107 protein-coding genes, 8 tRNA genes and 3 pseudogenes (2 of these 118 only partly in view) are annotated in these 115343 nt (G+C 44.8%); 66 read left to right on the top strand and 52 right to left on the bottom strand.

What is annotated here, in order from left to right:
- Nucleotides 1–124: the 5' end (the start) of a tRNA 5-methoxyuridine(34)/uridine 5-oxyacetic acid(34) synthase CmoB gene (cmoB, locus tag A6E01_RS05355; RefSeq protein WP_017030313.1), read on the bottom strand. The gene continues 851 nt to the left of window position 1, outside the view; 124 of the gene's 975 nt are visible here — the first part of the coding sequence; the start codon lies at nucleotides 122–124; its stop codon lies off the left edge, out of view.
- Between the two features lie 337 nt (nucleotides 125–461).
- On the opposite strand from cmoB, the gene A6E01_RS05360 reads away from it, so the two are divergent.
- A complete protein-coding gene (locus A6E01_RS05360; RefSeq protein WP_017030312.1) occupies nucleotides 462–1367 on the top strand; it encodes a manganese-dependent inorganic pyrophosphatase in 906 nt (301 codons plus the stop codon).
- Between the two features lie 86 nt (nucleotides 1368–1453).
- Here A6E01_RS05360 and A6E01_RS05365 read toward each other — a convergent pair whose 3' ends face one another.
- The 6 genes from A6E01_RS05365 to pspF form a co-directional block, all read right to left on the bottom strand.
- The gene (locus A6E01_RS05365) at nucleotides 1454–2242 is read right to left on the bottom strand and encodes a peptide ABC transporter ATP-binding protein (protein WP_017030311.1); all 789 of its coding nucleotides are present in this window, start codon (nucleotides 2240–2242) and stop codon (nucleotides 1454–1456) included.
- Nucleotides 2239–3240 carry a peptide ABC transporter ATP-binding protein gene (locus tag A6E01_RS05370; RefSeq protein WP_017030310.1) on the bottom strand — a complete coding sequence of 334 codons (1002 nt, stop codon included), beginning with the start codon at nucleotides 3238–3240 and terminating at the stop codon, nucleotides 2239–2241. The genes A6E01_RS05365 and A6E01_RS05370 overlap by 4 nt, the downstream gene beginning before the upstream one ends.
- On the bottom strand, nucleotides 3240–4127 hold the full coding sequence (locus A6E01_RS05375) for an ABC transporter permease subunit (RefSeq protein ID WP_017030309.1): 888 nt from the start codon (nucleotides 4125–4127) through the stop codon (nucleotides 3240–3242). The genes A6E01_RS05370 and A6E01_RS05375 overlap by 1 nt, the downstream gene beginning before the upstream one ends.
- Complete coding sequence (locus A6E01_RS05380) at nucleotides 4114–5076, bottom strand: ABC transporter permease (RefSeq protein ID WP_017030308.1); 963 nt, start codon at nucleotides 5074–5076, stop codon at nucleotides 4114–4116. The genes A6E01_RS05375 and A6E01_RS05380 overlap by 14 nt, the downstream gene beginning before the upstream one ends.
- Nucleotides 5076–6707 (bottom strand): ABC transporter substrate-binding protein, encoded by a 1632-nt coding sequence (locus A6E01_RS05385; RefSeq protein WP_065209744.1) that lies wholly within the window; start codon nucleotides 6705–6707, stop codon nucleotides 5076–5078. Before A6E01_RS05385 ends, A6E01_RS05380 begins: the two co-directional genes overlap by 1 nt.
- A gap of 89 nt (nucleotides 6708–6796) precedes the next feature.
- A complete protein-coding gene (gene pspF, locus A6E01_RS05390; protein ID WP_065209745.1) occupies nucleotides 6797–7786 on the bottom strand; it encodes a phage shock protein operon transcriptional activator in 990 nt (329 codons plus the stop codon).
- 276 nt (nucleotides 7787–8062) lie between these two features.
- Here pspF and pspA point away from each other — a divergent pair, with 276 nt between their 5' ends.
- The 3 genes from pspA to pspC are packed head-to-tail and all read left to right on the top strand — an operon-like array spanning nucleotide 8063 to nucleotide 9348.
- Nucleotides 8063–8728: a phage shock protein PspA gene (pspA, locus tag A6E01_RS05395; RefSeq protein WP_017030305.1), complete on the top strand. Its 666-nt coding sequence runs from the start codon at nucleotides 8063–8065 to the stop codon at nucleotides 8726–8728.
- A gap of 9 nt (nucleotides 8729–8737) precedes the next feature.
- Nucleotides 8738–8968, top strand: coding sequence for an envelope stress response membrane protein PspB (pspB, locus tag A6E01_RS05400; RefSeq protein ID WP_017030826.1), 231 nt, complete (start codon nucleotides 8738–8740; stop codon nucleotides 8966–8968).
- The gene (pspC, locus tag A6E01_RS05405; protein WP_017030303.1) at nucleotides 8965–9348 is read left to right on the top strand and encodes an envelope stress response membrane protein PspC; all 384 of its coding nucleotides are present in this window, start codon (nucleotides 8965–8967) and stop codon (nucleotides 9346–9348) included. The genes pspB and pspC overlap by 4 nt, the downstream gene beginning before the upstream one ends.
- A gap of 66 nt (nucleotides 9349–9414) precedes the next feature.
- Here pspC and A6E01_RS05410 read toward each other — a convergent pair whose 3' ends face one another.
- On the bottom strand, nucleotides 9415–10089 hold the full coding sequence (locus tag A6E01_RS05410) for a hypothetical protein (protein ID WP_017030824.1): 675 nt from the start codon (nucleotides 10087–10089) through the stop codon (nucleotides 9415–9417).
- A gap of 410 nt (nucleotides 10090–10499) precedes the next feature.
- Here A6E01_RS05410 and A6E01_RS05415 point away from each other — a divergent pair, with 410 nt between their 5' ends.
- The 6 genes from A6E01_RS05415 (at nucleotide 10500) to A6E01_RS05440 (ending at nucleotide 19671) form a co-directional block, all read left to right on the top strand.
- Complete coding sequence (locus A6E01_RS05415; protein ID WP_065209746.1) at nucleotides 10500–11993, top strand: peptide MFS transporter; 1494 nt, start codon at nucleotides 10500–10502, stop codon at nucleotides 11991–11993.
- A gap of 184 nt (nucleotides 11994–12177) precedes the next feature.
- Nucleotides 12178–12876 carry a VC0807 family protein gene (locus tag A6E01_RS05420; protein WP_017030817.1) on the top strand — a complete coding sequence of 233 codons (699 nt, stop codon included), beginning with the start codon at nucleotides 12178–12180 and terminating at the stop codon, nucleotides 12874–12876.
- A gap of 394 nt (nucleotides 12877–13270) precedes the next feature.
- Nucleotides 13271–14305 (top strand): efflux RND transporter periplasmic adaptor subunit, encoded by a 1035-nt coding sequence (locus A6E01_RS05425; protein WP_065209747.1) that lies wholly within the window; start codon nucleotides 13271–13273, stop codon nucleotides 14303–14305.
- Nucleotides 14302–15396, top strand: a complete 1095-nt coding sequence (locus A6E01_RS05430; protein ID WP_017030298.1) for an efflux RND transporter periplasmic adaptor subunit — start codon at nucleotides 14302–14304, stop codon at nucleotides 15394–15396. Before A6E01_RS05425 ends, A6E01_RS05430 begins: the two co-directional genes overlap by 4 nt.
- Nucleotides 15393–18497, top strand: coding sequence for an efflux RND transporter permease subunit (locus A6E01_RS05435; protein WP_017030297.1), 3105 nt, complete (start codon nucleotides 15393–15395; stop codon nucleotides 18495–18497). The genes A6E01_RS05430 and A6E01_RS05435 overlap by 4 nt, the downstream gene beginning before the upstream one ends.
- Nucleotides 18498–18750: 253 nt before the next feature.
- Entirely contained in the window at nucleotides 18751–19671 is a 921-nt protein-coding gene (locus A6E01_RS05440) for a hypothetical protein (RefSeq protein WP_065209748.1), read from the top strand.
- Nucleotides 19672–19690: 19 nt separating this feature from the next.
- Here the strand turns inward: A6E01_RS05440 and A6E01_RS05445 are convergent.
- Nucleotides 19691–20868 (bottom strand): IS3 family transposase gene (locus A6E01_RS05445; protein ID WP_156744613.1). Its coding sequence is split into 2 segments (ribosomal slippage): nucleotides 19691–20601 and nucleotides 20601–20868, totalling 1179 coding nucleotides; the frame shifts between segments, so codons are not numbered across the junction.
- Between the two features lie 186 nt (nucleotides 20869–21054).
- Between A6E01_RS05445 and traF the strand changes: the two genes are divergently transcribed.
- Nucleotides 21055–22209: a conjugal transfer protein TraF gene (gene traF, locus A6E01_RS05455; protein ID WP_017030296.1), complete on the top strand. Its 1155-nt coding sequence runs from the start codon at nucleotides 21055–21057 to the stop codon at nucleotides 22207–22209.
- 111 nt (nucleotides 22210–22320) lie between these two features.
- Entirely contained in the window at nucleotides 22321–22887 is a 567-nt protein-coding gene (locus A6E01_RS05460; RefSeq protein ID WP_065209751.1) for a DNA-3-methyladenine glycosylase I, read from the top strand.
- A 57-nt stretch (nucleotides 22888–22944) separates the two neighbouring features.
- Here the strand turns inward: A6E01_RS05460 and A6E01_RS05465 are convergent, their stop codons facing one another.
- A complete protein-coding gene (locus tag A6E01_RS05465) occupies nucleotides 22945–23163 on the bottom strand; it encodes a hypothetical protein (protein WP_065209752.1) in 219 nt (72 codons plus the stop codon).
- Between the two features lie 256 nt (nucleotides 23164–23419).
- Here A6E01_RS05465 and A6E01_RS05470 point away from each other — a divergent pair, with 256 nt between their 5' ends.
- Nucleotides 23420–24829 (top strand): anaerobic C4-dicarboxylate transporter, encoded by a 1410-nt coding sequence (locus A6E01_RS05470; RefSeq protein ID WP_065209753.1) that lies wholly within the window; start codon nucleotides 23420–23422, stop codon nucleotides 24827–24829.
- A 203-nt stretch (nucleotides 24830–25032) separates the two neighbouring features.
- Here the strand turns inward: A6E01_RS05470 and norR are convergent, their stop codons facing one another.
- Nucleotides 25033–26583 carry a nitric oxide reductase transcriptional regulator NorR gene (gene norR, locus A6E01_RS05475; protein ID WP_065209754.1) on the bottom strand — a complete coding sequence of 517 codons (1551 nt, stop codon included), beginning with the start codon at nucleotides 26581–26583 and terminating at the stop codon, nucleotides 25033–25035.
- Nucleotides 26584–26787: 204 nt separating this feature from the next.
- Between norR and A6E01_RS05480 the strand changes: the two genes are divergently transcribed.
- Together A6E01_RS05480 and A6E01_RS05485 are read left to right on the top strand one after the other, a co-directional pair.
- Entirely contained in the window at nucleotides 26788–27558 is a 771-nt protein-coding gene (locus tag A6E01_RS05480; protein WP_065209755.1) for a ferredoxin--NADP reductase, read from the top strand.
- Nucleotides 27559–27653: 95 nt separating this feature from the next.
- The gene (locus A6E01_RS05485; RefSeq protein WP_257744180.1) at nucleotides 27654–28292 is read left to right on the top strand and encodes an FAD-dependent oxidoreductase; all 639 of its coding nucleotides are present in this window, start codon (nucleotides 27654–27656) and stop codon (nucleotides 28290–28292) included.
- Nucleotides 28293–28603: 311 nt separating this feature from the next.
- Here A6E01_RS05485 and A6E01_RS05495 read toward each other — a convergent pair whose 3' ends face one another.
- Together A6E01_RS05495 and A6E01_RS05500 are read right to left on the bottom strand one after the other, a co-directional pair.
- A complete protein-coding gene (locus A6E01_RS05495; RefSeq protein WP_017030290.1) occupies nucleotides 28604–28843 on the bottom strand; it encodes an RNA recognition motif domain-containing protein in 240 nt (79 codons plus the stop codon).
- Between the two features lie 62 nt (nucleotides 28844–28905).
- A complete protein-coding gene (locus A6E01_RS05500; RefSeq protein ID WP_017030289.1) occupies nucleotides 28906–29403 on the bottom strand; it encodes a hypothetical protein in 498 nt (165 codons plus the stop codon).
- Nucleotides 29404–29552: 149 nt separating this feature from the next.
- Here A6E01_RS05500 and A6E01_RS05505 point away from each other — a divergent pair, with 149 nt between their 5' ends.
- The 3 genes from A6E01_RS05505 to A6E01_RS05515 all read left to right on the top strand — a co-directional run bounded on the left by A6E01_RS05505 (nucleotide 29553) and on the right by A6E01_RS05515 (nucleotide 30507).
- Nucleotides 29553–29771 carry a VF530 family protein gene (locus tag A6E01_RS05505; RefSeq protein ID WP_017030288.1) on the top strand — a complete coding sequence of 73 codons (219 nt, stop codon included), beginning with the start codon at nucleotides 29553–29555 and terminating at the stop codon, nucleotides 29769–29771.
- A 69-nt stretch (nucleotides 29772–29840) separates the two neighbouring features.
- Nucleotides 29841–30056 carry a TIGR02450 family Trp-rich protein gene (locus A6E01_RS05510; RefSeq protein WP_017030287.1) on the top strand — a complete coding sequence of 72 codons (216 nt, stop codon included), beginning with the start codon at nucleotides 29841–29843 and terminating at the stop codon, nucleotides 30054–30056.
- Between the two features lie 46 nt (nucleotides 30057–30102).
- Nucleotides 30103–30507 (top strand): ribosome recycling factor family protein, encoded by a 405-nt coding sequence (locus tag A6E01_RS05515; RefSeq protein ID WP_017030286.1) that lies wholly within the window; start codon nucleotides 30103–30105, stop codon nucleotides 30505–30507.
- Here A6E01_RS05515 and A6E01_RS05520 read toward each other — a convergent pair.
- From A6E01_RS05520 to cls, 6 genes are all read right to left on the bottom strand, one after another.
- A complete protein-coding gene (locus A6E01_RS05520; RefSeq protein ID WP_017030285.1) occupies nucleotides 30504–30914 on the bottom strand; it encodes a GNAT family N-acetyltransferase in 411 nt (136 codons plus the stop codon). The genes A6E01_RS05515 and A6E01_RS05520 overlap by 4 nt on opposite strands.
- A gap of 134 nt (nucleotides 30915–31048) precedes the next feature.
- Nucleotides 31049–31339 carry a putative quinol monooxygenase gene (locus tag A6E01_RS05525; RefSeq protein WP_017030284.1) on the bottom strand — a complete coding sequence of 97 codons (291 nt, stop codon included), beginning with the start codon at nucleotides 31337–31339 and terminating at the stop codon, nucleotides 31049–31051.
- Between the two features lie 207 nt (nucleotides 31340–31546).
- Nucleotides 31547–32692, bottom strand: a complete 1146-nt coding sequence (locus tag A6E01_RS05530) for a ribosomal protein uL16 3-hydroxylase (protein WP_017030283.1) — start codon at nucleotides 32690–32692, stop codon at nucleotides 31547–31549.
- A 116-nt stretch (nucleotides 32693–32808) separates the two neighbouring features.
- Nucleotides 32809–33315 carry an RNA methyltransferase gene (locus A6E01_RS05535; RefSeq protein ID WP_017030282.1) on the bottom strand — a complete coding sequence of 169 codons (507 nt, stop codon included), beginning with the start codon at nucleotides 33313–33315 and terminating at the stop codon, nucleotides 32809–32811.
- Nucleotides 33316–33452: 137 nt separating this feature from the next.
- Complete coding sequence (locus tag A6E01_RS05540; RefSeq protein WP_065209757.1) at nucleotides 33453–34676, bottom strand: cystathionine beta-lyase; 1224 nt, start codon at nucleotides 34674–34676, stop codon at nucleotides 33453–33455.
- Between the two features lie 95 nt (nucleotides 34677–34771).
- Nucleotides 34772–36226, bottom strand: coding sequence for a cardiolipin synthase (gene cls, locus A6E01_RS05545; protein WP_065209758.1), 1455 nt, complete (start codon nucleotides 36224–36226; stop codon nucleotides 34772–34774).
- A gap of 265 nt (nucleotides 36227–36491) precedes the next feature.
- Here cls and A6E01_RS05550 point away from each other — a divergent pair, with 265 nt between their 5' ends.
- Nucleotides 36492–37181 carry a TIGR01621 family pseudouridine synthase gene (locus tag A6E01_RS05550; RefSeq protein ID WP_017030279.1) on the top strand — a complete coding sequence of 230 codons (690 nt, stop codon included), beginning with the start codon at nucleotides 36492–36494 and terminating at the stop codon, nucleotides 37179–37181.
- A gap of 17 nt (nucleotides 37182–37198) precedes the next feature.
- Nucleotides 37199–38128, top strand: coding sequence for a class I SAM-dependent methyltransferase (locus A6E01_RS05555; RefSeq protein ID WP_017030278.1), 930 nt, complete (start codon nucleotides 37199–37201; stop codon nucleotides 38126–38128).
- A gap of 70 nt (nucleotides 38129–38198) precedes the next feature.
- On the opposite strand, the gene A6E01_RS05560 is transcribed toward A6E01_RS05555, so the two are convergent.
- Genes A6E01_RS05560 through A6E01_RS05575 form a run of 4 tightly spaced genes read right to left on the bottom strand, consistent with a single transcriptional unit; the run spans nucleotide 38199 to nucleotide 39871 of the window.
- Nucleotides 38199–38612 (bottom strand): GspS/AspS pilotin family protein, encoded by a 414-nt coding sequence (locus A6E01_RS05560; protein ID WP_017030277.1) that lies wholly within the window; start codon nucleotides 38610–38612, stop codon nucleotides 38199–38201.
- A gap of 2 nt (nucleotides 38613–38614) precedes the next feature.
- Nucleotides 38615–38911: a YciI family protein gene (locus A6E01_RS05565; RefSeq protein WP_017030276.1), complete on the bottom strand. Its 297-nt coding sequence runs from the start codon at nucleotides 38909–38911 to the stop codon at nucleotides 38615–38617.
- An 11-nt stretch (nucleotides 38912–38922) separates the two neighbouring features.
- Nucleotides 38923–39333: an acyl-CoA thioester hydrolase YciA gene (gene yciA / locus A6E01_RS05570; protein ID WP_050990580.1), complete on the bottom strand. Its 411-nt coding sequence runs from the start codon at nucleotides 39331–39333 to the stop codon at nucleotides 38923–38925.
- Between the two features lie 4 nt (nucleotides 39334–39337).
- Nucleotides 39338–39871, bottom strand: a complete 534-nt coding sequence (locus tag A6E01_RS05575; RefSeq protein ID WP_017030274.1) for a septation protein A — start codon at nucleotides 39869–39871, stop codon at nucleotides 39338–39340.
- Nucleotides 39872–40085: 214 nt separating this feature from the next.
- On the opposite strand from A6E01_RS05575, the gene A6E01_RS05580 reads away from it, so the two are divergent.
- From A6E01_RS05580 to A6E01_RS05595, 4 genes and pseudogenes are all read left to right on the top strand, one after another.
- Nucleotides 40086–40595, top strand: coding sequence for a TetR/AcrR family transcriptional regulator (locus A6E01_RS05580; protein ID WP_017030273.1), 510 nt, complete (start codon nucleotides 40086–40088; stop codon nucleotides 40593–40595).
- Nucleotides 40592–41631 (top strand): annotated as a pseudogene (locus A6E01_RS05585) (alcohol dehydrogenase family protein). The gene A6E01_RS05580 and the pseudogene A6E01_RS05585 overlap by 4 nt, the downstream one beginning before the upstream one ends.
- A gap of 64 nt (nucleotides 41632–41695) precedes the next feature.
- Complete coding sequence (locus A6E01_RS05590; protein WP_017030271.1) at nucleotides 41696–42322, top strand: DsbA family protein; 627 nt, start codon at nucleotides 41696–41698, stop codon at nucleotides 42320–42322.
- A 99-nt stretch (nucleotides 42323–42421) separates the two neighbouring features.
- Nucleotides 42422–42667, top strand: coding sequence for a YdcH family protein (locus tag A6E01_RS05595; protein WP_065209759.1), 246 nt, complete (start codon nucleotides 42422–42424; stop codon nucleotides 42665–42667).
- A 52-nt stretch (nucleotides 42668–42719) separates the two neighbouring features.
- Here the strand turns inward: A6E01_RS05595 and A6E01_RS05600 are convergent, their stop codons facing one another.
- The 10 genes from A6E01_RS05600 to A6E01_RS05645 form a co-directional block, all read right to left on the bottom strand.
- Nucleotides 42720–43526, bottom strand: a complete 807-nt coding sequence (locus tag A6E01_RS05600; protein WP_065209760.1) for an SDR family NAD(P)-dependent oxidoreductase — start codon at nucleotides 43524–43526, stop codon at nucleotides 42720–42722.
- Between the two features lie 148 nt (nucleotides 43527–43674).
- Nucleotides 43675–44700, bottom strand: coding sequence for an ABC transporter substrate-binding protein (locus A6E01_RS05605; protein ID WP_065209761.1), 1026 nt, complete (start codon nucleotides 44698–44700; stop codon nucleotides 43675–43677).
- Complete coding sequence (locus A6E01_RS05610; protein ID WP_156744614.1) at nucleotides 44697–47348, bottom strand: MFS transporter; 2652 nt, start codon at nucleotides 47346–47348, stop codon at nucleotides 44697–44699. The genes A6E01_RS05605 and A6E01_RS05610 overlap by 4 nt, the downstream gene beginning before the upstream one ends.
- A 253-nt stretch (nucleotides 47349–47601) precedes the next feature.
- Nucleotides 47602–48876, bottom strand: coding sequence for a dicarboxylate/amino acid:cation symporter (locus A6E01_RS05615; protein WP_257744183.1), 1275 nt, complete (start codon nucleotides 48874–48876; stop codon nucleotides 47602–47604).
- 356 nt (nucleotides 48877–49232) lie between these two features.
- Nucleotides 49233–50039 carry a tryptophan synthase subunit alpha gene (trpA, locus tag A6E01_RS05620; RefSeq protein WP_065209763.1) on the bottom strand — a complete coding sequence of 269 codons (807 nt, stop codon included), beginning with the start codon at nucleotides 50037–50039 and terminating at the stop codon, nucleotides 49233–49235.
- The gene (trpB, locus tag A6E01_RS05625) at nucleotides 50039–51229 is read right to left on the bottom strand and encodes a tryptophan synthase subunit beta (protein WP_065209764.1); all 1191 of its coding nucleotides are present in this window, start codon (nucleotides 51227–51229) and stop codon (nucleotides 50039–50041) included. The genes trpA and trpB overlap by 1 nt, the downstream gene beginning before the upstream one ends.
- Nucleotides 51230–51289: 60 nt before the next feature.
- Nucleotides 51290–52681, bottom strand: coding sequence for a bifunctional indole-3-glycerol-phosphate synthase TrpC/phosphoribosylanthranilate isomerase TrpF (gene trpCF / locus A6E01_RS05630; RefSeq protein WP_065209765.1), 1392 nt, complete (start codon nucleotides 52679–52681; stop codon nucleotides 51290–51292).
- A gap of 2 nt (nucleotides 52682–52683) precedes the next feature.
- Complete coding sequence (trpD, locus tag A6E01_RS05635) at nucleotides 52684–53682, bottom strand: anthranilate phosphoribosyltransferase (protein WP_017030781.1); 999 nt, start codon at nucleotides 53680–53682, stop codon at nucleotides 52684–52686.
- A 12-nt stretch (nucleotides 53683–53694) separates the two neighbouring features.
- Nucleotides 53695–54297, bottom strand: a complete 603-nt coding sequence (locus A6E01_RS05640; RefSeq protein ID WP_065209766.1) for an aminodeoxychorismate/anthranilate synthase component II — start codon at nucleotides 54295–54297, stop codon at nucleotides 53695–53697.
- Nucleotides 54290–55900: an anthranilate synthase component 1 gene (locus A6E01_RS05645; protein WP_017030779.1), complete on the bottom strand. Its 1611-nt coding sequence runs from the start codon at nucleotides 55898–55900 to the stop codon at nucleotides 54290–54292. The genes A6E01_RS05640 and A6E01_RS05645 overlap by 8 nt, the downstream gene beginning before the upstream one ends.
- Before the next feature lie 381 nt (nucleotides 55901–56281).
- Between A6E01_RS05645 and rnm the strand changes: the two genes are divergently transcribed.
- The 4 genes from rnm to A6E01_RS05665 all read left to right on the top strand — a co-directional run bounded on the left by rnm (nucleotide 56282) and on the right by A6E01_RS05665 (nucleotide 59294).
- Nucleotides 56282–57142 (top strand): RNase RNM, encoded by an 861-nt coding sequence (gene rnm / locus A6E01_RS05650; protein WP_065209768.1) that lies wholly within the window; start codon nucleotides 56282–56284, stop codon nucleotides 57140–57142.
- Between the two features lie 23 nt (nucleotides 57143–57165).
- Nucleotides 57166–57786, top strand: coding sequence for an L-threonylcarbamoyladenylate synthase (locus A6E01_RS05655; RefSeq protein ID WP_065209769.1), 621 nt, complete (start codon nucleotides 57166–57168; stop codon nucleotides 57784–57786).
- Nucleotides 57787–57942: 156 nt separating this feature from the next.
- Nucleotides 57943–58833 carry a 23S rRNA pseudouridine(2605) synthase RluB gene (gene rluB / locus A6E01_RS05660; RefSeq protein WP_065209770.1) on the top strand — a complete coding sequence of 297 codons (891 nt, stop codon included), beginning with the start codon at nucleotides 57943–57945 and terminating at the stop codon, nucleotides 58831–58833.
- A 119-nt stretch (nucleotides 58834–58952) separates the two neighbouring features.
- Nucleotides 58953–59294, top strand: coding sequence for a thioredoxin family protein (locus tag A6E01_RS05665; RefSeq protein WP_017030776.1), 342 nt, complete (start codon nucleotides 58953–58955; stop codon nucleotides 59292–59294).
- A 29-nt stretch (nucleotides 59295–59323) separates the two neighbouring features.
- On the opposite strand, the gene A6E01_RS05670 is transcribed toward A6E01_RS05665, so the two are convergent.
- Nucleotides 59324–61258: a hypothetical protein gene (locus A6E01_RS05670; protein WP_065209771.1), complete on the bottom strand. Its 1935-nt coding sequence runs from the start codon at nucleotides 61256–61258 to the stop codon at nucleotides 59324–59326.
- A gap of 285 nt (nucleotides 61259–61543) precedes the next feature.
- Between A6E01_RS05670 and A6E01_RS05675 the strand changes: the two genes are divergently transcribed.
- On the top strand, nucleotides 61544–61981 hold the full coding sequence (locus A6E01_RS05675; protein WP_065209772.1) for a GNAT family N-acetyltransferase: 438 nt from the start codon (nucleotides 61544–61546) through the stop codon (nucleotides 61979–61981).
- 93 nt (nucleotides 61982–62074) lie between these two features.
- On the opposite strand, the gene A6E01_RS05680 is transcribed toward A6E01_RS05675, so the two are convergent.
- Complete coding sequence (locus A6E01_RS05680) at nucleotides 62075–62743, bottom strand: NADPH-dependent FMN reductase (RefSeq protein WP_065209773.1); 669 nt, start codon at nucleotides 62741–62743, stop codon at nucleotides 62075–62077.
- Nucleotides 62744–62914: 171 nt separating this feature from the next.
- Here A6E01_RS05680 and A6E01_RS05685 point away from each other — a divergent pair, with 171 nt between their 5' ends.
- Nucleotides 62915–63172, top strand: a complete 258-nt coding sequence (locus tag A6E01_RS05685) for a YdcH family protein (protein ID WP_017030253.1) — start codon at nucleotides 62915–62917, stop codon at nucleotides 63170–63172.
- A 72-nt stretch (nucleotides 63173–63244) separates the two neighbouring features.
- Here the strand turns inward: A6E01_RS05685 and A6E01_RS05690 are convergent, their stop codons facing one another.
- Nucleotides 63245–63451, bottom strand: coding sequence for a hypothetical protein (locus A6E01_RS05690; RefSeq protein ID WP_065209774.1), 207 nt, complete (start codon nucleotides 63449–63451; stop codon nucleotides 63245–63247).
- Between the two features lie 87 nt (nucleotides 63452–63538).
- Nucleotides 63539–64141, bottom strand: a complete 603-nt coding sequence (locus tag A6E01_RS05695) for a GTP-binding protein (protein WP_065209775.1) — start codon at nucleotides 64139–64141, stop codon at nucleotides 63539–63541.
- 242 nt (nucleotides 64142–64383) lie between these two features.
- Between A6E01_RS05695 and A6E01_RS05700 the strand changes: the two genes are divergently transcribed.
- Nucleotides 64384–65184: a PhzF family phenazine biosynthesis protein gene (locus tag A6E01_RS05700; protein ID WP_065209776.1), complete on the top strand. Its 801-nt coding sequence runs from the start codon at nucleotides 64384–64386 to the stop codon at nucleotides 65182–65184.
- A 134-nt stretch (nucleotides 65185–65318) separates the two neighbouring features.
- Nucleotides 65319–66308 (top strand): 2-hydroxyacid dehydrogenase, encoded by a 990-nt coding sequence (locus A6E01_RS05705; RefSeq protein WP_017030768.1) that lies wholly within the window; start codon nucleotides 65319–65321, stop codon nucleotides 66306–66308.
- Nucleotides 66309–66367: 59 nt separating this feature from the next.
- Here the strand turns inward: A6E01_RS05705 and A6E01_RS05710 are convergent, their stop codons facing one another.
- Complete coding sequence (locus A6E01_RS05710; RefSeq protein WP_065209777.1) at nucleotides 66368–67492, bottom strand: acyl-CoA desaturase; 1125 nt, start codon at nucleotides 67490–67492, stop codon at nucleotides 66368–66370.
- Between the two features lie 322 nt (nucleotides 67493–67814).
- Between A6E01_RS05710 and A6E01_RS05715 the strand changes: the two genes are divergently transcribed.
- Nucleotides 67815–68528 (top strand): YrhK family protein, encoded by a 714-nt coding sequence (locus A6E01_RS05715; protein WP_065209778.1) that lies wholly within the window; start codon nucleotides 67815–67817, stop codon nucleotides 68526–68528.
- A gap of 60 nt (nucleotides 68529–68588) precedes the next feature.
- Here the strand turns inward: A6E01_RS05715 and A6E01_RS05720 are convergent, their stop codons facing one another.
- Nucleotides 68589–68909 (bottom strand): YqfO family protein, encoded by a 321-nt coding sequence (locus A6E01_RS05720; protein ID WP_017030245.1) that lies wholly within the window; start codon nucleotides 68907–68909, stop codon nucleotides 68589–68591.
- 282 nt (nucleotides 68910–69191) lie between these two features.
- Here A6E01_RS05720 and A6E01_RS05725 point away from each other — a divergent pair, with 282 nt between their 5' ends.
- A complete protein-coding gene (locus tag A6E01_RS05725) occupies nucleotides 69192–69548 on the top strand; it encodes a MaoP family protein (protein ID WP_017030244.1) in 357 nt (118 codons plus the stop codon).
- Between the two features lie 65 nt (nucleotides 69549–69613).
- Here the strand turns inward: A6E01_RS05725 and A6E01_RS05730 are convergent, their stop codons facing one another.
- On the bottom strand, nucleotides 69614–70153 hold the full coding sequence (locus tag A6E01_RS05730; protein WP_065209779.1) for a cytochrome b: 540 nt from the start codon (nucleotides 70151–70153) through the stop codon (nucleotides 69614–69616).
- 114 nt (nucleotides 70154–70267) lie between these two features.
- On the opposite strand from A6E01_RS05730, the gene A6E01_RS05735 reads away from it, so the two are divergent.
- From A6E01_RS05735 to A6E01_RS05750, 4 genes are all read left to right on the top strand, one after another.
- A complete protein-coding gene (locus A6E01_RS05735; protein ID WP_065209780.1) occupies nucleotides 70268–72091 on the top strand; it encodes an ABC transporter ATP-binding protein/permease in 1824 nt (607 codons plus the stop codon).
- A 759-nt stretch (nucleotides 72092–72850) separates the two neighbouring features.
- Nucleotides 72851–74299 carry a YiiX/YebB-like N1pC/P60 family cysteine hydrolase gene (locus A6E01_RS05740; protein ID WP_237334501.1) on the top strand — a complete coding sequence of 483 codons (1449 nt, stop codon included), beginning with the start codon at nucleotides 72851–72853 and terminating at the stop codon, nucleotides 74297–74299.
- A gap of 29 nt (nucleotides 74300–74328) precedes the next feature.
- Nucleotides 74329–75315 (top strand): hypothetical protein, encoded by a 987-nt coding sequence (locus A6E01_RS05745; RefSeq protein WP_237334502.1) that lies wholly within the window; start codon nucleotides 74329–74331, stop codon nucleotides 75313–75315.
- Between the two features lie 339 nt (nucleotides 75316–75654).
- The gene (locus A6E01_RS05750; protein ID WP_065209781.1) at nucleotides 75655–76353 is read left to right on the top strand and encodes a DUF2202 domain-containing protein; all 699 of its coding nucleotides are present in this window, start codon (nucleotides 75655–75657) and stop codon (nucleotides 76351–76353) included.
- Between the two features lie 213 nt (nucleotides 76354–76566).
- Here A6E01_RS05750 and A6E01_RS05755 read toward each other — a convergent pair whose 3' ends face one another.
- The gene (locus tag A6E01_RS05755) at nucleotides 76567–77742 is read right to left on the bottom strand and encodes a MerR family transcriptional regulator (RefSeq protein ID WP_065209782.1); all 1176 of its coding nucleotides are present in this window, start codon (nucleotides 77740–77742) and stop codon (nucleotides 76567–76569) included.
- A gap of 733 nt (nucleotides 77743–78475) precedes the next feature.
- On the opposite strand from A6E01_RS05755, the gene A6E01_RS05760 reads away from it, so the two are divergent.
- From A6E01_RS05760 to A6E01_RS05770, 3 genes are read left to right on the top strand one after another with little or no spacing between them, the layout of a single operon-like run.
- On the top strand, nucleotides 78476–79531 hold the full coding sequence (locus A6E01_RS05760) for an efflux RND transporter periplasmic adaptor subunit (RefSeq protein WP_371969742.1): 1056 nt from the start codon (nucleotides 78476–78478) through the stop codon (nucleotides 79529–79531).
- Entirely contained in the window at nucleotides 79528–80622 is a 1095-nt protein-coding gene (locus A6E01_RS05765; protein ID WP_065209783.1) for an efflux RND transporter periplasmic adaptor subunit, read from the top strand. Before A6E01_RS05760 ends, A6E01_RS05765 begins: the two co-directional genes overlap by 4 nt.
- On the top strand, nucleotides 80619–83762 hold the full coding sequence (locus A6E01_RS05770; protein WP_065209784.1) for an efflux RND transporter permease subunit: 3144 nt from the start codon (nucleotides 80619–80621) through the stop codon (nucleotides 83760–83762). The genes A6E01_RS05765 and A6E01_RS05770 overlap by 4 nt, the downstream gene beginning before the upstream one ends.
- 61 nt (nucleotides 83763–83823) lie before the next feature.
- Here the strand turns inward: A6E01_RS05770 and A6E01_RS05775 are convergent, their stop codons facing one another.
- A complete protein-coding gene (locus tag A6E01_RS05775; protein WP_017030232.1) occupies nucleotides 83824–84144 on the bottom strand; it encodes an HI1450 family dsDNA-mimic protein in 321 nt (106 codons plus the stop codon).
- Between the two features lie 59 nt (nucleotides 84145–84203).
- Complete coding sequence (locus A6E01_RS05780; RefSeq protein WP_065209785.1) at nucleotides 84204–86567, bottom strand: DNA polymerase II; 2364 nt, start codon at nucleotides 86565–86567, stop codon at nucleotides 84204–84206.
- A 374-nt stretch (nucleotides 86568–86941) separates the two neighbouring features.
- On the opposite strand from A6E01_RS05780, the gene uvrY reads away from it, so the two are divergent.
- The 19 genes from uvrY to A6E01_RS05875 all read left to right on the top strand — a co-directional run bounded on the left by uvrY (nucleotide 86942) and on the right by A6E01_RS05875 (nucleotide 101838).
- The gene (gene uvrY / locus A6E01_RS05785; protein ID WP_017030756.1) at nucleotides 86942–87586 is read left to right on the top strand and encodes a UvrY/SirA/GacA family response regulator transcription factor; all 645 of its coding nucleotides are present in this window, start codon (nucleotides 86942–86944) and stop codon (nucleotides 87584–87586) included.
- Nucleotides 87586–89418: an excinuclease ABC subunit UvrC gene (gene uvrC, locus A6E01_RS05790; protein ID WP_065209786.1), complete on the top strand. Its 1833-nt coding sequence runs from the start codon at nucleotides 87586–87588 to the stop codon at nucleotides 89416–89418. Before uvrY ends, uvrC begins: the two co-directional genes overlap by 1 nt.
- A gap of 77 nt (nucleotides 89419–89495) precedes the next feature.
- On the top strand, nucleotides 89496–90050 hold the full coding sequence (gene pgsA, locus A6E01_RS05795; protein WP_017030228.1) for a CDP-diacylglycerol--glycerol-3-phosphate 3-phosphatidyltransferase: 555 nt from the start codon (nucleotides 89496–89498) through the stop codon (nucleotides 90048–90050).
- 303 nt (nucleotides 90051–90353) lie between these two features.
- Nucleotides 90354–90427, top strand: a tRNA-Cys gene (locus A6E01_RS05800).
- A gap of 32 nt (nucleotides 90428–90459) precedes the next feature.
- Nucleotides 90460–90535: transfer RNA gene (locus A6E01_RS05805), tRNA-Gly, on the top strand.
- A 78-nt stretch (nucleotides 90536–90613) separates the two neighbouring features.
- Nucleotides 90614–90700: transfer RNA gene (locus A6E01_RS05810), tRNA-Leu, on the top strand.
- A gap of 8 nt (nucleotides 90701–90708) precedes the next feature.
- Nucleotides 90709–90784 (top strand) — tRNA-Gly (locus A6E01_RS05815).
- A gap of 54 nt (nucleotides 90785–90838) precedes the next feature.
- Nucleotides 90839–90912 (top strand) — tRNA-Cys (locus tag A6E01_RS05820).
- A gap of 42 nt (nucleotides 90913–90954) precedes the next feature.
- Nucleotides 90955–91030 (top strand) — tRNA-Gly (locus tag A6E01_RS05825).
- A gap of 77 nt (nucleotides 91031–91107) precedes the next feature.
- Nucleotides 91108–91194 (top strand) — tRNA-Leu (locus tag A6E01_RS05830).
- 40 nt (nucleotides 91195–91234) lie between these two features.
- Nucleotides 91235–91324, top strand: a tRNA-Gly gene (locus A6E01_RS05835).
- Nucleotides 91325–91596: 272 nt separating this feature from the next.
- Nucleotides 91597–92442, top strand: coding sequence for a mechanosensitive ion channel family protein (locus A6E01_RS05840; RefSeq protein WP_017030753.1), 846 nt, complete (start codon nucleotides 91597–91599; stop codon nucleotides 92440–92442).
- Nucleotides 92443–92956: 514 nt separating this feature from the next.
- On the top strand, nucleotides 92957–95848 hold the full coding sequence (locus tag A6E01_RS05845) for a pyridoxal phosphate-dependent class III aminotransferase (protein WP_065209787.1): 2892 nt from the start codon (nucleotides 92957–92959) through the stop codon (nucleotides 95846–95848).
- Nucleotides 95849–95861: 13 nt separating this feature from the next.
- On the top strand, nucleotides 95862–97109 hold the full coding sequence (locus A6E01_RS05850) for a carboxynorspermidine synthase (RefSeq protein ID WP_065209788.1): 1248 nt from the start codon (nucleotides 95862–95864) through the stop codon (nucleotides 97107–97109).
- Nucleotides 97110–97181: 72 nt separating this feature from the next.
- Nucleotides 97182–98312, top strand: a complete 1131-nt coding sequence (nspC, locus tag A6E01_RS05855; protein ID WP_065209789.1) for a carboxynorspermidine decarboxylase — start codon at nucleotides 97182–97184, stop codon at nucleotides 98310–98312.
- 108 nt (nucleotides 98313–98420) lie between these two features.
- The gene (locus A6E01_RS05860; RefSeq protein ID WP_065209790.1) at nucleotides 98421–99218 is read left to right on the top strand and encodes a Cof-type HAD-IIB family hydrolase; all 798 of its coding nucleotides are present in this window, start codon (nucleotides 98421–98423) and stop codon (nucleotides 99216–99218) included.
- A 219-nt stretch (nucleotides 99219–99437) separates the two neighbouring features.
- On the top strand, nucleotides 99438–99836 hold the full coding sequence (locus tag A6E01_RS05865; protein ID WP_065209791.1) for a helix-turn-helix domain-containing protein: 399 nt from the start codon (nucleotides 99438–99440) through the stop codon (nucleotides 99834–99836).
- A 103-nt stretch (nucleotides 99837–99939) separates the two neighbouring features.
- Nucleotides 99940–100326, top strand: coding sequence for a DUF4345 domain-containing protein (locus tag A6E01_RS05870; RefSeq protein ID WP_017027554.1), 387 nt, complete (start codon nucleotides 99940–99942; stop codon nucleotides 100324–100326).
- Nucleotides 100327–100335: 9 nt separating this feature from the next.
- Nucleotides 100336–101838: an arylsulfatase gene (locus A6E01_RS05875; protein WP_017030747.1), complete on the top strand. Its 1503-nt coding sequence runs from the start codon at nucleotides 100336–100338 to the stop codon at nucleotides 101836–101838.
- A 90-nt stretch (nucleotides 101839–101928) separates the two neighbouring features.
- Here A6E01_RS05875 and A6E01_RS05880 read toward each other — a convergent pair whose 3' ends face one another.
- A complete protein-coding gene (locus tag A6E01_RS05880) occupies nucleotides 101929–102441 on the bottom strand; it encodes a glycine cleavage system transcriptional repressor (RefSeq protein WP_017030746.1) in 513 nt (170 codons plus the stop codon).
- Nucleotides 102442–102711: 270 nt separating this feature from the next.
- On the opposite strand from A6E01_RS05880, the gene fabV reads away from it, so the two are divergent.
- The 3 genes from fabV (at nucleotide 102712) to A6E01_RS05895 (ending at nucleotide 105390) form a co-directional block, all read left to right on the top strand.
- Complete coding sequence (gene fabV, locus A6E01_RS05885; protein WP_065209792.1) at nucleotides 102712–103914, top strand: enoyl-ACP reductase FabV; 1203 nt, start codon at nucleotides 102712–102714, stop codon at nucleotides 103912–103914.
- A gap of 159 nt (nucleotides 103915–104073) precedes the next feature.
- Entirely contained in the window at nucleotides 104074–105027 is a 954-nt protein-coding gene (locus A6E01_RS05890) for a carbon-nitrogen hydrolase family protein (protein WP_065209793.1), read from the top strand.
- A gap of 168 nt (nucleotides 105028–105195) precedes the next feature.
- On the top strand, nucleotides 105196–105390 hold the full coding sequence (locus A6E01_RS05895) for a DUF1059 domain-containing protein (RefSeq protein WP_017027558.1): 195 nt from the start codon (nucleotides 105196–105198) through the stop codon (nucleotides 105388–105390).
- 115 nt (nucleotides 105391–105505) lie between these two features.
- Here A6E01_RS05895 and A6E01_RS05900 read toward each other — a convergent pair whose 3' ends face one another.
- Together A6E01_RS05900 and A6E01_RS21225 are read right to left on the bottom strand one after the other, a co-directional pair.
- Nucleotides 105506–106033, bottom strand: coding sequence for an aspartate-alanine antiporter-like transporter (locus A6E01_RS05900; RefSeq protein WP_038132791.1), 528 nt, complete (start codon nucleotides 106031–106033; stop codon nucleotides 105506–105508).
- Between the two features lie 19 nt (nucleotides 106034–106052).
- A pseudogene (locus A6E01_RS21225) lies at nucleotides 106053–106250 on the bottom strand (IS3 family transposase); the annotation flags it as partial.
- 80 nt (nucleotides 106251–106330) lie between these two features.
- Between A6E01_RS21225 and A6E01_RS05910 the strand changes: the two are divergent.
- Nucleotides 106331–107454, top strand: a protein-coding gene (locus A6E01_RS05910) for an IS3 family transposase (RefSeq protein ID WP_102477418.1) whose coding sequence is annotated in 2 segments (ribosomal slippage) — nucleotides 106331–106583 and nucleotides 106583–107454 — 1125 coding nt in all. Because the reading frame shifts where the segments join, the coding sequence is not laid out codon by codon here.
- Between the two features lie 59 nt (nucleotides 107455–107513).
- Here the strand turns inward: A6E01_RS05910 and A6E01_RS05915 are convergent.
- Nucleotides 107514–108493, bottom strand: a pseudogene (locus A6E01_RS05915) (IS3 family transposase); the annotation flags it as partial.
- Between the two features lie 140 nt (nucleotides 108494–108633).
- On the opposite strand from A6E01_RS05915, the gene A6E01_RS05925 reads away from it, so the two are divergent.
- On the top strand, nucleotides 108634–108993 hold the full coding sequence (locus tag A6E01_RS05925) for an HPF/RaiA family ribosome-associated protein (RefSeq protein ID WP_065209795.1): 360 nt from the start codon (nucleotides 108634–108636) through the stop codon (nucleotides 108991–108993).
- Nucleotides 108994–109091: 98 nt separating this feature from the next.
- Here the strand turns inward: A6E01_RS05925 and A6E01_RS05930 are convergent, their stop codons facing one another.
- From A6E01_RS05930 to A6E01_RS05950, 5 genes are all read right to left on the bottom strand, one after another.
- A complete protein-coding gene (locus A6E01_RS05930; RefSeq protein WP_026026088.1) occupies nucleotides 109092–110465 on the bottom strand; it encodes a YjiH family protein in 1374 nt (457 codons plus the stop codon).
- A gap of 307 nt (nucleotides 110466–110772) precedes the next feature.
- Entirely contained in the window at nucleotides 110773–111876 is a 1104-nt protein-coding gene (locus A6E01_RS05935) for a phosphoribosylaminoimidazolesuccinocarboxamide synthase (RefSeq protein WP_017030741.1), read from the bottom strand.
- 139 nt (nucleotides 111877–112015) lie between these two features.
- Nucleotides 112016–112390: a hypothetical protein gene (locus A6E01_RS05940; protein ID WP_065209796.1), complete on the bottom strand. Its 375-nt coding sequence runs from the start codon at nucleotides 112388–112390 to the stop codon at nucleotides 112016–112018.
- Between the two features lie 131 nt (nucleotides 112391–112521).
- Nucleotides 112522–112713 (bottom strand): hypothetical protein, encoded by a 192-nt coding sequence (locus tag A6E01_RS05945; protein ID WP_017027543.1) that lies wholly within the window; start codon nucleotides 112711–112713, stop codon nucleotides 112522–112524.
- A 173-nt stretch (nucleotides 112714–112886) separates the two neighbouring features.
- Nucleotides 112887–113570 (bottom strand): DUF2786 domain-containing protein, encoded by a 684-nt coding sequence (locus tag A6E01_RS05950; protein ID WP_017030739.1) that lies wholly within the window; start codon nucleotides 113568–113570, stop codon nucleotides 112887–112889.
- Between the two features lie 192 nt (nucleotides 113571–113762).
- On the opposite strand from A6E01_RS05950, the gene ydiJ reads away from it, so the two are divergent.
- Nucleotides 113763–115343: the 5' portion of a D-2-hydroxyglutarate dehydrogenase YdiJ gene (ydiJ, locus tag A6E01_RS05955; RefSeq protein ID WP_026026087.1), read on the top strand. 1449 nt of this gene lie beyond the right edge of the window; only the first 1581 of its 3030 coding nucleotides appear in the window; the start codon lies at nucleotides 113763–113765; the stop codon falls past the right edge of the window.

Here is a 115343-nt window from a genome sequence, read left to right on the forward strand (position 1 = left end):
AGCGGTCAAAATCACCGTGCTCGGCGCTTTGCCAGTCAGCAAGCTGTTTAGGTAGGGTCTCTAGCCACGGCTGCAGGCGCGTGTCTTGAGCGATTAATTGATAAAAATTGGCAAAATTAAACATGCAATTCAACTTGTTACTGAACATTGATTTGAGCGTGCGAAACGATACACTGCATCAATTGAAATTGATAGTTTTTATCCGGCATTCGTGTCAAATCTAGGTTAAATGACGGTTGTTTGTGCCCTTGTTAACAGCCATTGAAAATTGCTTAGAGCGGATGTTGAGTAAAGCCCTTAAAACGCGCAAGGTTTTCACATAGCACTAACGCACTCTCAAGCTAGGCAGATAACGGTTTAACCCAAGTAGATAACTAGAAACTTGAAACTGATTGGGTATAATGTTCGCACTATAACGTCTAATAGTAGACGTAACATTGGATAACATTATAGGAACAGTGATGATTTTAGTTGTTGGTCATAAAAACCCAGATAGCGATAGTATTTGTTCAGCTTTAGCTGCTACTGAACTTCTTAAGGCTCGTGGCCTAGACGCTAAGCCAATTCGTCAAGGAGAGATTAACCGCGAGACTCAGCACATTCTTAATGTAGCGGGTCTAGAGCAACCAGAATTTCGCGATTCAGTTGCGGGTGAAAAAGTTTGGCTAGTTGACTACAGTGACCTAGCTCAAGCACCTGATGACGTGAACGAAGCAGAAATCGTAGGTATCGTTGATCACCACCGTTTGGGTGATGTGATGACAATCAACCCACTTGAAGCGTGGATCTGGCCTGTAGGCTGTTCTTGTACAGTTCTTTTCAACATGTTCAAGATTGAGGGTGCAGAGATTGCTCCAGCAATCGCTAAGCTAATGATGTCAGCTATCCTATCTGACACAGTAGGTTTCGCTTCTCCAACATGTACTCAAAAAGATAAAGATGCAGTACAAGAGCTAGCTCAAATTGCGGGTGTTGACGACATTGATGCATTCATTAAAGCACTTCTGATTGCTAAGACAGACATCGAAGGCCTATCGCCAGCACAACTGGTAGAAAAAGACCTTAAAGCATACCCATTCAATGGTCGTGATGTTGTTGTGGGTCAGATTGAGCTTGCAACCCTTGAGCAAGTTGATGGTCAAATCGAAGCGCTTGAGCAAGACCTTGTGCGTCGCTGTGACGAACAAGGCCTAGCGTTTGCAGCTGTTATGCTAACAGACATCACTTCAGCAACCACTCGTCTTCTTTACAAAGGTGAGTGGGCTGAGAAGCTAGACAAGCACGCGGATAATGGCGTTCTTATGATGGAAAATACGCTAAGCCGTAAGAAACAAGGCTGGCCTTGGCTACAAGCTGAGCTAGTATAAGCTACGCGTTATAGCAAAATAGTAAGGGCAGGGTGAGTGATCATCCTGCCCTTTTTTTATTGTGGGTTCTAAGTCAACGCTCAATGTTACTTAGAGTAATTTGGCGCCTTATAAAAGTGGTTATCAACTAGCTTCTGGGTAATGGCGTGTTGGGGATCAGATAATACCTTTTGCGTATCACCCGCTTCCACCACTTCACCGTGAGACATCACCATTACTTTATCTGAGATGTGCTTAACGATACCAATTTGCTGAGATACATAGATAAACGACAAGCCCATTTCATCTTGCAGTTCTAGCAAGAGGTTAATGATCTGCGATCTCATTGCCATATCTAGACCATTTAGCGCTTCATCAGCAATGATGATCGAAGGCTGAAGTATTAGAGCCCTTGCAATACAGACCCTCTGTTTTTGTCCAGCAGCCAACATTTGCGGGTAGAAATACGCATGCTCAGGCAGCAAACCCACACGTCTTAGCGTTTCAATTACGCGTCGCTTGCGTGCCTCTGGTGGCATGGCGGTGTTTCTTTTTAGCGGACCTTCTAGGATTCGACCAATCTGAATGCGTGGATTCAAGGAGGAGTTGGGGTCTTGGAAGATCACGCGTATTAATTTACAACGAGTTGCATAGTCTTTGTGTTCTAGCTTTTCGCCGTTAACAAAGATCTCTCCTGAACTTGGCTCTATTACTCCCGCTAGCATCTTAGCTAACGTAGACTTGCCAGAAGAGTTTTGTCCTATTAATGCCAATGTCTGACCGGGTTCTAGAGTAAAACTGACTGGCTTTACCGCATCAAAGTACTGCTTTCTAAATAGCCCATAGCGGTTGACGAAGGTTTTACTTAGGTCCTTAACCTCTAGTAACGAGCTCATTCACTCACCTTAGCTTTGGTGTTGAGAGGGAAATGACAATTGTACTTATGGCCTTTTTCTTTTTTAGAGTAGGGCGCCTTTACGCATTTGTGTTGTGCATAGGGACAACGCGGCCCTAATCGACAACCGATCGGCAAGTGCTGAAGCGGCGGGATGCTTCCCGGCAGAGATTGCAATTTCTGTTTATGCGGAAGCCAACCACTAAAGTCAGGCAGGGCTTCAAGAAGTGCTTGAGTGTAGGGGTGTTTTGGCGCCGCCATCAACTTATCTGTTGGCGCAGACTCAACACTTTGCCCGCAATACATTACGGTGATCTTCTTAGCCCATTGAGTAATGGCTGCAAGGTCGTGTCCGATAAGCAAAATTGTGGTGTTGTTTACCTGATTCATTCTACTCAGTAGTCGCAAAATTTGCGTCTGCGTTATGGGGTCAAGGTCGTTGGTAGGCTCATCAGCAATCAAGATCTTTGGCTTGGCGGCAATCGCCATCGCAATCATTACCTTCTGGCACTCACCGTCAGTGAGTTCATAGGGATAGCTGCGCATAATGCGGGTGTGCTCTTTAATACCCACTTTATGCAGCAGTGCAATGGAGGTTTTCTTACGCCAGCCCCAACGTTGCCACCATTTGCCTTCAAAAGTTCTAGAGGGGATAGACTCGGCAAGTTGGCGACCTACGCGCTCACTGGGATCCAAGCAGGTGGAGGGCTCTTGGAAAATCATCGCAATCTCTCGCGCGATAACCTTTCGTCGCTCTTTTGGCTTGAGCGCCAAAAGGTCAACGTCACCGAGGCGCATTCGGTCTGCGGTGATCTTCCAGTTTTCTTTTTCCAGCCCAACAATGGCCTTTGCAAGCAGGCTCTTACCTGAGCCCGATTCGCCTACTAACCCTCGGATTTCGCCTTCATTGATGGTTAAGCTCATGCGGTCAACTGCTTTAACCATTCCCTGAGGGGTATCAATCTCTATAGTGACGTGTCTAAAATCCAATACAGGCATTACTCAACTCCTGCATTAAGGGCGTCACGAACCCCTTCACCAACGAGGTTAATGGTGATTACGCTATACATGATGGCAAGTCCCGGAAGGACCACTGTCCACGGAGCCAGATAGATAAGTTCAACGGAATCTCCCAAGATAGCTCCCCATTCTGGACTTGGTGCTTGAGCGCCAAGGCCAAGAAAACCGAGAGCGGTAATGTCGAGTAGCGCGATGGTTAAAGCAAAGGTAAATTCTGCCGCAATAGGCGCTAGTACGTTCGGTAATATGGAGACAGTGAGTAGGTACCACTTGTCAGCGCCATCAAGTTTGGCTGACATGATGTAGTCTTTCTCAACCTCCGCATGAATGGTTTGGTAGACACTGCGAATAAATCGAGGGATCAAGGCAAGGCAAATGGCCATCATTATCGATGTCATACCCGTGCCTAGAAACGCCACAAAGATAAGCGCAAGTAGCAACGAAGGAATCGACATTACCGTATCGAGCAGGTGATTCAGAATACTCGATAGTAAGCCCTTAGTCATACCCGCTAGCGCGCCAATAATACAACCAATAAACGCGGCAATTAAGGTAATGAAAATGGCTGAACCAATGGTGATCTGCGAGCCACTTAGCAGGCGCGACAGTATGTCACGGCCTAAGTCGTCTGTTCCCAAGAAATAATCGATACTGCCTTCTTTAGCCCACGAGGGTGGCTGCAGCAGTACTGAAGATTGTGCAAGGGGATCATGCGGTGCAATCAACTGAGAAATCAGGGTGATAAATAGAATCACACCGAGATTCCATAGCCCAAACATCGCTAGGTTGTTGCTACGAAAATGGCGCCAAAAGCGTTCGCGTTGAGTGGGTATACTCTCTTCGAGGTAGACACTAGTATTTAGCATACCATTCCTTCCTTGCTAATGGATTAATCAGCGTACCGACCAACTCTGACAGGATCTGCGTTGCCAATACAAAAGTAGCCACCACCATGACTCCTGCTTGAATAGAAACGTAATCACGGTTGCTCACTGCATCAAGCAGCCAACGCCCAATTCCCGGCCAGTTAAAGATAGACTCGGTAATGATGGCGAATGTAAGCATACTCGAGAGTTGTACGCCGATAAGTGGGATGATTGGCGGAATAGCGTTACGTAACACGTGCTCAAAAATGATCTCAACCTTTGAAAGGCCTTTAATTTTGGCTACGCGAATGTAGTTTTTACCCATCACATCCGCCACGGAAGCGCGCATCAGTCTTATGAAGTGTGTGGTAGGCGCGAGTGCCAATACTAAAGCTGGCAAGATCAGGTGCATCACAACACTAGTAAAGGCTTCTTCTCGGTTAGGGCTATCACTGAGCCATGCGTCTATCATCGCAAAGCCTGTGATATGTGGGATATCGTACAGCAGGTTGTAGCGACCTGAGATAGGCAACCACTCCAGACGCAGAGAGAATAGCATCACCAATAACAAGGCAACCCAAAACAACGGGGCAGAGTATCCCGCCATAGAAAAGAACGAGATTAATCGATCTGCCCATTTATTCTGGCGCATTCCTGCAAGCGTGCCTAAGGGAAGGCCGATGCACAGCGCGAGAATAAAGGCAAAGAAACACAGCTCAAGCGTTGCGGTAAATACCACCTTAACTTCGTCAAAAACGGGTGTACCTTGAGCGGTTGAGCCAAAGTCTAGCTGGCTGATTTCATGAAGGTACAGTGTCCATCCCTGCCAAAAGTCAGAAATAGCCCAAGGTGAAGTTGGGTCTAAACGAAGGATGCTGTAACCCACTAGGGTTAAGATCATCAGGGTAATGACGAATAGATTGAAACGTCGAATGGCATATATAAACACTACTTGCTCCTCTCAACGTTTTCAAAGCTTAGGGTATTAAATGGGCTCGCATCAAATCCTTTTAGAGACTTATGCTTAGCCTGAAATTGCATGCCATGAGCGATAGGGATAATAGGCACTTCTTCGTTGAGCAAATTTTGTGCTTGGCGATATAAGTTAAAGCGATGACGCTTTTGCGTGGTTTCTTTAGCGATATCAATCAAGGCATCAAAGTCTGGATTACACCAAGAAGCAATGTTCAGGCCCGCTCTGTCTGCGCCGCAAGAGAGCAATGGACGAAAGAAGTTATCTGGATCACTGGTATCGGCATTCCAGCCCGTTAAGATCATGTCGGCTTCTGCGACACTTTGGAAGGTTGAGCGTGATAAACGTTCATCAAGAAAGATGTTGAGCTTTACCCCAATATCGGCAAAGTTTGACTGCAGAAGTTCTGCGACTTTTCTCGGGCTTGGGTTATAGGCTGTGGGCTCTAGCGCGACCCACAAAGACAGCTCCAGTCCCGTGCCATAACCCGCTTCACGAATCAGCGCCCTCGCATAATTGCGGTCGTAGCGTACCTGGCTAGAGTCTTTTTGATAAGCCCACGATTCGGGCGGCAATATCGAATAAGCCGATGTGCCATATCCGTAGTAGACCGAGTCGATAATCGCGTCACGGTTAATGGCTAGGTTTAGCGCCTTTCGCACTCGGGCATCGTTAAGGGCAGGGTTTAGCGTGCGAAGCGCTATAAAGGCGACATTCATGCTTGGGTATGCCTGCAACACCAAATCAGGATGTGCTTGAATGGTTGGGATCTGGCTGGAACGAGGCGAGAATAAAACGTCACACTCACTGCGTAAAAGCTTTGCTAAGGTGCCTGTACCACGGGAGGTGATATCGAGTACAACTTGCTCCATTTTAGCTGGAGTTCCCCAAAAGTCGGGGTTACGACGCAGACGTATGTAATCATTAACGCTAAATTGGTCTAGATAAAACGGCCCTGTGCCTACAGGAAGCTGATCAAGGTTTTGCTTCTGATCCTTTGCCAGTAACTGATTGGCATATTCAGATGAATGTATGCTCGAGTAAGTCGTGGAAAGGTTGGTTAAGAACGTATTGTCTGGCTTGAAAAGCTCAAACTGAACCGTATGCTCATCAACAGCCTTAACCTCTTTTAAGATGCGCTTGAAGCCAATAGCCTCAAACCAAGGGTAAGTACCACCACTGACATAGTGGAACGGATGGCTGCTATCGATAATTCGCTCAAAGGTAAATACCACGTCTTGTGCGCTGAGCTTACGGGTTGGAGTAAACCAGTCAGTGGTTTGAAAAGAGACGTCAGGGCGCAGTTTAAACTGATAAACAGTGCCTGATTCATCCACAGTCCAACTGGAGGCTAGCATAGGCTCTAGCTCCAAGTCTTTATTGGATAAATGCACTAAGGTATTAAAGATCTGCGGACCTAAGGCTTCTGCAGCAATGTCGTTGTCGACTAATTGAGGGTTAAAAGAACTGGGTGTTCCTTGACCACAAAATATGAATCCATCTTGTTTGATCTGATCGGAGACTTCGATATCACCACAACCGGATACAATGAGGGTGCACATACCCACGAATCCGAGTTGAAGCGTTCTCCAGATATTCGCCTTCATAGACTAAGGCACCACTAATTGTTTCTTTAGAATGATCTGCATAATCTAACACTTATTGCCTTTAAGCTCCATTGGGTTAATCATTGATCCTAAACCATTTTATACTTTCTAAGCATTCCTCTAAATTGGTGATAACTCAATCCTAGCAGACCTGCGGCTTTCTTCTGATTATGTTGTGCTTCTTGTAAGGCCTTATTGAGCAATTCAATATCCTGATCATGCTGCCACTTTTTATAATCAAGGGGTAAAGAGGCGATGGTCACTTCAGCTTTCTGTTCTACGGATACTTTGCCGGTCGGTTCAGTGGTGACATTAGGTTTAGCAAAGGGGTCAAATACCAGTTCTTGGATAGGTGTGTCCGGCTCGGGGTTAAGATAGATGGCTCGTTCGACGACGTTCTTGAGTTCCCTGATATTACCAGGCCAAGTATAGTCCAATAACTGTTGCTGACATTGAGCGCTAAAGCCATTGAATAGCGGCAGTCCCAGTTCTTGGCACATGCGCAAAGCAAAGTGCTCGGCCAGAAGTGGAATATCTTCCAGTCGCTCTTTCAAGCTGGGTAGTAACACCACATCGAAGGCCAGCCTGTCTAATAGATCTGCGCGGAATTTTTGTTGCTCCGCAAGCTCGGGAAGGTCAGCATTGGTGGCACAAATGAGCCTGACATCGGATTGCAGGATGCGACTGCCCCCAACTCGTTCATACTCCCCGTATTCGATAACCCTCAATAACTTCTCTTGCACTGAGAGTGGCGTTGTCGCTAATTCGTCCAAAAATAAACTGCCACTCTCGGCACGCTCAAAGCGGCCTTGGTGTTTGCCTGTTGCCCCAGAAAATGACCCTGCTTCATGACCAAACAGCTCTGAATCAACCACACCTTCACTGAGCGCGGCACAATTTAGACTGATTAGTGGCTTGTCCCACCGCCTAGATAGGTAATGCAGTCGCTGAGCAATTAACTCCTTACCTGTTCCACGGTCGCCAATAATCAATACAGGGCGCTCAATAGGTGCAAGCCTAGAGACTTTATCTAATACAGCAAGAAATGGGCTAGATTGACCGATCAGTGTCTGTTGCATGATATCCCTGTTGGTATTTTTAACCGATTAGTGGTTAATAATTTACTATTCACAGTTAAAGTCAAACGTTTTGCATGTTAGAGATCAAGTGCATATCGCTTACCTTTAATTAAAAGAACAGCGAAGTTCTTCATAACCTATTGTTTATCATAGTTATTGTAACTATCAATTATCAGCGTGAAGCTAACTGTTCAAGTTTGGCATGCAATTTGGATAGTAGCAGGTAGTAGGCGCGAAACACGTCGCCACAAACAATACCGATAAAGGAGAGATAAGATGGGTATTTTTTCTCGTTTTGCTGACATAGTGAACTCAAACATTAACTCGTTGTTGGATAAGGCAGAAGATCCAGAAAAAATGATCCGCCTTATTATCCAAGAAATGGAAGATACCTTAGTGGAGGTGCGCACAAGCTCAGCCAAAGCACTAGCAGAGCGAAAAGAGCTTCAGCGTAGAGTGGCTCAGGTGGAAGAGCAGGTTGAAGACTGGCAACAAAAAGCCTCATTGGCACTAAGCCGTGGCAGAGAAGAGCTCGCTCGTGCAGCGCTAATAGAAAAACAGCGCATCACTAAAGTGATGAAATCTTTGCACACTGAGCAGACCTTGGTTGAAGAAACCATCACTAAGTTGAGTGATGAGGTGGGCAAACTTGAGACCAAGATTAATGAAACTCGAGCTCGCCAATCTGCTCTAGCAATGCGCCAAAATGCCGCCAAAAGTCGCAAGGATGTTCAGCAACATCTGCACAACAGCCGCACCAAAGATACACTGGCTAAGTTTGAGCAATACGAACAAAAGATAGATCGATTGGAAGCCGATGCAGACAGCTATCAAGTCGGTAAAGAGCCGAGTCTTGATGATCAGTTTGCCGAGTTGCAGGCCGATGATGAAATAGAGCAAGAGCTGCAAAAAATGAAGAATTCGATTAATAAAGACCAATAAGGGGGCGAAATGTCTACAGCATTGATCACGGTACCATTGAGTGTTTTCTTAATCTTTGTTGCCCCGTTATGGTTGATTCTGCACTACAGAAGTAAGCGTAAACTAGGGCAGGGTTTGTCTGGCGATGAAAGGGAGCAACTTCAGCAACTGTCATCGAAAGCGGTGCAGATGAAGCAACGCATCGAAACCCTAGAGAAGATCTTGGATGCGGAGTCACCGAGTTGGAGGTCGAATCAATGAGAGGATTATATCGAGACACCCACAATGGGAAGCTGACGGGTGTGTGTGCAGGTATTGCCGCGCGCTTCGGTATTGAAGTCTGGGTAGTACGAATCTTGTTTGTATCGGCAGCTCTACTTGGCGGCGGCTTTGTTATGGTATTAGCGTATTTCGCCGCAAGCTTAATGCTTGAGAAGCAATCACCGCAAATCTTTCAAACTAGGCAGCAGCAATTTGACCATCAAATGAAGCAAAAGCCGTGGCAGTCAGGTAAGGCGCCCAAAGAGCTACTTACTGTGATGGAACAAGATTTCGAAGAAATGGAAACAAGTCTTAGAAAGATGGAGGCGTATGTGACCTCAGATACCAGAAAGACCAATGCCGCTTTTAGAAATTTGTAGTCTTTTTTGAATCAAAAATAAAAACGCCAATCATATGATTGGCGTTTTTATTGAGGCTTAAAGTGATTACTTTTTAGCTAGAGAGAATGCGTCAACGCGGATCTCTGAGGCTTTGCCAATATCGCCAGTGATTGCAGAAGCGTCATCGACTTTTAGTTTTGCAAAGATCGTTGCAGACGTGTTGCCACCCGAGTTAAATTCAACCGCAACTTGACGGAAAGACTTTCTGTCTGCGTGAGGAGCGTTGTTCATACTCGCTACGTGGAATTCTTGTTCTGCTAGTTCTTGACCTGCAGCATCGGTAGCGCCAACAACAACAGACGTTGGTGATGCTCCACCTTTTTTGTCTTCAACGTAAAGAGATAGCACGTAATCTGTGTTTGGTGCCAAGCCATTTACTTGTTGGCTTAGACCTGGCATTGCAGAAAAGTCATCAGATGCACTGATAAAGCGAATACGCACAGAGCCTTCATCTTCAAACGCTGATACCTTCGAGCTACCTACGTCGCCAAGGCCATTGTTTTTGTCTGCGTGTTTCTTCCAAACATCACTTTTACCGCTGTTAGCACGAAACTCTACGATATGTGGATCGGCTACTAGGTTGTCACCTGTACCTGCCGCAACAACCATGCTTGCTTCGTTTGCAGCTGGTGCCGCCATTTCAGTTTTTGCACTATCGCTTGGAGCAGCACAACCTGCCAGTAAACCTGCAATAGCTAGACCTAGATACACTTTTTTCATAATCTTTTTCCCACGTTTTATTGGTGCATTCCTTTATTAGAATGACAAAAGGATACAATAGTATTGTATGACTTAACGTGATTGATTAGACAGTTTTGTAATTCTAGGTTAACGCAATGTTGATCGATAACTCATTTTCAAATTGCTCTTTTCTCCCAGCAGCAGATTGAGCAGATGAAAGGCTAATTTCACGCCAAAAAATCCATTCCACTCGTTTCATATTGTTGATGGACGCTGTCCTCTAATCGCGAGTATTTATTACCAAGCTCCGCCCTTACAATGCGTTCTTTCCTTAATATGCATGGGGTTGTATGGCCTATGGAACCCACGATGCTCATCAAATTCGTTGAGCCCTCAAGCATTTCTACCCTCAATTTAGAACTAAAATCCTCAACCATGAGAAACCGATCATGTGGAATAAATTAAACAAATCGATGATGCTTTGTCAGATGCTCTTCGGGCTCTCTTTTTATGGCGTGCTTGTCAGTCTGACTCGATTCTTTCTTGAAGACCTTAATTACAGTGAAGCCGATACCATGATGGTCGTTGGCGCATTCGCAGCGATAGGCCCTTTGTTTGCCATTGCTGGTGGCTTTATTGCTGACAAACTACTTGGAGCTTATCGCTCTCTAACCATTAGTTATCTGGCATTCGTCGCTGGCTACTTTCTGTTAGTTGTTGGCGCGACCAGCCTGCATGTGCCAACGGCTATGGCGGGTATTGCGCTTGCAAGTTATGGGCGAGGCTTGATGTCTCCGTCCTATCCTAGTCTTTATAAGCGAACCTTTTCTTCGCACCAAGATTTCGAGAAAGGCTTTCCCATTAACTACTCGGTAAATAATATTGGCGCATTCTTAGGTCAGTACCTATTCCCTATGTTGGTGCTCTACATTGGGTTTAGTGGTGGTTTTTCCGTATCCGCTATCATGGCAGCGGTTGCCCTATTTGTATTATTAGTGCTCCACAAAAGCTTTAAGCCAATGGGTAAACCCATCGACCAAGCAGCAGTGTCTCTCACTAATTGGCTGATCTTTGCGGTTGCTTCAGTCGCTATGATTGCCTTGGTGTTTTTCATGTTTTCGAACATGGATGTGGGACAAAACATCGTCTACGCCATTGGTGTGTTAGCGATTGTGTACTTTATCTTCTTGATGTTTAAAGTCGAGCGCTCAGAAAGCTTGAAAATGGGCACCATCTTGATTGTGACCTTTCTGACAACCTGTTTCTTTGTTTACTACGGTCAGATGATGACCTCAATGAACATCGTTGCGATGAATACCCTAAAGGGCAACTTGTTCGGTTTCATTCCTCTAGAGCCAGAAGCCGCAATGGCAATGAACCCTCTATGGTGCATGGTGGGCGGACCGATTGTGGCCTTCGCTTTTCATTCATTAGAGAAGAGAGGAATCAACCTCTCTACCTCCACAAAGATTGCAATAGCCTTTGTTCTCACGACTATCGCGTTTGGTATTTTGACCTACTTCATCTCTACAGTAGGGCCAGATGTCGCTATTCGACCTGAAGTCTTCTTGGCAGTGCATTTCTTCCAAGCGATTGCAGAGGTGGTTGTAGGGTCAATGGTAGTGGCATTCATCTTATCTGTTGCGCCTCATCATATTGAGAACTTCTCAGTGAGCCTGTTTTCGGTTGCTATCGCGTTGAGCGGAATTGTCGGCGCAGCCTTATCGACCAATATCGCATTGGAAAAGGGCCAAGTGCTGACCCAAGATATCGCACACAACGTCTACGGTGAATACTTCCAACTGCTCACCATTATGGCGGTGGTGATGATTGGTGTTGCCTTACTCTGTTCAAAGCTGATTCAGATATTACTGACTAAGGCTGAGCAGTGTGAGCAAGATGCGAGTAGTGATACTAAGCCTGAAGCCGTGCATTCGGTGTAAAGCGTCACAGTAAACACGCTAACTTGGGAATATTTTTCTAGTTAGCGTGTTTCAAACAACTTGATGGCAGTGTCTTTGATCACTCTAGTCATGATTGCTAAACTTTAAGGGCTTTACATTTGGAGCTACGCAAGGAACAATCCCCTCCAATAAAGAGAACTATAGCGCGTAACACTGGAAGACTATGAGTAGTACCAATACCAAAAAATCTAACCCTCTATTCGAGATACTGTTTAACGTATTTATCCCGTCGTTCATCTTAATGAAGTTTAGTGGGGACGAGCATCTAGGCACTGTGCTGTCGCTTGTTGTGGCTTTGTCGTTCCCGGTGGCTTACGGTGGTCTAGAACTTATCCGCAATAAGAAGTTTAACTTCATTGCAGCACTTGGCTTTGTGAGTGTGCTTTTAACTGGCGGTATTGGCTTACTTGAGTTAGACACTCGCTGGTTAGCAATGAAAGAGGCGCTAATTCCTGGCCTTATTGGTATCGCGGTATTGGTTTCGACCTTCACCCGTCATCCATTGATGCAAAAGCTGATATTCAATAAAACCGTGTTGAATTTGTCTCTGATTGAAGAGCGCTTAAAAGAGAGTGGCAATGAAAAGGCGTTTGATCGCTGCTTGATGAACTCTAACTACTTGTTTGCAAGTACCTTCGCGTTCTCATCGGTGATGAATTATGCGCTGGCGACTTACATTGTTACTAGCCCTGCAGGAACAGCAGCGTTTAATGAAGAGCTTGGCAAAATGACCTTGTATAGCTACCCAGTGATTGCCATCCCTAGCATGTTGATGATGCTGGGTATCTTCTACTATGTTTGGCGTCAAATCCGTAGCATGACATCGCTAGAGACAGAGCAGATTTTTCATCAAGCCAAGTAAACTAGCCTCAAGTCATTCATGATATTAAACGCACTGCAGATCCTGTGGTGCGTTTTTTGTTTTCGCGTGTATCAAATATCTCTTCATATCAACATCTCTACAACACCCTTCTTTTAGCTCTCTTTGAGAGCACTCTTTCCTTGCTGTCTCCTTATTCGTCACTTCTCAACTATCTTATTGATAATAAACCAGTCACATTGATAAAGAGCGGACCCAAAGTCTTTGTCTATCATCATTAATGCATTGTGAATTCGTAATGTTTATTAACATCTGAACGCTTTATAAACACATTGTGATTTAATTAGGAAAAAGCTTTAAAAACAGGTTTTTAAAGTAGATTTAACATCTTGAAACATCTATCTTTAAAGGTATTGACGCTCAATAAGGAAATACTATGCGTATCAATTGGTTTTTGATGTTTTGTGCATCTCTCATCTTGGTGGGGTGTGGAGAAAAGCAAAATGCCGTTTCAGAGCCTGAATCTCGCCCAGCGAAACTTCTCACTGTGTCTGTTGGAGACAAAAGTTTTGAACGTGTGTTCCCTGCATCTTCTGCAGCAGGCGACCGTGCAGTACTTGCTTTCAGAGTTCCTGGAGAACTCATCGAATTGCCTGCTACGGCTGGATTGCCCGTTAAAAAGGGCGATGTATTAGCTGTACTGGATGACAAAGAGTACAAATTGCTGCGCTCCAAAGCGAAGGCGAACTTTAACTTGGCTCAAGTGCAATTTGACCGAATGAAGAAACTGATTAAGGACAAGGTTGTTTCAGAGCAAGAATATGATCAGGCGAGGGCACTTCATAAGTCAGCCAGAGCAGATTACGATCAAGCGCTAGCCAATTACAGTTATACCAAACTTACCGCTCCGTTCGATGGCACTGTCTCACTTATTAACTTAGATAATTTTGAGTATGTAGCCGCCAAACAGGGTGTCATGAACATCCAGTCTAATGATTTGCTCAAGGTTATTTTTCCACTACCGGATTCTATGCTCAATCGTTTTCGAGGATACGACGTCATAGAATCCTTCATGGTGTTTGATTCCTTTCCTGAACAACAATTTCCTTTAACCTTTCAAGAGATAGATACGGAATCGGACAACTCCACGGGCAGTTACAAGGTCACAATGATCATGGAGCGTCCTAGCGACCTTGGCATACTACCGGGTATGTCCGGGAATATTCGCGTTATGTTACCGCGTCAAAAACCGACAAAGCTTCCGGAAACTTCATTGTTTCCTTGTGGCAGCGACCAATGTGTATGGAAAGTCACAGAAGACTTTATGGTTGAACAAGTGGCTATCTCTCTTAGTAGCGAAGGGGAAGTTGTTTCAGGCTTGGTTGACGGCGATCAAATCGTTATTTCTGGAGTAAGAGAGCTTGAATCAGGGATGAAGATCAGAGAGTGGATTAAGGAGCGAGGCTTATGAGTTTAGCAATGAAGTGGCTCTCGAAAGGCTCACTAGTATTGGGATTATCTGTGGCATTGGCAGGTTGTGAAAGGCCCGTCGTAGAGCCAACAACCCATATTTCAAAAGTGGAAATTCTTCAGTTAGGTGAACCGGAAGTGACGGATCGCATTTATTTCCCCGCAGTAGCACAAGCGGCACTACGCTCTCATCTAAGTTTTAGAGTGCAGGGAGAAATCACACAACTGCCAGTTAAAGAGGGTGATAGGGTCAAGAAAGGTGATGTCATTGCCCAACTAGACACACGAGACTTTCAAATTGCAGTGGACAACACAAGGGCAAGCTATGCCGCTATAAACAGCCAGTATAAACGTTCTGGTCCTTTGGTTAAAAAAGGGTTATTAGCACAGTCACAATATGATGAACTAGCAGCGCAGCGCAATATTGCCCTGGTTGATTTGCAGTTGGCGAAATTATATTTGGAATTTACGACCCTTAAAGCACCGGCCGATGGCATTATTTCTCGTGTCAATGTTGACCGTTTTGAAAATATTCAAGTAGGTCAACAGATAGTCAATATTCACAGTACGGATGCGGTTGAAGTCTTGATTCAGATACCGGATCGTTTGTTTGTCCATCAGCCTACACAGAGAGATTTACGTAAGGTTACTGCCAAGGTAAAGGTTGAAAGTGGCAATATCTACGAAGCGACCATTAAAGAATTTACCACCGAACCGGATCCTACAACCGGCACTTACAACGTGACATTAACTATGCCAATGCCTGAGAAAGAAATTATTCTCGATGGTATGGCACTAGAAGTCACAGCAAGAAGCAGTGAGGCTGGATTGAACGTTAGCGTGGGTTCTTATGTGCCATTCAAGGCAGTGGTCAATATGGACGGAGACCTTCTGGACCGGACAGAAACCTATATTTGGGTTCTAGAAGGGAACAAAGTGCGCAAGCAGTTGGTGGAACTCGGAAAGCTTCAAAACAGAACCGTGCAAATTGTTAGTGGCTTGCAAGGGGCGGAAAAGATCGTAGTGAAAGGAATGTCTCAACTGCGTGATGGAGCGGAAGTGGAAGTAATTAAGAAGGAGGCTGTTCAATGAGCCAGGATAATCTCGAGCAGCAAGACGATGAGAGCACCAAAGGAATCGCAGCCTATTTCATAAAGAACAAAGTGATCAGTTGGATGATCTCTTTAATCTTTTTTATTGGCGGCGCTGCGTCATTTTTTGAGTTAGGACGACTTGAAGACCCCGCTTTCACCATCAAAGACGCCATGGTCGTCACTAGCTACCCTGGGGCAACTCCTCAAGAGGTTGAAGAGGAGGTGACTTACCCGATAGAGAAAGCCATTCAACAGCTAAGTTATGTGGATGAGGTTAATTCAATTTCAAGCCGAGGTTTATCTCAGATCACTGTGACCATGAAAAATAGCTATGGCCCTGATGATCTTCCTCAAATCTGGGATGAGTTACGTCGTAAGGTGACCGACTTAGATGGCACTTTGCCTCCCGGAGTCAATACTCCAGCGGTTATAGACGACTTTGGCGATGTGTTTGGGGTGTTGCTCGCTGTTACAGGCGAAGGCTACTCATATAAAGAACTTCTTGATTACGTCGATTACTTGCGCCGTGAGCTTGAATTGGTTGAAGGCATAAGTAAAGTTGCTGTGTCGGGCGATCAACAAGAGCAAGTGTTCATCGAGATGTCGATGAAACGACTTAACACCTTAGGTATCGCTCCCAATGCTGTGGCAAATCTCCTCAATACTCAAAACATAGTGACTCCTGCAGGTGCAGTACGAATGGGTGATGAGTACGTCCGAATACACCCAACCGGTGAATTTCAGGATGTAGATCAACTTGGCGACCTTATCATTACCGATGTTGCTCAAGGTAGCTCTAGCCAGATCTATTTGCGTGATGTCGCGGAGATCAAGCGTGGTTATATTGATGTCCCGAGTAACTTAATCAATTTTAATGGTAATTTTGCCCTAAACATGGGTATTTCTTTCAATGCGGGTGTAAACGTAGTGAAAGTCGGAGCACTGCTCGATAGACGTTTAGCGGAGCTAAAATACCAACAGCCTGTTGGCATCAATATTTCTGAAATCTACAGCCAACCTAAGGAAGTGGATAAATCGGTCAGCGGCTTCGTGGTCAGTCTTGGTCAAGCGGTCGGCATCGTTATCGTGGTACTACTCTTCTTTATGGGGCTACGTTCAGGTTTATTGATTGGACTGATTTTGTTGGTCACCGTATTAGGCACTTTCGTGTTTATGAAATACTTTGCCATCGACCTGCAGCGTATATCTCTGGGGGCTCTGGTTATTGCACTGGGGATGCTGGTGGATAATGCCATTGTGGTGGTTGAAGGTATATTGGTGGGGACGCAGCGGGGTCGGACTCGCTTGCAAGCCGCAACCGACATAGTGACACAAACTAAATGGCCATTGCTGGGTGCAACCGTGATTGCGGTAACCGCATTTGCTCCAATAGGTTTGTCAGAAGACTCCACGGGTGAATATTGTCGTACTCTGTTTTCGGTATTGCTTATCTCGCTAATGCTGTCTTGGTTCACTGCAATATCGTTAACTCCTTTCTTTGCTGAGCTTTTCTTTAAAGGACAGAAGTTTAATCAAGATGCAGGCGATGATCCGTACAACGGAATTGTTTTTGTCATGTACAAGAAATTCCTCGAGTTTTGTATGCGTAACGCATGGATAACGGTCGCAACATTAGTGGTCGCGCTAGGCGTGAGCATCTATGGGTTTACCTTCATTAAGCAAGCCTTCTTCCCATCCTCTACCACACCTATGTTTTTGTCGGATATCTGGCTACCAGAAGGCACGGATATACGTGTGACCAACACCAAGATGAAAGCCATCGAAAACTGGTTGGTCGAGCAAGAAGGTGTTGAAAGTGTAACGACTACGGCGGGTAAAGGGTTGGAACGCTTTATGCTGACCTACACGCCAGAGAAAAGTTATGCTGCCTATGGCGAGATAGTGACACGTGTAGAAAGCTACGAAGTATTGCATGATGTGATGAAAAAATACCGGGAACATGTCGCCAGCACCTACCCTGAAATAGACTACAAGTTGAAGCAAATAGAGTTAGGTCCAGGTGGCGGTGCCAAGATTGAAGCGCGAATCATAGGTTCGGATCCAACAATATTGCGAACGGTTGCGGGGCAAGTGGTGGATATTCTCAATGCCGATCCTGGTGCAACAGCTGTTCGTCATGACTGGCGAGAGCGCACCAAAGTGATTGAGCCTCAGTTTAATGAAAGTCAGGCTCGTCGTTACGGGATCAGTAAAAACGATATGGACCAATTTCTGCAAATGTCGTTCTCTGGTTTGACGGTAGGGGTATATCGAGATGGCACTACATTAATGCCTATAGTGACCCGTTTGACTGAAGCAGAGCGAGTCGATTTTAGAAACATTGAGGGGATGAAAATTTGGAGCCCAGTGCTCAGTGATTACATTCCTTTGCAGCAGATCACTTTAGGGAATGAAGTGCGTTGGGAAGACCCGTTGATTGTTCGTAAGAACAGAAAACGTATGCTAACCGTGTTTGCTGACCCCGATATATTGGGTGAAGAAACAGCGGCGACTTTGCAGGCGCGTATTCAATCCAAGGTTGAAGCTATTGAACTTCCACCAGGCTACAGCTTGGAGTGGGGGGGCGAATATGAGTCTTCAAATGACGCAAAAGGGTCGTTGTTCTCAAGCATGCCAATGGGCTACCTGTTCATGTTCTTGATCACTGTGTTCTTGTTTAACTCAGTGAAAGAGCCGTTGATTGTCTGGCTGACAGTACCTTTGGCCTTGATTGGTGTAACGACCGGATTGTTGTTGTTGAATACGCCATTTGGCTTTATGGCGCTGTTAGGCTTCTTGAGCTTGTCAGGGATGCTATTGAAAAACGGTATCGTACTGATTGATCAGATTGAACTTGAGATTCGATCAGGCAAAGAAGCCTATGCCGCGGTAGTTGAGGCGGCACTGAGCCGTGTTAGACCTGTATGTATGGCAGCAATCACGACCATTTTAGGTATGATTCCGCTACTACCAGATATCTTCTTTAAACCAATGGCAGTAACTATCATGTTCGGTTTGGGCTTTGCGACAGTACTCACCCTAATCGTGGTGCCCGTGTTGTATAAAATGTTCCATAGAATAGAGATAAAACAGGCATAGACTAAGCGCTAATATGTGGCTTTGACATTGCCAAACCCATTAAAGACTACACATTTGTGTAGTCTTTTTTTTATGCCCAGAGCATGGGAAAAGTGAGTCGTTCTATAGGCTTCATTGGTCATCTATGGATGAAAAAGGTGAACCAGGCTCAACTAAGTGGTCATGTTTTAAAAACGGGTAAAGCCTATCCTTGATTGAAAGATGAGACGCAATGCATATGTGTTTTCGGGTCTGATAGATTGAGGTGGATAGAATGAAGAAATTGGCAGCAGTACTTGTTATCGCGTCAGTAATATTGACAGGGTGCCAAGGTGGGTCAGATAGTCATGAAGTACAAGAATCAATACAAACCGGTGAGAAAGCGAAGGTGTCTCTACCCTCAGTTAACGAGCTTAGCGTTCAAAGTACCAATGAGAACAAACAAAAATCACCTCCATTACCCCCAACTTCTAGTCATGTTTTTATCACACATATTTCTCCGGAGAGTAAAAAGTCATCTGATACAGTGGCCCATGCACATAGCCCAAAAGAATCAAAGCAACCGACGAGTGATGAAACAACATGGTTAGATAAACCTGAAAATCAAAAGACTATAGAGGTTTTTCAAGATGCGGGTTTTACGGAAGAGCAGGTGTATGACTTATGTAAAACATACCTAACTTCTGATGCCACATTTACTTGTACATCTAGTGTAGATAAGAACGGTAATGATTCGGCTAATTTCGAGTTCTACTATCGAACTCCATATAAAGTAAATGCAGGAAACTTTGATGGTCGTACGGAATTCACATACACGCCCACTGAACAAAAGTTAGTTATTTTAAAGGCTCGTCAATTTGATAGTGCGCAAGATTCAGCAAATGATCAGTTGAATAACATCAATAAGCTAGTATTTAAACATGTTGAAACTCCTAAGGTAGAAGTTGTGCGTGACGTGGATAACGCTACCATCACCGCTCAAGCCACGCTTTATATGGACGATGAAATCACTAAGTCATTGAGAGATGATTACATAAATTCTCAGGAGGACTCCAACCTATTGAGCAAGCTCAGTTTCTATAAGAAAAGTAAGCCTGTTATGGCGTTAACTGAAAATATGGACAAGGGTAGTGCAGACGATGTTCCTGTGATGAACTCTTGTTTACATAAAATCCTTGAAGTAGTAGGAGGATAGTAGTGTTTAACTGTAGTGGTCAACTAAAATTGGCCACGTCTTTATAAGTTTCCCAGTACTGCCTCTCCGATTCATTCGGTGTTAGACCACCATTGTACTGGTGCGGTCTGATTTGGCTGTAGTATCTAATGATGTAGCCAACAATGCTCTTCCAAGCTTCAGATAAACTACTGTAGCCACTGGCTGGCACCCACTCAGTTTTTAGGCTTCTAAAGAAGCGTTCCATTGGACTGTTATCCCAGCAATTTCCTCGTCGAGATAGACTCTGTTTTATCTGATATCGCCAAAGCACTTGGCGGTACTTACGACTCGTATAATGACTCCCTTGATCACTGTGGAATAACACATTAGAGGGCTTACCGCGTGACTCATAGGCCATCTTAAGCGCCTTACCTGTCAGTTGGCTATCGGGCGAAAATGACATCGCCCAACCGATCGGTTTACGTGCAAAGAGGTCGATTACAATGGCAAGATAACTCCAACGATTTCCGGCCCACACATACGTCACGTCGCCGACCCAGACCTGATTAGGAGCAGTCACAGCGAACTGCCTATCTAAATGATTTGGGATTTCAATGTGTTCCTGAGCTACTTTACTGTAGCGGTGTTTAGGAAGTTGCCGGCTAACTAGCCCAAGTTTTTTCATCAGCTTAGTCGCTCTGTAGCGAGAGAACTTGATGCCCGAGTTCGTTATGATACTGGCAATGGTTCTCGCACCGGCTGAGCCGTTACTAACACTGTGAGCTTCTTGAACTAGGGCTCGTAGACGGACATCTTCTTCAGATTGAGTCTTGGGCTTCTTACACCAATACTTAAAACTGCTTCGATGGATACCGAACACTTTACACAGCTTGGCAACGCTGTAGCTCTGTTTGAGTTTCTCGATTATCGAGAATTGTTCAGTGAGTCCGACATCAACAGAGCAGTAGCCTTTTTTATGATTTCATTGTGCTCTTCCAGTTCAGCAATCCGCTTTTTAAGCTCACGGATTTCAATCTGTTCAGGAGTGAGCGGTGAAGCTTTTGGCGTAACACCTTGCCTCTCTTGCTTGAGCTGTCTAACCCACTTATCCATTGCTGACTTGCTAACGTTCATCGCCTTCGCCGCTTCAACAACGGTATAGCCTTGGTCAGTGACTAGCTGAGCGGCTTCTAGCTTAAATTCGGGGCTGAAAGTTCTTCTTGTACGTTTTGTCATAGTTTCACCTGTTGTGTACGAGGTGCATTCTAGCACCTCTAATCAGGTGGCCAAATTAACTATGCCACTACAAACTGACTTATGTAATCAAATGTTAGTTTTTAAGTCATTGAGTTAATTATACTTTCAATGAAATAATGCATATTTAGAATGGCATATCGTTAAGTGTTATCACAAGGATATGTCATGCATTCGTTCAAAAAGGCTGTTGTTCTATTCAGCCTTCCTTTCTCTTTAGCTTCTTTTCATTCATACGCTCATAGTGATGCTCGCGGTATTGCTATGGCGGGTACAGGCGTTGCTGCCGCTAATTTTGTCAGTGCGAGTTTTTACAATCCAGCGTTAGCTGCATCGGGCGAGTCTAAGCATAGCTTTGGTATGATTTTGCCCGCGGTGACGGCAGGTGTTCATGATGGACAAGGTATGCTCGATAAACTTGATGTCTACTTTGATGCAGAAGATGACTGGGTTGATAATCCAACCAGCAGTGAAGCACAGGAAGCGTGGAAAGCGGCACTGAGAGATCTCTCTAATGGTGATGTAACGGCGAACGCTTCAGCGGGTATGGTATTTGCGGTTCCAAACAGCTTCATCAACACCAATTTCTTTGTGGCTACCCACGCAACGGCATTGGCAACAATGGATATTGATGACAACGATTTTGATAATATCAGCCCTGATGATGAGGTGCGATCGACAGTTACTGGTTTAATTGGTGGTACGCTAGATATAGGCTTCACGTTTGCTCAAAACTATGAAGTGTACGATAGAAACTTGAGCGTTGGCTTTTCTCCTAAAGTCCAACAAATCTATACCACCTATTTCCAAGAAAGACTTAACGAAGATGAGTTAGATGATGCTGACTTCTTTGATGATCTTGAAGAGAAAACAACCTTTAACCTAGATATTGGCGCAAGTTATGAGGTCATTGATCACCTCAACGTGGCGTTTGTCGCTAAAAACATCCTTTCACACAGTTTAGAAACTAACGTGCAGATGGGACAAACAGCCACCTACGTGGTTGAACCGGAATACAAGCTGGGTAGTGCATACTCTAAAGATTGGTATACATTAACAGCCGATATTGATTTGAACTCGACTCGTTATTTCGAGGAGCAAAGCTATAAAACGCAGTTTACTCGAGTTGGTGGTGAGGTCGATCTTTGGAAGTGGGCTCAGTTTAGAGCGGGTTATATGCATAGCATGACCGATTACGCTGAAAATATGGTTACGGCAGGTTTCGGGTTTAGACCCTACGGTGTGTTTGGCTTTGATCTCGCCGCTCAATATGGTGATGATGACAACTATGTGGTTTCGGCTCAACTAACCATGATCATCTAGCGTTTACTTCACTTTAACACCGTACTTTTCTATCAATTGATGATGGGTTTGCTATTCTGACTATCACGTTGTAAAGATAGAAGGGTGCGGTGTGCACCGAAAGGGATAATGATGAAGCGATGCAACTGGCTTGATGTTAGCAAACCAGATTATGTGGAATATCATGACAAAGAGTGGGGTGTACCGGTTCATGATGACAAGGTGTTTTTTGAGTTCTTAATCCTGGAATCAGCTCAAGCCGGTCTGAGTTGGTACACCATTCTAAAGCGCCGAGAAGGCTATCGTAATGCCTTTGCGAACTTTGATCCTGTTGTCGTCTCTAAGTTCGATGCGGATAAGATAGAGGCGTTGATGCAAGATGCGTCAATTATCCGCAATCGAGCCAAGATTGAAGCGGCAATTAATAATGCTCAACTGTTTTTACAGATCCAATCTGAGTACGGCAGCTTTGACTCATTCATCTGGTCCTATGTTGATAATAAGCCGGTAGATAACAGAGCTAAAGGCGACTTTCCTGTGGCAACCACTGAGTTCTCTGATCGTCTTGCCAAAGATCTTAAAAAACTTGGCTTTAAATTCCTAGGCAGCACAACCCTGTATGCATTTCTGCAAGCGACAGGGTTAGTAAACGATCACGACCTAGATTGTGTTTGTAGGGAGAATAAAGCCTCACTGTGAGTGCTCGGCATTTTTTATTGTCTTGAGTCAGTGGTCACCAGGGTAGAAAAGGTATGCTTATTTCAGTGCCGCCAAGATAACCTCAGCCTTACTTACCTCAAAGCTCTTTGGTGGCTCATCATTAATAAGGCCCACCAAGAAGCCTTCGGGGTCAGCCGTGTAGTAGTTTTCAGCATCATGTAGCCCCGGGTTCCAGCCTTCTAGCATCGCCCATTCAACCGCTGTATCAATCTCATCTCGGCTCATTGTTCGGATCTGAAAATCGTTATTGCTCATCCCTCTCTCCATGAATCACTTTGTACTCCCTCATTTACCCAGAAAGACAGAAGTTATGAGTATAGATGCGAGATTACAAAGGTGGATCCAGAATTAAAAGCAACAGACCCTAGATGGTTAGTTGGTAATTTTAGTTGAAGTATCTCAAAAAATTGAAAAGCTGTTGAGGTGTTTGATTACTTTATTGTTGAGGATCAATTCACGCTAATTATATGTTTTTAATATGAAAACAAATAATTAATATAGGAAACTGTATATGTTCTATGTCCATATGTTGCTCTTACTCAGCATAATATTTGTAGGTATTCGGTTTGGTGGTATTGCGTTTGGCTTATTAGGCGGGCTAGGGGTATCGATACTAGCGTTTGTGTTCGGCATAGCTCCGGGCAACCCTCCCATTAGTGTCATGCTGATAATATTAGCTGTGGTTGCGGCGTCGGCAACACTAGAAGCCACTGGAGGGCTGAATCTCCTTGTTAATTATGCAGAAAGATTGCTAAGGAAACATCCATCTAAGATTGTATTCCTTGGCCCTTTATGCACCTATACATTGACCGTTCTGGTAGGTACGGGGCACTCTGTTTATCCGCTATTACCCGTTATTTATGACGTAAGTATTAAGAAAAATATTCGACCAGAGCGACCAATGGCGATGGCAACGGTTGCTTCGCAGATGGGTATTACGGCTTCGCCTATTGCCGCTGCTGCCGCTGTGATTATGGCTACAGCAGCAACAAATAACCTAGATATCTCTTTATCTAGCGTTTTGATGGTAACCATTCCGGCTACGTTTACAGGGGTTATCATTGGGTGTCTATGGTCATTGCGTCGCGGTAAAGAACTCGCCGTTGATCCAGAATTCCAAGAGCAGATGAAGAATGAGGATTTCAAAGCGCAGCTGATCAATGAAGAAATGGCAACGGCGGATAATCAGAAATTTTCCAAGCAGAGTAAAATCGGGCTTTCTATCTTCTTGGGCGGTATAGCGACTGTAGTCTTCATTGCTATGTTTGGTAAGGATATTGGTTTACTGCCGGAAGGGGTGAAAACCTCAGTGGCATTGCAGTTCTTGATGCTAAGCGTAGGTGCACTTATCCTGCTTGCAACTAAGGTTGATCCAAAGAAAGTTGTGAAAACCAACGTATTCACCGCGGGTATGAGCGCCATCATTATCATCTTTGGTATCGCTTGGATGAGTGACACCATCATAGCCGCCAACAAGCCTTATATTATTAGCTTGGTAGAGGATGTCGTAAGAGCGCAGCCTTGGACATTCGCGATTGCTATGTTTGCTTCTTCAATCTTCTTGAAGTCTCAAGCCGCTGTACTGACCATAATGCTACCGCTTGGTTTTATGCTAGGCATTCCTGCTGAGGTCTTGATCGGTACGCTACCTGCTTGTTACGCCTATTTCTTCTTCCCATTCTATCCATCTGATTTGGCTGCGATTCAGTTTGATAGGGCCGGAACTACCAAGATCGGAAAGTATGTGCTCAACCACTCCTTTATGATCCCAGGCTTTATTGGTGTAGTGTCAGCAACCTTGATCGGTTATTCAATCTCTACAGGTATCTTGCCCATTTGGGGCTGGGCCATTGCGATCGTCGCTATAATCACTACCATTAATCTACATATGAATAGGCAACCAGAAGTGGCTTCAATATAATTTTTGTTATTAAAAACTTGGTTGTCGGCGAGAGCGCTTAGCTCTGTGTCAGTAAAAAAGAAAGCCACTGCTGAAGCAGTGGCTTCTGAGTCTATTTCCTTAGCTGTTCATACCACAACAATCATTCCTGCAAGCGACAGGACTAGTAAACGATCATGACCTAGATTGTGTTTGTAGAAGCCAACAAGGTTAATAGAAGCGCATTATTTCAGCCCCAAGCGCTTCATCAAGCGGTGTAAATTACCAGGGTTAAGTCCCAACTGTTTTGCTGTGGCGCTGAGTTTTTTGTCATTGTTTAAGAAAGCCGATTGTATAAGCTGCATTTGAAACTGCTCCGTCGCCTCTTTTAAGTCCAAGTCTTGCCACTGTTCGATAGATTGCTGCGTGCTGGGTGATTCTAGAGAAGGGGCTTTGTTCGTATTTGGCATATCGCTATGCGCAAACTGAAAATGGCTTGGTTTTAATACAAGGTGCGGGGCGTTGCTTTGTGCTTTGGCAATAACACTTGCTCGATTTATGGCATGCTCAAGCTCACGTACATTGCCTTCCCATGGGTTGTTTTGCAGTAAGGTGAGCACTTCTGCATCCAGTGTGATGCTAGATACATTTAGCTTATGCTGGCACTGCTGGGCAAAAAATCCTGCTAATAAAATGACGTCTTTATCTCGTTCTCGAAGTGGTGGAACAAATAAAGGAAATACGCTTAGCCTATGGTAGAGATCGGAACGAAAATGCCCCTTTTTAACCTCTTCGTGCATCACTCTGTTTGTGGCAGCAATAATGCGAACATCCACCTTGATGTTACTGTCATCGCCCACTCGCTGTATGTCGCCATATTGCAGCGCCCGCAACAGCTTTGCCTGTAGGGCCAGTGAAAGTTCGCCCACCTCATCAAGAAACAGTGTGCCGTGGTTGGCCAATTCAAACTTACCTTTACGGTCGCTAATAGCGCCGGTGAAAGCGCCCTTGATATGCCCAAAAAGCTCACTCTCTGCGACTGACTCGGGCAGGGCAGCGCAGTTAAGGTACACAAAGGCTTTATCTTTTCGGTCAGACTGAGAGTAGATTGCGTGTGCGACGAGCTCTTTACCCACTCCGGTCTCCCCCATGATCAATACGGATAGCTCGGTATGGGCGACAGCTGAAATATGAGACTTAAGCTCTGTGATACCTTGAGATTGGCCGATAAAATCCAATTGATTGTAATTAGTGCGCTTATTGTTTGAAGTGCTGGATACGCCAACATTCTTCTCAAGCTTTGCCACCAACAAGGCAGTATGCAAGCTATTGGCCGCTAGGGCACTGATCAGCCGAAAATCGTCATCGGCAAAACCATCAAATAGAGTTGGATCAAAGGCATCAATAGTCACGGCACCAATGAGGCGATCTTCTTGAAATAAAGGAAGGCCAATGCAAGAGTGAACCTCTAGTTTTTGTTCATGGTTGGGGATGAGCGCATCATAGGGGTCGGGCAGATCGCTGTCAGAAGGAAAACGCACAATATCTCCCGCTCTGGCGATGGCCTCAAGACGAGGGTGTTGTTCTATGTTAAAGCGTCGTCCTAGCACATCTTCACTAAGGCCATTGATGGCAAGAGGAATGAAGTTTTGATGCTGAAATAGCAGGAGTGCCGCCGCGTCGCAGTGAAGCATGTTTCGAATAGTGGTCAGCAGCCGTTGAAAGCGGTCTTGCTCGGATATCCCAGAGGTAATGTCCCGAGCTACCTGTATCCACTCGCCCTTATACTTCTTCATAAACTACTCACAATCCAATCATACTTTTGTCAGTGTAACAAAGCTTTGTCATAAAGACATGAAATATGACATTGTCGTAATGATAATATTAAGGGGTTACTCTGCTATAACGAACTGAATTATAATAAAATACTGCTATTGGCATACCCATTGCATTTAATTGAACTAGATTAAATGTAATGGAAAATAAAGAGGTTGAGCGATATGACTCCACACGTTGGGTTTGTTTGTGGTTTGGTGAGTTCTAGGGTTGATTGGACAGACATTTTATTCTCTATAAGAGTAAAGGTGTCGGGTATTTCGTTTATCGCAGGTCAGTTTACTAAGTTGGGTTTGTACAACTCTGAGGGTAACTTTCTGCGCAAGGCCTATTCAATAGTGAACTCCCCAGAGGATTACAACGCAACGGGTGAGTTGGAGTTTTTGATCATTTCCGATCCAGATGGCGCTTTGTCTCCCAACTTACATACCTTGCATCCAAAAGACGAAGTTATGGTGGGCGAGCAGTGCGCTGGATTTATGACCTTAGATGAAATCCCAGACCACGCAACCGAACTGTGGATGATGGGAACGGGAACCGGTATCGGCCCTTACCTATCCATTCTGCAATCAGAGGCCTTCCCTGAGCACTATACCGATATTATTTTGGTGCATGCGGTGCGCTTTAAACAAGATCTCGTGTATAGCGATTTGATTCAGGCGTTTCAGGAAAAGTTTGGTAACAGGTTTCAATATGTTCCTATTGTGTCTAGAGAAGAGGTGCCGGGGAGTCTCTCTGGCCGAGTGCCGAAACTGATAGAAAAAAGGGTGCTCGAGTCTCACACTGGTGTGCGTCTAGATATGGAAAAAACATTTGTTTATCTATGTGGCAATCCAGCCATGGTGCGCGAAAGCGGGCTGACTTTGACGCAAAGGGGCTATCATAAGCACCTAAGACGAAAGCCCGGGCATTATAGCTCGGAGAACTACTGGTAAGAGTTATTACCTAAACATCTTTTGCCATGAACGCAGTATTCTGAGATGACTCAGCGTGCTGCTTTTTTTCATGGCGTCCATTAGCCAACAAGCAAGTGACACTTGTTGAGGCCGGAGAGCGCCTTATGGCAAATCAGTTGCCTGAGTTAGTCGCACTGAAACTAGAGCAATCGATGCGAAAGCTGGACATTGATGCCCGTTGTGGTGAAACGGTAACAAAGGTCAGTCAATCTACAAACGGTTATCATGCGGTGCTTGGCAATGGTGAGCAATTGAGTGTGGATGAGGTGTTGGTTTGCGCGGGGCTAGCACCTAACATTGCCTTAGCAAAGCAGACTGGCCTTGCTACCAATCGCGGCATATGTGTTGATGAATTGATGCAGACGTCAGAGAAAAACATCTATGCCTTAGGTGATTGTGCCGAGTTTGGTGGCCAAGTGAGAGCTTATCTTCAACCCGCTGTCGTGAGCGCTTCGGCCTTGGCTAAGACCTTATTGGGGGAGCCTACATCTGTTGTGCTACCCAACATGATGATAAAGGTCAAAACACCCAAGTATCCAATTCAGATCGCAGGCATTAGTTCAGATAATCACGTTAGCCGTTGGAATCTAGACATTCAAGCCGATGGTATAGTCGCTAAGGCCTACAACGATCAAGAGGCGATGATTGGTTTCGTTGCAACACAGGATAAAACTAAACAAGCCTTTCCTCTACTAAGGGAGTTGTCCGCCTAAGGTTTAGGAAGTCAAAGCGCCTGCATGTAGGCGTTTTTGTTACTAGTAATCGCGTAAAGCGACTGCCTTGTATTAATACCCAACAAATTGCTACAAAAATAACCTCAAAAGATCAACAGACCCTAGTAATGGGTGTTTGTCGTAAGTGCAGTATTGGGGGGAAGGGAGTGTTATTAGGCAGTTCGGTGGTGTTGGCACTGTCAGAGCCTAAGTTGAAAGCACATTACCAACGCTTTACTACCAATCAGCTTGATAGAAACAATGAAGCCAGCTCATTAATAGCTGGCTTCTTAGCAACTGCGAGGTGACTGCTAGTTCTTAGCGAGTTTTACTCGTATCTTACTTTGTTTCACTTCAGCGTGATCTAATGCTGATAGGGCAGCTTTCGCTTCACTTGTGTTTGGCATTTCAACAAAAGCAAAGCCCTTAGAAAGGCCTGTCTCTTGGTCTAGCACTAGGTTACATACCGTAACGTCACCGTGCTCAGAGAAAAGAACACGAATCTCATGTTCAGTCATTTTGCGTGAAAGGTTGCGAACTAAAAGTTTCATCTTTGACCTTGATAGATAAATTCGAGGTTAATTGTCTCAGTTTAGGCGTCCAATACCAAGCATTAAAATCCACCGGCCCATGTGTCGTAGTCATCAATGGTTTGTTTCTCCTCTTTTGTTAGAGGAGCAGGGTAGTAGGGAAGCGCCAGTAAGGTTTCAGAGGGGAGTAATTCCCAGTCGGGCGTGATTCTATAGCGGTGCAATTCTTCATCGGTACGCACATACATATAGTAGCCATCAGGGTGCGTATTGGCATAACTGGCGATGGTGACAACTTCACCTGAAGGGAGTTTCACCTTGCGACCAAGGGGATAGAGCTGATGCAAAGCAAAGCTAACGGTGGCATCTTGCAAGATACCTTGCTTAAACCTCTCTAAACCTATAGCGGTTGAGGTAGAACGATGAGTCCAACCGGTAAGGTACAAGCCCGTCAGTGTGTCTTTAAAAGGTTTGCCCTTACGAATGCCTTCATTTGAGATGAACTGTACGGTCAGTGCATCGCCTTGTTGGTCTAGAATTTCTAGAAATTGTTCGCCAGTCTTATCTGCTAGGAGTCTCATGTTCTTTATTTGCACAAATAGAGTAAGTAGAATGGTCAGTGCTGTGATTTGGCCATAAAAACCAAATAATGCGTGAATTTGTTTGCATCATCTTTGATTTAGAGTCACATTGAGCACAATTTTTGTCAATTCATAAGTAGAAGTAAGCTATGACCCAACAACAACCGAATAACCCTTTACACGGTCTCTCTTTAGAGAAGATCTTAACGCGTCTGGTAGAGCATTATGGTTGGAGCGGTCTGTATGCTGAAGTTAGGGTGAACTGTTTTAGCAATGACCCTTCTATTAAATCATCATTGAAGTTCTTAAGAAAAACCCAGTGGGCAAGAGATAAAGTCGAAGCGCTTTATATCAGCACCTTCAGTTAAGCTAAGTAAGTTAGCACAAATTGATGATTGTTCTCGTACAAAGCAAAGTGTCTAGAACGAGATAAAACAATGAATCAAATTAACCCTAAAAAGTTGCTACGAAGTAAATGGACGGCGGTAAACTGTCAAAATAAAGAGAAGCACTTTATTGTGACAGAAGTAGAACTCGATGAAGAGGGGATGGTCGAGGTCTGCATTATAGAACCTATAGTCACTAAACGAGCCCGCTCTATTGATTGGATGGTATTGAAAGATCCAAAAGAGTGGTTACATGGATGGAAGTAGTGAGTGAGCACTAATTGCTATTTTGGTTACGCTGTAACTTAACGAGATGAACATAGACCAAAACATCACCGTTGCATTACCTTCTTTAATTCATAGGGTCGGCGGAGAAACCGTACAATCGGTAAAGCAGCTCGCGCTTAAACATGAGTGTGAGCTAAAGAGGGTACGCCGCAGTCGGCATTGGCAAGTGTCCGGTGATGCCATAAATATTCAAGCGCTCTGCTCGGAGCTTTCGCAGCAGCCGGATAGTGTGCTTTTTATTATCAAAAAACTGAATCTCGCTCTACAGCTTCATCAAGATAAACTGGAATCCCCCACAGACCGCTTGAAGCGTTTATTGACCGAAAATCCAAACATGACCTTGTCCGAGTTGATGGAAATGACGCACTGCTCTGTTGCTGAGGCGAGAAGAGCAAGATTCGAAGTGGATGAGTTCGAATCTTTGGGTTAACTTTCTAGCTCTACAGACATCTTAAGGTAAGGCTCACCGCTTTTGAAAAAACGCTCACCGTGTGTTTGCATGTTGAAACGAGCATAAAACTCTTGTGCTGACTCTCTGGCATCACACCAAAAATAGGTCACTCCCTGTTTCTTTAGATATTCAATGATGTGCTCGATCATCTGAGTACCCATGCCTCTTCCTTGATGCTCGTGCAGGGTCGCAAACTTTCTTAGTCTCGCCTCAGCGCCCGTTATGAAAACGGAAGCCACACAAAGCAAACTATCATCTTCAAAAACGCCAAAATGGAGTCCGGAATCATCTTCTTTGACTTGGCAAAATTCGATGGGCTTTGAGGGCCAAAGCACGCGGTGACGTACGGGTAGGGTTGCTTCTGAGGTAATCAAACGGATCTGCATCGTTTTATATTGGTGAGTTGACCTAGTGTGAATCTATCAAAGGTCTATTCTGAAATCGATACGTATGATGACAAAAATCCCAACAACTACATAGTTATTGGGATTTAAAAATGGGTAGGTATTGAACCTTAGAGCTAAGCGATCTGCGTCATCTCATTTAGAATAAATTGGTCCACTGCGCCGTCGGTTGCTGCCATATAGTCAGCTAGGTGCTGGTTACTCATGTGAGTTTGCCATAGTTCGCGAGAGACCCAGTTTTCATAGAACATGAAGTGAGCAGGGTTTTCGTTATCTTGATGCAGGTCGTAGTTGATACAACCCTCTTCTGCACGAGTCACATCGATAAGTTTAAGCAACTCAGCTTTTACCAATTCAATTTTGTCTTCTTTAGCAATGATGTTTGCAACGATAGTTAGCTTAGTCATATGATGTTCCCCTTGGAATGTGTTTGTGTTGACGGGGAGAATAATAGTGTGCAATCACCATTAAGTGAACGGCTATATATTTGAATTATTATCAAATTTAAATTGATAATATTGGTGAGAATTGGTCTACCGTGTTTACCGAGCAAAAAAATGGCTCCACTAAGGAGCCATAAAGTCACTGTTAACAGATTCTGTTAATCGCTGTGGTTATTCGGTATCGATATACCAATAACCCTTGTTGATTAAGTCGCAAAGTAGCGATACATTCGCCGCCGCAATGCCACTTGGGAAGTCATCAACAGTAAGCTGCTGTTGGCCGCAAAGTAGCTTTATGATTGAACTGTCTTCTTCGGAGACCTTGATCACTTCTCCGTTAATATAGGCAATGCTTTCATCCTGCTCATGATACAGAGCGCGTAAGCCAGCTACTTTTTCAATGCTGCCACCAGACAGAAGATGATTTGCCACTTCTTCACTTTCCCACAAAGGTTCAGGGGTAATGATATTTAACTGATGACGCGACTGACTTAGCAAACAACCCATAAAGTCATTCACGCGGTGCTCATCTTCCATTGATGCTAATAGCATCTCCGTTAAGGAATTTAGGTCGCTAGTGCTAATCTGACCAAAGTTATCCTGCGTCTTCATCTCTGGCTTGTGCAGGTGCACATCACCAACATCGTTGGCTAAGATGTAGTCTGCGAAATTGCTGATCAGCTCTTGTTCTTTTGGAGAACGAAAGCCGATAGAAAAGCTCATTGACGGTTCAAGTGCAAACCCGTCATGTGGAAACCCTGGTGGTATATATAAGATGTCCCCTGGCTCAAGGACTTGGTCAATGATGGCTTCAAAGCCTTCGATTTGACGTAAAGCACTGTGTTGATTGGTTTCAACATATTGGCCTTCATCCTTTGCGCCAACGCGCCAATGGCGTTTACCACTGCCTTGCACAATAAACACATCATACTGGTCAATATGCGGACCCACACCGCCATCCTTGACTGAGTAGCTGATCATCAAATCATCGAACAACCACTGTGGCATGGCCTTAAATGGTTCAACAAGCTCCGCGGCACCTTGATGCCAGTGGTTTGCAGCCTGAACGATGATTGACCAGTTCGTTTCATCTAGTGAAGCATATTTATCTTCGTTAAAAGGACCATGCTCTGCGATCCACTCACCATCTTTATTAGAAACATAACGCGAGTCGACTTCTTCTTCCATAGTCAGTCCCGCTAGCTCTTCAGCGGAGATAGGGTCTTGGAAGTTAGCAAAACCGCCCTTAATGATAGTGGGTTTCTTTTGCCAGAATTCAGCCAAAAACTGTTGCAGTGAAATCGTCAATTGATACATGTTAAACCTTGATAATGTAAGCCACACTTGTGTCTGGCTATGGGTATAAATTTGATGGTTTGTTTGTCTTTAGATGCCCGAAGTGTGTTATCGGGCATCTAATTCAACAAACAGACCTAAACCTTGAGACGATTATTCACATCACGACTTTGGAGAACGCGCTCAGCATGATCAATCTCTTGATTTGACTTCGCTAGACGGTCGTACAGAAGCACATTGACCGTTGCAGCCAGGTTCATACAGCCAATAGTTGGCACGTAAACAACGGCATCGGCCTTATCAACCACTTGCTGAGGGATTGAACCATCCTCTGGTCCAAATATGTATAGCGCTTTCTCAGGGTGTTGAAATTGAGGCAGTGGCGTTGCACCTTCGGCAAGCTCAACACAGACAATCTTTGTGTCTTGGTCGAGTTCATCGGTAAGGGATTCCATCTGTTTTAGGTCTATTTTCCCTGTCATATCCTTGGTGTCGGTATGGTACTTGGCCGCTTGAGCAAAGCGCGTTCCGGTAAAGCGAACCTCACTTGCTTGGTAACACCCAGCTGCGCGCATAACTGCGCCGACATTGGTTGGGCTTTTAGGGTTACATAGGCCAATCATGGAAATAGAATTTTTAGACATTGTTGCTCCGCGCTACTGAATGTTCGCCAAAAATGGCCGAACCTGCTTCTTACTGCGGGCAGTATATAGGTCTAGCGAAGAAATAGAAGAGTAAAAATAATAGACCTCCCTCGAGTGGGGAGGTCTCAGAAGAAAAATTAACTTACTGCGCTTTCTTCGGCTTGAAGAACAGCGTTATAGCGAGCAAAGCCCACCTCGAGATCTTTGATAAGATCGTCCACGTTCTCAAGACCGATATGAAGGCGGAATAGAGTGCCAGTGAAATTCGGGTTTGCTACCGTTCTTAGGCTATTGAAGCTTCTTGGCTCATTAGCAAGAATCAAACTCTCATAGCCGCCCCAAGAGTAACCCATACCAAACAGTTCCATTCCATCGAGTAGGGCGGTGGTTGCTTTGGTGTTTTGGCTCTTCATGACAAATGAGAACAAGCCATTGCCGCCGGTAAAGTCACGTTTGAAGTATTGGTGGCCAGGGCAGGTTTCAAGTTCTGGGTGGCGAACATGATCAACTTCGGGTCTAGTGGCTAACCACTTAGCGACTTTCAAGCTGTTTTGCTGGTGCTGCTTGAGGCGTACATCTAGGGTGCGAATACCACGCAGGCCGAGATACGCATCATCAGGTGACACGCATTGTCCCATCAGATAGCTATTTTCACGCAATTGATCCCAGTATTTTTCAGTCGCGATAGCCGTACCTAGCATGACATCAGAGTGTCCCACAATGTATTTTGTGGCGGCTTGAACTGAGATATCGACGCCAAATTCAAAGGGTGAAAAGTGCAGGCCTGCGGACCAAGTATTATCCAACATAACGATCATATCGTTCTGGTGTGCAATCTCTGCAAGCAGAGGGACGTTTTGCACTTCCATGGTCACTGAACCAGGAGATTCCAAGAAAAGGAGCTTAGTGTTTGGCTGGATAAGGTCTTGTATCTCTTCGCCAATGGTTGGCGTGTAGTAGGTCGTCTCAACACCAAGGCGCTTTAGCATAGTGTTGCAGAAGTCGCGTGTTGGTTCGTAACAGGTATCCACCATTAGGATGTGATCGCCTGTTTCTACAAAAGATAGGATTGCGTTTGAGATAGCCGCAGTGCCACATGGGTAAAGGGCGCAACCAAAGCCACCTTCAAGCTCAACCATAGCGTCTTGGAGTGCGAAATGAGTTTGGGTGCCGCGGCGACCATAAAATAGTGCTTTATTGGTTCTGTTGATGGCCGCTTGGTTTTTCTCAGCTACCGTATCGAACAAGATCGTCGATGCGCGCTGTACGGGTGGGTTGACCACTCCATGGGTGTATTTTTTATCTCTACCCGCACTGATAAGTTGCGTAGTTTTTGTCACTGGAGATTTGCTCTTTGCCATCTGCCTTCCCTGATGTAATTGCTATAGGGTTATTTAAACCATGAGCAGGGCAGGCAGTGCAAGAAAAATTACGTTTAATCAAGTAAATCTCATGTTTATAGAACAGGACTAAACAGATAAAAAGCGCGCTCTAGGAAGCGATGTAACATACTTCGTTCACGCCAGTGATCTTCGTCTACCGTTGTCGACTGCTGTATGTAGGTTTGCTGTAGCCAATATAGTTGCTGGGTAAACTCGGCATCATCAACCACTAATGTGACCTCTAAGTTAAGCCAAAGGCTTCTCACATCAAGATTTACCGTCCCTATTAGACAATATTGCTGGTCTATTACCACCGATTTGGTATGCAGCAATCCACCTTCAAATTCATGAATAATGACCCCAGCAGATAACAACTCTGCATAGAAGGCTTTAGATGCCCAACCGACCATAATAGAGTCATTTTTCTTTGGAATAATGAGCTCTACTTTGACACCACGTTGTGCGGTAGTGCGGAGTGTTTGCAGTAACTCTTCGCTTGGAACAAAGTAAGGTGTGGTGATGGTCACCGCTTCACTGGCACGGCTAATGGCAATAGTCAGTACTTGCTGGATAAGGTTCTCTGGCATGCCCGGGCCTGATGGAACCACCTGTATTGGGTGCAGCAGATTGTCTTGGTCGATATGGCACTCTGGCGGGGCAGGGAAGGAGCGCTCGCCTGTTTCAACCTCCCAGTCCCAGCAATGGATAGCTGAGAGAACGTTCACTGTTGGCCCTGTGATTCGCACCATCACGTCGACCCACATTCCAACCCCCGCATCTTGTTTGAAATACTCAGGATCTACAAGGTTCATTGAGCCCGTGTAGGCAACATTATCATCGATAACGATGATTTTTCTGTGCTGTCTCAAATCAAGACGACGCAGGAACATACGCCAAGGGTTTACCTGCAGAGCTTGAACCACCTCGACACCCGCATCTTGCATCATCTTGCACCAAGAAGAGGAGAAGAACTTTCGGCTACCCGCAGCATCAATAAGGATCTGGCATCGCACACCTCGCTGTGAGGCTCTGATCAAAGCCGCAGACACAGCATTAGCCAAACCACCCTCATTCCAGATGTAAAACTCCATGCGAATAATGCTTTGCGCTTGCTCAATGTCTTCGACAATCGACTTTAGAATTTTCTCTGGTGTATCTTGCAAAGATAAGGTGTTACCACAAAGGGCAGGGATGCCCATGCGCTTGGTACACAAATCATCGATATGGGTAATGTGTGTTGGCGTTTTTTCAGGAAGGTGAGCGTTACAATCAAGCAGCTTTAAGAACCAAGCTTCATAAGGGTTAAACATCGCCTGCGCGCGTTCCGCTCTTTTTTTGCCTAGGTTTAACTCTCCAAATAGGAAGTAACAGATCACCCCGATTATTGGCAGAATATAGATAATCATTAGCCAAGCTAAAGAGACGCTAACAGAACGCCTTTTGATGACTACCCGAATGGTGACACCCGCTACAATTATCCAGTACAACGCGATCCCGATAAGGGTCAGCGCATGATAAAATCCTTCCATTTCTCTCAGTTAATAATCAATCACTTATAGTTGTAGTGTATACGCAAAAAGGCACTTTGTACGTCTTTTGCGAAAGAGTGTCGTAATGGGCGTGAAATTAAGCTGAGTTATTATTGAAGAGTAATCAGATTGTGAATAAGGTGTATGAAAAACCAAGGCTTTAGTGGTATCGGAGCGGCAATAGTGACAAAGGTAGGATTCACTCAGCGCTCACTATATACTTAACCCTCAATCCCAGTGACCAATCACTCATCCAGAGCCGTTCATGTTTGACATAGTAGATAATCAACCCGATTTCGTGTTGATCAACAAGCACCCGGGCGTTAGCGTCCATAAAGATGACCAAGAAACGGCTTTACTACAAGAAGTCCAAAGCGCTATCGATAGTGGGCCACTTTACCTTATTCATAGATTGGACAAGATGACCTCTGGATTGTTACTACTGGGTAAGAATCAACAGGCAGCAAGTGAACTTTCTCAGGCGTTTGCCAAACGCGAAGTAGAGAAATTCTATCTAGCAATCTCAGATAAAAAGCCGAAGAAAAAGCAGGGACTGGTAAAGGGTGATATGGCCAAGAGCCGCCGCTCTATGTGGAAGCTTATACCAAGTAATGAAAACCCTGCCATTACCCAGTTTTTCTCCGCATCTGGCGACGGCTACCGCGTATTTATCTGTAAACCTCGTACGGGAAAGACGCACCAAATACGTGTGGCGTTAAAATCCATTGGTAGCCCTATTGTGGGTGACCCAATTTATACGCCGACTAGCCAAAGCGATAGGGGTTACCTGCATGCGTTTGCCCTTGCTTTTGAGCTTAAGGGGCAGGCCTATCGCTATCAACTTGACCCTAGCAATGACACTAGCCTTGGCGAGCTATGGCAACGAGACGCTATCAAACAACAGATTGCAAACTGGCAACAACCACAACTACTGAATTGGCCGAAAATAAAATGACTGAAATACCCCAACCAATGAACCCACAAGCGCTTCCTGTACTTTTTTCAAAATTGAAGGAAGGGTTAGCGCTTGCGCCAACTGAAGTAAGACGCTTGTTTCACGGACGAGGTCGTACCTATGAGGGGCTCGAGCAGATCACTTGTGATTGGATTGGTCAGCACCTGGTTGTACAGCTATTTAGGCCAGTGACAAACGAATTTATGGTTGAACTCACCCAAGGGTTAGAGGCATTGGCATCCGAGCCTGATCATGCTTCAATACGTTCGATCTCAATTCAACATCGTTATGAACACGGCGCGCCGACGCAGTTTCTTTTAGGAGAGCAACCAGACAAGGTTGAGGTGGTGGAGTCCGGTCTGAAATACTGGATGAATATCTCTTCCAATCAAAATTCTGGTTTGTTCTTAGATATGCGCCTAGGCCGAGATTGGGTGAGAGAAAACTCTGAGGGCAAGAACGTCCTTAACCTATTCTCTTATACCTGCGGTTTTTCGGTTGCGGCGATTGCTGGTGGAGCCAGCCAGGTGGTGAATGTGGATATGGCACGCTCATCTCTTAGCCGAGGGCGCGACAACCATCACTTGAACAAGCAAGAGGTGAGCCGAGTTAAGTTTCTTGCCCATGATATCTTTAAATCTTGGGGCAAGATCAAACGCATGGGGCCATACGATTTAATCATCTCGGATCCGCCGTCTTTCCAAAAGGGTAGCTTTGCTCTAACCAAGGATTATCAGAAGATCCTGCGACGCCTGCCGGATTTACTCACAGAGAACGGTCAAGTGATGGCTTGCGCTAATTCACCAGCGGTCACTTCTGATTTTGTCATTGACGGTATGGCGGAGCATGCCCCAACGCTCAATTACTTACAACGTTTGGACAATCCGCCAGAATTTGCCGATGTAGACCCAGAAGCCAGCTTAAAGGTACAACTGTTTAGTCGTTAACTTGACGCTGGAAACAAAAAAAGGCCAAAGTAGTTATTTCTACTTTGGCCTTTTTTATCTGTATGCTCAATTATTCAGCGGCTTTCTCTTCACTGGTAGTACAGGTCTTGGAGCTAATCATTTCTTCTACAACTAACTGACCTCGGTTATTTCGAACCTTGATGAGGTAACCGATGCCTTCTTCCATAGACGCTCTCACATCTTCAGAGCTGCAGTAATAGTTTTTCGCACTCGCAACCAACTGATCGGCAGACTTACTGCCCGATTGGTTGTACAGCATTTCAATGATGACAATACTTCCCTTTGCTGACGCTCTAGTGATGGTCAAAGGGCCATATTCAATTGGCAGGCTTGAAGCCAAGATCCCAGCTCGGCGATCCGCCTTGAGTTCTAGCTCTCTCTGCTTATCACCGTTTGATGAACAGCCTGCAAGAATAAGAGTGGCCAGTGCCGCGATAAACAGAGTTTTAAGTGATGAATGCATAATTAGAATACTTTTTTAAAGGGTTTGACGATAACGTTCTGATAAACGCCAGCTTCGATGTAGGGATCAGCATCAGCCCATTCCTTGGCATCTTGCAAGGATTCAAATTGTGCGATGACGGTAGAGCCAGTAAATCCTGCTTCACCTGGATTATCGCTGTCGATTGCTGGCATTGGACCTGCGGTAAGCAAACGTCCTTGATCTTGTAGACTCTGCAAACGCTCTAGGTGCTGCTCTCGCACGCTAAGACGTTTTTGCAATGAATCTTCGACATCTTGAGAAAAAATAACATACCACATAGTCAGTCCTTTTACTTTTCAATTGCGCGAGGGCGCCCATTTTCATCGATTGCAACATAATGGAAGGTAGCTTCGCAAACAAGATCGCGCTCACCTGTGCGCTCGCCCATAACTTTTTTGTTCCATACCTGTAATTCGATAGACATGGATGAGTTACCAATGCGGCTGCACTCTCCATGACAGCATACTATGTCTCCCACAGAAACGGGGCGTTTAAAGGTAATACTTGATACAGAGACTGTAGCAATACGTCCTTTTGAGATCTCTTTGGCAAGAATACCACCCGCCAAATCGAGTTGAGACATAATCCAACCACCAAAGATATCACCATTCGCATTGGTATCCGCTGGCATAGCGAGGGTTCTAAGTAGCATCTCGCCTCTAGGGAGGATTTTTTCGGATTGAGATGATGGGGAAGTCATTGCGTTATTCACTCTCTTTTTGCATATGTTTGTAAATATAAATACCGGTGAGCAAGGTGAAGATCAGCGTCGCGGCGAGCAAGCCAAAGACCTTGAAGTTAACCCAAGTATCAAGCGGCAGATTGAAAGCGATGTAGACATTCAGGACGGCGCAACCTGTAAAAAACAGCGTCCAAGCCCAATTAATCTTATTCCATACACTGTCAGGCAAAGTGATCTCTTTGCCAAGCATTCCCTTGATAACCGGCTTTCCGATTAATTGAGTGACGATAAGCCCTATTGCAAATACAGCATAAACTAGGGTTACCTTCCACTTTATGAAGTTGTCATCATGCAGAAATAGGGTCATGCCACCTAAAATGGTGACCATAATAAAAGTGATGAGCTGCATCTTTTCAACTTTTTTGTACATTACGTACGTCACAATGAGTTGAAGGGCAGTGGCAACGATTAATGCCCCTGTAGCGGTATAGATGTCGTACATCTTGTACAACACAAAAAATATTATCAGGGGAATAAAATCGAGTAACTGCTTCATTGTTCTTATTGAAATTAGCGTTTGAATCAGTCTACCTAATTGAACACATGAAATATAGCGTTGACCGGCCTTACACACCCATTAACTCTCATTAAATACTTTGCGTCATGACAGTTTTATTTCAGACGACGCTTAATTAATCGAAAATAATTGACCTAGGTAGAGTAAACATTCTACCATGTGGGTAGAGTAAACATTCTACCTAGAGGGGATTATGGTAAAAGATGAAATTGCAGGTCGTTTAGAGATCGCGTTCAGTCAGCACGGCTTTGCACAAATGAGCGTCGCTGAACTTAAAGTCGCCTCTGGTGTGAGTTTAAGAACTCTATATCGCTATTATCCATCGAAAGAGTCAATGGTGATTGGTGCGCTCGAGCATCGCCATCGGCGATATCTTGCCTTTTTAGATAATGAGTCATTTGAAAATGGAACAGAGTCGGTCATTGCACTATTCGACGCTTTAGCCCATTGGATGAGCGAAGATGCGCCAAATGGTTGCTTGTCAATGAACGCATTTTCGGCATTTCCAAATAATGACGAGGTGAACGCCGCGGTACAACAGCATAAAGAACAACTGGTTCAACTTTTAGCCCAAAGAAGCACAAGACCTGACTTGGCAATGGCGTTGTTTTTACTACATGAAGGCGTATCTCTAGCATGGCCAACTATGGGCGACCAAGCCATAGTGGCAGCGAAGGATATGGTTAGGAAACTTTTAAAATGAATACACAAACTATGTATGGCGTCCAAATGATCGGTCACGGAGATTTCGATCAGCTGCAGTATAGAACGGATATTGAAGTGCCCACTCCTACCAAGGGAGAGGTGTTAATCAAAGTGTCTGCGGCAGGGGTGAATAACACTGACATCAACACCAGAATTGGTTGGTACTCAAAGAATGACGCCGACGGTGATGATACCTCGTGGTCAGGTGATGCTTTTCGCTTTCCAAGAATTCAAGGCGCGGACGTTTGTGGCGTCATCGTTGCCGTGGGCGATGGTGTCGAGACGACGAGAATTGGCGAGCGAGTGATCGTTGAACCTTGCCTTAATGAAGCCAATGGTGAAGCCTTGCCAAGCCCTTGGTATTTTGGCTCAGAATGTGACGGTGGATTTGCCGAGTTTACTAAGGTGGCATCGCGTTATGCCCATCATGTAAACACCCAACTCTCTGACGTAGAGCTTGCCTCATTTCCTTGCTCTTATTCAACGGCAGAGAACATGCTCACTCGCGCCAATGTAGATGCATCTGACACGGTTTTGGTGACAGGGGCTACAGGTGGTGTAGGGTCGGCGGCTATTCAGTTGGCAAAGGCGCGTGGTGCTACGGTCATTGGCGTAACCAGCCGTTCCAAAGAAGCGCTTTTGAAGGGCATCGGCACTGATGAAGTGGTTTTTAGAGACCAAGATCTAGTATCAATCCTAGGGGTCAACAGCGTTGATGTGGTGATTGATCTTGTTGGTGAAGCTGGCCGACATTGCTTGATGTAATGAAGCCCAAGGGGCGCTACGCTGTTTCAGGCGCTATTGCCGGCGCTGATGTGACATTGGATCTTCGCACCTTGTATCTAAAGGACCTAAGCTTCTTTGGTTGTACAGTTATCGAGCCAGAAGTCTTTCCAAACTTAGTGAAACGCATAGAGAGTGGCCAGATCAAACCTCTAGTGGCTATGACCTTTCCTTTGCAACAAATTGAGCAAGCACAGCTAGCATTTATGGAGAAAAAGCACTTAGGGAAGATAGTACTAACTCTAGATTAGCCCCTTGCGCTAATCGTGTCATGATGATTAACTGGCTAAATAAATCAGTGTGTTAGGAGTGACAATGAGTAAGGAAACTGCGCGTCTTTATCACGTTTATGATCCCATGTGCGCATGGTGCTGGGGTTATAAACCAACGTGGCTACAACTAGAGTCAGCACTAAAAGACAAACTAGAGATAGTGTATCTGGTCGGTGGGCTAGCCTCTGACTCAGATATCCCTATGCCAATGGAGATGCGTATCCAGATTGCCTCATACTGGAATAAAATTGAGTCCTTACTTGGGACTCAATTTAACCACGACTTTTGGACATCGAACACGCCGCGTCGTTCTACGTATCCCGCCTGTAGAGCCATGCTTTCGGCAAGATTGCAAGGTGCTGAGAAGCAGATGTTAACTGCCATTCAACACGCCTATTATCTTCAAGCTAGAAATCCAAGTGACGTATCAACATTAATCGAGCTCGCCCGTGAAATTGGACTCAATGTCGAGCAGTTTGAAAGGGATTTAGGTTCAGCCGAGATAGAGCAAGCACTGATGCAGGAACTTAGGTTTGCCCGCTCAATAGGTGGCAATAGCTTTCCTTCGCTGTTTGTTGTCAAAGGGGAGTCTGTTACTGAGCTACCGATAAACTACCAAGATGCCGCAGTCACGCTTAATCAGATAGATCATGTTTTAGCGAAAATTTAGAGTAATTTTTTGGGAAACAGCGAGTACCTTAAAATAGCATGCTACATTTATTGTGAATCCAACTGCAATTTTACTCTATACCTTACTAAAGGGGTGATTATGTTAGGTGAGAAACACTCTCTCGAGAATGACTTTCCAGAACTACAAGACGTTATCAAGCAACTGGTTGAAACCAATGAAGCCTTTGCCCAAGACAACAAGACCTATACTGCATTAGATAAAGAAATTCGTGTACTAGAGCTAAACGGTGATCCTATTACCGACGAAGAAATGCATAAGATGAAACACGACAGAGCAGTGTTGAAAGACTCCCTATATCAGCGTCTAGTCGCCGCTAAAGGCTAGTTTAAAATGTTATAGATAAGGCCACTATTGCAGTGGCCTTTGTTGTTTTTGACTACTTAAATCTTGCCAACATCTCATCTAACGTTGACACAACACTATTACATTTAGCTGCGTTCATAGCATCCGCATGGGGGTTGCTAAAACGGCCAATATCATTATCAAAATACTGTCCTGATGCATCGGCAAATTCTTCTGATAGCGCAGCACGAACTAGGATGCTCGCACCAATAGAAAGATCGCCTCCGGCAACGCCATACGCTTCCTTCACCATTTTACTACCCAGAAATGAAGCTGGGTTTACCGCTATGATTGCAGGGCCGTCCGCGCCTAGGGATTGAGCCAGGGTTCTTGTCCACATGGTAATCGCCAGCTTACTTTGCGCGTAGGCCTCGCCTTCTGAAAGCGATTTTCCACCCAATAGAGCGTCGATATCAACCGTAGATTGCGCTGCTGAAGATAGGTTCACCACGCGACTCTCACCATTCATTAGAGGGAGTAACTGTTGCGTGAGCAAGTAAGGTGCAAGTGTATTGACTGCAAAGCGTACATCTAAGTTATCAGCAGTTACTGCATTCGGAACGCTGTAAACACCGGCATTGTTAATCAATGCATCAAGGTGCGAATGATCGTGAGTTATTTTATCAGCCAGCGTTTTAACATCAGCTAAACGAGAAAGATCGGACTCGTAGGTCTCTATTTTGCTAGCACCTGGAAGACTAGAAAGTTCATCTTGTACTTTTTTAAGCTTCTGAGGATTACGACCATGTATCAATAGATGATGGCCTTGCTCGGCGAGTGTTTTGGCAGTCTCAAGGCCAATACCGTCGGTAGCGCCAGTGATTAGTATGATTTTCTGCATGGTGACTATCCTCAAATTAAGCTCAAAAGGTCAACAGACCCTAGTTATGAATCAGTTAGATATTAGTTGCTAGATCAATAAGATAACACCTTGATTGACAGATTTAATTAGCTGGATCCGCGAAACAGTTTAAAGAATTCGTTAATAATCAATCTACATCTCCGAGGGAAAGGTTTTCTTCAATCGGCGGAGTAATCTCAATGATCTTCAAAAGAGACATTGGTGGGTAAAGGTTGAGCACTTTAGCAATGTTAATATTGACGGTGTAGGCAAAATCTTCCACACGCAATACCGGCAGTTCTCCTGCCGTTGTATCTGTTGAGAATAGCGTGTCTATTTGCAGTGCGGCTACTTTACCCACTTCATAATCGTTGGCCGCAATAGACATGAGCGCATGGGAGTCATGAACCATGTTCTCATAAGGCGTGATTATCGGCAGAGAGGCTTTTAGGGCGCAGTCGATCAAGATTGCTCCGTGCTTCTCTAAATAAGTGCTAGAACCAAGATAGATAAAATCGACATCTTGCTGCTTGAGCGTTTGAATACCTTGTTCAATGGCCTGCATGGGCTCAGCATTAGAATTTAATGGAACTGAAACGAGCTTAAAACCATGCTGTTCACTTAGGGCTTTGAGTTCTTTTACTTTATTGAGCGAATTCTCCGCACTGGGCTCAAACAAAACCCCCAACACTTTAAAGTTTGGCATGTATTGCTTGATGGCATTGATGTTGACGGCTTCAGGTACTCGGCTGTACACACCAGTAATATTGCGTCGACCAGTATGTGAGAAATCATCGATAATATCAGAGGCGATAGGGTCAGATACTTGGGTGAAAATCACAGGAATCGAACTGTCTATGCCTTTGGTGTCATGCTTCTTGCCTGCGATTTCGATGGTCGTTTTTGTTCCCCATGTTACTACGGCATCCGGTCTTTCTTTATTGATTTGCGCTCTGATGGACGCCAGATTATTGGGGTCACCGTGGGCATTTAAAAGCTGTAACTGGATATCGTGGGGAGAGTTGTTGAGAGCATCATTTAGCCCCTTACAAACGGCTTCACAACCGTCCCATAGCACCATAGTCACGGTATATTGGCTAGAAGCACTCACTCTTATGCAGCTAGCACAAACGAGTAGGACAAAGGTCATGAATTGAATGACGGCTTTGCTCATGATGAAGACTCCAGCTTGCGTTGAGGTATTTGCAGTAGAAGACTGAGCAATACTCCACCTATGAAGAACCACGCAAGAAAGTGTAAAGTCGCGGCATAGGAGTAGTAACCGCTGAGCACCCCCGCAATCAGCAGTCCAAAGATTGCCCCGCCTCGTTCAATTACGCGCATTAACCCAAGCACATTTGAAGCTCCTAGATGGGCAAGGGGACCTTCAGCGAGTCGCATGACCCTATCAGTGAGAGGTCCCATGCATAGACCCATACACAAACCACAAAGCATACACACCCATACCATGCCGACAAAGCTAGGACTCATCGACACCAACAGTAGGGCGATAGAGGTGATCAGTAGTGATAGGGGAAGTAGACCTGGGGCAACCTGCAACCTTTGCGGGAGCTTGCCTAACAAAGAGCCACCTAATATATAGAACAGAAAGTACAGTAACATAGCCCTAGATATGTCGACGATTGACACGTGAATTTCATTTAACTGCATTGCTAAAAGGTAGGTAATGAAGACGTGGTCAATCAGGGCTAGAGGTAACATGTAGCCAATAATGAGGGCAAGATATTGACGATGAGTGAAACACTCTAGCATCTTAATGGATAGCCCTTGAGAGCTTGAGCGAGTTACCTTTGGCTTTCCTTTGCATACAAACTGCGCAATAAGCACTATAGCGACTGCGGCAAATAGGGCACAGATTATAAACGCGACTCGTGCTCCCACATACTCAGCCAGTACACCCCCTAAAGCTGTACCCGCAAATACACCAGCCGTTGCGGTTGCCCGCAATTGGCTATTGGCTATCGCTCGGGATTGTTTAGGTAACTGATCTAATGCGTAGTCTTGGCAAGCCAGTAAGGCTAGAACGAACCCAATTCCGTTGATGGCATTGGCAAAAATCAGCTGCGGAATATTGGTGGAATAGAAGAAGGCGATTTTCGCCAGTATGGTCAGTGACGCAGAAGCGAGAAAGAGGTGTCTGTATCCTAGTTTGATGCTGAGCGGTCTTGCAAAAGGTGCGACAACAAGGCCGGCTATCATGTAGCTGACTAGAGGCAGTGTCAGCAACAAGTTGGCGTTGACGGCTCCGACTTGAGGTAAAAGTTCTTTACTGAAAATAAGAAAAAAAGACAGGGGTAATTCATCAGCCAGCGAGATAAGAAATAGGGCGAAGCGTACATCCGATAGGTGAGCAAGGCGAAGTACCTTTGGTCTAGGAAAGGAAAACTGCAGTCGTGGGCTTGCGGTAATGCTAATCTTTATTATTCGTTGAGGAACAGAAATGATGCTCCTAACTAAGCGTCGACCGAGATCAAGGGCATGCTGGTTCAGCTGATCCAATTGCTTAGTTTGCTGATGATCAGAGGTCCCCTTATAGACTAAAGAAAAATCAAACTGAGCTTGTTTACGAGCAATGATGGCCAAGGCATTAAGAGGCTTGGTAATTGAAACGGTAAGCATTAAAGCCACTAGTTCGAACCCCAATAGCAACACCACCATCAACAGCGTTAAGAAATCCAGTGAATGAGATAAAAGCTGTTTATCTATCTGAGCGCTATTGGTTTGAAAAATTAATTTGGCTTGATCTTGATGATTAAGCTGTAGGGTCTTCTCAATGCTGTTGGCAAAGCCCGTTGACACTTGCCCTACGGTTGTAGACCAATGTTGCGTTTGGATTGTTAATCCTTCAATTTCATCAAATAGATCAACAAGGTGTGTAAAGTAATCTCTGTCTTGCGCGAGGGTTACAAGGGGAATATTGAGATACATAGCATGCTCAATTTCCTTGGCAACTTCGTTGGTGATCAGTTGGGTTCGCAGGTTTATTTCTGGGGATATGGAGCGTTGAATTTCATTATGTCCATAGGCGGAAAGAACAAGCGCTCCAATCAGTACCAGAGAAAAAACCACTAAGCCCATTTTCTTTAGAATTGTCCTAGTAAAGCCTGTTTCATCTATTCCGAGTATTTTTGTGTCTGTGAGGTCTTTAATGGAATAAGGGGCCGGACCATTACAAGGCGGTATAGTAAATGAGTGCACAAGAAGAGTGTAGTTGCCCAATGCTGTTTTATAGTGGTTGGCAACTTCTTCATTGACACCGTTTCTACTGTGTAACTGTTCGACAATTCGCTTACTGATTCCACCAAGTACAACGATACCGATCAGCGAACCAGTGAGCCAGATCATGCTTGTCCAAGCGAGGGTGGTTTCTTTAAACATCTGTTGGCGCAGCGCCATATCTTTAGTGTCGTATTGAATTAACAGTATTGCTATTTCATGCTTGTGACTGTTTAGTATCACCCGTCCAACAAGGCCTTGCTCTTCTGTAGTGAGAACTGGCCAACTGTCGTCGGAAGCCCTTATCCACTGGTGAACCGTTCTTTGCGAAACAGAAATTTTTCCGCCCGTTGCACTAGCGACCATAATGCCTGTTGGATTGATGAGATACAGGTTTTGAATGTTTGGGTCGCTAGATTGTGCCCGCTGTAAGAGGTGTTCTTTGTTGCGGACCGATGATACCGGCAGCCCCATTTCTGCAAATGACTCAATAGGCTGGGCCGCAATACTTAGCGTGGTTATTATGCGTTTCTGGGTTAGATCATTTAAGAGAGAAGCGTGCTGTAAAATAAACAAGCCTGCCAAAGAAAAGAGAATAACTCCTAGAATTAGGGTAAAAGACACCACTATTTTGCGTTGAAAACTCACCACAAATCACCGAAGTTTGATGGAGCGAGCGATACTTTTTACGACGAGTACGCGAGAGAAATGCGCTGGTTATTTTTTGAGCGATAGAGAAGGGTAGTTCGCAATGAGAATAGAAACAAGTCTAGGAAATATTTGAAATAAAAAAGCTGGGCGTTATAGCCCAGCTTGATATTGAGTGTTGTCGTATCAGTTACGCTTGTTGCTTCTGAAGCTCAACTTGTGCTTCTTCTTCAATTAGAGCATCAACGATAACAGCACATGCCGCATCACCAGTGATGTTTAGCGCTGTACGAATCATGTCAAAGATACGGTCTAGAGCGAACAGTAGTGGTAGGCCTTCAATTGGAATACCTGCTGCTAGCAATACTGCAACGACAAGGAACGATGGCCCTGGTACACCTGCTTGACCAACTGCACCCAATGTAGATGTGGCGATGATAGCGATGTATGCACCTAGGCTTAGATCGATGCCGAACATTTGCGCGAAGAAGATAGCCACCAAGCCGTAGTAGATTGCGTTACCAGACATGTTGATGGTTGCGCCAAGAGGCAATACGAAAGAAGCCGTAGAGTTCTTAACACCTAGTTCATTCTCAACCGTGTTCATGGTTACAGGAAGTGTTGCCATAGAAGAGGCTGTTGAAAGAGCAACCGCTTGTGGTTTCTTCATAGCGACTAGGAACTTCTTAGCAGAAGTCTTAGTGAATACGTGAACCAAAATAGGGTAGACAACGAAACCAAAGATTAAGATAGCGGCAACGTAAACCAAGAATAGCTTGAACACTACCATCAGTGCGCCAAAACCGAACGAACCAACCGCATCAGCCATTAGACCGAATACGCCTAAAGGAGCGATCAGCATAACCTTGTTGATCATCCAAACCATTGCATCAACAATAGCATTTACGCCATTGATAAGAGGGTCGCGACGCTCTTTTTCTAGGCTAGAAACAGCAATACCAAAGAAAAGACAGAAAACTAGAATTTGCAGTATGTTTGCTTCATTCAAAGACTGGAAGAAGTTGGTTGGGATCATGCCAGTAACTGTGTCCCAGAAGCCTGGAAGAGCGCCTTGGGCTGCGTATTCTGCAGAGAACATGCTTTCTACAGAAGCAACATCGATACCGGTACCTGGTTGGAATAGGTTACCCATGACCAAAGCAAGTGCTACCGCTAGTGCAGACGTTAAACCGAAGAAGCCAAGCGTTGTTAGGCCAACTTTCCCAGCATTAGAGCTGTTACCTAGACCCGCAGCACCAGAGATCAGTGCAACAGCAACTAGAGGAATAACCAACATCTTGATCAGATTGATGAAGATAGTACCTAGGGGAGCAAATACAGTTGCGCTCTCACCCATCATTGCACCTACTAGGGTGCCGACAATCATCGCAATAACAACTTGCACACCAATATTGCCGAGTAAACTTTTATCTTTTAACACTTCCTTTACCTTTTGTGCTAACAATTCGAGGTATTGCCGAATATAAGAACTTATATATGGCCCTATGCCCTATATTTAGGGGTGCTTCTTTGTACTTTTATTCGAGGTTACGTGCAGAGGAAGTGGGAATAAATGTGATCCTGATCACTATATTTTTAGGGGCATTGATAAACTCAGGCGACTGAATGAGTAATTTATTATGTTTTTGTGTGATAAATGGACAAGGCAATCGTTTGCGTCGTGCAAGATCTATACATACATTAAACTTGGTTATGAGTGCAGTTGTAATGAGTATGTTGCATATACTGGGATGGGGTAATGACAAAAAAGCCACATTCCGCTTTCGCAAAATGTGGCTCTAGATACTCAGTAAAACAGAGTTACTTTTGAGTCGCTGCCTTCATATTGGTGACGAAAGTCGCTAATTCGCCAAGCATCTTCTCAGCATTCTCAACATTGTCCTCAATGATTTTCACTACAGCGGATCCAGAGATCGCGCCAGCAGCGCCTGCTTCAATGGCTGTTTTCACTTGCTCAGGTTGAGAGATACCAAAGCCTAGTAGTGCTGGTGGAGCATCAAACTTAGCTAAGCGCTCAAGCATGTGATCAACGGGCATATTTGCTTTCGTTTCTGCGCCAGTAACACCTGCGCGAGAAAGCAGATAAGTGTAACCACCACCCAGCTCTGATACTTGCTTTAGTGTCTCATCCGTTGCGGTTGGAGGCGCGATGAAGATGGCATGTACGCCCGCTTTCTTAGCCGCAATATTGAACTCCTCACTTTCACCGGTTGGTACATCGGCAATCAGCACAGAATCAACGCCCGCTTTCGCACAGGCTTGATAGAAGGAGTCGATACCGTTTGCAAACACTAGGTTTGCGTACACCAGCAGACCGATAGGAAGATCTGGATGTTGCTCTCGGATTTGAGCGATTAACTCGAAGCAAATAGTCGGCGTCGTCTTTGAATCTAAAGCACGAATATTAGCGCCTTGAATTGTCGGGCCATCGGCTAATGGATCTGAGAATGGAATGCCTAATTCAAGCGCGTCAGCACCAGCATTGGCCAGCGTCTGCATGATTTGCAAAGACAATTCAGGATTAGGATCGCCAATGGTAACGAAAGGAACAAATGCACCTTGTTTTTTTGCATCTAAACGCTCAAATAGCGCAGCGTAACGGTCCATTACATCTCTCCCTTTTCTTTCAAAATATCATGTACTGTAAAGATATCTTTATCACCACGACCTGATAGGTTAACCACTAACAGTTGTTCTTTTTCTGGCTCATCAAATGCCAGTTTTAATGCGTAAGCAAGTGCATGTGCTGACTCAAGAGCAGGGATGATGCCCTCTTTACGCGCCAAGATTTGGAATGCATCTAGTGCTTCGTCATCGGTAACTGCGCCGTATTCTGCGCGACCTGTCGCATTAAGGTGTGCGTGCTGTGGGCCCACAGATGGGAAATCTAGGCCTGCAGATACTGAGTAAGATTCTTCAATCTGACCGTGAGTATCTTGCATCAATGGTGCTTTCATACCAAAGAAGATGCCTAGCTTGCCGTGCTTAAGAGGCGCGCCGTGCATGTCTGTATCCAGACCTTTACCTGCAGGCTCTACACCAATAAGACGAACATCAGACTCTTCGATGAAATCAGAGAACATACCAATCGCATTTGAACCACCGCCAACACAGGCAATCACTGCGTCAGGTAGACGGCCTTCGCGAGCCATGATCTGATGCTTAGTTTCTTCACCAATCATGTGCTGGAATTCACGCACGATTGTTGGGAATGGGTGAGGACCTGCTGCAGTACCGAGTAGGTAGTGCGCGTCTTCGTAGCTTGCAGACCAGTCACGTAGTGCTTCGTTACAGGCATCTTTCAATGTTGCTGAGCCAGAGTGTACAGGGATAACTTCTGCACCCATTAGACGCATGCGGAAAACGTTAGGGCTTTGACGTTCTACGTCTTTAGCACCCATGTAAACGCGACATTTAAGACCAAGCAGTGCACAAGCCAGTGCTGATGCAACGCCGTGTTGACCCGCGCCAGTTTCAGCGATGATTTCAGTCTTACCCATACGCTTAGCAAGAAGCGCTTGGCCAAGTACTTGGTTAGTTTTATGAGCGCCGCCGTGAAGCAAATCTTCACGCTTTAGGTATAGCTTGGTTTTCGTGCCTGTTGTCAGGTTACGAGTCAGCGTTAGCGCAGTTGGGCGACCTGCATATTCTTGCAGTAGCTGCATGAATTCTGCGTGAAACTCAGGGTCTTCTTGTGCATCAATGAAAGCTTGCTCAAGTTGGTCAAGCGCCGGCACGAGGATCTGTGGAACGTATTGTCCACCGAACTCTCCAAAGTAGGCATCTAGTTTTGCCATCGTAATTTCCTTAAATTCGGTATCGCTATCTCAGCAAATGCTCAGAGATAGATGTTGTAATCAATAATTTCTGATCGCGGCAAAAGCTTGTTCTAGCTTTTCACGAGATTTCTTACCTGGTTCAACTTCTACGCCGGAGTTTAGATCAAGACCCAAACAGCCAAGCTGTGATGCCTGTGCAATGTTGTCTGCATTTAAGCCGCCCGCTAGCATCACATTAGGATTGTCTATTTTCGACCAATCAAATGCCTTACCCGTACCGCCGCTTTGAGTGCCTACTTTTGAGTCGAGAAGGTGGCGATCAACGTTCCCTACAAAAGAGGGCACTTCGTCCATTACGCCATAGGCTTTCCAGATCTCTGTGCTGTCATCGAGTTGCTCACGCAAGTCAGCGACAAAGGCTTCATCTTCATCACCGTGCAATTGGATAGCATTTAATTCTAAGGATTTTGCCATCTCGCAGATGTAATCAGCGCTTTGGTTTTGGAAAACACCCACATAGCGAAGAGGGGCGCCGCTCATCGTAAGGCGAGCACTTTCTTTATCTACCTTGCGCTTTGACTTGTCAGCAAAGATAAGTCCGCCATAGACAGCACCTGCATTATAAGCCTTTGCAGCGTCATCAGCGTGAGTCAAACCGCAAACCTTGTTTTCACCCAGCAGTACTTTACGCACCGCCAGTTCAATGTTGTCTTCTGACATCAGGGAACTACCAATTAAGAAGCCATTGGCAAACTTAGCGAGGTCGCGGACTTGCTGATGGTTGTAGATACCAGACTCAGAAATTACAGTGGTGCCTTGTGGTAATTTCGGCGCTAATTCTTTGGTGCGATTTAAATCGATAGTTAGGTCGCGTAGATTACGGTTGTTGATGCCAACCACTTTTGCTTTCAATTCGATAGCACGTTGCAACTCTTCTTCATTACTTACTTCAGTAAGAATGCCCATACCTAAAGAGTGGGCAATTTGTGCCAGCTCGCGATATTCATCGTCGTTAAGTACAGATAACATCAACAAGATTGCATCCGCTTGATAATGACGAGCCAGATAAACCTGATACGGCGCTATCATGAAGTCTTTACATAGAATTGGCTGCTTGGTTTGCTTCTTTACCTGAGGTAAGAAATTAAAGTTGCCTTGAAAGTACTTCTCATCAGTGAGCACTGAGATAGCACTCGCATGATTGTTGTAGACCGAGGCGATGTAATCCAGATCGAAGTCATCACGAATCAAGCCTTTCGATGGAGAGGCTTTCTTACACTCAAGGATAAACGCAGTGTTATCGCCAGAAAGCGCATCGTAAAAGCTGCGATCTGATTGAGTCAGCGATGCCTGAAAGGTGTCTAGTGGTTGCGCTTTCTCGCGCTCTTCAACCCAAATCGCCTTGTCAGTAACGATCTTAGCCAGCACTTGTGCCATGTCTTTGTTTTGTTGAGAGATATGCTCTGACATGATTAACCTCTAGCTGCCAGTTGTTCTACAAGTTGGTATGCCTTGCCGCTACGCATTGCGGCAATTGCCTGCTGTGCATTGGCTTTAAGGTCTTCGTGACCAAACAGTTTCATTAGCAGGGCAACGTTTGCTGCTACCGCTGATTCTTGCGCTTCAGTGCCTTTGCCTGAGAGAAGGTCAGTCACAATAGTGCGGTTCTCTTCAGGTGTGCCACCTTTTAGCGCTTCTAACGGATGTGAGTTTAGACCAAAGTCTTCTGCCGTTAGCGTGTAATGCTCTATCTTACCGTCTTTGATTTCCGCAACCGTCGTAGTGCCGTGAATGGCGACTTCATCAAGACCGCTACCGTGAACAACCGCTGCGCGCTTCATGTCCATTTGCTGCATAGTTTCAGCAATAGGGGCCACTAAGCTTTCATCGTAAACGCCCATCAGTTCGATGTTGGGACGAGCAGGGTTAATCAGTGGACCAAGAATATTGAAGATAGTGCGTGTTTTTAGTGCCTGACGTACTGGCATCGCATGACGCACACCTTGGTGATACTGAGGTGCAAACAAAAAGGCAACACCAATATCGTCGACAGCTTTACGAGTGTCTTCTGCGCTCATGGCTAGGTTGATACCAAAAGAGTCCAACAAATCAGAAGAACCAGACTTGCTCGATACACCGCGGTTGCCGTGTTTTGCTACTTTAAGACCAACGGCTGCGGCAACAAAAGCTGCAGTGGTGGAGATGTTGAAGGTATTAGAACCGTCACCACCTGTGCCTACGATGTCGGCAAAGTCGTAATCTGGACGCGGGAAAGGCTGTGCATTCGCCAGCAGTGCTTTAGCGGCGCCAGCAATTTCTTCTGGTGTCTCGCCTTTAATTTTCAGAGCGGTAAGGACTGAACTCAGTACAATCGGCTCTACTTCGCCTTTAATAATTTGGTCAAACAGTGTTTGACTCTGCTCTTGGCTTAAGGCTTCTTGGCGATAAAGTTGTTCAAGAATTTGTTGCATCGTTCTTCCTTGTTATTGTTCTTTTGAAAGTTCAATAGACCCTAGTGCCCACTCAATTGAGTTCGCTAAAAGGGTGGCTCCATAGGTGGTCATAATAGACTCGGGATGGAACTGAAATCCACATACTTTGTCTTGCTCATGAACGACCGACATGACTAAGTCGTCTACTTGTGCGGTGATGGTTAAATCATCGGTCACTTTTGTTGCCACTAAAGAGTGGTAGCGCGCAATCGCAAACGGTGACGGCAAACCTTGGTAAGTTGCATGATTATCGTGTTGCATCATGGATACTTTACCGTGAATGATTTCACCCGCACCAGCGACGGTGCCGCCATAGGCTTCAACAATGGCTTGGTGGCCAAGGCAGATGCCGATCATGGGCACCTTGCCTTTGAAGCCGTCGATAATTGCAGGCATGTTTCCTGCTTCGCTCGGGGCGCCAGGTCCTGGTGATAGGACAATCACAGGGTTATCAAGTTCACCTAGCGCATTACCTAGCATTTCAACGTCTATATTGTTTCGGTACACGGTCACATCGTGGCCAAGGGTACGGAATTGATCCACTAGGTTGTAGGTGAATGAATCGAAGTTATCGATAAAAAGAATATTAGCCATGCTTCACCTCAGTATGTGCGGCTTGAATTGCACTGATTACAGCTTGCGCTTTACCGCGAGTCTCATCGGCTTCTGCTTGAGGGTCTGAGTCAAATACGACGCCAGCTCCGGCTTGAACCTTTGCGATGCCATTTTCAACATACGCAGAGCGAATAACGATACAGGTGTCTAGATCACCGCGACCTGTCATATAACCCACAGCGCCACCGTAGGTGCCTCTGCGTTGTTGCTCAACATCGCGGATTAACTGCATTGCACGAATCTTTGGCGCGCCCGTTAGCGTTCCCATATTCATGCAGGCTTGGTAGGCATGTAACGCATCTAGGTCATTTCTCAGTTGTCCCACAACGCGCGATACAAGGTGCATCACGTGGCTGTAGCGGTCAACTTTAAGCAGGTCCGCTACGTGGCGAGTTCCCGCAGCAGCAATACGCGCTACATCGTTGCGAGCCAGATCCACGAGCATCATGTGCTCTGCATTTTCTTTGCGATCAGAACGAAGCTCTAGCTCGATACGGCTATCAAGGTCATGGTTGATGCTGCCGTCTGGATTCTTGCCGCGGCGTCTTGTGCCCGCAATTGGGTAGATCTCAATCTGATTGCTTTGTGTTTCGTATTTAAGCGCACTCTCAGGAGAGGCACCAAACAGAGTGAATAGCTCGTCTTGCATGTAGAACATGTAAGGGCTTGGGTTACTCTTCTTTAGATGCTTATAAGCAGCCAGTGGAGAAGGGCACTCTAGAGAGAAGTGTCTCGAAGGCACCACTTGGAACACGTCACCTTTAACCACAAACTCTTTTAGGTCACGGACGGTTTGGCAAAACTCTTCATCACTGATATTTACCGCTACATCGCAGCGCTCTAGCTTGACCGAATCAGGTGTAGGCTCAACCACCTTCATTTCCGCTTCGATGGTTTGGAGACGGCCTTCTAATGTTGCGCGAGTCTCTTCATTAGCATCAAACAAGCTGCCATAAAGGTGTGCTTGTTGCTGCTGATGGTCAATAACAATGAGGGTTTCTGATACGTAAAATACATAGTCAGGGCAACGGCTGTTTTCAGCGGCATCGCCTAGAGGTTCAAAGTTGGCCACTAAGTCATAAGCAAACAAGCCGCCGATGAACAGCGCCATAGGGTCATGCTCATCACAATTGAAGCTCTTTTTCACTAAGCGCAACATATCAAACGATGACGGCTGACGAAGTCTGCTGTCTTCATCAAGGTTGATATCAGGAGCGGTGAAGTTGACGGTGAGTGCACTATCGCTCTGTTCAGAGACGAACTCAGAGTTTAGGTTCGACGCAATGCGAGCAAGTAATGCACGTCCGTTATCCGAGTTGGCGGTTAACACCACTTGGTGGCCGCGACACTCGATGCGCATAGCGGCATCAACAAGTAGTAAGCTCTTTAGATCTTCTTTGGAGTCAATCTCTGCGGATTCGAGTAGTAGGGTATCCGCTTTGTCTTTACACAGATGATGGAATAGCTCCGTTGGATCTTGTGTATAGAAGACATCGCGTTGCAGAAGCTCTAGTTGGCCTTGTGCAGTCAGATTAATGGTCTTATTCACAAGACCTCCTTGTAAGCTTGAATTTCTTTGCATCACATACTCTCATATTCTGTTGCTCCACCCAAAAGTGATTGCGTAAAAGCGGGTCAAAGTTTGCGCACTTAACTCATTTTTGCGAGGCAATTTGATAGAGTTAGTTTGCGACGCGCTGGATTGTGTAAAAAAGGCATAAAAAAAGCCCGCACATTAATGCGAGCTCTAGAGTTGTGTAGACACACTCAATGCTTAGCTCGCTTAAGTTTCGAGCCACCAACGCCATACGTTAGATACTGCGCATACACAAACTCTACCGAATTCGGTACAGATTGGCGTTTGCTGTTGTATCATGACTGTATTCATAGCGATCTGCTAAACATCCTTAATTAATCTAGGTGTACTAGTTAACTAGTACACGAGTGGAAAGTCAAGCCTTTTATGATATTTGATCTGCATTCTCACACTACCGCGTCTGATGGCCGTTTTAGTCCGCAAGCTCTCATTGATAGAGCTATCGAGCACCGTGTTGGCGTACTTGCTATAACAGACCACGACACTGTAGAGGGTATAGAGCCTGCCTTGGAATACATTCGAGATTCTGAAGCGGATATTCAACTACTACCCGGTATAGAGATTTCAACGGTTTGGTCGAATAAGGATATCCATATTGTTGGATTGAATATCGATATTCGCAATCCAAAGCTGACACAGCTTATTGAAGAGCAGCAAGCAAGGCGTATAGAGCGTTCGGAGTTGATTGCGCATCGTTTATCTAAGCACCTTAAGGTCGACCCCTTGCCTGAGGTAAAGGCGATAGCAAATGGCGCTCCGGTAACGCGTGCTCACTTTGCCAAGTGGCTGGTAGACAATGGCCATGCGAAGAACATGCAGCAAGTATTCAAACGCTTTTTAACCCGAGACAAGCCAGGGTACGTGCCTCCTATTTGGTGTTCAATGACAGATGCGGTCAATGCCATTCATGCTGCTGGAGGTTTGGCCGTGTTAGCTCACCCTGGCCGTTATGATCTCACTGCAAAATGGCAAAAACGATTGTTATCGGCATTTGCTGAGGCGGGCGGGGATGCAATGGAGGTTTCTCAACCTCAACAAAGTCAACAAGAGCGACGCAACTTGGCTGATTATGCTATACAATACAATCTATTAGCTTCCCAAGGTTCCGATTTTCATTATCCATCGCCTTGGATGGAATTAGGGAAGAATTTGTGGCTCCCGTCCGGAGTGACTCCCGTATGGGAACAATGGCCACAGTTTTCTGATCCTAAGGCATCGACTCTATAGATGCCTGCTCATAAGGAGATACGATGAGTCAGTATTTTTATGTTCATCCAGATAATCCGCAAGCGCGCCTTATCACACAAGCCGTTGCTATCATTCGCAATGGTGGGGTAGTGATCTACCCGACAGATTCGGGTTATGCACTTGGATGTCAGCTAGAGAACAAATCCGCACTGGATCGCGTGTGTCGAATTCGTAAAATCGATGACAAGCACAACTTCACACTGCTATGCCGAGATCTATCAGAGCTATCCTTGTATGCACGCGTCGACAATAGCGCGTTCCGTCTATTGAAAAACAATACACCGGGTGCGTATACCTTTATCTTTAAAGGAACAAAAGAGGTGCCTCGTCGTCTAATGAATGCCAAGCGTAAAACCATTGGTATTCGTGTTCCAGATAACAAGATTGCGCTAGATTTATTAGAAGCGTTAGGCGAGCCGATGATGTCGACGACCCTTATCCTTCCTGGTAATGAAGTGACAGAATCTGATCCAGAAGAGATCAGAGACAAGCTAGAGCATGCGGTAGATTTGATCATCAATGGTGGTTACTTGGGTGAGCAACCAACGACGGTGATTGATTTTAGTGAAGATGACCCCGTTATCGCACGTCGTGGAGCCGGGGATACAACTCCGTTTGAATAGTAAGTATTTGTTAATAAAATCAATGGCTTGCTAGGCATTAAAAATGCAGTAAATATTGAGTGATTTTCGGTTGGGTTTTTGAGATACTACGCGACCGCAATTTCTGCGAAACATTACTTCATCCGACGTCTGAGAAGACGACACAAAGGTAACTAAATGAGCGAAAAATTACAGAAAATTTTAGCACGCGCTGGTCATGGATCTCGCCGCGAACTTGAAAGCTTAATTAAATCAGGTCGCGTAAGCGTTAATGGTCAGGTAGCCACGCTAGGAGAGCGCTTAGAAGATGACTTAGCGGTTGTCCGCATTGATGGTCATCAAGTGCCAGTTAAAGCTCCTGAAGAAGTAGTGTGTCGTGTTCTTGCTTACTACAAGCCAGAAGGTGAATTGTGTACTCGTCACGATCCAGAAGGTCGCCGTACAGTATTTGACCGTCTTCCTAAGGTCAGCGGTGCTCGTTGGATCTCTGTGGGTCGATTGGATGCAAACACCTCAGGCTTGTTGCTGTTTACTACCGATGGTGAACTTGCAAACCGTCTAATGCACCCAAGCCGCCAAGTTGAGCGTGAATACCTAGTTCGCGTATTTGGTGATGTAAACGAGGAGAAGGTTCGTAACCTAACTCGTGGCGTGCAACTTGAAGACGGCATGGCTCGCTTCGAAGACATCGTTTACGCTGGTGGTGAAGGTATGAACCATACCTTCTACGTCGTGATTAACGAAGGTCGTAACCGTGAAGTTCGTCGCCTTTGGGAATCTCAAGACACCACAGTAAGTCGTCTAAAGCGTGTTCGCTACGGTGATATCTTCCTAGAGAAGAAATTGCCTCGTGGGGGATGGATGGAAATGAACCTGAAACAGGTTAACTACCTTCGTGAACTTGTTGAGCTTCAACCAGAGAAAGCAACAGTAATCGATGAGCGTAATACCTCTCGTAACCGTGAGCGCTCTCGTTCTCAAAAAATCCGTCGTGCAGTACGTCGCCACGAGGAGCGTATTACCTCGAATGGCCCAGCTAAACGCAAGCCAAAGAAAGCGCGCAAATAGCTTTCAATATCAGATTCAAGAAGCGACTCCAAAGAGTCGCTTTTTTTATACCTCAAATATGGATTTAAACGATAAACTGTTCGTATCAGAAACTAACTGGTACATAAAAGGACGCGAAAATGAATGGCATTCAGCTTGGATACAATCATGAGTACTCTGAAATTGCGCCAACGATTGAGGAGGTAAGGTTTCTGTCTGGCTACGCTCTTTTAGAGTTTGGCGCGCCTTGGTGTCCCCATTGTCAAACTGGTGAAATCGTTATTCAGCAAGCGCTAGACGAGATCTCGCCTCAGCTTCATATTAAGATCTTTGATGGCAAGGGTAAAAAACTAGGCAGACTGTTTTCAGTGAAGCTTTGGCCCACGTTAATCTTGCTTAAAGAGGGCCAAGAGGTAGATAGAATCGTGCGCCCCACCTCTGTTGACGATGTGCGAATGCTAACAGCACTTATTGATGAGTAACCTTGTACTCTGCTCAGTTAGCCCCCGAATCACTCTGGTTCAATGGACTCTAGGTTTCCCCAAGGCTGCAACGCGATACTCTGACCTCCCAACCAAATAACAATAGGTAAAGGTTTAGGTTTGACGTATTCGGCAAAGGTTGTGTCGTGAATAACATCCTTATCCGTCGCCTCAAATACCATTAAGTCTGCAAACATTACTTGGCGGTCATACTTAAGTATCTCCGCAACTTCTCCCCAGTACACATAATCATTCGCCTCCATCCATGATGTTAGTGGCTTGGTGAAAAGTTGATTAGAATTTGTTGGATAAGCAATATCAATGTTGAGTTCGCTATTGTGTTCGTTGTTGATTAAGTAAGCTTGAATGCCGGTTTCTTCAGCAAACTGATAGGTTAAGGTAGGGTTTGGAGATTGAATGATACTCTCGATAGATTCAATACGAAAAGGAAGAGGCACATCACCATTTCTTAGGCGTTGTAATGTGTATAAAGGGTCTAAACCACCAACGTTACTCTGTGCTTCTATGACCGAAAAGCGAGGTTTAGGGTTGTCCTCGAGGGGATTGATTACGTAAGTGGACCACTCAGCTCGTATCCCATTGAGATTGGCCCCGCGCGATTCATACAAGTTCAAAGATATCGCATAGACCGCTTTTTTCTGCTCAGGATAGAAACGCATCTTTGCCAGTTTGAAGTGCGAAGGTAGAAAAGCCTTTTTAAATGCTTTGACCTTATTTGGGTTAATCTCAAAATTAATGAAGATAGTTTTTGGCGCAGTTTTTAGCTCGAAGAATAGAGTTGGCTTCGAAATACCCCCTAAGGTAGAAAGCCCTTGATAGAGATCCTGCAGGGCAAAATAGAAGGTAGGTATATACATGGGAGGCGTATTGGCGAACATGCTCTCAAAGACTTTTTGCGGTGGTGTAGGGGGTATCCCCATATCTGGAGCGCCAAAAGCGGATGCTACTAGACACGCATACTGTTTGGATAGAGAGTTAGGTATCATTGGATTGTAACAATCTGCAGGGCCTAATGCTGGAGATTGAACCGTGACATTAGCCGTGACCGGTTGCGCCATGAATGACATATCGTCCTTTGGAATAATCACTTCCACCAAGTTATGTGCATATTCGGACCAAGGAAAGGTCGAACTTACCGTCGCTTTATTTATCTTAACCTTGTGCAAGCGAGCGCTAACCGAACTGCCGTCATAGTAGTAGCGAGTCTGAGCCCCTTTTGGCCCTAAGGTATTCTCGGCCGCATCTAAATACGCCTGACTGAATGTTTTACCTTGGGTACTTCTGCCTATGGGGATATCTAATTCAAGTACATACCCATTAGTTGAGATAAGGGATGAGCGAATTCGGCCCTTAAGCTTATCTAGTGTGATTTCTGAAGGGGTTAGGGTGTTCAATTCAAGCAGATCGTTGCCAGGTATCTCTTTAAATGAGGCAAAGCGATACACTTGGATTTGCGTGCTACCAGCAACAGTGACAAAGGTTTTCCATTCTACCTTTAGCCCTTGCTCAGCCCCTGATGTTTGTGCAATATCAGCCATAAGGTAATAGTGTTTGTCCTGTTGTGAAAATAAGCTAAAAGAAGATCCATTCTGTTTATTGAGCCAAGCGGCGAACCTTCTATGTAGCTTAGATTCAGTGAGAGACGATACTTTACTTACACTGAGATAGGGTGGCAGTTCTATGGCTGATGCAAATTGCTCAATCTCACTGGGTTTGATTTGCCATGTGAGTAACACTCTATCGTGGAGGTGGTAGGGGAAAACGGGGGGTGTCTCGCCAGAGAGGGTGGTTTGAGTGAGGGATGCATTTAATGTACTACCACCAAATACCTGATTTCGAATGGTAATGAGGTTTTCTTTTTCCAAAGTGGTGATAGAAAGTGCGCTATGAGGGAGTAACGAAACAAGCAGTGTGATAAACGAAATGATGACAATTTTCGACATAGTTTTCCCTTAGTTCACTAGTAACTAGACGGGACACTGAATACGTCTTGGTCTCGTAGATGTAGATGAGAACCGCTTATAAGGTTTAGTCTGTTACACGTGAATTACAAGCTACATCCTCCCGAATAATCATCAAACGTCATAAGATCCGACCTGTTGTTTACTGAGGGTATTACGCTGGTGAGAGTGTGATTTCTCCCGCTAACTAATTGATAAGCAAATGGTTAAAATGGCTCCTGTATCCGGTGTATAGGAAATACAAACAAATAGGAGAAGTGAGAGACAATGGAAGTAATAATCGGAAGCGACGCGGAGATTATCAGAAAGGCACAGGTTATTCGTAATCAAGTGTTTACTGTAGAGCAGGGAATCCCACAAGAGCTAGATTTAGATGGATTAGATGAGACAAGCCATCACCTTTTGATGACGGATAATGATGATCTCGTAGCCACAGCTAGGCTGACGCCAAAGCAAGGTGGCGCATCTGTAATGGCTCGTGTAGCGGTATTGAAGGCATATAGAGGATGTGGGTTAGCGAGTAAGATAGTAGAGGCCTTGATTGAGTACGCGAATAACCAAGGAATAGATTCCATTGAAATACACGCGCATGAATACCTGAAAGAGTTTTACGAGCGCTTTGGCTTTTCGTTTGTCCAACAGGTCGAAGTTGTGAGTGAGCATCAGTTAATTGAGATGCAATACCAAGCTTCAATCACCCAATAAACTTCATCACCTAGTTAACTTCAACAATCTAGCTAAACTGCAGTTGCACTCTAGAGTGAATAGCCCTTAAAGGGGTCACTGCAGTCAGGTTAACTAGTCTCTAGCTGGGGCATTTCTTTGCGACGGAGAATCTTTAAACGCCTTACTGAAGGTTAACGGGTCAACTTGTTCTCTTTGCTGTTGACTTGCCTGCGCCCACCACATCAATTGCGCTAAAGTTCGGTACAAGTAATCATCCCATTGTGCCTGGTCGTCAGGGTTGATGGTGCGCCCTGTTTCATCAAATACATCTTGCGCACAAGGTAGATGAACCATTGCAGAAACGGGAAGGCAACCCAACTCTGAAAGAAAGGTGCGCATAGACACTGCGGCTCTAGCGCCGCCCCATTGACCCGCAGAGTAGGTGACGATTGCGCTAGGCTTGAACGAAAAGAGTGAACTGCCAAAGTGATTTAAAAGGTGCGCCAGTGCAGGGCTCATCGAGTGGTTATACTCGGGGCTCACCATCACATAGGCATCTGCATTCTTTATTTTAGTGGCCAGCGTTTCTAAGTCTTGAGGAACCTGTTTTCGACTGTAGGCAAACTCCGGCTTAAAGACTCCACCAGTTTCGTAATCTAACGGGTCAATGATTTCTATGCTATTACCGGGAAAGGCTTGATCTAAAAGCTGTGAACATGCAAGGCTCACTCTCTCACCCAGTCGCTTAGGTCGTGGCGGTCCACTGGTACGGCTAGAGCCCAAAAATATAAGGATATTCAACGTCTTTCGTCCTTGTTGATACTGATTTTTAGTCGGCTATGTTATCGAATGTTGTCAGCGAAACCCATCTTTTCTGACTTCGGGCACCTTTTCTAACTTTGGGTACTGTGCCACATTTCTTCAATTAGCTTGGTTCTATACTGAGGGAAGCCAAATCAAGAGGAGATGCCGATGCTCAATGAAAATCACGCCTTTATCCTAGATTTTCCTGAACTAAAACTCGATATAGTTCAGCTAAATCATGACGATCCAACGTTCAAAGCCGCTATGCAAAAGTACCATGAGTTAGATTATGACATCCGAGAGCTCGAGGTATCAGGGAGCCCTATCGATGATGGCAATATGCATGATCTTAAGCTAAAGCGTATGGAGCTCAAAGACGAGTTATATCAACAACTGACCAAGCACCATCAACAAGCCACCAGCTAACGGTATGGTATAAAAAAGGACTCTGCTACTTAGAGCTAGAGTCCCATTTGCTTAAGCGATGCCACTCGACACTTAGTAATCGATTTGGTGCTCGATTAAGTCAGCATCACTAAACCAAACGACCGTCCCTGTATAACCGTTCTCTTTCAATAGGCTATCTATCTGCGCGGCGATGCGCGCGGTCATCTTAAACCAACCATTGTCGCACTCTAATTCGCTAAGTAGATCTTCTGCGATAGAGAGTGCGGTTTCGTCAAGCTGCAAGTTCGTGTAGTTCATTTTGATTTCCAAGGTGCAGGAAAGCTCTAATTGGCTGAGGCAGTCCTTATTGAGAAAGGGATTCTAGCACACTCATGCACGAACCCTTTACGCCTTAGGCTTTGTTTCAGCGGTTTCGATGAAATCCATAATCTGTTGCTGTTTTTCTGTGCTGACCTTAAGCGCTTCTGCGGTGATCTGTATGGACTGAGCCATTGAGGAGATATTGCCGGTAGCTCGAACCAGCGTTTGTTGCATTGGTTTTAAGATCAATAGATAGATGGCCACCAGAGCCAGTACGATCACCAGAACGATGGCACACAATACTACTATTAACTTGAACTGAAGGTCATCCATTAGCGTTTGACTGGTTTGCTTAAAAGCAACGCGAGATTGCTCCAAGGCATTGGGTAAGCCGCGCAGGGTTTGAGTCGTCGACAAGGTGAGTTGATTGACGCTATTGATGGTTTTATCCAGAGCCTGTTTCTGATCCTCACTCAAGTTGGGATTATCGACAATCGCTTGTAGGGAGTCAGAAATTGATTCTAGTGACTGTGTTGCTTGCTCAGCATATTGCTCCATCCCATCTAAATCTAGAGTCATATCAATATTGATCAATGGTTGCTGATGTTGCTTGGTCACGGCTTCTTCAGCCAAGCTAGTAAATGAGCTAAAAGCTAGAACTAATGCCACTAGGCAATGCTTTAACATGAGAGTTCCCTTTCTCAGTGTTTGGTCACTCTACTGTAGAGAACAACGCTGGGTATTGCTAGTGGATTAGGCTGTATTATGAATTGGTTTAATCCGTTTCGATGCAAAATAACCGTTTTTAAATCAGTCACTTCGCCAATACACTCGTGACTGAGTTCTTTGATTTCTCAGTTGGCTAATGACTGTTGAGTAAAAATGGGGCAAGCTGATATCGGGTATGAGAGATTTCAACAAGGATGAAAATGGAACTGAGTATTTACCAAGTTGACGCCTTTGCATCAGAGGCATTCACAGGTAACCCTGCTGGAGTCTGCATTACAGACACGCCTCTTTCAGATGAACTCATGCTATCAATTGCAAAAGAAATGTCTGTCTCAGAAACGGCTTTTCTGTCACGTGAGAATATGAACCTTCGTTGGTTCACACCGGAAGTTGAGGTGAAGCTATGTGGGCATGGAACATTATCAGTTGCCCATATATTGGCTGAAACAGGAGAGGCAAAGGTTGGGGATCTGATTACCTTCAATACCTTGTCTGGCCCTTTGAGTGCAAAAATCACAGATAATGATATCGAGCTTAATTTTCCAACGGCAACTTTGACAAGCGAACAGCCACTAAATGCCCAATTATTGAAAGCTTTAGGGCTCAAAGATAATGATGTCCTTTCATCAGCAATCTTTGACTCTAAACAACTTATAGAGGTCGTCGATGAGCGGGTTGTGATGAGCCTTTCCCCTGACTTTACAGCGATGAAAAAACTAAGTGGGAGAGGGGTCGTGATTACCTCAGCTTCTAACAAGTCGGACCTAGACTTCTTGTCTCGATATTTTGCTCCGTGGGTGGGCATTGAAGAAGATCCGGTAACCGGATCTAATCACTGCGCATTAAGCCTATATTGGGGCAAAAAGCTTGGAAAAACTGAGCTTAAGGCCTATCAAGCCTCTGCTAGAGGTGGGTACATTGACATGAAGCTGTTACCCGGCAACCGAACCACTTTAATAGGAAAAGCGATCACTACCATTAAGGGTGTTATGTTCGTTTAATTACCTACGATGCCATCAGTTAGAGATAGAGGTAACACGTATCCTTCTTTCTTCTCTATTTATCTCATTACTGATATTGCGTACTCAGTTAGCCGTATACCTTTTGAGTAAAAGCGTATCCTAAGGAACTAGAAATGATCAATATAGCGTTTTTCAGTACCAAGTCTTATGACGAACAGGCATTTACGGTAGCCAAAGCAGACCGTGATTTTCAGTACCATTTCTTTGATTTTCAGTTGACTGAAAAAACAGCGAAGTTAGCCAAGGGCTGTGAAGTGGTTTGTGCTTTTGTGAATGACGATTTATCAAAGCCAGTGCTGGAGCAGCTAGCTATGCGCGGAGTGAAAATGATTGCTATGCGCTGTGCGGGCTTTAACAACGTTGATCTTGATTCAGCGAAAGCGCTAGGTATTCAGGTTGCCCGAGTGCCCGCTTATTCACCTGAGGCCATTGCTGAGCATGCGGTTGGTCTGATGATGACACTCAATAGGCGCTTTCACAAAGCCTATCAACGCACTCGTGATGCAAACTTCTCCTTAGAAGGATTGGTTGGTTTTAACTTCCACGGACGCACTGCCGGGATTATAGGTACGGGGAAAATTGGCCTTGCAACAATGCGAATTCTGAAAGGGTTGGGAATGAACATACTGTGTTTTGACCCTTATCCTAGTGACGTGGCCAAGGAGCTTGGCGCTAATTACTGCGACTTAGATACACTTTTTAAGCAATCGGATGTGATTTCTTTGCACTGCCCGATGACAAAAGAGAATTTTCATCTGCTGAATGAAGAGGCATTTAGCAAAATGAAGGATGGCGTAATGATCATCAACACCAGTCGTGGGGAATTGGTTAACTCTAATGCGGCAATAGAAGCGTTGAAGAATGGGAAAATCGGTGCCCTAGGTTTGGATGTTTACGAAGGGGAGAAGGATTTGTTCTTTAAGGATAAATCTAATGATGTGATCATCGATGACGTGTTTCGTCGCTTGTCTGCATGCCACAACGTTATCTTTACCGGACACCAAGCCTTTCTAACCGTCGATGCCTTAAAAAGCATTGCCTCGACCACACTAGAAAACGTGGACAGCTTTGGTGCCAATGAAAGGACCGCTAATTTTCTATAAAGCGCGTTAGAAAAGTGAATCGACAAGCTAAGGGTGTCTCAGCTTGTCGATTTCATTAGCTACGCAAATCGCTTTACGTTATCCATCCACATTTGCTGCTGATACTGAAATTGCTCTTTCAGTTGCTGGTGGCGGATCTTCAATACTTCAAGCTCGTGGCTCTTCAGTACCTGCTGTTTCTTGTTCTGCAGTAGGTGCATTTTGCTGTCGTAATAGTCGCGCATGCTTTCAATTAAAGACTCAAACTCTTGTTCAAGTTTATTAGAGAGTGATGGGCTTGCATCCATTTCATTGAGTTTTTGATGGGCATTTTGCAGCATCATAGTCGCACGCGCTTTCTCAATCTTAAATTGTGGCGTAACACGCAGTTTCTCAGTCAGACCCACCCACGAACACGCTTTAATTAACCACTTAGTAGGGTCGTAGTGCCACCAGCTAATTCCATTGCGGTAGTCATTTTCAAACAGATGGTGGAAGTTATGGTAACCCTCTCCAAAAGTAAAAAATGCCAGAATACCGTTGTCTCGCGCTGAGTTTTTGTTGGTGAAGGTTTGCTTACCCCAAATGTGCGCTAGAGAATTAATAAAGAACGTCGTGTGGTGGCTTAAGACAAGCCTTACCGCTCCAACAACTAAGAACATCCCGATGATGTCGTTGTACAGTACGCCCAATAAGATAGGAAATCCAAAGTTAGTCACTACAGCCAGCAGACCGTAATATTTGTGCTGCCATTGGACAATGTTGTCTTTTTTAAGGTCGCGGCAGTTTTGGTAGTCGGAGTAAGTCTCTTGGTTGTAATCACGTAGCATCCAGCCCATATGTGAGTACCAAAAACCACGTGAGGCCGAGTAAGGGTCTTTAACATCGTGGTCAACATGCTTGTGATGCTCACGATGATCCGAAGACCAATGCAAAGCGCTATTTTGCAAAGAGAATGCGCCGCCAATGGCAAAGATAGCCTTAAGGACAGGGCTAGCTTGATAGGTTTTGTGACTCCACAGGCGATGGTAGCCCGCAGTAATGGATAGATTGGTAAAGCTGAATGCAATAACGAACCAAATCAGATGTGCCCAGCTCAAACCATAATTAAACGCATACCAAGGCGTAACAACAGCAGCTAACAACAGACTAGAGACAAATATAAAAATGTTAAACCACAGTAGTGGTGGACGTTGAGGGCTCACAATTACTCCATATTTTAAGTTTCAGCTTACAACTGTTCGCTAGAATATCAGCTTATGTTTATAAAGCAAACAGCTTGATCACACAGAGGTAACAAAACGTTGCAAAAGAGTGGGCATGTTCTAAGAGACCCTTCCAGTTCTTTCTGAAACTGAAGGATGACAAAGCTAAATTCTCGCTCTGCAGGACCAGGTCCATCACAGGAGAGTTAGTCACCCCATCGATAGCAAATAGAATGAACCCCTATAGGAGTTCTTTATCTTTTCTTATTTGCGTTCTCCACTCACTCAGTGCACTTAATCAAATCAGTCGAGATCTGTATCTATGCCTCACGTCTTTTCCAATCGTCGACGTATCATGAATTTAACGGCCAACAAAAAGGAACTAGCGTCTCAATTTCGCTGGGAAACCATCAATGCTATTGCCTACAAGGTTGGCGGTGCTTTATTTGTGATTGGCAGTTATTTCTTTTTCCCAGATCAAGCTCAGTATGCTCATATTGGGGGGGGTATATTCCTCATTGCATCACTGATTTATCTTGTGGTGAATGTTCATGATATGGCTGAGATACGGCGCTACTGGAAAAACCATACCGCGCACAATCGACAAGACAAGCTAGAGTATTTTGCTGGCGCGACTTACATGTTAGGGACGCTGTGTTTTGTATTGGGACGAGTGCTTGGATTTGAGGCGGTAGGATATCCATTAGTGAGTGCGTGGCTGTTTATTATCGGAAGCCTACTGTTTGTGTTTGGCGCATCCACCAATGTTTTTTTGATCATACGTGCAGAGTCGGTAGAGCTATTACAGCTAATGAACCTCACATCCATTACCTTTATCGTAGGTTCAGTTTTATATGCGATTGCCTCGGTGCCTTATCTTTGGGCCTTTGAATCTCAGGTAGATCACTTGCTCATTCTTAATTTTCTTGCATGGCAGTATATGATTGGAAGTCTGTTGTTTTTATTGGGTGGTGTATTTAATTACTGGCGTGCGTATTTACTGATGCAGCGTAAGATTGAAAATATAGCGGCATGAGTTTTCTCTCATGCCTTCACAAGAGAACATCTTTTAGTAACCGAATTTGTCTCTTTTCTCTTAGAGGTTTTTCCAATCCAGCATGTCGTAGACTTCGAAGGCGGCCTCTTCATAAGGGTGGGCTTCTAGAAGCGCCTCAATACTTTGTCTTATATATCGGTCATCACAGACTAGCTCTATTTTTAGCTCTTTAAGGCGTTCTACCTCACCATGGTTGCCAATATGTGGATTGGCATCAGCCAATGGGCGAAACTGGCCTTGGCCTTCGGTTTGGAAGCAGCAGCGATCGTAGTCTCCAATCTTTCCTGCGCCCGCATCGAATAGCGCATCTTTTACCGCTTCAGCGTTGTCCACGGGAACAAAGAAAATGATTTTTTTCATCTAAGCACTCAAGAAATAAAGTCAATCAATAAGATGATTGTAGAGTAAATATGAGCAGTTGTTTGCCAATCAATCTGTCTACAGGGCAGGTATGACGTTTGCCTTTGAGAGCGTGATAAAGAGGTAGTTTTTCGTTATTGGAACAGGGGTTAGATGCGGCTTTGTAAGACACCGTATTCAACAATAAATCATTACGGATACGACAAAAATTATTTGATTTTCAACGGTGCCTTTTCACTCTATTTTCAGCTTGTTCTAATAACACAAATAATAGAGGTCATTGTGGCTGAGACATTGATTCGCTTGGGTGAAAAACGCTTCTACGACGATAAAGCTTTTCCTCGCGGTTTCGCTAAATCAGGCAACTTTACAATCTTAGAAGATGAACTATTGATGTATTACGGTGATACCTTGTCTGGTTTAGAAACTGGCAGGCTAGAGCCGATGAATCAAGAAGAAAAACATTTTCTAAAAGCACTTAAGGATCCGAAAAAGGCGAACACTAAACTTGAAACAACGTGGCTGAAATACATCAAACATTCTCGCACAAGAAAATGTTTTTATACCTTTAACAGCAAGAAAATATCCACCAATCACAGCGCCTTTGAGCAAGAGTTAGCTTACGCTTACGAGGACTGATCGTTTTAAATTGTGAGAGGTATTTTTCGGTGAAGAATACCTCTCGTTGTTCTACGCTTCAGGCGTTAAAACTTCTTTCCAAGCATGCGGCTGATAGTGCCGTCTTTATCGATAAATTGGTGCTTTAGCGCTCCAGCAATATGAAGTACCAGCACAGCAACTATGATGTTCACAGCACTGTGATGGATAGTGCTGCCCACTTGTTGCAACCACTCAATCTTTTCACCCTCATTAATAATCACCCAACCGAAAACATCGACAGCTCTACCGCCAGCGGCGCTCATAGTGATGCCAGAAATAGGCATGGCTATCGTCGCTAACATCAAGATGCCATGCACTGCGTGGGCGATCTTTTCTTGCCATACTGGGCTGCTACTTAGACTCGATAGTTTGCCTTCTTTGAGTCTCCATGCAATGCGCATCGTCGCGACAATAAGGATCAGCACACCAAAGGATTTGTGATAACCCATTAACTCAAATTTGCTGGGTCCTCTGTCCATTTCAGACATGATCAGGCCGACGACAAATACACCAATGAAGGACGCGCCGGTAAGCCAGTGCATTACAATGGTAGTGAGTGAAAGTTTTTTGGGCTTGGGTGCCATGGATTTATACCGAATAGAAAATTTATAAGCGTATTATCTATGAACTTTATGAAACTAACAGGTGAATTACTGTAAAGTAACGTAAATGGGCCCTTAATTGCATAAGGCATTGAAATGCAGAAACAAAATACAATAGAACAGCAGCAAAATATGCCTGATAAAGGGTCGAAAGATGATCGGAAAAGCTTGAGTATTTTACTTGAGCTGCTCAAATTTGTGGGGCCTTATAAAGGCAAGGTTATCGCTGCTCTAATTGCCCTGTTTTTTACAGCAGGGCTGACGCTATCCGTAGGTCACGGAGTTCGCTTGCTCATCGATGAGGGCTTCTCCCAGCGCTCACTCAGCGATCTTGGCAATGCGATTCAATTCATTGTTATTGTGACTGTCTGTATCTCCGTCGGCACCTTCTTTAGGTTCTATCTTGTCTCATCGGTTGGTGAGCGCGTCAGTGCGGATATACGTCTTGCGGTGTTCAACCACGTTGTGACCTTGCACCCTAGCTATTTTGAAACCAATGGCAGTGGCGACATTATGTCACGCCTAACCACCGACACTACGCTATTACAAAGCATCATTGGTTCGTCCTTTTCCATGGCGATGCGCAGCGCATTAATGTGTATTGGCGCAATCATTATGCTATTCGCCACCAACGTAAAGCTCACTCTGATAGTGCTCGCTTCAGTCCCTTTTATCTTAGTGCCAATCTTGGTTTACGGCAGGCGAGTTCGCGCGCTCTCGCGTAAAAGTCAGGATTCAATGTCGGATGTAGGCAGTTATGCAGGAGAGGCGATTGAGCACATAAAAACGGTGCAGAGTTATAGCCGAGAGTCTGAGGAGAAGGCGTCATTTTCAACAGAGGTGGAGCGCGCGTATGAGATAGGGCGAGAGCGAGTAAAGCAGCGGGCCATCCTTATCTCTGGAGTGATTGTGATCGTCTTTGGCGCTATATCCGGCATGTTATGGGTTGGGGGAAGCGATGTTATTCACGGCAAGATGTCGGCAGGTGATTTAGGTGCTTTTGTCTTCTATGCCATTATGGTTGCTTCATCGACGGCGACCATCTCTGAGGTCTTTGGAGAGTTGCAACGTGCCGCTGGCGCCACTGAGCGATTGCTCGAAATCCTCAATGTAGAGAGCCATATAGTGGCACCGCAAAATGATGCGCTCTCAACCAAGGGGGTGTCCGCAGAGGTCTCCTTTGATGATGTGTCTTTCTTTTATCCATCAAGAAAAGACAGCGCGGCCATTAGCCAGCTGAATCTGACCGCTGAAGAAGGCAGGGTACTGGCGCTGGTGGGGCCGTCTGGCGCAGGTAAAACGACACTGTTTGAACTGCTGCAACGTTTCTATGATCCTCAGAAGGGAGCGGTAAAACTCGGTGGCGTGGATGTACGTCGTTTTGATCCCAAAGAACTGCGCGACACTATGGCATTAGTGCCTCAGCAACCAGCGCTGTTTAGTCATGATGTGTTTCATAACATCCGGTATGGCAAACCCAACGCAACCGATGCAGAAGTGATAGAAGCGGCCAAGAAGGCGCATGCCCATGAGTTTATTGTGAACTTGCCTCAGGGCTACCAAAGCTTCTTAGGAGAAAAGGGCGTTCGACTGTCCGGTGGGCAGCGTCAGAGGATCGCGATTGCAAGAGCCATTCTTAAAGACCCAACAATCTTACTATTGGATGAAGCCACCAGTGCCCTTGATAGTGAGAGTGAACACCACGTGCAAAAGGCACTAGAAGAGTTAATGAAAAACAGAACCACGATCATCATTGCTCATCGCCTTTCTACCATTCAACACGCTGACCAAATTGCCGTTTTAGATCACGGAGAACTGGTCGATGTGGGTAATCATGCCCAGTTACTGCAAAGCTGTGATTTGTATCAGCGACTGGTAGAGCTACAGTTTAAACAAGGCGCAAGAGAGGCTATTGAATAGATGCGCTCGCGTGTAATTCACGGCTTAGCGGATGGCACTAAGCCGTATTATCAGTCTAGACAAACGGCTCCCACCAATACGATTATTTCAATGACCTTAAGTATTAGAGCAGTGCTTGTTGGTTCTGTATGTTACTTAATCCAAAGAAATCTCTTTTCCTGTGCCGTTGAGATGAGCATGTCGAATAGTAGCGAGCAAACCATCATTTGAGTTTATGTCTATACCCAATTGGGCTTTCTACAATTGCGACCCTGCACACGCTATCTTTATATTAGAGTTCGAAAGTGTGAAAGTGTGGTGGTCGGATACCATGCTCTGAGTCGTTTTTTAGTAATTCGAAATAACGATGGTCATCTGTTCGGTTTTGGTCATGTGAGACTCAGCATAAAAACTTTGCAGCAAGTCTCTGCTCACAACGCTTCTTACTTTGGAATATGGGCTGAGTACTTCCCCGGCTCTGAAATCCCTCAATAAGTCATGGTGTTATAGTCAACAGCCTGTTTACAATAAGAGGTTGTGAGCGCCATAATGAGACTGTGCGCAACTAGCGTCATTTCGCTGGATAGTAATGGATGTGCACTTTTCTATTCGGCGAGTTCAGGTTAAGCATCGGAAGTAAATACCGAACACGCATATTCATAGACTTAGGTAGGGAGCGCCTGAATATTGTACGTCACACAAAGTACCAATCTCTTACTGAAAACTTTGCTTAGATACCTAGGGGCGTTGCTACTCTTATTGCTTACTGGGTGTTCATCATTGAAATATTCAACGGTGAGTGAGCAAGAGGAGTTGGCTCAATGTGCTGACCCAAGTTACGAATGGAGGCCAAAGTTAACGCCAGAGCAAATCATTAATACAAGGGCTATCCGCAGTTCGGTTAATGATTACATTGCGTTGAACGAACAACTGCTATCTTATCGCGAACGAATGTTTGTAGAAATTGAATCGATGAGAGCTGATTATTCGGAAGATAATCCTATACCGTCCAAGGTATTAAACAGACTAAACCAAAAGTTAGTAGAGAGTGTAGAGCTTGCCTATCAATTCGAAAACGTTTTGCAAAACAACTACTGTTGGTATGGCAGTCTCGAAGATGGAGAGCAGGACTATTCATCGTTTATCGGCTTTATGTTAGAGCTCTCCAGCGCATTGACACTCTATGATATCTATTTCCAAGTTTATAGCACGGCCTACGAGAATCAGCGTCTAACTCGCTTCTTAAATCAAGGCGATAAGGGCTATGAAAAACCGCCAAATTCCTTGTCTTTGTATGCTCAGAATATCCAAGATTTTGCCAACCTCAAGAGATTGTCAGAGCAGGTCGCTTTTTATCAAGATAATATCAGCAACTATCCAAAGCTCGTTAACTCCTCACAGCTTTGGTATTTGAAACTCAATATTGAGCAAAGTCCTACTTTTCAAAAGATCCCTGACATGAAACTGAGTGAGGTGATGTCGAAACGCTTTAGCCATAATGTCGATATTGCGGTTTACGATTTCGAAGAGATCAATCGCTCAGCGGTCAACGGAATTAGTGGTTTCTTCGGTAATGTGACTGGCTTGTTTGAATCGAGAAAGGGCTATCTCTACAACTCCCCGGAGGTTATACAAGATGTGAGTTCGCACTTAAAAGCAGGGGACATTTTGTTAGAAAAAACGCCTTTCCGGTTAACGGATAAAGTGATTCCTGGGTATTGGGGTCATGCGGCTGTTTGGGTTGGCAGTGAAGAGGAGCTAACTGCCCTTGGTATTTGGGACCATCCTATTGTCGTAAAACATCATCAACAAATACGTGAAGGGGACATGGTGGCAGAAGCGTTGCGCTCTGGAGTACAACTCAGTTCTCTTGAGCACTTCATGAACATCGATGACCTAGCAATGATACGCGTAAGCAATCAGACACAAGAGCAAAAGCAGCAGGTGATTATTGATACGTTACGCCAGATAGGGAAGGAGTACGACTTCAATTACGATATAGAAACAACAGATAAAATAGTGTGCTCGCAACTTGTCTATATCGCCTACAGTGACATCAATTGGTCAACAGATAGGGTCGCAGGGCGATATACCATCAGTCCTGATGCGATAGCTGCTCAGACGTTAACTAATGAGCAGGTTAGTATCGAACTTCTGTATTTGTACAATAAGCGAGTAGATCAAGATTTGTCGCTACAGATGTCGGAAGTGTTGTTGGCCGAAGAGTAATTCTCACTTTTATTAGGGAAGGAATAACCTTGTTTAAGACGTTTTTAGCCAGCTTAATGCTACTGCTTGCTGGTGGCGCAGTATCAGGAGAGGTGGATAACTACTATGGTTGGGGAAAAGAATTAAAAGATGAAAAAAAGGCTTTTAATCAATACCTGAACGTAACAGTTACTCAAATCTTAGTTGATCAGAAATCCAAGTTTTCTACAGCGCAGTGTCCTGACGTTGCTGAGTGGATCATGCGAAATCTGGGTGCGCAGAGATATCCTCTAGCCTACCGAGGCGCATTAAATTCAGATATGGAGATCTGGGCTCAAGAATCCCCTTTGTTAGACCGGTTACCTGCAGTTGGAGTATCTCTAGACCAATACGCTTTGGATAGTATCTATTCCCCAGTGATGCGCACAGCAGGTATCAAAACTGACCTCGACCATATTATTAATGTGAACGGCACATATATTGGTACGGACAAAATCAGCCATTTTTTGGGATCAGGCTATGAGTACTACAAGCGCTACAGAAAAGCGATTCAATCTACATCACCGGAACTAGCGCAGATGGAAGCTATTGCGTGGGCTGACTCGATGGAAGGGGGATTGTTAGGAATGAAGGTAGTCGGCGTCTACTCCTATGCGGATCTTGAGGCTAACTATCAAGGATTTTTGTTTGCAAAGGATCTGTGTGATAAACCGTATATTAAGCAAGTGGATTCACAGTGGCAGTTGACGACCCCTATTGAAGTCGAAAACTATGTTAATCCCAACTGGGATGAATCCTTCAATGTCTCAGCATACAGTAAGTCCAGACTAGAGAGTGTAAAAAACAACCTAACCCACTTACCGGTTTGTGATCTGAAAGACGGGGCTTGGGTTAAAACGCAAACAGAGCAATATAAGCGGTTCGATCAATCCCCGAGAACAAAGCAAAGCGACTATTTAAACACGAGCTTTTCAGCACAGTTGCTTTACTTGACCCAACAATACAAACACGCTCCGGACACATTGACGGCTGAGTAACTGCGCGCCCAGTTCAAAGAGCTGAATATTACCCAATCTCAACTTGATGCCTGGGCGCGAAAGGTAAGTACACCGTTACAGGCAGACTTTACGCTGTCAGCGCTTTGTCCATAAGGGGCATGGAGTAAGAGGGCATGTATTATAGCTATGGGCTCGGTTAGAGCTAATAGCTCCCTGTTGATTAATCTAGATAATTTATGGCAAGTGATTGCAGCACCTCCATTACTCACGCAAAAAGCAAAACCTGCTCCTGTTATCTTTTGGTCTTGAGTTGTATTTCCGACCTCTAAACAACTAATGTTAGTAGTGACACCATTGTAAATTATGTGGGTGGTTACTATGAAAATATTGAGCGTTAGCCTTGCATTTTTGTTGTTGCTTACCTTAGCGTCGAACGGCGCTTATAGTGATAGCAAAAAAGGTGGTTATGAAAACTTGTCTTCAATACATTTTGTATCTGAAGCTATTAGTGAACACGAAAGACTTCATTTGATATTTATGCGTGAAGAAGAAAAACTTGCTCGCGATGTTTATATAAAACTAAGCATAGAGCACCCTGAAACGAGAATATTTGGCAAAATTGCAATAGCTGAAACTCATCATACTGGTAGCGTTTTTGATGCGTTACTGCGATTTAATATCGACGATCCCGTTGTGAATGATAATGTTGGAGTATTTTCAGGCGAGGAGTTTGGTCCGTATTTCACTGAAAAATATACAGATCTTACTAACCAAGGGCTATCCAGTGAGTTGGATGCGCTTTATGTGGGAGCCTTCATCGAAGAACTCGATATGTTAGACATAAAGACTTGTCCGAAAGTGATGATAGAAGAAATCGACTCAATTAAGGTATCGAATGATTGTGGTTTAATCTATACAAACGATAGAGTGATTAGCTCGCTTTACGGGCATTTAATCGCAGGTTCGGAAGATCACCTAAAAGCCTTTGTTTATAATATTGAAAAATACATAGGAGAAGGCGCATATCAAGCGCAAGTTCTCCCTCAAGAAGATATCGATGACATTTTAGGTCGATAAAGAGAATGACATCTAACGTGGTTAGCAAAGCTTACTGTATTTTAAATATAGTAGCTTTGCTTTTTTGATCCGGGCCAGAAAATGCGGGCTTCGGAAAGGGGTAGGATAATGAGGCGGATTCTCTTTGAGTATGTGAATTACAATTGAGCCAGTACAACCTATCTGGTCTAGTGAATTCTTGAACTGAAAACGATGATTGCGTACTCCCTAATCTTATTTAGCAGCCTTCTGGATGATAAACATCTCGTAGCCAAACTCATCCAAGTAGCGCTCATAGATGCTGACTTCTGTGTTGATGTCATTGAGCGCATTGGAGTCAGGCATGCTTGGCGTCAACTCGATGGCTCTTTGCTTCAGTGGTAGGTAGTAGTTTTCCCATGCTTGTTGGCTTAGCGGGAAATGGTCAACAACCTTATAGCCTGCCGCTTTGATCTGCTCTAAGCGAATATCAACGCTAACCATGTCAGGGTATTCGCCCTTCCAAAACTCTTGTGCTTCAGGGGTCTGTTTGTCTGTAAACCACACCAAATCGCTGAGTATCATCACGCCATTGTGTTCAAGCAGTGGTCGCCACTCTTTGAGCGCACTTTCTACACCCATAATGTACGCACTGCCTTCAGCCCATATTAGGTCAAAACCTTTAGGCTCAAAGGGCAGGTCGGTCATGCTGGCACACACAGGCTTGATGCGATCGTTTAGACCGTGCTCAGTAAAGCGTTCGACCAACCTATCTAGCGCGGACTGCTCGTTATCAACGACCGTGATTGCTGCTTGGGTGTTGTTTGCCAGTACTGTTGTGGCTAACCCCTTGCCCGAACCTATTTCCAGTATGTTACGACTAGTGAGTGGTACTAAATTGAGGGCTTTTAGGGTTTCTTGTTCGCTGCCTGGTCCCCAGTGATCGAGTGTTTCGTAGACCTTCATAAAGTCGGCCATGTAATCTTGATGTTCGTTCATGTCTTTTGACAACCATTTTAATCTGAGGGCTTCTTTTTCATCAAAGCCTTGTTTAATAAGCCAATCCAAGTGAGCATCGGGTGCTAATTGACTGACGTTCTCATGCCAAGCTCTGTGGTCACCTTCGCCAAGGAGTGCTGCTAATACACCTCTAGAATGCTGTTTCTGAGCGATCTCTTTATCGAGTTCATCTAGGCGGTTTAGCAGTAGGGCTCTGTCTATCTTCGCTTCTAGGCAGCCTTTGCACTCCTTCAAGGTTAATCCTGCTGCTTGTAACGTCTGAATCAACAACACTCTTTGCACATCTTTATCGCTGTAGACGCGATAACCATTGTCCAACCTGACTCCACTGATCAGCTTAAGCTTCTCGTAGTAGAGCAAAGCGGTACGTGACAAGCCGACTTTCTGAGCCAGCTCTGATATGCGGTACATAGGGTGATTCCTTACTTGGTTGCCTCTAACTTAAACTATAAAGCAATAGACAGGTCAACATAAAGTGGTGATTTTTTTCTTTGATTTACGTGGAGTAGATTCATCTGGGCAGATCAAGTTAGGGATGTTGGTTGAAGAGGTGATGTAGTGAGTTAGAACTGAATAGAAGTAACGTTTGAACGGGAAAAATGCTAATAAAAACTATCTATGAAAGGCTCTATTTAAAATATAAGCCAGTTTAGGAGTGACGGTCAAATGTCACGTAATAGATATCTATAATTAATACTATTTGAGAATTTTGTAATATGAGTAATTTAATATTTAAAAATACTTTAAATTAACGCACTTTATATTTGATTGGCATCTTAGTGAATAAAACCACATAGATACATAGAGTTATGTTTAGTTCTGAAATAGATATGATTTATATAAACAATAAAAACGTTTAAAAACAGAAGGTTAAGATTGTTTTCTGCCATCACTTTGATGCATCTATACACTGAATAAATAAATTACCATAGCAATATATAGGTCAGGATGTTTAAATGCTCTCGATCTTTGACTAAGTAGATTAATACATTGGAACTTATTTACTTAGATCATTGTCTCAAAACAAGCATTTGGCTTAGTTCTATTTTTTGTGTTGATGTTAATCATCGTTAAATAAGTTGAGTGCTACCTTTGTCTTCGTGCTTATGACTCAGTCATACGCCAGTTCGTTAATGTGAATTAAATGAGAAATAGAGTGTTAGGATCTTATTTTACTCGAGCCTGGGTTATTCCTGTGTGCTTATTCAGTTTAACTGCCTGCGACAATCAGCAGGCACTTGTGGCGGAACCAGAATCGAGACCAGCCAAACTTATTACGGTGTCTGCGGGTAGCGACCGCTTTGAGCGCGTATTCCCTGCATCCACGCTTGCGGGTGATAAGGCCGTTTTGGCATTTCGCGTTTCAGGGCAGGTGATCAATCTGCCAATCAAAACCGGACAAAAAGTAAACAAAGGCGACTTACTTGGGCTACTAAACCAAGAAGAGTACGCGCTGTTTTTAGCTGAAGCAGAAGCGGAGTATGCCCTTGCTAGTGTGCAGCTTGAGCGCGCTAAAAAACTGATCGCCGACCGTGTCATATCTGAACAAGATTACGATCAGGCTGTTGCTGCTGAACAAGTGGCAAAAGCGACATATGAACAAGCTAGAGCAAACTTTCAAGATACACGCTTAGTCGCGCCTTTTGATGGCACCATCTCCATGAGGCACATCGATAACTTTGAGTATCTTGAAGCCAAACAAAGTGCGATGAATATTCAATCGGACTCTTTATTGAGAGTGGTATTCCAACTTCCAAACTCGATGGTGAATCGCGTGAAGGGTGCTGATGCAGAGTTTTCTATGCAGTTTGATTCTTACTCTGGTGAGACCTTCCCATTGGTGTTTCAAGAAATTGATACTGAGTCAGATTCCTCTACCGGTAACTATAAAGTGACCATGGTAATGGAAAGGCCAGATGACATTGGGATCATGCCTGGTATGTCAGGTGACGTGACCCTTTCGCTTCCTAGGGCTAATCCTTCAACACTTCCTGATTCTTCAGTATTTCCTTGTGAGGAAAACTGGTGTGTTTGGCGAATTGATGAAGAATCTCGCACAGCGAAAACACCGGTCATTCTTGCTGAGAATGGGCAGTTGATCTCGGGCCTAGATGATGGCGACCAAATTGTGTTGTCAGGTGTGAATCAATTATCTGAAGGCCTGAAAGTACGTGAGTGGATTAAGGAGAAAGGGCTATGAGTTCATTCAAATCCCAGTCTTTAAAGTGGCTATTTGTATTAGCTACGCCTTATTTCCTGAGTGGTTGTGAACGCCCAAGCGTCGAGCCTACCACACGATTGCAAACGGTTGAGTTGCTTAAGCTAGCCACTACCTCTGCTGCTGATGCATTGATGTTTCCTGCTATCGCGACGGCTGCAGAGCGTGCACATTTGAGTTTCCTTGTTTCTGGTGAAGTAACAGAAGTACTAGTGAAAGAGGGAGATCGAGTGTCAAAAGGTGACGTTATCGCCAAGTTAGACCCTCGAGATTTCAGGATTGCAGTACGCAACGCCGAAGCAAGTTACACCGCTATCAATAGTCGATACCAAAGATCAAAGCCGTTACTTGAGAAAGGGTTACTGGCTCAATCAGAGTTTGATGAATTGTCGGCTAAGCGCCAGATGGCAAAGGTTGAGTTAGATTTTGCTCGTTTGTACTTGGAATATACCCAATTGAAGTCGCCGATAGATGGCATGATTTCTCGAGTCAATGTTGAGCAATTTGAGAATATCACTCTAGGTCAGAACATAGTGAATGTTCACAATATTGATGAGGTGGATGTACTGGTTAAAATTCCAGATCGCTTGTTCATCAATAAACCGTCAGAGCAAGAAATTTGGCAGGCAAAGGCAAGTGTTCAATCACCAAGTGGACAACTGTTTGATGCGACGATCAAAGAGTTCACCACGGAGCCAGATCCTACATCAGGGACTTATACCATCACGCTAACCCTGCCGATGCCACAAGATGAACTCATCTTAGACGGCATGGCGGTTGAGGCCTTTAAACCAAAGAACATATCCGGCATGGAATTAGGTCCAATTTCTACCGTGCCTTATAAAGCGTTGATCAATGCGGATGGGGACACCCTCAATCGAGAAGAAAAATACGTTTGGGTGTATGACAACAATACAGTCAGAAAACAAAAAGTAACAACGGGTGCGATAACAGGCAACTCAGTGCAAGTTATTGCCGGATTAGAGGGTGATGAAATTATCGTTGTTAAAGGGTTATCGCAATTGCGAGAGGGCGCTGAAGTGAAAGTGACAAATATGGGGGCAATGCAGTGAGTTCTAATAAGAGTGACCAAACTACCGCTCAATCAGATGAGCAAGTAACCGGTATTGCCGCGTATTTTATTCGCAATAAAGTGATCAGCTGGATGATCACCTTGATCTTCCTTGTTGGTGGTGTTGCTGCCTTTTTCGACCTAGGTCGCTTAGAAGACCCCGCATTTACCATCAAAGATGCAATGGTTGTCACCAATTACCCAGGGGCAACGCCAGAAGAAGTGGAAGAAGAAGTCACTTATCCATTGGAAAAAGCCATTCAGCAGCTGACCTATGTGGATGAAGTGACGTCTATATCAACTCGCGGACTGTCTCAAATCACTGTGACGATCAAACGAAACTACACTTCGGAAGATCTCCCACAAATATGGGATGAACTGCGTCGAAAAGTCACCGATATTCAGGGTTCTTTACCACCAGGCGTGAACACTCCAGCGGTCATTGATGATTTCGGCGACGTGTATGGGGTGTTGTTGGCGGTCACCGGTGAAGGCTATTCCTATAAAGAGTTGCTTGATTATGTGGATTATCTCCGCCGAGAGCTAGAGCTCGTTGATGGTGTCAGTAAAGTGTCTGTCTCTGGTGAGCAACAAGAGCAAGTCTTTATCGAAATGTCGATGAAGCGCATGAACGCTCTTGGTATTGCCCCTGAGACGGTATTCAATTTGCTGAATACTCAAAATACCGTGTCATCTTCAGGTGCGGTAAGGGTTGGCGATGAATACATCCGAATCCAACCTACAGGGCAATTTGACAGTGTCGAGCAGTTAGGCGACCTCATCATCACCGATGAGAGTACGTCGGGTTTGGTGTACTTAAAAGACGTTGCAGAGATAAAACGCGGTTACATAGATGTTCCTACCAATGTGCTGAATTTTAACGGCAATATGGCGCTAAATATGGGAATTTCATTCAACGCTGGCGTGAATGTGGTTACCATTGGCGAAGCTCTTGACCAAAAACTGGCCGAGCTAGAGTATCAACAGCCTATCGGCATCAACATTGATGAGATCTATGCTCAACCAGGCGAAGTTGATAAATCGGTAAGTAGTTTTGTAGTCAGTCTTGCTCAAGCGGTTGGTATCGTGATCGTGGTGCTGCTGTTCTTCATGGGCGTACGTTCTGGGGTACTGATTGGCCTGATCCTTCTGCTGACCGTTTTGGGTACGTTTGTGTTCATGAGCTACCTTGGCATAGAGCTACAACGTATTTCTCTTGGCGCGCTAGTTATTGCGCTGGGGATGCTGGTGGATAATGCCATTGTGATTGTTGAAGGCATATTGGTCGGCATGAAGAAGGGGCGCACTCGACTTCAGGCAGCGACTGATATTGTCACGCAAACCAAGTGGCCACTACTGGGTGCGACTGTGATTGCGGTAACGGCGTTTGCGCCTATCGGTTTATCAGAGGACTCGACGGGTGAGTACTGTCGTACCTTGTTTACTGTGTTGTTGATCTCTTTGATGCTGTCGTGGTTCACCGCGATGTCATTGACACCATTTTTTGCGGACCTGTTCTTTAAGGGGCAAAAAGTCGAAGCGAACGAAGAAGGCAGCCAATACAACGGTATTGTATTTGTCATCTATCGTAAGTTTCTTGAGTTTTGTATGAATCGCGCTTGGCTGACTATCTCAGCGCTAATAGTGATGTTCTGCACAAGCCTGTATGGATTTAGTTTTATTAAGCAGTCGTTTTTCCCAGCGTCTACCACTCCTATCTTTATGTCAGATATCTGGCTACCGGAAGGCACGGATATTCGCGCGACTAACGCTAAACTGCAAGAGCTAGAAGAATGGTTGCTAGAGCAGGAAGGTGTTGAAGACGTAACGACTTCTGCGGGTCAAGGTTTGCAACGCTTTATGCTGACTTACACGCCAGAGAAAAGCTATGCGGCCTATGGTGAAGTCACCACTCGCGTGGAAAGCTATGAAGTGCTGAATGGCATTGTGGCTAAGTACATTGATCATTTGGATACCAACTATCCAGAAATTAACCATCGTATGAAGCAAATTGAGCTAGGCCCTGGAGGCGGAGCAAAAATTGAAGCACGAGTGATTGGTTCTGATCCTACGGTATTGCGTGAGTTGGGTGCTCAAATTGTTGATATCTTGAATGACGACCCAGGCGCTAACAACATTCGCCATGACTGGAGAGAAAGAACTAAGGTTCTTGAGCCAATCTTTAATGAAAGTCAGGCTCGTCGATACGGCATCACTAAGGCCGATATAGATGACTTTTTGCAAATGTCGTTCTCTGGAAAGACAGCGGGCCTGTATCGTGATGGCACAACCTTAATGCCAATTGTTGGGCGCTTAACAGAAGAAGAACGCGTTGATTTTAGAAATATCGACAGTTTGAAAATCTGGAGCCCAGTGCTGAATGATTATGTGCCTTTGCAGCAAATGTTGATGGGTTATGAAACCCGCTGGGAAGACCCTATTATCATGCGTAAAGACAGAAAGCGTATGCTGACGGTATTTGCCGACCATGACATCCTGGGAGACGAAACCGCTGCGACATTGCAACAGCGTGTACAAGAAAAAATAGAAGCTGTTGAGATGCCTCAAGGTTATAGCTTGGAGTGGGGCGGAGAGCTTGAATCTTCGAGCGACGCTAAAGGCGCTTTAGCATCGAGTATGCCTATGGGCTACCTGTTTATGTTTTTGATTACAGTGTTCTTGTTCAGTTCTGTTAAAGAGCCATTGATTGTATGGTGTACCGTACCATTGGCGATTGTAGGTGTGACCTGTGGCTTGCTGTTGTTTGATACCCCGTTTGGTTTTATGGCCTTGCTTGGTTTGTTGAGCCTATCTGGGATGCTATTGAAGAACGGTATCGTATTGATTGATCAAATTGAAGTTGAAATGCGCTCAGGAAAGGACCCGTATCTAGCGGTGGTAGAAGCAGCTATGAGTCGTGTTAGGCCAGTATGTATGGCGGCGATTACAACGATACTGGGCATGATCCCATTGCTGCCGGATATCTTCTTTAGACCGATGGCGGTAACCATTATGTTTGGTCTGGGCTTTGCCACAGTGCTGACTCTGATTGTGGTGCCAGTGTTGTATAAAGTGTTCCACAACATCAAATACAATGGCGAAACGACTAAAACGGCAGAGCTAGCGAGCGACGTTTTATAGTCTAGGTAATAATAAAAAAGGCCAGATGGATTAACATCTGGCCTTTTTTATTTCTCTATATTTAGTCGCGCTTCCACAATATATGGCAAAACTTGTGGTCAGGGTCGCGTGACACCAACAGTCTTGCGAACACGTCATCCAGCGTATCATCCGCTTCGTTTACCAGGCCGATCTTGATTTCGGCGTAGGTTTCTTTGTCAACTTCAAACCCTACGTGTTGAACCCAATCATCACCGGTTTCAACCAGCTCAGCAGCACCTCTCTCTTCAAATTGAAGAGTGAATAGAGCCACATCGGCGGCCTCTAGGTTATCTGGAGCCATCTCGAGAAAAATGTCGTAAGCGGTATCGATGGTGTCATCGTAAGACAAAAGTTCAGTCATTAGATTTCCTTAGCGGTATCTTTGATAATTAGCGCGATTGTACGCCTTAATTGTGTCAATTAGAACAGCCCAAGCTGAGGTGCATTGATATCATCAAATTTTAGCCCAACGAAGGGTAAGATGGCATCGGCAATTGGCTTTATCTGTTTATCAATATAGTGCTCGTAGTCGATTGGGTTCTTCACATACTCAAGAGGCTCAGGGCCAATGGTGGTCATCATATAAGCGATTCGACCACGGTTTTGATATTGCAGTGGTCGCCCAAGTTGCTGGTTAATCTCATCGGCTAAACGAGCAGCGCGCACTTGCGGTGGAATGTTTTTCTGATACTCATGAAGCCTTCTGCGAAGTCGCTTTCGATACACCAGTTTATTATCCATTTCCCCGCTCTCAACTTGTTCTACGGTATCTAAAATGAACTGCGTGGGATCGGAGCCGGCAAAGATAAGCTCGTAAAGGTGCGCCTGAAAATCTCGCGCAACCTCAGTCCAGTCGCTACGGGCACTCTCTAAGCCTTTAAACACGATACGAGAGCCAGATTCTTGAGTAATTAATCCGGCATAGCGCTTCTTTGAACCTGTTTCAGAGCCGCGAATGGTTGGCATGAAAAATCGAGAAAAGTGGGTTTCATATTCAAGCTCAAGCAGGGAGGTGAGGTTATATTCCTCGGTCAAATGCTGGGTCCACCAACTATTGATGTGCTTGGTCAGCGCATTGCCAATATCATCCGCTTGCTCTTGGGTGCACTCATCTTTGAGAGAAACAAACGTAGAATCCGTATCCCCATAGATCACCTCATAGCCTTGTTCTTCAATAAGCTTACGTGTGGTCTTCATTATTTCGTGACCACGTAACGTAATCGATGATGCCAATCGTGTATCAAAGAAGCGACAACCGGAAGATCCCAATACACCGTAAAAGGAGTTCATTATGATCTTAATGGCTTGAGAGAAAGCGACTTCTTTGTCCTTCTTAGCCTGATCTCGGGCCTGCCACAGCTCTTCAATGAGGTTGGGCAAAAAGTGTTTTTCTCTATGAAACTGCGCCTTACGAAAGCCTGGTACGGCTTGGTCTGCCTCGTTGCCTATTTCTAGTTGTAGCCCCTCGATTAGCCCCATAGGGTCAATGAGAAAGCTGCGAATAATAGCGGGGTAGAGGCTTTTAAAATCTAGGACCAGAACAGAGTCATACAGGCCAGGTCTGGAGTCCATAACAAATCCACCCGGACTGGCAATCCAATCGTTTGGCATGAGATTTGGCGCTACATAGCCACCTCTATGCAGGCGTGGCAGATACAAGTTAGAGAATGCGGCAACACTGCCACCAATGCGATCAAGGGCGAGACCTGTGAGTTTACTGCGCTGAATGAGGTAATCGAGTAGGTGTGTCTTCTCAAAGATCTTGTTCACCAACACGCAGTCTTGCAGGTTGTACTTAGCAAGAGCAGGCTTATCATGATGGAACATATGATTGATCTCTTCCATCCTGTCTTGCACATTGTGTATGGCTTTGCCTTCGTGCAGCAGTTCTTGAGAGACAGACTCTAGTGACCAAGAATCGAAAGAATAAGTGGCTGATTTAAGCCCATCAATGCCATCAACCACCACGCGTCCCGGTATGGTAATAAAGCCTTGTTGGCTTTGATTAGATTGTCGGTAAAAACAGGTTTGTTTGTCTCGTCCGAGAGTCAGCCTAAGTTTGTTTTGCTCTGCTCGCTGCACCAATAGTCGCATGTCAAAGCCAATCACATTCCAACCCACAATGATGTCAGGGTCAAACTGCGTAAACCAATCAATCAATGCCAGCAAAAGGGCTCGTTCATTCTCGACCCACTGAATGGGTTTACCTTGTTCGGGTTGCGCTTCACCAATCATGATGACTCGGCTATCAAGCTCAGAATCCAATCCCACTGAATAGAGAACGCCCTTGGCGGAACATTCTATATCCAACGAGACAACGGATAAGTTGGGTGAGTACTCTTTAGCCGCTCGGCATTGTGCGTTTGCTACCTTGAGATAGCCGTTTTCTTGCTGCTCGACACCATCAAATTCTATTTGCCCCTGAATAAACCGCTCCATCAAGTAGCGATCGACCAGCCTGATATCGGATTCATAGATAGGAATCGAGTGGCTAGTTAACACGGTTTCAAAATCAGACGCATGCTTACGAGTAGGGAAGTAGCAGGCAGTAGTCGCCTCTAGTTGGAATGTTTTTAGAGGAAGCGGTTTAGTCTCACAAGGGATATTAAGCTGCTTTGCTAACTGCTGAACCTGCGCTTCATCAGAGCTGTTTATAAAGTAGACAGACTTTTGATCTGGGATTTGAATCAAAGTGGGGCCGAGATCCGTAGAAACCCACAGCTCAATAAGGCTAGAAAAACCTAAATCTTTACTTTGACGAGTTAGTATAAATCCTGAACGCAATCTGCAAACCTTTTTGCTACTCTTATTGAAGAAGATGATACCAAACCCTTGTCTAGGCAGTTATATGAATTTGGTTTCTATCAACAATGTTTTTCAATTTACTGATTTTATTGGATAAAAAATGGACCTTTATCCTCAGGCATTGCCTATGATTAATGTTGCATAAGAGCGGGTTTGGTATAAAAAACGAACGAACGATCCCTTAATTGCAGTAGTAGGTCATAATAATTGAACTAAATTGTTGTAAAAATGGCGAATACTAAGCATATTTGCATGTTGTTGGCTACAGCAATAACGTAGAATAAGGACCGCATGTTATGATTCATTCATGACGAACTTTGCGGCAAAAAAATAAAAAGTGTGGAGATACAAGTTTGATTAATGTTTTCCTTGTAGATGATCACGAGCTTGTACGCACAGGGATAAGACGTATTATTGAAGACGTCCGTGGAATGAATGTAGCAGGGGAAGCGCAAAGCGGTGAAGAATCTGTAAAATGGTGCCGAAATAACCATGTTGATGTAATCCTTATGGATATGAACATGCCCGGTATTGGTGGCCTTGAGGCCACAAAAAAAATCTTACGTTTTAACCCAGACGTTAAGATCATTGTGTTGACCGTTCATACGGAAAACCCATTCCCTACCAAAGTAATGCAAGCTGGTGCTGCTGGCTATCTTACCAAGGGAGCGGGCCCTGATGAAATGGTTAACGCAATTCGTATGGTGAACAGCGGTCAACGCTACATTTCACCTGAGATCGCTCAACAGATGGCTCTGAGTCAAGTTTCACATTCTTCTGATAATCCTTTCAAGGACCTCTCGGAGCGTGAGCTACAAATCATGTTGATGATCACCAAAGGCCAGAAGGTCACGGATATTTCCGAACAGCTGAGCCTTAGCCCTAAAACAGTAAATAGCTATCGCTATAGACTGTTTAGCAAGCTAGATATCAGTGGTGACGTTGAATTGACTCACCTAGCTATTCGTCACGGAATGTTGGATACAGAGACACTTTAGTGACAACAGGGTTCGACTCAGCCGCATTTCTTAAAACGGTTACCGACCAGCCCGGCGTTTATCGTATGTATAACGCCGAGGCTGTTGTTATTTATGTCGGCAAAGCCAAAGACCTAAAAAAACGCCTCAGCAGTTACTTCAGAAAAAAGCTCGATAACGAGAAAACGCGCGCCTTGGTCAGCCATATTGATCACATAGACGTGACGGTGACGCATACCGAAACTGAAGCTCTTATTCTTGAGCATAACTACATTAAACAGTACTTACCCAAGTACAACGTTTTGCTTCGAGACGATAAATCCTATCCCTATATTTTCATCAGTAACCATAAGCATCCTCGCTTGTCTCTTCATCGCGGCTCTAAAAAGCGTAAAGGGGAGTACTTTGGTCCTTATCCTGACTCTGGAGCAGTAAGGCAAACCCTGCACTTGCTACAGAAAATACTGCCGATGAGACAGTGTGAAGACACCATCTACGCCAACCGAACCAGACCGTGTTTGATGTACCAAATTGGCCGATGTGCTGCGCCGTGTGTCAGTAGCGTGATTTCTGATGAAGAATACGCAGACCTTGTGCAATGGGTTCGCTTGTTCTTACAAGGCAAAGACAAGCTGGTAGTAGGGCAACTGATTGACAAAATGGATGAAGCCAGCCGTACCCTGAAATTTGAACAAGCGGCTAAATTTCGCGATCAAATTCAGGCAATAAGGCGAATTCAAGAGCAGCAATTTGTATCTGAAGATAGCTTCGATGATATCGACGTGCTCGGCTATGCCCAAGAATCCGGTGTGGCGTGTATTCATATCTTGATGATCCGCCAAGGCAAGATATTGGGCAGTCGTAGCTTTTTTCCTAAGATCCCCAATAATAGCCCGCAAGACGAAATCTTTTACAGCTTCATTAGCCAGTATTACCTCAATCAATCAGAGGGTAGGGCACTGCCTAGCCGTTTGATATTTGCAGCAGGTCTGCTGGCTGAAGAACAAGCCTTTCAAGACGCGTTAACTCAGATGGCAGGAAGACGAGTTACCTTCCATACCAATCCTAGTGGCAATCGTGGACGCTACTTAAAGTTGGCGAATACCAATGCATTGAGCGCCATTACGACTAAGATTAACCACAAAATGACCATTTCACAGCGCTTTAAAGAGCTTCAAGAGGTGCTGAATATGGAGTCGATTCGTCGCATGGAATGTTTTGATATTAGTCATACTATGGGTGAGAGCACCATTGCCTCTTGTGTTGTGTTTAATCATGAAGGCCCAGTAAAGCCAGAGTATCGTCGCTACAATATCACCGGCATCACGGGCGGCGATGATTACGCCGCTATGGGGCAGGTCCTTGAGCGTCGTTACTCGAAGCAGCTCGATGTTGATAAGATCCCAGACATCATTTTTATCGATGGTGGTAAAGGCCAGCTTAATCGAGCCATAGAGATTATCTCCCAATATTGGGACGAGTGGCCAAAACGTCCTAGACTGATCGGCATAGCCAAGGGCGTAACGCGTAAGGCTGGTTTAGAAACGATGATCACAGCTGAGGGTGATGAGTTTAATTTGGCCAGTGACGCACCAGCACTGCATCTAATGCAGCACATTCGCGATGAGAGCCACAATCACGCTATTGCAGGGCATAGAGCCAAACGCGGTAAAACAAGGCGTACCAGCGCTCTTGAGGGCATCGAGGGAGTAGGTCCGAAGCGTAGGCAGGCGCTGCTAAAGTATATGGGCGGTTTACAAGAGCTAAAGCGTGCCAGTGCTGAAGAAATAGCCAAAGTACCCGGTATCAGTGATTCTTTGGCAGAAAAGATAGTTCAGGCGTTGCAACACTAACTAAAATCCCGCAACATTGGGGTTAAATTTAAAGTCAGATAAGCGCACTGTTTTCACGTGCCTTCAGAGTAAATAAAATGCGATTGACTATCCCAAACATTCTTACCATGATCCGCTTATTCTTGATCCCAGTGTTTGTCATTGTGTTCTATTTACCAACCACATGGGCACCGTTTACCGCGGCTATGGTGTTCTGGGTCGCTGGATTTACAGATTGGCTCGATGGACTTGCGGCTCGTAAATTAGGACAGACTTCTCGCTTTGGTGCATTTTTAGACCCAGTCGCCGATAAAGTGATGGTGGCTACAGCGCTGCTTCTCATTGCAGAGCACTTCAATACGATTTGGATTACCGTTCCTGCGATTATCATGATTTCCCGCGAAATTATCATTTCTGCACTGAGAGAGTGGATGGCAGAGATTGGTAAACGCTCGAGTGTAGCGGTATCTTGGGTCGGTAAAGTAAAAACCTTCTCTCAAATGTTTGCGTTGTGGGTTCTCATCTGGCGCTACGACGATTGGATGGTTTGGATTGGTTACTTGTCTCTGTATGTGGCAACCGTCCTCACACTATGGTCTATGGTGCAATATTTAATGGCAGCCAAAGACGACCTGCTCAATTCAGAAGAGTAAAATCGATTTATGAAAACCAGCGAAAGCTGGTTTTTTTGTATCTGCGACAACCAATTGCAAATATTTTATGCCTAAGTGTCTTCACACCAACACAAACAACGGGTTAGTGTAAAAGGCAGTGCAGAAAAATACGCCAAATTAAGCGTAATTTGAGCAGTATTTGATACTTATCTAACCACTTGCATGCAGTTTGTTTGTAAAGCGAGCAAACGAATCAAAATTATAAAAATTCTGTTGACTCATCGGGGTGAATCCGTAAAATGCCACCCCGTACCGAAGAGAAACATTCTTCAGTAACACAGAGGCGCCTTGGCAGAGTGGCTATGCAGCGGATTGCAAATCCGTGGACCTCGGTTCGACTCCGGGAGGCGCCTCCATATTTTATCTTATAGCTAGTAGCTGTAAGAATGCGACACTAGCTCAGTTGGTAGAGCGCAACCTTGCCAAGGTTGAGGTCACGAGTTCGAACCTCGTGTGTCGCTCCAAATTAAACTTATAGCTTCAAGCTGATAGCTTCTAGCTGCAAGTGGATGGTGTCTTACCCATCGCAACAAGTTTTGCGTGCCCTGGTGGTGGAATTGGTAGACACAAGGGATTTAAAATCCCTCGGCGTTCGCGCTGTGCCGGTTCAAGTCCGGCCCGGGGCACCATCTAATATGCGACACTAGCTCAGTTGGTAGAGCGCAACCTTGCCAAGGTTGAGGTCACGAGTTCGAACCTCGTGTGTCGCTCCAAATAATTACTTATAGCTTCAAGCTGACAGCTTCTAGCTGTAAGAAAAAGATAATGGCGCCTTGGCAGAGTGGCTATGCAGCGGATTGCAAATCCGTGGACCTCGGTTCGACTCCGGGAGGCGCCTCCATTATTTCTAAGCTTTCAGCTACAAGCTGCTAGCGACGAGAATGCGACACTAGCTCAGTTGGTAGAGCGCAACCTTGCCAAGGTTGAGGTCACGAGTTCGAACCTCGTGTGTCGCTCCAATAATTAACTTATAGCTGTGAGCTTTAAGCTATCAGCTGTAAGAAGATGGTGTTACCCATCGCAACAAGTTTTGCGTGCCCTGGTGGTGGAATTGGTAGACACAAGGGATTTAAAATCCCTCGGCGTTCGCGCTGTGCCGGTTCAAGTCCGGCCCGGGGCACCATCTTAATAGCTATTAGCTTCGAGCTGCTAGCTACGAGAATGCGACACTAGCTCAGTTGGTAGAGCGCAACCTTGCCAAGGTTGAGGTCACGCTTATGTTCAAGGGAAAGCGAACCTCGTGTGTCGCTCCAAATTAAAGAATGCTCGATTCAGCCACGAGGAACCTCGTGCCCAGTCTGGTCGATACGCTCCAAACAAAAGAAAGCCCTAGCAGAAATGCTAGGGCTTTTTTGCTTTTTATGTCCTTAAGTCTATAGATAGAAGGCTCTATTTCTCTCCTCGTCTTAACAGAATTCAAGAAAGTTACTTTTGAGCCTTTAACTACGCGTTAAAGTGTTTATTATCCCTATTAAGAATAGATTCTTTATCTTCAGTCACTTATTCACCTAACACGGAGCGACTCATGGAGAAATTGCAGCCAGTTGTCGATTTTCTTCTTACTTATAAAAGTATTTTCAGTGTACTCATTCTATTCGTCATCTGGTTATTGCGTCGTTTTTTGCTGTCCGTGATTCGCGGGAATGATGCCTTTATCTCAGAAAAGCAGCGTAATTGGATGTCAAAAACCAAGAACGGCAGCTTTGCATTTACTCTGATTATTTTGTTTATCCTATGGCAGTCGGAGATCAATCAATTTGCGCTGAGTGTGACTGCGATTGCGGTTGCTATTGTAGTGGCGTCAAAAGAAATTATTCTTTGTTTTACTGGCTCAATACAAAGGGCAAGCTCTCGTTCATTTCGTATTGGTGATTGGATTGAGGTCGGCAAGTTAAGTGGAGAGGTGATAGAGCACAATATGATGGCGACAGTGATCCAAGAGATCGACCTTCATCATGGGCAATATCATTACACAGGTAAAACAGCGACACTGCCAAACAGCATGTTCTTTACCTACCCAGTAAAGAACCTTAACTTCATGAAGCGCTATGTTTATCATAACTTTTCAATTGTGGTGAAGGACTTCGTTAATCTGTATCCGATGATCCCTGAATTGACGGAAAAGATTGAGGAGCATTGTGCGTATTTTAGTGATGTTGCGATTCGCTATAACGCTATGATTGAAAAGCATGCCGGCTTGGATCTACCTGGCGCAGAGCCGCATATACACATTAGCAGTAACATCAACGCAGAGCAGATTGTGCATTACATGATCTTCTGTCCAACGGACAAAGCGAATCACTTAGAAAACTTGATTCGTAAAGATTTTATGGATATGTATGAAAAGCGCTTTCCAGTAAAGTCTGACTGATACAAACGTAAGATATCCGAGCCTCAGTTTAAATACTGGGGCTTTTTTATGGGCGAAATTACTGTTTGATATTCATGTAACAATTTGAAATAAATCTGCGGTTATAAATAGCGCATTTTGCTTGTTTACTGTTGCTAAGATCACGTTTTCTTGCTAAATTCCCGCGCAATCTCAGAACACTCTGAGGGACACGCGTAATAAGCCTGATTGTGATATTACGTAGGGTAGGTATCAAACGGCCTTCGTTTGATAGATGGGAATAAGATGCCAAGATGGCATTGAGAAAGGCACCCAACATGTATCATCAATCTAATTTGACAATCAGCTTCGTTCTACCGGCTTACACTATTATTACTGAGCCATGATCCGTCACATCTGACAGTTCACCCCCTTTAAATTCTATTTTCCTAAGCATCTCTTTTTAAGTGATGTTTGCGTACTATATACCCGTAATGTTAATCCGTTGTTCTCAAGAATGAACAAGGGGAGGCATTACTCTAATTTAGGTAAATCTATGAGCTCTGCATTTGAATTTGAGATTGCGGCCACTAGCGCTGTTTTTTCAAGTGATGTCCCTGTTGTTGAAGGCATTTATGACCTAACACCAGATCAAATGTTAATTGACCAAGCTGAGCACGAATCTGAGGTTCGTTCTTATCCACGTCGTCTACCCCTTGCTATCAAACGTGCTTACGGCGCGTTAGTTGAAGATACACGCGGCCAAATGTTTTTGGACTGCTTAGCAGGAGCGGGCACGTTAGCCTTGGGTTATAACCACCCTGAGATTAATCAAGCGTTGAAAGAGCAGCTCGAAAGTGGCTTGCCGTATCAAACACTGGACATTACGACTCAGGCTAAAGATACCTTTATTAAGCGCGTAAAAGCGTTTCTTCCGGAAGAATTTTCTAAGAACTCTGCGATTCAGTTCTGTGGTCCTTCGGGCGCAGATGCGGTTGAGGCTGCGATCAAGTTGGCTAAGCAGACAACTGGCCGTAATACCGTATTCGCGTTTCGCGGTGCCTACCATGGCATGACCAACGGTACTATGGGCATGATGGGTAACCTTGGCACGAAAGCGCGTCGCACCGGACTGATGTCTGATGTTCACTTTATGCCTTTCCCGTATAGCCTACGTTGTCCGTTTGGATTGGGTGGTGATGCCGGTGCTAAAGCCAGCATTCGTTATATTGAACGTCTTCTTTGTGATGATGAAGCGGGCATCATGAAGCCAGCGGCTATCTTCGTTGAACCTGTCCAAGGTGAAGGTGGTGTTATTCCAGCACCAGCGTTCTGGCTAAGCGAACTGCGCCGCATCTGTGATGAGCACAATATCCTGTTAGTGCTGGACGAAATTCAGTGTGGTGTGGGTAAAACCGGTTACCGCTTTGCCTTTGAAGAAGCGGGCATTTCTCCTGACATTCTATGCCTATCTAAGGCTATCGGCGGCGGCCTTCCTATGTCTCTACTTGTGTTTAAGAAAGAGAACGATACATGGAACGCTGGCGAGCATACGGGTACCTTCCGTGGCAACCAACTGGCAATGGTATCGGGCGCTAAAGCGCTAGAGATCATTGAACGCGATGGTTTGGTTGAGCATGCAGCAAAAGCGGGTCAGTACCTAAGAGAAGGGCTTGAAGCAATTCAAAGTCGTGTGAACTGTATTGCTGAAGTACGTGGTAAGGGCTTGATGCTTGGCGTCGAAATCGTTAAGCCTAGCGGTGAGCGCAATAAGTTTGGTGAGCGTGTGGCCGATGGAGAGCTGACTCTTGCGATCCAACGTGCGGCGCTAGAGCGTGGCTTGATGGTAGAAAAAGGTGGTCGTGATGGCAGCGTCATTCGCTTCTTGCCACCAATTATCATCTCTTACGCTCAGATTGATTTTGCTCTCAAGACTATGGAGCAAGCGATTCTAGCGGCGGGCGGCTCTTTGGTCGACCCTGAGCCAAGCAACAAGCAATGGCAAAAGCACTTTATTCATACGGGCGCACAGGGCGCAGATGAGTTTGCTAAAGTCATGCATCACACAGTAGATGCAATGAAATCTGTATTTGAAGCGGTCGATAAGCCGTATTCTGGTATGGATCCTAAGGCGCTAGAAGCTCAGATCAATCAGATTGATCTGGATGCTGGAAACCAAAACCTAACTGACGTTATTGATAATGCCTCAGATTTGGTTGCCAAAAATTCAGTCATGGTTCAGCACCCTAACTGCATTGCGCACCTACATACGCCACCGCTAATGCCGGCCATTGCAGCGGAGGCGATGATTGCGGGTCTTAATCAGTCAATGGACTCATGGGATCAAGCTTCTGCAGCTACCTATGTAGAGCAGAAAGTGGTGAATTGGCTTTGCGAGCAATACCAGATGGGTGAGAACTCAGATGGCGTATTTACCAGTGGTGGCACTCAAAGCAACCAAATGGGTCTACTACTCGCGCGCGATTGGTTTGCGGACGTTACTAGCAAGCACTCTATCCAAAAGCTAGGTAACCCAGACTATGCAGATAAGCTTCGTATAATCTGCTCAGACAAATCACACTTTACCGTGCAAAAATCTGCAGCCTGGATGGGCCTTGGTGAAAAGTCAGTGATCTGCGTGAACACCTTTGACGACGGCACAATGGATACTGAAGCACTTGCTGAAACCATTGCCAATGCAAAGGCTGAGGGCTTAATGCCGTTTGCGGTTGTGGCAACTGCGGGCACGACCGACCATGGCGCTATCGATGATATTCAAGCAATGGCGAGTATTGCAGAGCGTGAAAACCTTTGGCTTCACGTAGATGGCGCTTATGGCGGAGCTCTAATCTTGAGCAGTCATAAAGATCGTTTGAAAGGCATTGAGAAAGCAGATTCAGTGTCGGTGGACTTCCATAAGCTGTTCTATCAAACCATCAGCTGCGGTTCTTTGTTGGTGAAAAACAAGGCTAACTTCGATTACCTGCTGCACCACGCCGATTATCTTAACCGTGAACACGATGAGCTACCAAACCTTGTCGACAAAACCATGGCGACTACTAAGCGATTTGATGCGCTTAAGGTTTACATGACCATGCAAAACGTCGGCCCTAAAGCGCTAGGTGCCATGTACGATCACCTGATAGAGCAAACTCAGCAAGTGGCGAAGATGGTTCAGCAACACGAGATGTTTGAGCTGTTAGCTGATCCTGCACTGTCGACAGTCTTGTTCCGCTGTAAGCACTTAGATGCGTCTCGTTTAGACAAACTGAATCAGAAAGTGCGTATCGAGGCTTTAGTGCGTGGCGTAGCGGTATTAGGTGAGACTGTGGTAAACGGTCACTCAGCGCTGAAATTTACAATTTTGAATCCGTGTCTGACCTTGTCAGATTTCGAAAAACTATTAAATGACATTGATAAGCTAGCGGTAGAGCTAGCGGCACAATAAAGGAAAGTAACAAATGGCAGTTTTGCAAATTGGTGCAGGTGGTGTTGGTTGGGTTGTTGCGCATAAAGCGGCACAAAACAACGACGTATTGGGTGACATCACTATCGCTTCTCGTACCGTCGCTAAATGTGACAAGATTATTGAATCGATCAAAGGCAAAAACAACCTTAAAGATCCGTCTAAGAAACTAGAGTCTCGCTCTGTAGATGCTGACGATGTTGCTGCTCTTGTTGCGCTTATCAATGAGGTAAAACCTGACCTAGTGATCAATGCTGGTCCTCCGTGGGTGAACATCATCATCATGGAAGCCTGTCTACAAGCTAAGGTTTCTTACCTAGATACGTCTGTAGCGGTAGACTTGTGTTCTGAAGGTCAGCAAGTACCGCAAGCTTACGATTGGCAGTGGGGCTTCCGTGACAAGTTTAAAGAAGCGGGTATCACCGGTATTCTAGGCGCAGGTTTTGATCCTGGCGTAGTCAGCGTATTTGCCGCTCACGCAGTGAAGCACCTATTCGATGAAATCGACACTATCGATGTGATGGATGTTAACGCTGGCGATCACGGTAAGAAGTTTGCAACTAACTTTGATCCAGAAACGAACATGCTTGAGATCCAAGGCGACTCTTTCTACTGGGAAGATGGCGAATGGAAACAAGTAGGCTGTCATGAGCGTATGTTTGAGTTTGATTTCCCGCTAGTAGGTAAGCACAAGGTTTACTCTATGGCGCACGATGAAGTGCGTTCTATGCAAGAGTTTATCCCGGCAAAACGCATTGAGTTTTGGATGGGCTTTGGCGATGCATACCTGAACTACTTCAACTGCATGCGTGATATCGGTCTGCTTAGCCCAGACCCTCTAACTTTGCATGATGGTACGGTTGTACAGCCTCTGCATGTTCTTAAAGCACTACTGCCAGACCCAACGTCACTAGCACCGGGTTACACAGGCAAAACTTGTATTGGTACTTGGGTTCGCGGTACTAAAGATGGCAAGCCACGTGGCGTATTCATCTACAACAACGCAGATCACGAAGTGGCTTATGAAGACGTTGAGCACCAAGCGATCTCTTACACTACTGGCGTTCCAGCAATCACAGCGGCACTGCAATACTTCCGTGGTAAGTGGGCAGACGCTGGCGTATTTAACATGGAGCAGCTGGACCCAGATCCGTTCCTAGAAACCATGCCTGAGATTGGTCTAGATTGGCACGTTCAAGAGCTAGATCCAGAGCAAGCACCAGACATTCAAGTTCTTAAGTAGAGCTTGAATCTCATTTTCTAGTATTAAAGCCGGTAGTGATGCCGGCTTTGTTCGTTAAGAGACTACGATTTTATGAACCATTCTCAGTTGCAAACACCTTACTTCATGATTGATGAAGCAAAGCTTATTCAAAACCTTGAGACGGCCAAGAGGCTTAAAGAGCTATCGGGCGTGAAATTGGTTTTAGCGCTTAAATGCTTCTCGACATGGGGAGTGTTCGACATTATTAAGCCTTACCTTGATGGCACCACAAGCAGTGGTCCTTACGAGGTGAAGCTAGGTTACGAGACCTTTGGCGGTGAGACTCATGCTTACAGTGTGGGTTACACAGAGCAAGACGTTATTGAAGTCGCTGATATTGCAGACAAGCTGATCTTTAACTCTCAAAGCCAGCTGGCTCACTATCGCCACTTGGTTGAGGGCAAAGCCTCTCTGGGTCTGAGATTAAACCCTGGTGTGAGTGTTGCAGGGCAAGATCTCGCAAACCCTGCGCGCCAATATTCACGTTTGGGCGTACAGGCAAACCAGATTGATCCTGCTGTGTTTGAAACCTTGCAGGGTGTGATGTTCCACATGAACTGTGAGAACAAAAGCGCCGATTCATTTATTGCGTTACTAGACGCGATTTCTACTCAGTTTGGCCACTACCTAGATAAGATGGAGTGGGTGAGTCTTGGCGGTGGGGTATTTTTCACTTGGCCAGGCTATGAGCTTGAGAAACTAGCGTCAGCCCTAAAGGCATTTTCTGACAAGCACGGCGTTCAATTGTATTTAGAGCCGGGTGAGGCGATCATTACCAAGACTGCCGATCTTGTGGTGACGGTTGTCGACATTGTTGAAAACGAGAAAAAAACAGCGATTGTTGACTCGGCAACTGAAGCGCATCGCTTGGATACGCTCATCTATGATGAACCTGCATCTATCCTTGAGGCGACGGAGGGCGCAGAGCACCATTACGTTATCGGCTCATGTTCTTGCCTAGCGGGTGATCAGTTCTGTGAAACGCAATTCTCGCAGCCTCTTAAGATAGGCCAGCGCCTGCATATTTTGGATAGCGCAGGCTACACCATGGTGAAGCTTAATTGGTTTAACGGTATCAAGATGCCGTCAATCTATTGTCAGCGTGCAAGTGGTGAAATAGTGAAGCTTAATGAGTTTGATTATTCAGACTTTAAACGCTCGCTATCACAGTGGTCAGTGTGATTTAAATATAATGAAAGAAGAGCAGTGAACCTGCTCTTTTTTATTTCATTTACCAGTGAACTTAGGTACTTTGTAGTCTTCGTTTTACGGTTTCTGGTCAATCTCGTCATGCCTCAATTACAAATCAAATTCATCGCCGCCGATATGGATGGCACACTCCTTGATGAACATAGTCAGCTTAATCCTGAATTCTTCGACATATTTGAAAAGCTCTACGACAAAGGAATCACCTTTGCGGCCGCATCTGGTCGTCAGTATTACAGCTTGATTGATATGTTTGCCTCGGTAAAAGACCGTATGATGTTCATCGCTGAGAACGGCACTATGGTGATGCACTTGGGGCAAGAGTTGTATAGTTGTGAGATCGACACGCCAAGCGTAAAAGAGATTATCAAATCTGCACGACAAATTGACGGCACCTATGTGGTGCTGTGTGGTAAACAGTCGGCCTATATTGAAACTGAAGATCAGCGCGCTTTAGATGAGATCAAAAAATACTATCATCGTTGTCAGTATGTCAGTGACCTTTTGGCGGTCGATGATGAGTTTATTAAGGTTGCGATCCTTAATTTTAATGGCTCTGAAGAGCTTATCTATCCCAGCTTTAGTGCGCAGTTTGGTGAGTCACATCAAGTCGTAGTCAGCGCGAAGATTTGGTTAGATGTCATGAACAAGCATGCCTCCAAAGGCGCGGCGATTAAACACCTGCAAAATACTTTGGGCTTCACATTTGAAGAGACGATGAGTTTTGGCGATTATTTGAATGATTTAGAGATGCTCAAAGAAAGCTATCACTCTTATGCGATGGCCAATGCACACCCTAAAATCAAAGAAGTTGCACGCTTCTGCGCGCCAAGTAATGTAGAAGCCGGTGTGCTGACAACCATTAAAGAAAAAGTGCTATAAGCCTCGCTTTATCTTTGCTGAGTCATCAAATCTTTTATAAAGAGCAGTTTATCTGCTCTTTTTTGATCTGAAAGCGTCTGAAAACCGTGATAAGGAATTACGTTTATTTCTGTTTGTATGTCATATGCAAACGCAGATCTCGAAACAACATAGTTATGCCCGTTTAATTTCGCTAAGGTGATTTTTACATAAGAGGGAATAACTAAGTGTTTATAAACAATGAGTAAAATCACCAGAGCTTTAGAGTACGTGAACGAACACTACACACAACGCATTACCGCTGATGAAGTGGCGAACTACTGTGGCTGTTCAGTGTTCTATCTACCAAAGCTATTTAGAAACCATATGGACATGTCCTATCAAGACTACCTAACCTTCAAGCGCATTGAGCACGCCAAAAAGCTCTTGGCAAAACCTGGTCATTGTAAGATTGCGGGAGTAGCGTATGACTCCGGCTTTGTTGATGACACCTATTTTTGTCGCATATTTAAGAAGAAGACCAGCCTAACGCCGACCCAATATCGAAGACAGTATCTTGAAATACAAAAGCGCGAGCAAGAGATGTATGCGGGGCGAGATATGGCTGTGCAGCAGTCGTTCTTACTGGAACAGGCCTAGAGGTACTAATTCAAAAAAAACAAAGCCTTAATCATAAAATTCTGGATAAAGAGTCATTCTCTCCTAGGCTATGAATACGACTTAGCTAAAGAAGTGAGGGGAAATGAAGGCTCAATCTATTTTCTTATTAGTTGCCTCGGCAGGCCTGCTACCAATCGCGCTTTCCTACGGCTTAATGCCAACACAATCTCTCTCTTTCCTGTTCAGCATTGATGCTGAACCGGTCAACGTTCGTCATATTTTCCGAGCAGTGATGGGGCTTTACTTAGCCCTGCTGTCATTTTGGATTATAGGGGCGCTGTATGAAAAGGTTCGCTTACCCGCATTGTATAGCCTGACGGTTTTTATGTTGGGGTTGGCCTCGGGTCGTCTACTCAGTTTAATTGTTGATGGGACAGCTCATTGGCTATTGGTGGTGTATTTGATCTTGGAAGTTGGTTTTGGCGTTGTGGGTATCGCAATGATCAAGAAAAGTGAAAACAAAGTATAAGGAATAACTATGAAAAGGACGCTTCGCTGTTTGTCTTATCTTCTGCTCGGGTCGCTATCTTCAGCGGTCTATGCTGCCCAAGACAAGCCCAATATCTTTGTTATTTTTACCGATGATATTGGCATCTCAAATCTAAGTGCTTATCACAATGGCGTGATGAGTAGTGACACCCCCAATATTGATAGTATTGCTGAAAAGGGAATGTTGCTCACTGACTATTATGCCCAACCCTCTTGTACCGCAGGACGCTCCGCCTTTTTGACAGGACAATTTCCGGTCAGAACTGGTATGCACTCTGTTGGGCTTCCTGGCGGACCGGTAGGACTGCATCAAGATACTCCGACATTACCTGAAATTTTGAAAACCATGGGGTATGCAACAGGCCAATTTGGTAAAAATCACTTAGGTGATAGAGACGAGTTTTTGCCAACGATGCACGGTTTTGATGAATACTGGGGTTGGCTATACCACCTCAATGCCATGGAATACACAGAAGATCCGGATTGGCCTAAAGATCCGGCTTTTCAAAAGTTTGCCCCACGTAACGTTATTCACGCAACATCAGATGGTAAGGGTAATCAAACCATCAAAGATGATGGGCCGTTGACGATTGAGCGAATGCGAACCTTAGATGATGAAGTAAACAAACACGCTATTAACTTCATTGAGCGAGCAGTGAAAGCCGACAAGCCGTTCTTTACTTGGTATTGCCCATCAAGGGGACATGTGTGGACCCATCTTTCACCTAAGTATGAAGCCATGCTTGGTCAAAATGGTTGGGGATTGCAAGAAGTGGTCATGAAGGACTTGGATGATCATGTGGGAGAGATGCTCGCTAAGCTTGAAGAGTTAGGGGTAGCCGACAATACCATTGTGATGTTCACCGCGGATAACGGCCCTGAGATCATGACTTGGCCTGATGGTGGTATGACGCCATTTAAGAGTGAGAAGGGCACGACTTGGGAAGGGGGTGTTCGCGCGCCAGCACTGGTCAGTTGGCCTGGCAAGATCCCAGCAGGAACCGTGAATAATGGCATCTTTGATGGCATGGATTGGTTGCCTACCTTTGTTGCCGCTGCTGGTGGCCCGCAAGACCTGAAAGAGAAGATGCTAACGGGGCATGAAGGCTTTAAGGCGCACCTTGATGGTTACAATCAGATAGAAATGTTGACCAAAGATGGTGAATCAAGTCGTAAGGAGATCATCTACTACGAGCGAGACAATCTACAAGCGGTACGTTACCAAGATTGGAAGGCACACTTTGTCGTGCAAAATGAGGGGTGGAGTGGTCCTAAAGAAGAGTTGAACGCACCTTTGTTATTTAACTTAAGACGCGATCCTTACGAAAGAGCAGCAGAAGAATCTGGAATGTATCTGAAGTGGATGGGAGAAAAAATGTGGGCCTTTGGACCTGTGCAAGCCGCGGTTGCGCAGCACAAAGCGACATTTAAAGAATGGCCAGCCTTAACACCAGAAACACCAGCGCAGAGAAACGGTGGAGTTGGTAACTAACACTGTTAAAACTATAAAAGCTCGCTTTCATAAGCGAGCTTTTTCGTTTTATCTAGCTAAACTAATGTTCTAATAAGCTAGGGTTGCCTTTCAAGCCTCGACAACAACTCGAGTGTCTTCGCTAAGTGATTCTAGTTCTCGTGTTACATCATCAACATTAAGTTCTGCGGGCAACTTCAAAGCCAATTCAGCTGTGAACAGGCTGGAGCTTACACCGCCACCACCGGCGATAAACACACGATGACAGTCCATATCTAGGATACTGATACCTTGACCATCAAGGACTTGGGTTATTTCATTGACGATACCAGCTCGATCGGTAGAGTCGACTCTGAGGCTAAATATCTCCTCTTTATCGTGCAAAGAGGCATCAGCGTCGGTGAACTGACAGACAATATTCTCTGTGCTACTGAACGCGCTCTTAACTGTTTCTGCGTTGTTCGCTGGTAAATCAACCTTGATCACCCCAGCAACTTGTTGGTCGATGAAGTTAACCTTACTGATCAGCCACTTGCCGCCGTTTTCGTGGGTGATTGCGGAGAGGCGCTTAATCGTCGATGGCGATGCAGTGCCGATGAAGTTCACGATAAATGTAGTATGCATGGTGGTTCCCCCCACAGTTTTGATAAGTCTATGAAATTCAAAACTAAATAATTGATATCTCTAGTTTAGAAAACAATACAAAGGCTTGCATGATATTGGTCAAGAATTCACTCAACACATTGATTTTAATGTGAGAACTTAGATCTCAAATGTGTCTAATTTGCTTATAAGTGCTCCAACCACTGGCTATTAAGGGCAGATCTTCTATAAATAGGGTGAGATTTTGTGGAGAACCTTTTATGCTACGCAAGTTTATTTAAGGAAGTGAATATGATTATAAAACCTCGAATTCGTGGATTTATTTGTACCACAACACACCCAGTGGGCTGTGAAGCTAATGTAAAAGAACAAATCGCTTACACTAAAGCGCAAGGCCCAGTTGCGAACGCACCTAAACGTGTTCTAGTAGTGGGTTCTTCAAGTGGCTATGGTCTATCTTCTCGTATTGCTGCTGCTTTTGGCGGTGGTGCTGCGACAATCGGTGTATTCTTCGAGAAGCCGGCAACAGAAAAGAAACCAGGCACAGCGGGCTACTACAACGCTGCGGCTTTCGACAAGCTAGCTCATGAAGAAGGCTTGTACGCAAAAAGCTTAAATGGTGATGCGTTCTCAAACGAAGCAAAACAAAAAACGATCGACCTTATCAAGGAAGACTTAGGTCAGATTGATATGGTGGTGTACTCACTGGCTTCTCCAGTGCGTAAGTTGCCAGAAACTGGCGAGTTGATCCGTTCATCTCTTAAGCCAATCGGCGACACTTACACCTCTACTGCGGTCGACACCAACAAAGACCAAATCATCGAAGCAAGCATTGAGCCTGCGACCGAAGAAGAAATTGCAGATACCGTTACTGTAATGGGTGGTGAAGATTGGGAATTGTGGATCAATGCTCTTTCTGAAGCGGGTGTATTAGCTGACGGTTGTAAGACTGTGGCGTACAGCTACATCGGTACTGAGCTGACATGGCCAATCTATTGGGACGGTGCTCTAGGCCGCGCTAAGATGGACCTAGATCGTGCTTCAACAGCATTGAACGAAAAGCTATCTGCTACTGGCGGTACAGCAAACGTTGCAGTACTTAAGTCTGTTGTAACGCAAGCAAGCTCGGCTATTCCAGTAATGCCTCTGTACATTGCAATGGTATTTAAGAAGATGCGTGAAGAAGGTGTACACGAAGGTTGTATGCAGCAGATCTACCGCATGTTTAGCCAACGCTTGTACAAAGCAGATGGCACTGCCGCTGAAGTCGATGAGAGCAATCGTCTACGTCTAGATGATTGGGAACTTCGTGAAGACATCCAGCAGCACTGTCGTGATCTATGGCCTCAAATTACCTCTGAGAACATCAGAGAGTTGACTGATTACCAAGAGTATAAAGACGAGTTCTTGAGCTTGTTTGGTTTTGGTGTTGAAGGCGTGGATTATGAAGCTGACGTTGATACGCTAGTAGACTTTGACGTTATCGATATCTAATTAGCGGTATCTAAAATACAGTGAAGCCCCAGTTGTTCTTTGAACGACTGGGGCTTTTTTTGTGTCTAGCCAACTCGTTTTAATTCTAACGAAGCACCAATTTGCTGGTTGTTTTATGAGCTATCCTTGTGGTGGGCTGATACAAAGCAGGTGCAGAGTATGAAAGTCAAAGTAGCGATATCGCAAAAGCCACCAGTACTGTTGGAATTGGAAAATAGTATTGAGGTTGCTTTAAACATTATTGAAGAGGCTGCCGAGAAGGGCACCCAGTTATTGGTTTTTCCCGAAACCTTTTTACCCGGTTATCCGACGTGGATATGGCGGTTAAAACCAGGTGGAGACATGGCGTTGGGAAATGAAATTCACAGCAGATTGCGCAGTAATGCCGTTGATTTGCATCATGGAGGATTGAATAAGATTTGTGGTGCTGCGAAAGCGCACAATATGGTCATTGTTATAGGGTTCACTGAACTTGATTCCGAACATAGTGGTAGTACCTTATATAATTCCGTCGCGGTTATTGATGTTGATGGCACTATAGTGAATCGTCACAGAAAACTCATGCCGACCAATCCGGAAAGAATGGTTTGGGGTATGGGTGATGCGTCCGGATTGCATGTTGTTGAAACAGCAGTGGGTCGAGTAGGTACTCTTATTTGTTGGGAGAATTATATGCCTATGGCGAGATACGCACTGTACGCTCAAAACATCGACATTTATGTGGCGCCAACATGGGATAGTGGCGAAACTTGGTTAGCGTCAATGAATCATATAGCTCGAGAAGGGGGGTGTTGGGTATTGGCAACCGCGACAGCGCTTCATGGCCGAGATATACCTGAGAACTTCCCTAGTGGAAGTGAGCTATTCAGTAAAGAAGAGTGGATTAATCCTGGGGATGCAGTTGTTGTTAAACCTTTTGGTGGAGTAGTAGCAGGCCCTTTGCATGAAGAGCAAGAGTTATTGTATGCCGAAATTGAAACAGAAGAGTCAGCGAAGTCACGAAAAACTCTTGATGTTTCAGGTCATTATAACAGACCGGATATATTCCACTTTGAAGTTGATAGGCGTTCTATGGCTCCTGTAACCTTTTGGGATGATGGGGACTTTGAATAGACTATAATTACTTGGATAAGAATACGTTTCTTAGAAGCAGAATAAAGGTTAAGAAAGGACTTCTCAATAGACCGCGTATTTGTGTTATTGCGGACGATTTAAGAAGCGCAAGATAGATTTGGGTACCTTGCCTTGTCGTATAAATCTCTTCGACTTAGGAGATTGATTATGTCTAGATACTATATCGATTGTCGAGATTACCCTGGAGAAATAAACTGCTCTGTTGCGTTAGCCGCAGACTCCAAAGAAGAGTTACTGCTAGCGGTGGTTGAGCACGGTACTAAAGTGCATGGATATGAAGACACCCCAGAGTTTCGTGAGCAGATAGTGAAAGAATTTAAAGAAGGCACACCTCCAGTGTAAACATTCTGAAGTTTAGTTTTGCCGTCTCAGTGAGGCGGCTTTTTTGTGCTTGCCAATACACAAAAAAGCCCCTTACCGAAGTAAGGAGCTTGAGTTAAGGGAGTGTTTATTATTCTTAGTAGAACAACACCATAAACATACCCATCAGAGTTAGTAGCGTATTGGATACAGCATAAGGCACTGTGTAGCCAAGCATTGGGATATTGCTTTTCGCTTTTTCGCCAACCATAGCCACAGATGCTGTACTGGTACGAGCGCCGCCACAGACACCTAGGTTGATAGCTGGGTGGAACTTGAAGATGTATTTACCAATCAATGGTGCAAGTAGCATTGGAATAGCCGTTGCTGCTGCGCCGATGACGAATAAGCCTACACCCGCATTTTTTAGACCAGCAACAAAACCTGGGCCTGCTGAGATGCCAACGATAGCGATGAATACGTTCAGGCCAACTGAGTTCATAAACCATTGTGTTGGCGCTGGAAGGCGTGCAAACGTTGGATGAACTGAGCGTAACCAGCCCAAGACTAGACCGCCAATTAACACGCCACCAGATACAGATAGCGTTACTGGAGCACCATCAACATTTACCGCTAATGCACCCAATAGGCCAAACACAACAATGAATAAACCAACCCAAACCATATCTGTTTCGGTGTAGTGGTCAACTAAAATTGGCCACGTCTTTATAAGTTTCCCAGTACTGCCTCTCCGATTCATTCGGTGTTAGACCACCATTGTACTGGTGCGGTCTGATTTGGCTGTAGTATCTAATGATGTAGCCAACAATGCTCTTCCAAGCTTCAGATAAACTACTGTAGCCACTGGCTGGCACCCACTCAGTTTTTAGGCTTCTAAAGAAGAGAAGTGGTCCCCGATTTTCGGACATGACTTTAAGTGATTGATCTGTTTTGATAGTACCCAGAAATACTGGAGCAGATTATGACTAGAAAACGCAGAAACCACTCTCCCGAATTTAAAGCTAAGGTGGCATTGGCTGCCGCTAAAGGTGATAAAACTGTCGCTGAGTTAGCACAGAAGTACAACCTGCACCCCAACCAGATCTCAACATGGAAGAAAGAGCTGCTTGAAAATGCAGCCATGATCTTTGCCTCTGAAAGTCAGTTGGGCAAAGACAATTCTGAAGAAGTGGACAAACTTCACGCTAAGATCGGTCAATTGACCATGGAAAATGATTTTTTGGCGAAAGTGCTCGGTCGTTAGATCGAGCACAGCGAAAGAGTTCGCTGGATAAATCCACCCAACTACCGATAAAGCGCCAGTGCGAGCTTCTTAATATTGCTCGCTCTACGGCTTATTACCAACCCATCGGACTTTCTACTGAGGAGATTGAATTGCGTCGAATGATTGACGAAATTCACCTTCAGTATCCGTTCATGGGCAGTAGGCGTGTTCGAACTGAGCTGGCTAAAAAAGGCCATAAGGTTAATCGCAAGCGTATCGTTCGGATCATGCGTGAAATGGGCATTGGAGCGATTTATCCCAAGCCAAAAACGACACTGGCGAACAAAGCACACAAGGTTTATCCCTACCTATTGCGTGACATCGAAGTTACTTACCCCAACCAAGCTTGGGCTATTGATATCACGTACATTCCGATGGCTAAAGGGTTCCTGTACTTGGTTGCCATTATCGATTGGTACAGCCGTAAGGTGTTGTCTTGGCGCCTCTCGAACACCATGGATACAGGCTTTTGTATTGATGCTCTTGAAGATGCGCTTCAACACTACGGACCACCCGATATCTTCAACTCAGATCAGGGCAGCCAGTTTACCAGTACTGAGTTCACACAGAAGTTGCTCGACCATAGCGTACGGATCAGCATGGATGGGAAAGGCCGTTGGATCGACAACGTTTTTATCGAGCGATTATGGCGAAGTCTGAAATATGAGGAGGTTTACTTAAAAGCTTACACCACGCCCCGTGAAGCCGAACTTGAAATCGGCCACTACATGGTGTTTTATAATGAGGAGCGTAACCATCAAGGCCTCAATGACCTAACCCCTGATGAAGTCTACTTCGGTAGGCAGAGATACGCTGCATGAGCTGGATCAACCACTTAAGGAATTAGCTTATGTGTCCAACCATTGGGGTCCACTTCTAAGCGTTCCATTGGACTGTTATCCCAGCAATTTCCTCGTCGAGATAGACTCTGTTTTATCTGATATCGCCAAAGCACTTGGCGGTACTTACCACTCGTATAATGACTCCCTTGATCACTGTGGAATAACACATTAGAGGGCTTACCGCGTGACTCATAGGCCATCTTAAGCGCCTTACCTGTCAGTTGGCTATCGGGCGAAAATGACATCGCCCAACCGATTGGTTTACGTGCAAAGAGGTCGATTACAACGGCAAGATAACTCCAACGATTTCCGGCCCACACATACGTCACGTCGCCGACCCAGACCTGATTAGGAGCAGTCACAGCGAATTGCCTATCTAAATGATTTGGGATTTCAATGTGCTCCTGAGCTGCTTTGCTGTAGCGGTGTTTAGGAAGTTGTCGGCTAACTAATCCAAGCTTTTTCATCAGCTTAGTCGCTCTGTAGCGAGAGAACTTGATGCCCGAGTTCGTTATGATACTGGCAATGGTTCTCGCACCGGCTGAGCCGTTACTAACGCAATGAGCTTCTTGGACTAGGGCTCGTAGACGGACATCTTCTTCAGATTGAGTCTTAGGCTTCTTACACCAATACTTAAAACTGCTTCGATGGATACCGAACACTTTACACAGCTTGGCAACGCTGTAGCTCTGTTTGAGTTTCTCGATTATCGAGAATTGTTCAGTGAGTCCGACATCAACAGAGCAGTAGCCTTTTTTATGATTTCATTGTGCTCTTCCAGTTCAGCAATCCGCTTTTTAAGCTCACGGATCTCGATCTGTTCAGGGGTGAGCGGTGAAGCTTTTGACGTGACACCTTGCCTCTCTTGCTTGAGCTGTCTCACCCACTTGTCCATGGCTGACTTGCTTACGTTCATCGCCTTCGCTGCTTCAACAACGGTATAGCCCTGGTCAGTGACTAATTGAGCGGCTTCTAGCTTAAATTCGGGACTAAAAGTTCTTCTTGTACGTTTTGTCATAGTTTCACCTGTTGTGTACGAGGTGCATTCTAGCACCTCTAATCAGGTGGCCAAATTAACTATGCCACTACAACTCAACCCATGCTCTTGTGCCACAGATACAAGAGCATTAGTTAGCGATAAAGAAGTAGGAAAAGAAGATGCAAATCACCAGTCACAATGTAGACATTTCACCTCAGGTCAAATCCCTCATTGAAGAAGGCTACATGAGTGTTCATCAGTTTAATTTGTATATATTACTGCTTAAATGCGATGTGAAGTGGCATAAGAATCTAGGGACTTATCAGGTTGCTTTGAAGATCTATCTACAAGATCAAACGTTTTATGTGGTGCATTCAGACCCTAAGTTGGAAACTGCGATTGATAATGCCTTCTGTTCATTGCAAATGAAACTAGCCAAGCATGAAGATATGTTGGGTATTAAGAGGCTCTTCCGAAATAAATTAGAGCAAGTGATGTGTTGGTTAAATCTCGGCCACAAAAAAAACGTGAGCTTCTAGATAACAGACAGAGTGAGTGATGTTGAGGGCAGAGCGTGAAGGGTGATCAAAAAGACCCCATAATGCAATGTATTACGGGGTCAATTATTAGTGACAACTTAGAAAATAAGGTGCCCGCACAAGGCAATAATCGGTAGTGTGATTAGTGTTCTCAACACAAAAATGGCCATTAGTTCGAATACATTTACCGGAATCTTACTTGATAGAATCACAGAGCCGGTTTCTGACATGAAAATTAACTGTGTGATAGATAGCGCAGCAATGACAAACTTTGTAAGGTCGCTATCAATGCTAGAAGCCGCAATAATCGAAGGGACATACATATCGGTGAAACCCACTAGAACCGTTTCCGCAGCGGCTGTTGCTTCAGGAAGGTTTAGCATTTCCAATACTGGTACAAAAGGAGCACCCAACCAAGTGAATATCGGAGTGGCTTCTGCAATGATCAAACCTACAGTACCGACAGCCATAACCACAGGTAAAACGCCAAACATCATATCCAGTGCGCTGTGTAATCCCTCTTTTGCCACTGACGATAAGCTCTTCACTTTACTCGCTCTTTCAAGAGCGAGTTGGTAACCAAACTTAACCGCAGATTGTCCTTCAGGGATTAGTTCATCATTGCTGTTTGGCTCAGTGCCATCAATATAGGTATCTTTTTTGTAGCTCAGTGGTGGCAAGAACTGAATAATCATTGCCGCTACCACACCTGACAAACAGATAGTGGCATAAAAAGGCACAAAGTAATTTTCCAAGCCTACTTGTGTCAGAACCACCAGTGAGAAAGAGATACCAACAGGTGAGAACATAGTTGCGACAACGGCAGCTTCACGAGTAGTGTATTTTTTCTGCTCATACTGTTTGCTCGTAAGAAGAACGCCCACGGTGCCGTCACCAAGCCAAGAAGAAATGCAGTCGATAGCCGCTCTACCAGGAAGACGGAACACCGGGCGCATGACTTTACTTAGTAGAGTGCCAAGAAGTTCAAGTAAACCAAAGTTTAACAATAGCGGTAGTAGCAAGCCTGCAAAAAAGAAGGTAACAAATAATGAGGGCAGGAGATCATGCAATACCAATCCACCAGTATTACCATTCCATATTAACTCAGGACCAACTTGATGCAGTGCAGCTAGCGTGAACAAAGCGCCTAGCACTCTTACTACAACCCAAGACGGAGAAAGAACAAAAAGGCGGCTGAGCAGAGTTGATTGGACAATAAAGTTAGGCTTAAGGACGTTCGCAACTAAAGTGGCAAAAGCGGAGAAGCAAATTACTGCGGTAACAGTAGGTAAAATGGCATCTCCAAGTACACTCTTCACACCTTTCGCCATCAATGCCAACGGGAAAGTGAAGCTATCCGCTACGTTCAGCGGTGCCAAAAAGAAAAACAAACCCAATAGGGAAGGGATAGCAAACATCAATACGTTTCTTTTGTTATTAACCGTATTGTTCGCTACTAAAATATCGCTCATCTACAACCTCATGATGACTATTTATTCACTTAATGTGAATCTTAAAACGTTGGTTGCGATTCTACACAGTAAGGTTAAGTGCGCAAGAAATTATTTATATAAATATGCATTTTAACTGAATTTAAAGTCACTAGATGTTGATTGTGTCTGTGGTGTTACTGGAGTGTTTCGGCTTGGTTTTGGTTATGTTTGTTTGATGGGTTGGTTTTGGTGTTCTAATGGTAAATAAAAAGACCCTCAATAATTAGTATCTAATTACTGAGGGTCTCTGTTTATTGTTTATGACAAAGCCATAAAAATGCAACTTCTAATCAATTAAGCCATATTCTTTGCTTAAGATTTCAACAATCTCAGACTTTGGATTGGAGCTTAGTTTGATGGCATTGCCTGTGATCTTTTCGGCAATATTGGTATACGTTTTTGATAGATCCATCATCGCTGAAAGTGGCAGTTCATTATCGTTTGCCAATGCTTCACGCTCGTTCATGCGGTCTTTGTTTAAGAGGATATCTGGATCTGGGAAGTGGTTAAGCAAAAACTGACGGAAACCTTCTTTAGAGTTTTCCACAACTTCACCATTCTTATAAGCTTGCTCATCCCAAATACGAGAAGAATCAGGCGTACCTACTTCATCCATGTAGATAAGCTTTTCATTTCCTTTGCTATCCGTTACGTAACCAAACTCAAATTTGGTGTCGACAAAGATCTGTCCAATCTTGGCAAGTTCGTTGTCGATAACGTTGAAGCCTTCTTTGAGTAGCACTTCGTATTGATCGACATCTTCTTTAGCTAGGAAGTTGAACGAGGCATAGTTGTCCAGTAGATCTTGGCGTGTGATATTGACGTCATCAACTTCAGGGACATTAGGTATGCCCTTTAAAATGCCTTTAGTCGATGGAGTAATCAGTAGGTCTTGTAACAAGCCATCTTTAATTAGGCTTTCAGGTAAATCAATACCACAGAAGTTACGTTCGCCTTTCTCATAAGCACGCCACATAGAGCCTGTGATGTACTTTCTGCAAATGGCTTCAACCATCACCGGTTTAGCTTTTTGTACAATCCAAACTAGGGGGTGGGGGATATCGAGAATGTGGCTATCTGCTAGGCCATTGTCTTTAAACAGCTTGAACCAGTGATTTGAAATTGCGTTCAAAGCTGCGCCCTTACCAGGAACACCTTTTAGGTTCTCTTCACCATGCCAAATACAATCAAATGCTGAGATACGATCGCTAATAACCATGATAGCCAAAGGTGCATCATCAGACACATCATAGTTTTTTTCTTTGATTAAGCGACGGCTATCTTCATCAGTTAGCCAATATACAGAACGCACCTTACCACTGTGAACAGGCTTGTCCGTGCGGATAGGCAGGTCATCGTTAACGTCTAATACTTGGTCAGCAAGATTCATAATTTATACCTAATAGGGCAAATACTGATGCGAATAATACACAGATCATTTTCACTATTCCAATAGAAAAGCAAACGATTGCGCCTAAGGTATTTGCAAAGGGGAGATTTCCCCTTTGGTATCTTAAATTATTGTTAACTTAGTGAAGGTATTGAGTATTTGACGTTGAGAAAAACACATCACAATCATGATCTTTACCTAATTGCTGTAATTGTTTCTGAGCGACAGCGTCAATGTTACCACTAGCAACGACGGCACTCGCGTTACCTGAGGTGATGGCTTTGATGACAACTTCCATCTCGTTGCTTTTGTTCGAAGGCTTTAACTGAATAATTTTTTCGCAATCTACACTGTATGTTTGAAGGTCTTTAAGTTCAGGCAAATGGGTCTGCGCTGTAAACAGAATCCACTTACGGGCAGAGGATGCTTTAGCCAATCGCTCGAGGTTACAAGGCTGATAAGCGCTAGGTGTAAGACTTAAAGTATTGCTGTTATTCAGGTTTTGAAAGTGCATTTACTGTATCTCCATACATACTGTATGAATAAACAGTAATACTGATTCGGTTAAAGATCAAGCTCAACAATTAAAATTTGTGCATAAAAAAACCCAGCGCTAGGCTGGGTCGTTGATCTTGCTCGAGGAGCTTAAGCTCTGTGTCCGCTTAGAGATTCTTTTTGCGGAGTGACTCGTTCTTCATGATTGTAGCGTTTCACATCGATTAGCGCGGTTTGCTTACAGGAGCCACAGCTAGAGTTGACGAAGCCGTCCATGTAAGTCAGTTTTTCGACAAAGGCTAATTTTTTACACCAATCGCAATGTGAGAAGGTTTTTTGCATACCGTTAATTACTCCATAAGTATTTGCATGTGATACTACCTTGTTTAATTTCGAGACAAGCTAGCATCGTTATTTCGATCCTCGCTACAAGGTTAGGTACCTAATATTACACTACGAAAGCATAAATGTTAAATATTTGTTTAATTTCGTAACATTTAATTGTTATTGAGCGTCTATTTAAGCAATTTTTTTGCTTGCGCCCCTTCTACCGGACGACTTACCGACAGGGTTCTACCTTTCTTTAGTCCCACTTCGTAGTCAGCAGTGAGATTCTTCATTGCTTCTTGAAGTTGCTTTTTAAAGGTTTCACGATCGATATTCTTAAATTCTTTATCGATATAGTTTTTAATCTTTTTATCTGATTCGTCATCGGGAGCGATAAGAGGCAGTTTTTCTAGAGCGCCTTCTATCCAACCGGATAAAAATGAGTTTACGCGCTTGGTCACCTCAGAAGCAGGAGTACCAGAACCTGCAAAGCTGTTTCTGAATTTACCCGTATGTTCATTCATCTCTCGATAAACGACATCGAATGCAAATGCAGCGAATATAGCGCGATCAGCTTCGCCAATGAACTCTACTCGTTTTAGACCTTTGTGGTTAAGTAGCACAGCTTCAACACCAAATCTGGTATTAATCCCACGTATGATTCGTAGAATATTACTGCCTACGTTTGCAGGAAGCAGATGAGAGGATTGGGTTTTACCCATTTTGATGAACTCAATATCGTCTTTTTCAAGACCGTATTTGAGCATAAGGTTGTGTGCCATCTTGATGGCATTAGCCGCCTCATTAACATTGGCTGAATTTCCCAACTCAAGACACTTTGCTATTTTTTTCAACGCTTTTTGCTTGTTCATGCTTTCTCGGTACTGCCAAAAGGGGGACACATTTTACTCCTTTTTTAACGACTCTGAAAGCCCAATTTGTGACCATAGTCTCAAGTGGTTTTTATGCAGGAATAAATCATGTAAAGTGTTAGAAAATCGAACGAATTACTAAAGATCATGCCGAGCACAATGGAGTAGAGCGTGATTATCGCAGGAAGCAATATGTTACCAAGACTCAACCAAGACTCTTCTATCAATTCAATTGTCGAACGCTATCTATCTGAGCTGCAACAAAAAGGCTTTCAGGGTGATATCGAAACTCAGTATGCTAGCAGGTTAGCTGTTGCTACTGACAACAGCGTTTATCAACAACTGCCACAAGCGGTAGTACACCCTAAAACCCAGCATGATGTCGAGTTGCTAGCACAGCTTGGTAATGAGCCTGACTTTCATACTGTTCGATTTTCTCCTCGTGGCGGCGGTACGGGTACAAACGGTCAGTCCTTAACTGAAGATATCGTGGTAGATCTTTCTAGGCATTTGAATCAACTGATTGAAATCAATGTAGAAGAAGGGTGGGTAATTGTAGAAACAGGCATGGTCAAAGATAAGCTGAACGACCTTGTTAGACCGCACGGCTTTTTCTTCTCTCCAGAACTTTCTACCAGCAACCGCGCTACCGTTGGTGGCATGATAAATACCGACGCCTCAGGACAAGGTTCATTACGCTACGGAAAAACCTCCGATCATGTACTGGGGCTCACCGCTGTTTTGGCTGATGGTTCAGTACTGGATACCGAGCAATGGAAGAGTGTTAAAGAGAGCACCTTCGCTGAAGCTGCTGTAAATGAAACCCAAAGGATCTGTCGAGAGCATCGCGCTGCTATTGAAGAACGCTTCCCACCGTTAAACCGCTTTCTAACGGGCTACGACTTAAAAAATTCGCTACAAGATGACGAGTTTCTGCCAGAACGAGTGCTGTGTGGATCTGAGGGTTCTCTCGGTTTTATCACTCGAGCTAAGCTTAATCTAACGCCGATTCCTAAGTCTCGCGTATTGGTGAACGTTAAGTACGACAGTTTTGATTCAGCGCTGCGCTCGGCAACCATGATGGTGGAAGCCAATGCACTGTCTGTTGAGACTATAGATTCAATTGTTCTCAACTTGGCAAAGCAAGACATTGTTTGGCACACGGTGAGCGACCTATTGACCGAGGTACCTGGACAAGAGTTATTGGGCGTTAATATTGTTGAGTATGCAGGTAATGATGTTGCCGAAATAGACCAGCAAGTCAGTGCGCTTTGTTCAAGGCTCGATTCGATGATAGAGAGCGAAGAAGCAGGAATAATTGGCTATCAAGTCTGCCGTGACTTAGGCAGTATCAACAAGATCTATGGCATGCGCAAAAAAGCGGTAGGTTTGCTAGGGGCGACAAAGGGCGCTGCTAAGCCGGTTGCTTTTGCCGAAGATACCTGTGTGCCCCCTGAAAATCTAGCGGATTTCATTGTCGAGTTTCGCGCACTGTTAGACGCTCATAATCTGCGCTATGGCATGTTTGGTCACGTAGATGCTGGCGTACTTCACGTTAGGCCAGCACTGGATATGTGCGATCCAAAGCAAGAAGAGTTAATGCATCAAATCTCCGATCAAGTGGTTGCCTTAGTTGCCAAATATGGCGGATTGATGTGGGGTGAACACGGCAAAGGCTTCCGCTCAGAATACGGCCCGGAATTCTTTGGTGAACACCTTTTTGAGCAATTACGCCGTGTTAAGGGATCCTTTGATCCACTCAACAAGATGAAC

Origin of the sequence: Vibrio breoganii (assembly GCF_001677275.1) — a bacterium.
GTDB classification, from domain to species: domain Bacteria; phylum Pseudomonadota; class Gammaproteobacteria; order Enterobacterales; family Vibrionaceae; genus Vibrio; species Vibrio breoganii.

What these genes read in the sequence shown, in the direction of transcription:
- A6E01_RS05360 (WP_017030312.1), top strand. Translation starts at nt 462, where the DNA reads ATGATTTTAGTTGTTGGTCATAAAAACCCAGATAGCGATAGTATTTGT.
- A6E01_RS05365 (WP_017030311.1), bottom strand. Translation starts at nt 2,242, where the DNA reads ATGAGCTCGTTACTAGAGGTTAAGGACCTAAGTAAAACCTTCGTCAAC.
- A6E01_RS05370 (WP_017030310.1), bottom strand. Translation starts at nt 3,240, where the DNA reads ATGCCTGTATTGGATTTTAGACACGTCACTATAGAGATTGATACCCCT.
- A6E01_RS05375 (WP_017030309.1), bottom strand. Translation starts at nt 4,127, where the DNA reads ATGCTAAATACTAGTGTCTACCTCGAAGAGAGTATACCCACTCAACGC.
- A6E01_RS05385 (WP_065209744.1), bottom strand. Translation starts at nt 6,707, where the DNA reads ATGAAGGCGAATATCTGGAGAACGCTTCAACTCGGATTCGTGGGTATG.
- pspF (WP_065209745.1), bottom strand. Translation starts at nt 7,786, where the DNA reads ATGCAACAGACACTGATCGGTCAATCTAGCCCATTTCTTGCTGTATTA.
- pspA (WP_017030305.1), top strand. Translation starts at nt 8,063, where the DNA reads ATGGGTATTTTTTCTCGTTTTGCTGACATAGTGAACTCAAACATTAAC.
- pspB (WP_017030826.1), top strand. Translation starts at nt 8,738, where the DNA reads ATGTCTACAGCATTGATCACGGTACCATTGAGTGTTTTCTTAATCTTT.
- pspC (WP_017030303.1), top strand. Translation starts at nt 8,965, where the DNA reads ATGAGAGGATTATATCGAGACACCCACAATGGGAAGCTGACGGGTGTG.
- A6E01_RS05410 (WP_017030824.1), bottom strand. Translation starts at nt 10,089, where the DNA reads ATGAAAAAAGTGTATCTAGGTCTAGCTATTGCAGGTTTACTGGCAGGT.
- A6E01_RS05415 (WP_065209746.1), top strand. Translation starts at nt 10,500, where the DNA reads ATGTGGAATAAATTAAACAAATCGATGATGCTTTGTCAGATGCTCTTC.
- A6E01_RS05420 (WP_017030817.1), top strand. Translation starts at nt 12,178, where the DNA reads ATGAGTAGTACCAATACCAAAAAATCTAACCCTCTATTCGAGATACTG.
- A6E01_RS05425 (WP_065209747.1), top strand. Translation starts at nt 13,271, where the DNA reads ATGCGTATCAATTGGTTTTTGATGTTTTGTGCATCTCTCATCTTGGTG.
- A6E01_RS05430 (WP_017030298.1), top strand. Translation starts at nt 14,302, where the DNA reads ATGAGTTTAGCAATGAAGTGGCTCTCGAAAGGCTCACTAGTATTGGGA.
- A6E01_RS05435 (WP_017030297.1), top strand. Translation starts at nt 15,393, where the DNA reads ATGAGCCAGGATAATCTCGAGCAGCAAGACGATGAGAGCACCAAAGGA.
- A6E01_RS05440 (WP_065209748.1), top strand. Translation starts at nt 18,751, where the DNA reads ATGAAGAAATTGGCAGCAGTACTTGTTATCGCGTCAGTAATATTGACA.
- traF (WP_017030296.1), top strand. Translation starts at nt 21,055, where the DNA reads ATGCATTCGTTCAAAAAGGCTGTTGTTCTATTCAGCCTTCCTTTCTCT.
- A6E01_RS05460 (WP_065209751.1), top strand. Translation starts at nt 22,321, where the DNA reads ATGAAGCGATGCAACTGGCTTGATGTTAGCAAACCAGATTATGTGGAA.
- A6E01_RS05465 (WP_065209752.1), bottom strand. Translation starts at nt 23,163, where the DNA reads ATGAGCAATAACGATTTTCAGATCCGAACAATGAGCCGAGATGAGATT.
- A6E01_RS05470 (WP_065209753.1), top strand. Translation starts at nt 23,420, where the DNA reads ATGTTCTATGTCCATATGTTGCTCTTACTCAGCATAATATTTGTAGGT.
- norR (WP_065209754.1), bottom strand. Translation starts at nt 26,583, where the DNA reads ATGAAGAAGTATAAGGGCGAGTGGATACAGGTAGCTCGGGACATTACC.
- A6E01_RS05480 (WP_065209755.1), top strand. Translation starts at nt 26,788, where the DNA reads ATGACTCCACACGTTGGGTTTGTTTGTGGTTTGGTGAGTTCTAGGGTT.
- A6E01_RS05495 (WP_017030290.1), bottom strand. Translation starts at nt 28,843, where the DNA reads ATGAAACTTTTAGTTCGCAACCTTTCACGCAAAATGACTGAACATGAG.
- A6E01_RS05500 (WP_017030289.1), bottom strand. Translation starts at nt 29,403, where the DNA reads ATGAGACTCCTAGCAGATAAGACTGGCGAACAATTTCTAGAAATTCTA.
- A6E01_RS05505 (WP_017030288.1), top strand. Translation starts at nt 29,553, where the DNA reads ATGACCCAACAACAACCGAATAACCCTTTACACGGTCTCTCTTTAGAG.
- A6E01_RS05510 (WP_017030287.1), top strand. Translation starts at nt 29,841, where the DNA reads ATGAATCAAATTAACCCTAAAAAGTTGCTACGAAGTAAATGGACGGCG.
- A6E01_RS05515 (WP_017030286.1), top strand. Translation starts at nt 30,103, where the DNA reads ATGAACATAGACCAAAACATCACCGTTGCATTACCTTCTTTAATTCAT.
- A6E01_RS05520 (WP_017030285.1), bottom strand. Translation starts at nt 30,914, where the DNA reads ATGCAGATCCGTTTGATTACCTCAGAAGCAACCCTACCCGTACGTCAC.
- A6E01_RS05525 (WP_017030284.1), bottom strand. Translation starts at nt 31,339, where the DNA reads ATGACTAAGCTAACTATCGTTGCAAACATCATTGCTAAAGAAGACAAA.
- A6E01_RS05530 (WP_017030283.1), bottom strand. Translation starts at nt 32,692, where the DNA reads ATGTATCAATTGACGATTTCACTGCAACAGTTTTTGGCTGAATTCTGG.
- A6E01_RS05535 (WP_017030282.1), bottom strand. Translation starts at nt 33,315, where the DNA reads ATGTCTAAAAATTCTATTTCCATGATTGGCCTATGTAACCCTAAAAGC.
- A6E01_RS05540 (WP_065209757.1), bottom strand. Translation starts at nt 34,676, where the DNA reads ATGGCAAAGAGCAAATCTCCAGTGACAAAAACTACGCAACTTATCAGT.
- cls (WP_065209758.1), bottom strand. Translation starts at nt 36,226, where the DNA reads ATGGAAGGATTTTATCATGCGCTGACCCTTATCGGGATCGCGTTGTAC.
- A6E01_RS05550 (WP_017030279.1), top strand. Translation starts at nt 36,492, where the DNA reads ATGTTTGACATAGTAGATAATCAACCCGATTTCGTGTTGATCAACAAG.
- A6E01_RS05555 (WP_017030278.1), top strand. Translation starts at nt 37,199, where the DNA reads ATGAACCCACAAGCGCTTCCTGTACTTTTTTCAAAATTGAAGGAAGGG.
- A6E01_RS05560 (WP_017030277.1), bottom strand. Translation starts at nt 38,612, where the DNA reads ATGCATTCATCACTTAAAACTCTGTTTATCGCGGCACTGGCCACTCTT.
- A6E01_RS05565 (WP_017030276.1), bottom strand. Translation starts at nt 38,911, where the DNA reads ATGTGGTATGTTATTTTTTCTCAAGATGTCGAAGATTCATTGCAAAAA.
- yciA (WP_050990580.1), bottom strand. Translation starts at nt 39,333, where the DNA reads ATGACTTCCCCATCATCTCAATCCGAAAAAATCCTCCCTAGAGGCGAG.
- A6E01_RS05575 (WP_017030274.1), bottom strand. Translation starts at nt 39,871, where the DNA reads ATGAAGCAGTTACTCGATTTTATTCCCCTGATAATATTTTTTGTGTTG.
- A6E01_RS05580 (WP_017030273.1), top strand. Translation starts at nt 40,086, where the DNA reads ATGGTAAAAGATGAAATTGCAGGTCGTTTAGAGATCGCGTTCAGTCAG.
- A6E01_RS05590 (WP_017030271.1), top strand. Translation starts at nt 41,696, where the DNA reads ATGAGTAAGGAAACTGCGCGTCTTTATCACGTTTATGATCCCATGTGC.
- A6E01_RS05595 (WP_065209759.1), top strand. Translation starts at nt 42,422, where the DNA reads ATGTTAGGTGAGAAACACTCTCTCGAGAATGACTTTCCAGAACTACAA.
- A6E01_RS05600 (WP_065209760.1), bottom strand. Translation starts at nt 43,526, where the DNA reads ATGCAGAAAATCATACTAATCACTGGCGCTACCGACGGTATTGGCCTT.
- A6E01_RS05605 (WP_065209761.1), bottom strand. Translation starts at nt 44,700, where the DNA reads ATGAGCAAAGCCGTCATTCAATTCATGACCTTTGTCCTACTCGTTTGT.
- trpA (WP_065209763.1), bottom strand. Translation starts at nt 50,039, where the DNA reads ATGGACCGTTACGCTGCGCTATTTGAGCGTTTAGATGCAAAAAAACAA.
- trpB (WP_065209764.1), bottom strand. Translation starts at nt 51,229, where the DNA reads ATGGCAAAACTAGATGCCTACTTTGGAGAGTTCGGTGGACAATACGTT.
- trpCF (WP_065209765.1), bottom strand. Translation starts at nt 52,681, where the DNA reads ATGTCAGAGCATATCTCTCAACAAAACAAAGACATGGCACAAGTGCTG.
- trpD (WP_017030781.1), bottom strand. Translation starts at nt 53,682, where the DNA reads ATGCAACAAATTCTTGAACAACTTTATCGCCAAGAAGCCTTAAGCCAA.
- A6E01_RS05640 (WP_065209766.1), bottom strand. Translation starts at nt 54,297, where the DNA reads ATGGCTAATATTCTTTTTATCGATAACTTCGATTCATTCACCTACAAC.
- A6E01_RS05645 (WP_017030779.1), bottom strand. Translation starts at nt 55,900, where the DNA reads ATGCAAAGAAATTCAAGCTTACAAGGAGGTCTTGTGAATAAGACCATT.
- rnm (WP_065209768.1), top strand. Translation starts at nt 56,282, where the DNA reads ATGATATTTGATCTGCATTCTCACACTACCGCGTCTGATGGCCGTTTT.
- A6E01_RS05655 (WP_065209769.1), top strand. Translation starts at nt 57,166, where the DNA reads ATGAGTCAGTATTTTTATGTTCATCCAGATAATCCGCAAGCGCGCCTT.
- rluB (WP_065209770.1), top strand. Translation starts at nt 57,943, where the DNA reads ATGAGCGAAAAATTACAGAAAATTTTAGCACGCGCTGGTCATGGATCT.
- A6E01_RS05665 (WP_017030776.1), top strand. Translation starts at nt 58,953, where the DNA reads ATGAATGGCATTCAGCTTGGATACAATCATGAGTACTCTGAAATTGCG.
- A6E01_RS05670 (WP_065209771.1), bottom strand. Translation starts at nt 61,258, where the DNA reads ATGTCGAAAATTGTCATCATTTCGTTTATCACACTGCTTGTTTCGTTA.
- A6E01_RS05675 (WP_065209772.1), top strand. Translation starts at nt 61,544, where the DNA reads ATGGAAGTAATAATCGGAAGCGACGCGGAGATTATCAGAAAGGCACAG.
- A6E01_RS05685 (WP_017030253.1), top strand. Translation starts at nt 62,915, where the DNA reads ATGCTCAATGAAAATCACGCCTTTATCCTAGATTTTCCTGAACTAAAA.
- A6E01_RS05690 (WP_065209774.1), bottom strand. Translation starts at nt 63,451, where the DNA reads ATGAACTACACGAACTTGCAGCTTGACGAAACCGCACTCTCTATCGCA.
- A6E01_RS05695 (WP_065209775.1), bottom strand. Translation starts at nt 64,141, where the DNA reads ATGTTAAAGCATTGCCTAGTGGCATTAGTTCTAGCTTTTAGCTCATTT.
- A6E01_RS05700 (WP_065209776.1), top strand. Translation starts at nt 64,384, where the DNA reads ATGGAACTGAGTATTTACCAAGTTGACGCCTTTGCATCAGAGGCATTC.
- A6E01_RS05705 (WP_017030768.1), top strand. Translation starts at nt 65,319, where the DNA reads ATGATCAATATAGCGTTTTTCAGTACCAAGTCTTATGACGAACAGGCA.
- A6E01_RS05715 (WP_065209778.1), top strand. Translation starts at nt 67,815, where the DNA reads ATGCCTCACGTCTTTTCCAATCGTCGACGTATCATGAATTTAACGGCC.
- A6E01_RS05720 (WP_017030245.1), bottom strand. Translation starts at nt 68,909, where the DNA reads ATGAAAAAAATCATTTTCTTTGTTCCCGTGGACAACGCTGAAGCGGTA.
- A6E01_RS05730 (WP_065209779.1), bottom strand. Translation starts at nt 70,153, where the DNA reads ATGGCACCCAAGCCCAAAAAACTTTCACTCACTACCATTGTAATGCAC.
- A6E01_RS05735 (WP_065209780.1), top strand. Translation starts at nt 70,268, where the DNA reads ATGCAGAAACAAAATACAATAGAACAGCAGCAAAATATGCCTGATAAA.
- A6E01_RS05750 (WP_065209781.1), top strand. Translation starts at nt 75,655, where the DNA reads ATGAAAATATTGAGCGTTAGCCTTGCATTTTTGTTGTTGCTTACCTTA.
- A6E01_RS05755 (WP_065209782.1), bottom strand. Translation starts at nt 77,742, where the DNA reads ATGTACCGCATATCAGAGCTGGCTCAGAAAGTCGGCTTGTCACGTACC.
- A6E01_RS05760 (WP_371969742.1), top strand. Translation starts at nt 78,476, where the DNA reads ATGAGAAATAGAGTGTTAGGATCTTATTTTACTCGAGCCTGGGTTATT.
- A6E01_RS05765 (WP_065209783.1), top strand. Translation starts at nt 79,528, where the DNA reads ATGAGTTCATTCAAATCCCAGTCTTTAAAGTGGCTATTTGTATTAGCT.
- A6E01_RS05775 (WP_017030232.1), bottom strand. Translation starts at nt 84,144, where the DNA reads ATGACTGAACTTTTGTCTTACGATGACACCATCGATACCGCTTACGAC.
- pgsA (WP_017030228.1), top strand. Translation starts at nt 89,496, where the DNA reads ATGCGATTGACTATCCCAAACATTCTTACCATGATCCGCTTATTCTTG.
- A6E01_RS05840 (WP_017030753.1), top strand. Translation starts at nt 91,597, where the DNA reads ATGGAGAAATTGCAGCCAGTTGTCGATTTTCTTCTTACTTATAAAAGT.
- A6E01_RS05845 (WP_065209787.1), top strand. Translation starts at nt 92,957, where the DNA reads ATGAGCTCTGCATTTGAATTTGAGATTGCGGCCACTAGCGCTGTTTTT.
- A6E01_RS05850 (WP_065209788.1), top strand. Translation starts at nt 95,862, where the DNA reads ATGGCAGTTTTGCAAATTGGTGCAGGTGGTGTTGGTTGGGTTGTTGCG.
- nspC (WP_065209789.1), top strand. Translation starts at nt 97,182, where the DNA reads ATGAACCATTCTCAGTTGCAAACACCTTACTTCATGATTGATGAAGCA.
- A6E01_RS05860 (WP_065209790.1), top strand. Translation starts at nt 98,421, where the DNA reads ATGCCTCAATTACAAATCAAATTCATCGCCGCCGATATGGATGGCACA.
- A6E01_RS05865 (WP_065209791.1), top strand. Translation starts at nt 99,438, where the DNA reads ATGAGTAAAATCACCAGAGCTTTAGAGTACGTGAACGAACACTACACA.
- A6E01_RS05870 (WP_017027554.1), top strand. Translation starts at nt 99,940, where the DNA reads ATGAAGGCTCAATCTATTTTCTTATTAGTTGCCTCGGCAGGCCTGCTA.
- A6E01_RS05875 (WP_017030747.1), top strand. Translation starts at nt 100,336, where the DNA reads ATGAAAAGGACGCTTCGCTGTTTGTCTTATCTTCTGCTCGGGTCGCTA.
- A6E01_RS05880 (WP_017030746.1), bottom strand. Translation starts at nt 102,441, where the DNA reads ATGCATACTACATTTATCGTGAACTTCATCGGCACTGCATCGCCATCG.
- fabV (WP_065209792.1), top strand. Translation starts at nt 102,712, where the DNA reads ATGATTATAAAACCTCGAATTCGTGGATTTATTTGTACCACAACACAC.
- A6E01_RS05890 (WP_065209793.1), top strand. Translation starts at nt 104,074, where the DNA reads ATGAAAGTCAAAGTAGCGATATCGCAAAAGCCACCAGTACTGTTGGAA.
- A6E01_RS05895 (WP_017027558.1), top strand. Translation starts at nt 105,196, where the DNA reads ATGTCTAGATACTATATCGATTGTCGAGATTACCCTGGAGAAATAAAC.
- A6E01_RS05900 (WP_038132791.1), bottom strand. Translation starts at nt 106,033, where the DNA reads ATGGTTTGGGTTGGTTTATTCATTGTTGTGTTTGGCCTATTGGGTGCA.
- A6E01_RS05925 (WP_065209795.1), top strand. Translation starts at nt 108,634, where the DNA reads ATGCAAATCACCAGTCACAATGTAGACATTTCACCTCAGGTCAAATCC.
- A6E01_RS05930 (WP_026026088.1), bottom strand. Translation starts at nt 110,465, where the DNA reads ATGAGCGATATTTTAGTAGCGAACAATACGGTTAATAACAAAAGAAAC.
- A6E01_RS05935 (WP_017030741.1), bottom strand. Translation starts at nt 111,876, where the DNA reads ATGAATCTTGCTGACCAAGTATTAGACGTTAACGATGACCTGCCTATC.
- A6E01_RS05940 (WP_065209796.1), bottom strand. Translation starts at nt 112,390, where the DNA reads ATGCACTTTCAAAACCTGAATAACAGCAATACTTTAAGTCTTACACCT.
- A6E01_RS05945 (WP_017027543.1), bottom strand. Translation starts at nt 112,713, where the DNA reads ATGCAAAAAACCTTCTCACATTGCGATTGGTGTAAAAAATTAGCCTTT.
- A6E01_RS05950 (WP_017030739.1), bottom strand. Translation starts at nt 113,570, where the DNA reads ATGAACAAGCAAAAAGCGTTGAAAAAAATAGCAAAGTGTCTTGAGTTG.